102 protein-coding genes, 3 tRNA genes and 1 rRNA gene are annotated in these 114,650 nt (G+C 59.2%); 67 read left to right on the top strand and 39 right to left on the bottom strand.

Annotated elements, in window-relative coordinates:
- The first annotated feature begins 348 nt into the window (after positions 1-348).
- Positions 349-1,092: a DUF599 domain-containing protein gene (locus E1573_RS24820; RefSeq protein ID WP_133217175.1), complete on the top strand. Its 744-nt coding sequence runs from the start codon at positions 349-351 to the stop codon at positions 1,090-1,092.
- Between the two features lie 73 nt (positions 1,093-1,165).
- Here the strand turns inward: E1573_RS24820 and E1573_RS24815 are convergent, their stop codons facing one another.
- Complete coding sequence (locus E1573_RS24815; RefSeq protein ID WP_133217182.1) at positions 1,166-1,456, bottom strand: hypothetical protein; 291 nt, start codon at positions 1,454-1,456, stop codon at positions 1,166-1,168.
- Between the two features lie 153 nt (positions 1,457-1,609).
- Between E1573_RS24815 and E1573_RS24810 the strand changes: the two genes are divergently transcribed.
- From E1573_RS24810 to E1573_RS24795, 4 genes are all read left to right on the top strand, one after another.
- Positions 1,610-2,086 carry a PaaI family thioesterase gene (locus E1573_RS24810; RefSeq protein ID WP_133217173.1) on the top strand — a complete coding sequence of 159 codons (477 nt, stop codon included), beginning with the start codon at positions 1,610-1,612 and terminating at the stop codon, positions 2,084-2,086.
- Positions 2,083-2,544 carry a PaaI family thioesterase gene (locus E1573_RS24805; protein ID WP_133217171.1) on the top strand — a complete coding sequence of 154 codons (462 nt, stop codon included), beginning with the start codon at positions 2,083-2,085 and terminating at the stop codon, positions 2,542-2,544. Before E1573_RS24810 ends, E1573_RS24805 begins: the two co-directional genes overlap by 4 nt.
- 105 nt (positions 2,545-2,649) lie before the next feature.
- Positions 2,650-4,554: a molecular chaperone HtpG gene (htpG, locus tag E1573_RS24800; RefSeq protein WP_133217170.1), complete on the top strand. Its 1,905-nt coding sequence runs from the start codon at positions 2,650-2,652 to the stop codon at positions 4,552-4,554.
- 56 nt (positions 4,555-4,610) lie between these two features.
- The gene (locus E1573_RS24795; RefSeq protein WP_133217169.1) at positions 4,611-5,336 is read left to right on the top strand and encodes a dienelactone hydrolase family protein; all 726 of its coding nucleotides are present in this window, start codon (positions 4,611-4,613) and stop codon (positions 5,334-5,336) included.
- A 72-nt stretch (positions 5,337-5,408) separates the two neighbouring features.
- Here the strand turns inward: E1573_RS24795 and E1573_RS24790 are convergent, their stop codons facing one another.
- A complete protein-coding gene (locus E1573_RS24790; RefSeq protein ID WP_133217168.1) occupies positions 5,409-6,269 on the bottom strand; it encodes a pirin family protein in 861 nt (286 codons plus the stop codon).
- A gap of 115 nt (positions 6,270-6,384) precedes the next feature.
- Between E1573_RS24790 and E1573_RS24785 the strand changes: the two genes are divergently transcribed.
- From E1573_RS24785 to E1573_RS24775, 3 genes are all read left to right on the top strand, one after another.
- Positions 6,385-7,392, top strand: a complete 1,008-nt coding sequence (locus E1573_RS24785; protein WP_133217167.1) for an amidohydrolase family protein — start codon at positions 6,385-6,387, stop codon at positions 7,390-7,392.
- Positions 7,393-7,474: 82 nt separating this feature from the next.
- Entirely contained in the window at positions 7,475-7,939 is a 465-nt protein-coding gene (locus E1573_RS24780; RefSeq protein WP_133217165.1) for a DUF3859 domain-containing protein, read from the top strand.
- 119 nt (positions 7,940-8,058) lie between these two features.
- Positions 8,059-9,684 (top strand): methyl-accepting chemotaxis protein, encoded by a 1,626-nt coding sequence (locus tag E1573_RS24775; RefSeq protein ID WP_133217164.1) that lies wholly within the window; start codon positions 8,059-8,061, stop codon positions 9,682-9,684.
- A 134-nt stretch (positions 9,685-9,818) separates the two neighbouring features.
- Here the strand turns inward: E1573_RS24775 and fabB are convergent, their stop codons facing one another.
- From fabB to E1573_RS24750, 5 genes are all read right to left on the bottom strand, one after another.
- Positions 9,819-11,039 (bottom strand): beta-ketoacyl-ACP synthase I, encoded by a 1,221-nt coding sequence (gene fabB / locus E1573_RS24770; RefSeq protein WP_133217163.1) that lies wholly within the window; start codon positions 11,037-11,039, stop codon positions 9,819-9,821.
- 11 nt (positions 11,040-11,050) lie between these two features.
- Positions 11,051-11,566 (bottom strand): 3-hydroxyacyl-[acyl-carrier-protein] dehydratase FabA, encoded by a 516-nt coding sequence (gene fabA, locus E1573_RS24765; protein WP_133217162.1) that lies wholly within the window; start codon positions 11,564-11,566, stop codon positions 11,051-11,053.
- Between the two features lie 213 nt (positions 11,567-11,779).
- Complete coding sequence (locus E1573_RS24760) at positions 11,780-13,705, bottom strand: ATP-binding protein (RefSeq protein WP_133217161.1); 1,926 nt, start codon at positions 13,703-13,705, stop codon at positions 11,780-11,782.
- Positions 13,702-14,595 carry an ABC transporter substrate-binding protein gene (locus tag E1573_RS24755; protein WP_371925229.1) on the bottom strand — a complete coding sequence of 298 codons (894 nt, stop codon included), beginning with the start codon at positions 14,593-14,595 and terminating at the stop codon, positions 13,702-13,704. The genes E1573_RS24760 and E1573_RS24755 overlap by 4 nt, the downstream gene beginning before the upstream one ends.
- Positions 14,595-16,706, bottom strand: a complete 2,112-nt coding sequence (locus tag E1573_RS24750; RefSeq protein WP_256659614.1) for a TonB-dependent siderophore receptor — start codon at positions 16,704-16,706, stop codon at positions 14,595-14,597. The genes E1573_RS24755 and E1573_RS24750 overlap by 1 nt, the downstream gene beginning before the upstream one ends.
- Before the next feature lie 171 nt (positions 16,707-16,877).
- On the opposite strand from E1573_RS24750, the gene E1573_RS24745 reads away from it, so the two are divergent.
- The 8 genes from E1573_RS24745 to E1573_RS24710 all read left to right on the top strand — a co-directional run bounded on the left by E1573_RS24745 (position 16,878) and on the right by E1573_RS24710 (position 22,898).
- Entirely contained in the window at positions 16,878-17,903 is a 1,026-nt protein-coding gene (locus tag E1573_RS24745) for an NAD(P)H-dependent glycerol-3-phosphate dehydrogenase (RefSeq protein WP_133217158.1), read from the top strand.
- Positions 17,904-17,918: 15 nt separating this feature from the next.
- Positions 17,919-18,266 (top strand): DUF4389 domain-containing protein, encoded by a 348-nt coding sequence (locus tag E1573_RS24740; RefSeq protein ID WP_133217157.1) that lies wholly within the window; start codon positions 17,919-17,921, stop codon positions 18,264-18,266.
- Positions 18,263-18,715: a phosphohistidine phosphatase SixA gene (gene sixA / locus E1573_RS24735; RefSeq protein WP_133217156.1), complete on the top strand. Its 453-nt coding sequence runs from the start codon at positions 18,263-18,265 to the stop codon at positions 18,713-18,715. The genes E1573_RS24740 and sixA overlap by 4 nt, the downstream gene beginning before the upstream one ends.
- Positions 18,716-18,836: 121 nt before the next feature.
- On the top strand, positions 18,837-19,184 hold the full coding sequence (locus E1573_RS24730; protein WP_133217155.1) for a hypothetical protein: 348 nt from the start codon (positions 18,837-18,839) through the stop codon (positions 19,182-19,184).
- A 91-nt stretch (positions 19,185-19,275) separates the two neighbouring features.
- On the top strand, positions 19,276-20,070 hold the full coding sequence (locus E1573_RS24725) for an alpha/beta fold hydrolase (RefSeq protein WP_133217154.1): 795 nt from the start codon (positions 19,276-19,278) through the stop codon (positions 20,068-20,070).
- 8 nt (positions 20,071-20,078) lie between these two features.
- Positions 20,079-20,921 (top strand): alpha/beta fold hydrolase, encoded by an 843-nt coding sequence (locus E1573_RS24720; RefSeq protein WP_371925228.1) that lies wholly within the window; start codon positions 20,079-20,081, stop codon positions 20,919-20,921.
- Between the two features lie 145 nt (positions 20,922-21,066).
- A complete protein-coding gene (locus E1573_RS24715; protein ID WP_371925230.1) occupies positions 21,067-21,834 on the top strand; it encodes a DUF4892 domain-containing protein in 768 nt (255 codons plus the stop codon).
- An 11-nt stretch (positions 21,835-21,845) separates the two neighbouring features.
- Complete coding sequence (locus tag E1573_RS24710; protein ID WP_133217151.1) at positions 21,846-22,898, top strand: AI-2E family transporter; 1,053 nt, start codon at positions 21,846-21,848, stop codon at positions 22,896-22,898.
- 13 nt (positions 22,899-22,911) lie between these two features.
- Here the strand turns inward: E1573_RS24710 and E1573_RS24705 are convergent, their stop codons facing one another.
- From E1573_RS24705 to E1573_RS24695, 3 genes are all read right to left on the bottom strand, one after another.
- Entirely contained in the window at positions 22,912-23,406 is a 495-nt protein-coding gene (locus E1573_RS24705; RefSeq protein WP_133217150.1) for an Lrp/AsnC family transcriptional regulator, read from the bottom strand.
- Between the two features lie 154 nt (positions 23,407-23,560).
- Complete coding sequence (locus E1573_RS24700; RefSeq protein ID WP_133217149.1) at positions 23,561-24,619, bottom strand: ornithine cyclodeaminase; 1,059 nt, start codon at positions 24,617-24,619, stop codon at positions 23,561-23,563.
- A 150-nt stretch (positions 24,620-24,769) separates the two neighbouring features.
- On the bottom strand, positions 24,770-26,584 hold the full coding sequence (locus E1573_RS24695) for a sigma-54-dependent Fis family transcriptional regulator (RefSeq protein ID WP_133217148.1): 1,815 nt from the start codon (positions 26,582-26,584) through the stop codon (positions 24,770-24,772).
- Positions 26,585-26,838: 254 nt separating this feature from the next.
- Between E1573_RS24695 and E1573_RS24690 the strand changes: the two genes are divergently transcribed.
- The 6 genes from E1573_RS24690 to E1573_RS24665 are packed head-to-tail and all read left to right on the top strand — an operon-like array spanning position 26,839 to position 32,774.
- Positions 26,839-27,933 carry an ABC transporter ATP-binding protein gene (locus tag E1573_RS24690; RefSeq protein ID WP_133217147.1) on the top strand — a complete coding sequence of 365 codons (1,095 nt, stop codon included), beginning with the start codon at positions 26,839-26,841 and terminating at the stop codon, positions 27,931-27,933.
- The gene (locus E1573_RS24685) at positions 27,933-29,030 is read left to right on the top strand and encodes an ABC transporter ATP-binding protein (protein ID WP_133217146.1); all 1,098 of its coding nucleotides are present in this window, start codon (positions 27,933-27,935) and stop codon (positions 29,028-29,030) included. Before E1573_RS24690 ends, E1573_RS24685 begins: the two co-directional genes overlap by 1 nt.
- Positions 29,027-29,890: a carbohydrate ABC transporter permease gene (locus tag E1573_RS24680; RefSeq protein WP_133217145.1), complete on the top strand. Its 864-nt coding sequence runs from the start codon at positions 29,027-29,029 to the stop codon at positions 29,888-29,890. Before E1573_RS24685 ends, E1573_RS24680 begins: the two co-directional genes overlap by 4 nt.
- Positions 29,891-29,899: 9 nt before the next feature.
- A complete protein-coding gene (locus tag E1573_RS24675) occupies positions 29,900-30,700 on the top strand; it encodes a carbohydrate ABC transporter permease (protein ID WP_133217144.1) in 801 nt (266 codons plus the stop codon).
- 11 nt (positions 30,701-30,711) lie between these two features.
- Positions 30,712-30,984: a DUF2160 domain-containing protein gene (locus E1573_RS24670; protein WP_133217143.1), complete on the top strand. Its 273-nt coding sequence runs from the start codon at positions 30,712-30,714 to the stop codon at positions 30,982-30,984.
- Positions 30,985-31,034: 50 nt separating this feature from the next.
- Entirely contained in the window at positions 31,035-32,774 is a 1,740-nt protein-coding gene (locus tag E1573_RS24665) for an ABC transporter substrate-binding protein (RefSeq protein ID WP_133217142.1), read from the top strand.
- Positions 32,775-33,008: 234 nt separating this feature from the next.
- Here the strand turns inward: E1573_RS24665 and E1573_RS26810 are convergent, their stop codons facing one another.
- Both E1573_RS26810 and folD read right to left on the bottom strand, forming a co-directional pair.
- Positions 33,009-33,164 carry a hypothetical protein gene (locus E1573_RS26810; RefSeq protein WP_165957386.1) on the bottom strand — a complete coding sequence of 52 codons (156 nt, stop codon included), beginning with the start codon at positions 33,162-33,164 and terminating at the stop codon, positions 33,009-33,011.
- Positions 33,165-33,614: 450 nt separating this feature from the next.
- Positions 33,615-34,469 (bottom strand): bifunctional methylenetetrahydrofolate dehydrogenase/methenyltetrahydrofolate cyclohydrolase FolD, encoded by an 855-nt coding sequence (gene folD, locus E1573_RS24660; RefSeq protein ID WP_133217141.1) that lies wholly within the window; start codon positions 34,467-34,469, stop codon positions 33,615-33,617.
- Positions 34,470-34,754: 285 nt separating this feature from the next.
- Here folD and E1573_RS24655 point away from each other — a divergent pair.
- The 13 genes from E1573_RS24655 (at position 34,755) to E1573_RS24590 (ending at position 46,663) form a co-directional block, all read left to right on the top strand.
- A tRNA-Arg gene (locus E1573_RS24655) sits at positions 34,755-34,831 on the top strand.
- Between the two features lie 41 nt (positions 34,832-34,872).
- A tRNA-His gene (locus E1573_RS24650) sits at positions 34,873-34,948 on the top strand.
- 53 nt (positions 34,949-35,001) lie between these two features.
- A tRNA-Leu gene (locus E1573_RS24645) sits at positions 35,002-35,086 on the top strand.
- Positions 35,087-35,781: 695 nt separating this feature from the next.
- On the top strand, positions 35,782-36,228 hold the full coding sequence (locus E1573_RS24635) for an HIT family protein (RefSeq protein ID WP_133217140.1): 447 nt from the start codon (positions 35,782-35,784) through the stop codon (positions 36,226-36,228).
- A 189-nt stretch (positions 36,229-36,417) separates the two neighbouring features.
- Entirely contained in the window at positions 36,418-37,194 is a 777-nt protein-coding gene (locus E1573_RS24630) for a hypothetical protein (RefSeq protein WP_256659612.1), read from the top strand.
- Between the two features lie 60 nt (positions 37,195-37,254).
- A complete protein-coding gene (locus E1573_RS24625; RefSeq protein WP_177494601.1) occupies positions 37,255-37,632 on the top strand; it encodes an ester cyclase in 378 nt (125 codons plus the stop codon).
- Between the two features lie 69 nt (positions 37,633-37,701).
- A complete protein-coding gene (locus E1573_RS24620) occupies positions 37,702-38,364 on the top strand; it encodes an iron-containing redox enzyme family protein (protein WP_133217138.1) in 663 nt (220 codons plus the stop codon).
- Between the two features lie 137 nt (positions 38,365-38,501).
- The gene (locus E1573_RS24615) at positions 38,502-40,334 is read left to right on the top strand and encodes a long-chain-acyl-CoA synthetase (RefSeq protein ID WP_133217137.1); all 1,833 of its coding nucleotides are present in this window, start codon (positions 38,502-38,504) and stop codon (positions 40,332-40,334) included.
- A gap of 282 nt (positions 40,335-40,616) precedes the next feature.
- The gene (locus tag E1573_RS24610) at positions 40,617-43,013 is read left to right on the top strand and encodes a TonB-dependent receptor (RefSeq protein ID WP_133217136.1); all 2,397 of its coding nucleotides are present in this window, start codon (positions 40,617-40,619) and stop codon (positions 43,011-43,013) included.
- 12 nt (positions 43,014-43,025) lie between these two features.
- On the top strand, positions 43,026-43,964 hold the full coding sequence (locus E1573_RS24605; RefSeq protein WP_133217135.1) for a ChaN family lipoprotein: 939 nt from the start codon (positions 43,026-43,028) through the stop codon (positions 43,962-43,964).
- Between the two features lie 21 nt (positions 43,965-43,985).
- Positions 43,986-44,891 (top strand): hemin ABC transporter substrate-binding protein, encoded by a 906-nt coding sequence (locus tag E1573_RS24600; protein WP_165957385.1) that lies wholly within the window; start codon positions 43,986-43,988, stop codon positions 44,889-44,891.
- Complete coding sequence (locus E1573_RS24595) at positions 44,888-45,898, top strand: iron ABC transporter permease (protein ID WP_133217133.1); 1,011 nt, start codon at positions 44,888-44,890, stop codon at positions 45,896-45,898. The genes E1573_RS24600 and E1573_RS24595 overlap by 4 nt, the downstream gene beginning before the upstream one ends.
- A complete protein-coding gene (locus E1573_RS24590; protein WP_133217132.1) occupies positions 45,899-46,663 on the top strand; it encodes an ATP-binding cassette domain-containing protein in 765 nt (254 codons plus the stop codon).
- Positions 46,664-46,668: 5 nt separating this feature from the next.
- On the opposite strand, the gene E1573_RS24585 is transcribed toward E1573_RS24590, so the two are convergent.
- Both E1573_RS24585 and E1573_RS24580 read right to left on the bottom strand, forming a co-directional pair.
- Entirely contained in the window at positions 46,669-47,631 is a 963-nt protein-coding gene (locus tag E1573_RS24585) for a FecR domain-containing protein (protein ID WP_133217131.1), read from the bottom strand.
- Positions 47,628-48,143: a sigma-70 family RNA polymerase sigma factor gene (locus E1573_RS24580; protein ID WP_133217130.1), complete on the bottom strand. Its 516-nt coding sequence runs from the start codon at positions 48,141-48,143 to the stop codon at positions 47,628-47,630. Before E1573_RS24580 ends, E1573_RS24585 begins: the two co-directional genes overlap by 4 nt.
- A 185-nt stretch (positions 48,144-48,328) precedes the next feature.
- Here E1573_RS24580 and E1573_RS24575 point away from each other — a divergent pair, with 185 nt between their 5' ends.
- The 7 genes from E1573_RS24575 (at position 48,329) to E1573_RS24545 (ending at position 57,374) form a co-directional block, all read left to right on the top strand.
- Positions 48,329-48,631, top strand: a complete 303-nt coding sequence (locus E1573_RS24575; protein ID WP_133217129.1) for a DUF6388 family protein — start codon at positions 48,329-48,331, stop codon at positions 48,629-48,631.
- A 274-nt stretch (positions 48,632-48,905) separates the two neighbouring features.
- A complete protein-coding gene (tig, locus tag E1573_RS24570; RefSeq protein WP_133217128.1) occupies positions 48,906-50,216 on the top strand; it encodes a trigger factor in 1,311 nt (436 codons plus the stop codon).
- 91 nt (positions 50,217-50,307) lie between these two features.
- Entirely contained in the window at positions 50,308-50,949 is a 642-nt protein-coding gene (clpP, locus tag E1573_RS24565; protein WP_028945303.1) for an ATP-dependent Clp endopeptidase proteolytic subunit ClpP, read from the top strand.
- 106 nt (positions 50,950-51,055) lie between these two features.
- Positions 51,056-52,339, top strand: coding sequence for an ATP-dependent Clp protease ATP-binding subunit ClpX (gene clpX / locus E1573_RS24560; RefSeq protein WP_128324524.1), 1,284 nt, complete (start codon positions 51,056-51,058; stop codon positions 52,337-52,339).
- A 150-nt stretch (positions 52,340-52,489) separates the two neighbouring features.
- Positions 52,490-54,886 (top strand): endopeptidase La, encoded by a 2,397-nt coding sequence (gene lon / locus E1573_RS24555; RefSeq protein WP_133217127.1) that lies wholly within the window; start codon positions 52,490-52,492, stop codon positions 54,884-54,886.
- 148 nt (positions 54,887-55,034) lie between these two features.
- The gene (locus tag E1573_RS24550) at positions 55,035-55,307 is read left to right on the top strand and encodes an HU family DNA-binding protein (protein ID WP_038613039.1); all 273 of its coding nucleotides are present in this window, start codon (positions 55,035-55,037) and stop codon (positions 55,305-55,307) included.
- 195 nt (positions 55,308-55,502) lie between these two features.
- Complete coding sequence (locus E1573_RS24545) at positions 55,503-57,374, top strand: SurA N-terminal domain-containing protein (protein WP_133217126.1); 1,872 nt, start codon at positions 55,503-55,505, stop codon at positions 57,372-57,374.
- A gap of 169 nt (positions 57,375-57,543) precedes the next feature.
- Here E1573_RS24545 and E1573_RS24540 read toward each other — a convergent pair whose 3' ends face one another.
- The 7 genes from E1573_RS24540 to gloB form a co-directional block, all read right to left on the bottom strand.
- Positions 57,544-59,151, bottom strand: coding sequence for an ABC transporter ATP-binding protein (locus tag E1573_RS24540; RefSeq protein WP_133217125.1), 1,608 nt, complete (start codon positions 59,149-59,151; stop codon positions 57,544-57,546).
- Between the two features lies 1 nt (position 59,152).
- Positions 59,153-60,172, bottom strand: coding sequence for an ABC transporter permease (locus E1573_RS24535; protein WP_133217124.1), 1,020 nt, complete (start codon positions 60,170-60,172; stop codon positions 59,153-59,155).
- Between the two features lies 1 nt (position 60,173).
- Positions 60,174-61,247, bottom strand: coding sequence for a microcin C ABC transporter permease YejB (locus E1573_RS24530; protein WP_133217123.1), 1,074 nt, complete (start codon positions 61,245-61,247; stop codon positions 60,174-60,176).
- 1 nt (position 61,248) lies between these two features.
- Entirely contained in the window at positions 61,249-63,102 is a 1,854-nt protein-coding gene (locus tag E1573_RS24525) for an extracellular solute-binding protein (protein WP_133217122.1), read from the bottom strand.
- Entirely contained in the window at positions 63,099-64,931 is a 1,833-nt protein-coding gene (locus E1573_RS24520) for an extracellular solute-binding protein (RefSeq protein WP_218568394.1), read from the bottom strand. Before E1573_RS24520 ends, E1573_RS24525 begins: the two co-directional genes overlap by 4 nt.
- Positions 64,932-65,249: 318 nt before the next feature.
- Positions 65,250-66,671 carry a transglycosylase SLT domain-containing protein gene (locus E1573_RS24515; RefSeq protein ID WP_133217121.1) on the bottom strand — a complete coding sequence of 474 codons (1,422 nt, stop codon included), beginning with the start codon at positions 66,669-66,671 and terminating at the stop codon, positions 65,250-65,252.
- 99 nt (positions 66,672-66,770) lie between these two features.
- Positions 66,771-67,550 (bottom strand): hydroxyacylglutathione hydrolase, encoded by a 780-nt coding sequence (gene gloB / locus E1573_RS24510; protein WP_133217120.1) that lies wholly within the window; start codon positions 67,548-67,550, stop codon positions 66,771-66,773.
- A gap of 79 nt (positions 67,551-67,629) precedes the next feature.
- Here gloB and E1573_RS24505 point away from each other — a divergent pair, with 79 nt between their 5' ends.
- The 4 genes from E1573_RS24505 to E1573_RS24490 all read left to right on the top strand — a co-directional run bounded on the left by E1573_RS24505 (position 67,630) and on the right by E1573_RS24490 (position 72,059).
- On the top strand, positions 67,630-68,388 hold the full coding sequence (locus E1573_RS24505) for a class I SAM-dependent methyltransferase (RefSeq protein WP_133217119.1): 759 nt from the start codon (positions 67,630-67,632) through the stop codon (positions 68,386-68,388).
- A 50-nt stretch (positions 68,389-68,438) separates the two neighbouring features.
- Positions 68,439-68,885, top strand: a complete 447-nt coding sequence (gene rnhA, locus E1573_RS24500) for a ribonuclease HI (RefSeq protein ID WP_133217118.1) — start codon at positions 68,439-68,441, stop codon at positions 68,883-68,885.
- 90 nt (positions 68,886-68,975) lie between these two features.
- Complete coding sequence (dnaQ, locus tag E1573_RS24495; RefSeq protein WP_256659616.1) at positions 68,976-69,719, top strand: DNA polymerase III subunit epsilon; 744 nt, start codon at positions 68,976-68,978, stop codon at positions 69,717-69,719.
- 78 nt (positions 69,720-69,797) lie between these two features.
- A complete protein-coding gene (locus E1573_RS24490; RefSeq protein ID WP_133217116.1) occupies positions 69,798-72,059 on the top strand; it encodes an arginine/lysine/ornithine decarboxylase in 2,262 nt (753 codons plus the stop codon).
- Here E1573_RS24490 and E1573_RS24485 read toward each other — a convergent pair.
- The gene (locus E1573_RS24485; RefSeq protein ID WP_133217115.1) at positions 72,043-72,261 is read right to left on the bottom strand and encodes a hypothetical protein; all 219 of its coding nucleotides are present in this window, start codon (positions 72,259-72,261) and stop codon (positions 72,043-72,045) included. The two genes, E1573_RS24490 and E1573_RS24485, sit on opposite strands and share 17 nt — an antisense overlap.
- Positions 72,262-72,405: 144 nt before the next feature.
- On the opposite strand from E1573_RS24485, the gene E1573_RS24480 reads away from it, so the two are divergent.
- Positions 72,406-72,960 (top strand): NADPH-dependent FMN reductase, encoded by a 555-nt coding sequence (locus E1573_RS24480; protein WP_133217178.1) that lies wholly within the window; start codon positions 72,406-72,408, stop codon positions 72,958-72,960.
- 73 nt (positions 72,961-73,033) lie between these two features.
- On the opposite strand, the gene phnX is transcribed toward E1573_RS24480, so the two are convergent.
- On the bottom strand, positions 73,034-73,861 hold the full coding sequence (gene phnX / locus E1573_RS24475) for a phosphonoacetaldehyde hydrolase (protein WP_133217114.1): 828 nt from the start codon (positions 73,859-73,861) through the stop codon (positions 73,034-73,036).
- A 31-nt stretch (positions 73,862-73,892) separates the two neighbouring features.
- Positions 73,893-74,999 (bottom strand): 2-aminoethylphosphonate--pyruvate transaminase, encoded by a 1,107-nt coding sequence (locus tag E1573_RS24470; protein WP_133217113.1) that lies wholly within the window; start codon positions 74,997-74,999, stop codon positions 73,893-73,895.
- A 112-nt stretch (positions 75,000-75,111) separates the two neighbouring features.
- Here E1573_RS24470 and E1573_RS24465 point away from each other — a divergent pair, with 112 nt between their 5' ends.
- The 8 genes from E1573_RS24465 to E1573_RS24430 all read left to right on the top strand — a co-directional run bounded on the left by E1573_RS24465 (position 75,112) and on the right by E1573_RS24430 (position 87,354).
- Positions 75,112-75,975, top strand: a complete 864-nt coding sequence (locus E1573_RS24465; RefSeq protein ID WP_133217112.1) for a LysR substrate-binding domain-containing protein — start codon at positions 75,112-75,114, stop codon at positions 75,973-75,975.
- A 73-nt stretch (positions 75,976-76,048) separates the two neighbouring features.
- Positions 76,049-77,071 (top strand): AraC family transcriptional regulator, encoded by a 1,023-nt coding sequence (locus E1573_RS24460; RefSeq protein ID WP_133217111.1) that lies wholly within the window; start codon positions 76,049-76,051, stop codon positions 77,069-77,071.
- Positions 77,072-77,147: 76 nt separating this feature from the next.
- Positions 77,148-81,656, top strand: coding sequence for an NEL-type E3 ubiquitin ligase domain-containing protein (locus E1573_RS24455; protein ID WP_133217110.1), 4,509 nt, complete (start codon positions 77,148-77,150; stop codon positions 81,654-81,656).
- Between the two features lie 130 nt (positions 81,657-81,786).
- A complete protein-coding gene (locus E1573_RS24450) occupies positions 81,787-83,439 on the top strand; it encodes an acyl-CoA synthetase (protein WP_133217109.1) in 1,653 nt (550 codons plus the stop codon).
- 12 nt (positions 83,440-83,451) lie between these two features.
- A complete protein-coding gene (locus E1573_RS24445) occupies positions 83,452-84,219 on the top strand; it encodes an SDR family NAD(P)-dependent oxidoreductase (RefSeq protein ID WP_133217108.1) in 768 nt (255 codons plus the stop codon).
- A gap of 17 nt (positions 84,220-84,236) precedes the next feature.
- Positions 84,237-85,430 carry an acetyl-CoA C-acyltransferase gene (locus E1573_RS24440; RefSeq protein ID WP_133217107.1) on the top strand — a complete coding sequence of 398 codons (1,194 nt, stop codon included), beginning with the start codon at positions 84,237-84,239 and terminating at the stop codon, positions 85,428-85,430.
- A gap of 8 nt (positions 85,431-85,438) precedes the next feature.
- Positions 85,439-86,566: an acyl-CoA dehydrogenase gene (locus tag E1573_RS24435; protein ID WP_133217106.1), complete on the top strand. Its 1,128-nt coding sequence runs from the start codon at positions 85,439-85,441 to the stop codon at positions 86,564-86,566.
- 14 nt (positions 86,567-86,580) lie between these two features.
- Positions 86,581-87,354: an enoyl-CoA hydratase gene (locus E1573_RS24430; RefSeq protein ID WP_133217105.1), complete on the top strand. Its 774-nt coding sequence runs from the start codon at positions 86,581-86,583 to the stop codon at positions 87,352-87,354.
- 350 nt (positions 87,355-87,704) lie between these two features.
- Here E1573_RS24430 and E1573_RS24425 read toward each other — a convergent pair whose 3' ends face one another.
- Positions 87,705-92,255 carry a DUF6543 domain-containing protein gene (locus E1573_RS24425; protein WP_133217104.1) on the bottom strand — a complete coding sequence of 1,517 codons (4,551 nt, stop codon included), beginning with the start codon at positions 92,253-92,255 and terminating at the stop codon, positions 87,705-87,707.
- A 196-nt stretch (positions 92,256-92,451) separates the two neighbouring features.
- Here E1573_RS24425 and pqqA point away from each other — a divergent pair, with 196 nt between their 5' ends.
- The 5 genes from pqqA to E1573_RS24400 all read left to right on the top strand — a co-directional run bounded on the left by pqqA (position 92,452) and on the right by E1573_RS24400 (position 96,464).
- A complete protein-coding gene (gene pqqA / locus E1573_RS24420) occupies positions 92,452-92,523 on the top strand; it encodes a pyrroloquinoline quinone precursor peptide PqqA (RefSeq protein WP_009394664.1) in 72 nt (23 codons plus the stop codon).
- 150 nt (positions 92,524-92,673) lie between these two features.
- On the top strand, positions 92,674-93,837 hold the full coding sequence (ercA, locus tag E1573_RS24415; RefSeq protein WP_133217103.1) for an alcohol dehydrogenase-like regulatory protein ErcA: 1,164 nt from the start codon (positions 92,674-92,676) through the stop codon (positions 93,835-93,837).
- A complete protein-coding gene (locus E1573_RS24410) occupies positions 93,821-95,488 on the top strand; it encodes a NahK/ErcS family hybrid sensor histidine kinase/response regulator (protein ID WP_133217102.1) in 1,668 nt (555 codons plus the stop codon). The genes ercA and E1573_RS24410 overlap by 17 nt, the downstream gene beginning before the upstream one ends.
- Positions 95,489-95,671: 183 nt before the next feature.
- Positions 95,672-96,076, top strand: coding sequence for a TraR/DksA C4-type zinc finger protein (locus tag E1573_RS24405; RefSeq protein WP_133217101.1), 405 nt, complete (start codon positions 95,672-95,674; stop codon positions 96,074-96,076).
- Positions 96,077-96,248: 172 nt separating this feature from the next.
- Positions 96,249-96,464 (top strand): hypothetical protein, encoded by a 216-nt coding sequence (locus tag E1573_RS24400; protein WP_133217100.1) that lies wholly within the window; start codon positions 96,249-96,251, stop codon positions 96,462-96,464.
- Positions 96,465-96,472: 8 nt separating this feature from the next.
- On the opposite strand, the gene E1573_RS24395 is transcribed toward E1573_RS24400, so the two are convergent.
- Entirely contained in the window at positions 96,473-96,685 is a 213-nt protein-coding gene (locus tag E1573_RS24395) for a hypothetical protein (RefSeq protein WP_133217099.1), read from the bottom strand.
- Positions 96,686-97,000: 315 nt separating this feature from the next.
- Here E1573_RS24395 and E1573_RS24390 point away from each other — a divergent pair, with 315 nt between their 5' ends.
- Both E1573_RS24390 and E1573_RS24385 read left to right on the top strand, forming a co-directional pair.
- Complete coding sequence (locus E1573_RS24390; protein WP_133217098.1) at positions 97,001-97,471, top strand: hypothetical protein; 471 nt, start codon at positions 97,001-97,003, stop codon at positions 97,469-97,471.
- On the top strand, positions 97,468-97,680 hold the full coding sequence (locus E1573_RS24385; RefSeq protein ID WP_133217097.1) for a hypothetical protein: 213 nt from the start codon (positions 97,468-97,470) through the stop codon (positions 97,678-97,680). Before E1573_RS24390 ends, E1573_RS24385 begins: the two co-directional genes overlap by 4 nt.
- Here the strand turns inward: E1573_RS24385 and E1573_RS24380 are convergent, their stop codons facing one another.
- The 7 genes from E1573_RS24380 to E1573_RS24350 all read right to left on the bottom strand — a co-directional run bounded on the left by E1573_RS24380 (position 97,681) and on the right by E1573_RS24350 (position 104,838).
- Positions 97,681-98,046: a Na+/H+ antiporter subunit G gene (locus E1573_RS24380; RefSeq protein ID WP_133217096.1), complete on the bottom strand. Its 366-nt coding sequence runs from the start codon at positions 98,044-98,046 to the stop codon at positions 97,681-97,683.
- The gene (locus tag E1573_RS24375) at positions 98,043-98,321 is read right to left on the bottom strand and encodes a K+/H+ antiporter subunit F (protein ID WP_133217095.1); all 279 of its coding nucleotides are present in this window, start codon (positions 98,319-98,321) and stop codon (positions 98,043-98,045) included. The genes E1573_RS24380 and E1573_RS24375 overlap by 4 nt, the downstream gene beginning before the upstream one ends.
- Positions 98,318-98,806, bottom strand: a complete 489-nt coding sequence (locus E1573_RS24370; protein ID WP_133217094.1) for a Na+/H+ antiporter subunit E — start codon at positions 98,804-98,806, stop codon at positions 98,318-98,320. The genes E1573_RS24375 and E1573_RS24370 overlap by 4 nt, the downstream gene beginning before the upstream one ends.
- Positions 98,803-100,485, bottom strand: coding sequence for a monovalent cation/H+ antiporter subunit D (locus tag E1573_RS24365; protein ID WP_133217093.1), 1,683 nt, complete (start codon positions 100,483-100,485; stop codon positions 98,803-98,805). Before E1573_RS24365 ends, E1573_RS24370 begins: the two co-directional genes overlap by 4 nt.
- Complete coding sequence (locus E1573_RS24360; RefSeq protein ID WP_133217092.1) at positions 100,482-100,826, bottom strand: Na+/H+ antiporter subunit C; 345 nt, start codon at positions 100,824-100,826, stop codon at positions 100,482-100,484. Before E1573_RS24360 ends, E1573_RS24365 begins: the two co-directional genes overlap by 4 nt.
- Positions 100,826-103,741, bottom strand: coding sequence for a monovalent cation/H+ antiporter subunit A (locus E1573_RS24355; RefSeq protein ID WP_133217091.1), 2,916 nt, complete (start codon positions 103,739-103,741; stop codon positions 100,826-100,828). Before E1573_RS24355 ends, E1573_RS24360 begins: the two co-directional genes overlap by 1 nt.
- Positions 103,742-103,890: 149 nt before the next feature.
- A complete protein-coding gene (locus E1573_RS24350) occupies positions 103,891-104,838 on the bottom strand; it encodes a DMT family transporter (RefSeq protein WP_133217090.1) in 948 nt (315 codons plus the stop codon).
- Between the two features lie 83 nt (positions 104,839-104,921).
- Here E1573_RS24350 and E1573_RS24345 point away from each other — a divergent pair, with 83 nt between their 5' ends.
- Positions 104,922-105,485 carry a helix-turn-helix domain-containing protein gene (locus tag E1573_RS24345; protein ID WP_133217089.1) on the top strand — a complete coding sequence of 188 codons (564 nt, stop codon included), beginning with the start codon at positions 104,922-104,924 and terminating at the stop codon, positions 105,483-105,485.
- Between the two features lie 49 nt (positions 105,486-105,534).
- Here E1573_RS24345 and E1573_RS24340 read toward each other — a convergent pair whose 3' ends face one another.
- Positions 105,535-106,092: a cysteine hydrolase family protein gene (locus E1573_RS24340; protein WP_133217088.1), complete on the bottom strand. Its 558-nt coding sequence runs from the start codon at positions 106,090-106,092 to the stop codon at positions 105,535-105,537.
- 109 nt (positions 106,093-106,201) lie between these two features.
- On the opposite strand from E1573_RS24340, the gene E1573_RS24335 reads away from it, so the two are divergent.
- The gene (locus E1573_RS24335; protein WP_133217087.1) at positions 106,202-107,179 is read left to right on the top strand and encodes a GlxA family transcriptional regulator; all 978 of its coding nucleotides are present in this window, start codon (positions 106,202-106,204) and stop codon (positions 107,177-107,179) included.
- A gap of 26 nt (positions 107,180-107,205) precedes the next feature.
- Here E1573_RS24335 and soxR read toward each other — a convergent pair whose 3' ends face one another.
- Positions 107,206-107,676 carry a redox-sensitive transcriptional activator SoxR gene (gene soxR / locus E1573_RS24330; RefSeq protein WP_133217086.1) on the bottom strand — a complete coding sequence of 157 codons (471 nt, stop codon included), beginning with the start codon at positions 107,674-107,676 and terminating at the stop codon, positions 107,206-107,208.
- Positions 107,677-107,764: 88 nt separating this feature from the next.
- Here soxR and E1573_RS24325 point away from each other — a divergent pair, with 88 nt between their 5' ends.
- Entirely contained in the window at positions 107,765-108,148 is a 384-nt protein-coding gene (locus tag E1573_RS24325; RefSeq protein WP_133217085.1) for an antibiotic biosynthesis monooxygenase, read from the top strand.
- Here E1573_RS24325 and E1573_RS24320 read toward each other — a convergent pair.
- Entirely contained in the window at positions 108,124-108,894 is a 771-nt protein-coding gene (locus E1573_RS24320) for a S9 family peptidase (protein ID WP_133217084.1), read from the bottom strand. The genes E1573_RS24325 and E1573_RS24320 overlap by 25 nt on opposite strands.
- A complete protein-coding gene (locus E1573_RS24315; RefSeq protein ID WP_133217083.1) occupies positions 108,881-109,996 on the bottom strand; it encodes a DUF3182 family protein in 1,116 nt (371 codons plus the stop codon). The genes E1573_RS24320 and E1573_RS24315 overlap by 14 nt, the downstream gene beginning before the upstream one ends.
- 454 nt (positions 109,997-110,450) lie before the next feature.
- On the opposite strand from E1573_RS24315, the gene E1573_RS24310 reads away from it, so the two are divergent.
- The gene (locus E1573_RS24310) at positions 110,451-112,259 is read left to right on the top strand and encodes an aminopeptidase P family protein (protein ID WP_133217082.1); all 1,809 of its coding nucleotides are present in this window, start codon (positions 110,451-110,453) and stop codon (positions 112,257-112,259) included.
- A 62-nt stretch (positions 112,260-112,321) separates the two neighbouring features.
- Here E1573_RS24310 and E1573_RS24305 read toward each other — a convergent pair whose 3' ends face one another.
- Both E1573_RS24305 and rhtA read right to left on the bottom strand, forming a co-directional pair.
- On the bottom strand, positions 112,322-112,603 hold the full coding sequence (locus tag E1573_RS24305; RefSeq protein WP_133217081.1) for a hypothetical protein: 282 nt from the start codon (positions 112,601-112,603) through the stop codon (positions 112,322-112,324).
- A 183-nt stretch (positions 112,604-112,786) separates the two neighbouring features.
- Positions 112,787-113,674 carry a threonine/homoserine exporter RhtA gene (rhtA, locus tag E1573_RS24300; RefSeq protein ID WP_133217176.1) on the bottom strand — a complete coding sequence of 296 codons (888 nt, stop codon included), beginning with the start codon at positions 113,672-113,674 and terminating at the stop codon, positions 112,787-112,789.
- A 619-nt stretch (positions 113,675-114,293) separates the two neighbouring features.
- Here rhtA and E1573_RS24290 point away from each other — a divergent pair.
- Positions 114,294-114,650, top strand: a 16S ribosomal RNA gene (locus tag E1573_RS24290); the annotation flags it as partial.

Below are 114,650 nucleotides of genomic sequence, written 5' to 3'. Positions count from 1 at the left end.
GATGTTTATCCGTTCCGCCCTATCAGTGGGAGCGGGCTTGCCCCGCGATTGGGTTTTGCATGCTAAATCGCTTCGCGGGGCAAGCCCGCTCCTACCGAGATAAGCCCTCCAGGCGAATATGCCAAAAGCTTAAAGCAGTCGGACAAATAACCAGCTTCTTGGCGCCCGTATTGATGGGGCAGGTCCAACTCACCGCTCTCAAAAACAAAGCCAAAGCCAACTCTTCCCCGCTAATCCGTGGTGAACCTTTTTTGTTTCTTGACGCCAGACGTGTCTTTTTCTTTGGATAAGCGTCGAAAACCGGTCAATGCGCTTTAATGTGCATGCAATTCTTTACCAGGACTTCAGATGAGTTTCATTCAAAACAACCTGATTCACCTGCTGGCGGCCATCTGGTTTGTGGTCTGCTGGGGCGGCTATACCCGCTACGCCACCTGGAAGGGTCGAGACACGGCATGCCTGGCCAGTGTGCTGCACTTGTACCGTGAAGACTGGATGCGTCGCATGCTGATGCGTGATAACCGCATCGCGGATGCCAGTGTGATCGGCAACCTTGAGCGCAACGCCTCATTCTTTGCCTCCAGCACCCTGATTATTCTGGCCGGTATCCTGACTGTGCTCGGCGCATCTGATCGCGCCGTGTCACTACTGGCGGATCTGCCATTGGTTCAGCAGGCCACCCAGGGTATGTCGGAAATCAAGCTGCTGTGCCTGGCCACCGTGTTTGTCTATGCCTTTTTCACCTTCAGCTGGTGTATGCGCCAATACAACTTTGCTGCGGTGCTGGTGGGTTCGGCACCGATGGTGGGGGAGCGTCATGTCAGTGAGCTGGAGCGCAAGGCGTTTGCCCAGCGGGCTGCGCGCGTGATCTCGATGGCTGCCAACCAGTTCAACTTCGGCTTGCGCTCGTATTACTTCGGCATGGCCATGCTCAGTTGGTTTATCAGCCCCTGGTTGTTCATGCTGATGAGTGCAGGCGTTGTCCTGGTACTGTATCGCCGAGAGTTTCATTCCGATGTACTGGATGTAATGGTGTTTACCCCGACGGAGGCACCAATAGCGGAAACCAGCAAAGAGACCGCTATTAACTGAACCGGTAACGTCAAAGAATGCACGCATAAAAAAACCCGACAGTTGTCGGGTTTTTTCATTCCACTGTGCGTGCTTATTTAGCAGGCTCAGCAGGAGTGGCTTCTGCCGGGGCGGCAGGAGCAGCAGGAGCGGCTTCTTTGGCAGCTTCTTCAGCGGCTTTCTGTTGCGCTTCAGCACTGTCTTTGGCAGCTTCAGCGTTTTCTTTTGCAGCTTCGTTCACTTTATCCTGAGCTTCGTCCATCTTTTGCTGGGCGTTTTCGGTGTGTTGCGCAGCATCCTGAGCCTTGTCTTCGCTGGCTTTATCGCAAGCAGCGAGACCCAGGGCGGCGGCCAGCATTACGGCAAAAGCAAAAGGTTTACGCATGGGTGTTTCTCCTTGGGGATAAGTTACTTGTTCCTTTGAGCTCAAGTAACGGATAGAAGTTCCATGTACTTTACAGATATATAAGTACTGGATCTATATAGACTTTTTTCTAGGCTTGTGCATTGACATAATAACCACAGGGGCCTTAGTGATATGAACAAGACGCCATTGAAGGCCATGGCAGAGCGATTCCTGTCCGCGCTGCCTCATTGCCAAGTACTAAAGATGCGTGTGGAACATACCGATGCCCAGGGCATGACCCTGGTACTGCCTTATTCGCCAATGATCGTCGGCAATCCGTATACAGGCGCAATTCACGGTGGGGCATTGACCACGCTGATGGATACCACCTGCGGCATGGCCACGCTTTCGGCGTTGGCCGAGTTCGAGGTTTGCCCGACCCTGGACTTGCGTATTGACTACATGCACCCGGCCAAAGCCGGGCAAGACATCTATGGTCGTGCAGAGTGTTATCGGGTCACCCGGGATGTGATCTTCACCCGCGGCATGGCGTATCAGGACGACCCTGAGCAGCCGATCGCGCACGTGGTCGGTACCTTCATGCGCCTGGGCAAGGGAGTCAAGGGTGGGCTGAATTTTGGCAAGGCGTTGAAGGAGCGTGACCAATGATTTCGCCAGAAGTGCACCAGCAGCTACTTCGGGCTCATGCAGAAGGCAACTACCAGCCACTGTTGGCGTTGATCCCTTACGCCGGATTGATCGGCATCCAGTGCAGTCGTGACGGGGATGACCTGCTGTTCTGTTTACCCGCCAATCGCGACAACATCGGTAATCCATTGCTGCCGGCGATCCATGGCGGCGTGATCGCCGGGTTCATGGAGTTGTCGGCAGCCTTGTACCTGATGATATTCAGTGAAAGTGCAACGGTTCCTAAAATCATTGATTTCTCCATCGACTACCTGCGTGCTGGGCAATTTCGCGACACCTATGCCCGCTGCCAGTTGTGGCGTCAGGGCCGACGGGTGACCAACGTGGCCATCACCGCCTGGCAGGGCAATGAGGGAGAGGCCATCGCCACGGCGCGCGCACATTTCAAAATCGAAGAAATGAGTGTGCCCTTGAAATAGCCTCTCGCGCCCCCATTTGCATTGCATCCCGCCGTGAAAGCAGGCCAGGGCCGATGTGTCCGCCTGCCGAGCGACAACTGTCACCAGATTGGAGTGTTGAAGACCATGAGTGTGGAAACTCAAAAAGAAACCCTGGGCTTCCAGACCGAGGTAAAGCAGCTGCTGCACCTCATGATCCATTCCCTGTATTCGAACAAGGAAATTTTCCTGCGGGAGCTGATTTCCAATGCCTCCGACGCGGTCGACAAGCTGCGCTTCGAAGCACTGGCCAAGCCTGAGCTGCTCGAAGGCGGCGCTGAGTTGAAAATTCGCGTCAGCTTCGACAAGGACGCCAACACCGTCACCCTCGAAGACAACGGTATCGGCATGAACCGCGAGGACGTGATCACCCATCTGGGTACAATCGCCAAGTCTGGCACTGCCGATTTCATGAAAAACCTGACAGGCGACCAGAAAAAAGATTCGCACCTGATCGGTCAGTTCGGTGTGGGCTTCTACTCGGCATTCATCGTTGCCGACAAGGTTGACGTGTTCAGTCGTCGTGCCGGTGCGCCGATCAGCGAAGGCGTGCACTGGTCGTCCAAAGGCGAAGGTGACTTCGAAGTGGCCACCCTGGACAAGGCTGAGCGCGGTACCCGCATCGTTCTGCACCTGAAGAAGGGTGAAGAAGAGTTCGCCGATGGCTGGCGCCTGCGCAACATCATCAAGAAATACTCCGATCACATCGCCCTGCCAATCGAGCTGCCAAAACAGGTCGAAGCTGCTGAAGGCGAAGAAAAGCCTGTTGAAGAGTGGGAAACCGTCAACCGCGCCAGCGCTCTGTGGACCCGTCCGCGTACCGAGATCAAGGACGAGGAGTACCAGGAGTTCTACAAGCACATCGCCCACGATTTTGAGAACCCGCTGGCCTGGAGCCACAACAAGGTTGAAGGCAAGCTCGAATACAACTCGCTGCTCTACGTGCCGGCCCGTGCCCCGTTCGACCTGTACCAGCGTGAAGCGCCTCGTGGCCTGAAACTCTATGTGCAGCGTGTGTTCGTCATGGACCAGGCTGAGTCGTTCCTGCCGTTGTACCTGCGCTTCATCAAAGGTGTGGTCGACTCCAACGACCTGTCGCTGAACGTCTCGCGGGAAATTCTGCAGAAAGACCCGATCATCGATTCGATGAAGTCGGCACTGACCAAGCGCGTACTCGACATGCTTGAAAAGCTGGCGAAAAACGAGCCTGAGCAGTACAAGGGCTTCTGGAAGAACTTCGGTCAGGTGATGAAAGAAGGCCCGGCTGAAGATTTCGCCAACAAAGAGAAAATTGCCGGCTTGCTGCGTTTCGCCTCCACCAGCGATGACAGCGGTGAGCAGAGCGTGTCGCTGGCTGACTACCTGGCACGTGCCAAGGAAGGTCAGGACAAGATCTACTTCCTCACCGGCGAATCCTACGCGCAGGTCAAGAACAGCCCGCACCTGGAAGTCTTCCGCAAGAAAGGCATCGAAGTGCTGCTGCTGACCGACCGTATCGACGAGTGGCTGATGAGCTACCTGAGCGAATTCGACGGCAAGCAGTTCGTTGACGTCGCCCGCGGTGACCTTGACCTGGGCAAACTGGACTCCGAAGAGGACAAAAAAGCTCAGGAAGAAGTCGCCAAGGAAAAAGAAGGCCTGGTAGAGCGCTTGAAAGCCGCGCTGGGTGAAAGCGTCAGCGAAGTGCGTGTGTCGCATCGCCTGACCGACTCGCCTGCCATCCTGGCCATCGGTGAACAGGACCTGGGCCTGCAAATGCGCCAGATCCTCGAAGCCAGCGGGCAAAAGGTGCCGGACTCCAAGCCGATCTTCGAATTCAACCCGGCCCACCCATTGATCGAGAAACTGGATAACGAGCAGAGCGAAGACCGTTTCGCCGACTTCTCGCACATCCTGTTCGATCAGGCCGCGCTGGCGGCAGGTGACAGCCTGAAAGACCCGGCGGCTTACGTTCGTCGCCTGAACAAGCTGCTGGTCGAATTGTCGGCTTAAGTAGTTGCAGGAAAGCCCGCTTCGGCGGGCTTTTTTCATGGTGCAAGGAGAAGTGCATGAGCAAGGTAACCGTCGAATCGCTGGTCTATCATGTTGCCGGCAAAGCCTATGAGAGTCGTTTGTTCTATACCCAGGGTGCCAGGGAGCAGCCGGGTCTGTTGATGGCCCCGAACTGGATGGGGGTGGGTGAGGGCGCCGAGCGGATTGCCCGCGATGTTGCTGCTCAAGGTTATGTGGTGTTGCTGGCTGACATTTATGGGCAGACCCTGCGGCCCTCGAACATGGACGAAGCAGGCGCTGCGATGACCCCGCTCAAAGATGACCGGGTTGAGCTGCGCAAGCGCTTGAAGGCTGCCCTGGATCAGCTGCTGGGGCAGTCCCGTGCTGTGCTGGAGCCTGGAAAGCTGGCGACCTTCGGCTTCTGCTTTGGCGGTTGCTGTGCGTTGGAGCTGGCCCGTGAGGACAGTCGCCTACAGGCTGCCGTGTCGTTCCACGGTACCCTCGACACGCCATTGCCAGCGCAGGAAGGCAAGGTCAAGGCCTCGATGCTGGTGTTGCATGGTGCGGCTGATCCTTTTGTGCCTGCAGAGCAATTGCCTGCGTTCGCAGCCGAAATGGATGCAGCCAAGGTTGACTGGCAAGTGGTCAGCTATGGCGGTGCCGTGCACTCGTTTACCGATACTGCAGCGAATATCCCCGGCAAGATGAAGTACGACGCACGCACTTCCAAGCGGGCGTTCCGGGCGATGTTCAATTTGCTCGATGAAGTGTTCAAAGCTTAAAAGCATCGCGGGGCAAGCCCGCTCCCACAGTCTGTAAATCCAGGTGGGAGCGGGCTTGCCCCGCGATCATATTCAAGGCAACTCGATCCGTTCACTTTCTCCCGGAACGCTTGGCCAGTCGCCCGCCGCCCAGCGCGCCCGCGCCTGATCGATCAGCGTCGGATCACTGGCCACGAAGTTCCAGTTCATTCGCCGTGGTCCGTCCAGCGGCGCACCACCGAACAGCACCAATTGGCTCTCACTGTCTGCGTACAGGCTCATCTCCTCACCCGGAGGCAGCACTACCAGGCTGTGGGGTGCTACGGCTTCGTCATTCAGGCTGACTTCACCGCTCAGTACATACAACGCCCGCTCCTGATGCTCATCAGGAATGTTCAGGGTGGTGGCAGCCTGCATCTGCACCAGGGCATAGAGCGTCGGTGACAGCACCGGCACCGGCGACTGCAGGCAAAAGCCTTCGCCGGCAATCATGCGAATGTGTACGCCCAGATTGTCGCTGACTGGCAACGTTGCAGCAGGGTGGTGGCTGTAATGGCCGGGCCCCTGTTCTTTGTCTTTGGGTGAGGCCAGCCAGATCTGTAAACCATGCAGGCGTGAACCATTGGCCAGCAAGTCGGCCGGGGTGCGCTCGACATGGGCAATTGCGCTACCGGCGGTCATCCAACTGACATCGCCGGCCTTGACCCGTTGATCCGAGCCCAGGCTGTCTTTGTGCAGAAGCTCGCCCTCAAACAGATAGGTGAGGGTGGACAGGCCGATATGCGGGTGCTGGCGAATGTTCACGCCTTTGCCGGGGGCGTAATCGGTTTCCAGCATGTGATCGAAGAACACGAAGGGACCGACACTGCGGCACTGCGCAGACGGCAGGGGACGTAAAATCGGTTGGCCTTCAACAGATTCGGCACGGGGACGGATGACCAAAGGGGTGCTCACGGCGGGCTCCAGGCCAGGAAAGATGGCTTTGAGCATAACCTGTTACGGCCGACACCTGAACTGTGCGGCGGCCTGGCCGGTCTACTCTGTCTGAGTCATCAACAAGGAGCGTGTAATGTTTGCCAGGCAACTGGGCTGGATCGTACTGCTGGGGCTGACCCTGCAAACTGTGCAGGCACGCGACTACCGCTACAGTGATGCGCACCTGCACTACGTGGACTTCTTTCAGGAAACTGAAGGCATGCAGGCGCTGCTCAAGGCGATGGATAAGGCGCGCATCGATCAATCGATGATCTCCGGGGTGGCAGTGGCGAAAAAGTGGCATGAAGATGAGCCCAAGCGCCCGCGCTACTACGCCGGTGATGACGCCGATGCCTATTGGTACAGCGCCACCGATATCTACGTCGCCGCTGCATTGGCGAAACTCCCGCCTGAGCAGCGTGAACGTTTTCATCCGTTTCTGACCGGTTTCAATCCGGTAGACAAGAACGCCGTGGCGCATATCGAGCGCATGCTCGAACTGTATCCGGGGCTTTGGCAGGGTATTGGCGAAGTGTTTACCCGTCATGATGACCTGACGGCGCTCACCAGTGGCGACACACCGCGGGCCAACAACGAAGCCATGACCCGTATCTACCATTTGGCGGCGGAGAAGGATCTACCCGTCCTGATCCACTCCAACCTCACTTCCAAGCGCGAGCGCAATCCGCTGTACCTGGCCGAAATCGAGGAACCGCTGCGCAATCACCCGCACACGCGATTTATCTGGGCGCATGCTGGCACCAGCATGGAAATCCACCGGCACCAGACGCACATGGACTTCCTCTTGCCAACGCTGACGCGCCTGCTTGAAAGCTACCCCAATCTGTATGTAGACCTGTCGTGGAGCGTGCTTCAGCCGTACTTGCTGGATGAGCAGAGCAAGCCTAGAGACGAGTGGGTTGCATTGGTCAAACGCTTCCCGGAGCGCTTTATGCTGGGGTCTGATGTGGTAGGCCGGTTTGACAGCCTGGGCGAGCAGTTGCACGGTTTCGATCCTTTCCTTGATGCTTTGCCCGCTGATGTGGCGCAGAAAGTTGCGCAGGACAACTTCCTGGCGGTGTTGCCGAAAAAACACCCGTGAAGCATGAGTCAGCACTCCAGTTGTCATCAGCTTGTCATGCCAACGTCATAGCCTGCCGCCATCAATCCTGATGGAGCGCGTCATGTTTTTCAGTCGTTGCAGTGCGGTGTGCGGTCTGTTACTGGTCAGTGGCCTGGCCAGTGCCGAGGTGCGGGTAGAAGGGCCGGTTGAGTACGGCTTGTTCGAAACCCGCCACCAGAACTTTCAACCCGGCGAGCGGGTGCTGACCCAGAGCAACCAGACGATCCAGCACACCGACCAGATCCCGGCGCGTCTGGGCAGCAAGTTTGGCATGCGCTATCGCCTGGAAGGCAAGGTGGCGGACGACACACCGTTGACCTTGTTGTACCTCACGCCAGGGGTGCGCACGCCGGACGGAAAACGTCATGACAAGTTTGAAGTTGTACAGAAACTAGTCCCTGGCGCCGCCCAAGACGTCATGGCCTACGAGTTCACCGAAAACCACGAAGTGGTGCCGGGGCAGTGGCATTTCATGGTCTTCCAGGGCGATCGCCTGCTCGCCGAGCAGCGCTTTACCGTGCGTTGAGCGTGAACACGCCTGCGCTCGCGATGAGCAGGCATTTTGATATCATCTTTTCGTCTAAGGCAAATTTTCCAGAGGCCGATATCGTCTAGAGCAACGACGCTTTTGGAAGGAGCCGGAAGATGAGCTTAAGACGTATGAATATCGCCCCTCGGGCGGCGTTAGGGTTTGGTTTGGTGGCGTTGTTGGTGTTTGCACTGGGCGGTTTTGCGCTGATGCAGATGAACAGCATGCGCCAGCAGGCCGAGCAGGTAGACAGCAACTGGTTGCCCAGCGTCATCGCTGTCGGGCAAATGACCCAGGATACCTTGCGCATTCGTGCGCTTACCCTGCGCCTGCTGATCAATCGTGATCCGCAGGCGCTGCAACAGAACAAGGCACGCATTGCCGACCTCAGGGCTGGCCTGGGTAAGGCACAGCAGCAGTACCAGGCGCTGATCGTGCTGCCCGAAGAGCAGACCTTGTTCGACCGCTTCTTGCAGCTTGAGCGGCAGTACCTGGCCTTGCAGGCTCAGGTGATGGAGCGGTCTGAACAAGGGCAGGTCGACGCCGCAGTTACGTTGGTCAATGGCGAGATGAACCAGTTGGCCGACCAACTGACCTCCACGCTCAATGAGTTGATTGCGCTCAACAACCAGCACGCCAATATCGCTACTGACCAGGCTGCGGCGGTGTACAGCAACGCTCGGGTTTGGGTGATCGCGCTGTTGCTCGGCGCGCTGGTGGTCACCGTGATCCTGGCGCTGACGCTGACCCGCAGCATCGTCCAGCCGCTGGCGCAGTCGTTACAGGTAGCCGAGGTGGTGGCTACCGGTGATCTCACGCCTCAGATTGCCGTTCATGGTTCGGATGAGCCGGCGCGGCTGTTGGCGGCGCTCAAGCAGATGCAGCAGAGCCTGCGCGACACCATCGGGCGAATTTCCGACTCGTCCAGTCAGTTGGCTTCGGCATCCGAAGAGCTCAGCGCGGTAACAGAAGACGCGACGCGCGGCCTGATGCAGCAGAGTCAGGAAATCGAGCAGGCGGCCACGGCGGTCAACCAGATGACCACAGCCGTGGAAGAGGTGGCGAGTAATGCGGTGGCCACTTCTGAAGCTTCCCGCGAGTCGGACCGGATTGCTCGTCAGGGGCGTGAGCAGGTGCGCTTGACCGTCGCCTCGATCGAATCCCTGGCGGCCGGGGTGACCTCCAACGCTGAGGAGGTCGGACAGTTGGCGCAGCAGGTACACGGCATTACCAAAGTGCTGGACGTGATCGGCGCCATCGCCGAGCAAACCAATCTCTTGGCCCTTAACGCCGCTATCGAAGCTGCGCGTGCAGGCGATGCCGGGCGTGGCTTTGCTGTTGTGGCTGATGAGGTGCGGGCCCTGGCGCATCGCACGCAGCAGTCGACCCGAGAAATCGAGCAGATGATCAGTGGCATCCAACAGGGCACTGATCGGGCTGTGGAAGGAATGCAGCAGAGTAACGAGCGTGCGCGTGTCACCCTGGACGGGGCGCATGCCGCGGGTGCGGCGCTGGAAGAAATCGCTGCAGCGATCAGCTTGATCAATGAGCGTAACCTGGTGATTGCAAGCGCTTCCGAGCAACAGGCGCAAGTGGCGCGGGAGGTGGATCGAAACCTGACCAACATCCGCGACCTGGCGCTGCAAACCTCAGCGGGTGCCAACCAGACCAACGCCGCCAGCCATACCTTGTCGCAGTTGGCCATCGAGCTGAATGGCCTGGTAGGGCGGTTTTCGGTGTAACCCTGTAGGAGCGGGCTTGCCCCGCGATTGCGATGCAGCTGACACACCGCAATCGCGGGGCAAGCCCGCTCCCACAAGGCAGAAACAAAAACGCCCCGACGAGTCGGGGCGTTTGAGCATCAGGGGGTTAGCCCTTATTTGCCTTCCCAGCGCTTGAGCACCAGGGTAGCGTTGGTGCCACCGAAGCCGAAGCTGTTGCTCATCACGGTGTCGATCTTGGCGTTTTCCTGGGTTTTGGTCAGGATTGGCAGATCGGCTACTTCAGGGTCCAGCTCGTCGATGTTGGCGGAACCGGCAATGAAGTTGCCTTCCATCATCAGCAGGCAGTAGATCGCTTCGTGAACGCCGGCAGCGCCCAGGGAGTGACCGGACAGGCTCTTGGTCGAGCTGATGGCCGGAGCCTTGCCGCCAAACACCGCGCGAACGCCCTTGATTTCGGCGACGTCACCGACCGGGGTCGAAGTGCCGTGGGTGTTCAGGTAGTCGATAGGTGCGTCGACAGTGGACATGGCCATCTGCATGCAGCGGATGGCGCCTTCACCGCTCGGCGCAACCATGTCGTAGCCGTCGGAGGTAGCGCCGTAGCCAACGATTTCGGCGTAGATTTTTGCGCCACGGGCCAGCGCGTGCTCCAGCTCTTCAACCACGACCATACCGCCACCGCCAGCAATGACGAAGCCGTCACGGTCAGCATCGTAGGCGCGGGAGGCTTTTTCCGGGGTGTCGTTACGCTTGCTGGACAGTGCGCCCATTGCGTCGAACAGGAACGACTGGCTCCAGTGCTCTTCTTCACCGCCACCGGCGAAAACGATGTCTTGTTTGCCCATCTGGATCTGTTCCATCGCGGTACCGATGCAGTGAGCACTGGTGGCACACGCCGAGGCGATGGAGTAGTTCAGACCCTTGATCTTGAACGGAGTGGCCAGGCACGCCGACACGGTGCTGCTCATGGTGCGGGTGACACGATACGGGCCAACACGCTTGACGCCTTTTTCACGCAGGATGTCCAGCGCTTCCATCTGGTTCAGGGTCGACGCGCCGCCGCTGCCGGCGATCAGGCCGGTACGCGGGTTGGACACCTGTTCTTCGGTCAGGCCCGAATCCTTGATCGCGTCGGCCATGGCCAGGTAGGCGTAGGCAGCGGCGTGACCCACAAAACGGAAAACCTTACGGTCGATCAGTTCTTCAAGGTTGAGGTCAATGGAGCCGGAAACCTGGCTACGCAGACCCATTTCGGCATATTCCGGATTGAAACGGATGCCAGGGCGGCTTGCACGCAGGTTGGCGGAGACGGTCTCTTTGTCATTGCCCAGGCACGAAACAATGCCCAGACCAGTGATAACGACGCGGCGCATGCGGATAACCCTTAGAAGTTGTCAGTGGAGGTGAATACGCCGACCCGAAGGCCTTCGGCGGTGTAGATCTCGCGACCGTCGACACTGACCGAGCCATCGGCGATGGCCATGTTCAGCTTGCCCTTCAGGACGCGCTTGATGTGAATGTTGTACGTGACTTTCTTGGCCTCTGGCAGAACCTGGCCAAAGAATTTGACCTCGCCGGAGCCCAGGGCGCGACCGCGACCTGGCAAGCCCTGCCAGCCGAGGAAGAAGCCAACCAGCTGCCACATGGCGTCAAGGCCCAGGCAGCCCGGCATGACCGGATCACCTTCGAAGTGGCAGGCGAAGAACCACAGGTCCGGAGTGATATCCAGCTCGGCGACCAATTCACCTTTGCCGTACTTGCCACCCTCTTCGCTGATATGGGTGATGCGATCCACCATCAGCATGTTCGGGGCGGGCAGTTGCGCGTTACCTGGGCCGAACAGCTCACCGCGACTGCAGCGCAGCAGGTCTTCCCGAGTAAAGGCGTTTTGTTTGGTCATGCGAGCTCCTCAATAATCCCCGTGTGGCAGGGGGGGCAAATCTTCCCGACCGACCCAAAACGCTTGTGCTTGGGGCGGCAGCCTACACATAGACTATTGCGTTGTAGTGAAAGTCACAGCGCACGGGTCAAAGAAGTACACTTGTGCACTGAAATTTTATTTTCAGGCCTTTTGATGAGCCTGTCCAGTTCATAAGACTGCCGTAATTTCACATTAATCGCCAGTCGCAGCTGACTGACCGGGCAGCCAACGCTGCAGAATTTGCTGCAGGTCAGTGCGTTTGAACGGCTTGGCCAGGTAATCGTTCATCCCCGCATTCAGGCAGCGCTCACGGTCGCCCTGCAGGGCATTGGCAGTCAAGGCGATGATCGGCATGGCCGCGGCCTGCGGCAGCTGGCGAATGCGTCGGGTTGCTTCGTAGCCGTCAATAATGGGTAAGCGGCAGTCCATCAAAGTGGCGGCAAAACGCTGGCGCGACACGTGCGATACCGCCTGGGCACCGTCGGCGGCAATGTGCACCTCAAAACCTAAGCTGCGCAACATGGCAGCAATCACTGTCTGATTGACCGGATTGTCCTCCACCAACAGGATGCGCCGACCCTGACCGTCGTCCTCGCGTGCGTGGTGCTGGTTGGTCAGGCCTGGCGTCTGGCGGGCCGACAGCGCCAGCGGCATTTCCAAGGTAAAAGTTGAACCCTGGCCTTCACGGCTTTCACCGCGCAAGGTACCGCCCATACGTTCTGCCAGTGTGCGGGCAATCGACAGGCCCAGGCCGGTGCCACCATACCGCCGGGAAATCGAACTGTCGGCCTGCTGGAAGGCGACGAACATGGTCTCCAGGCGCTCGTTGTCGATGCCGATGCCGGTGTCATGCACGGCGCAGGCAAACCAGATCAGCTGGCGGTCGAGCACTTGCCAGCGTGGCTCGATGCGCACGCTGCCCTGTTCGGTGAATTTCAACGCATTACCCACCAGGTTGAGCAGGATCTGGCGGATGCGGGTCGGGTCGCCAATCACCTGAAGCTGGCCGATGCCCGGCGGTAAGTGCAGGGTCAGGCTCAAGCCGCGCTGCGCGGCCAGGTGCTGGAAGGACTGTACGCTGCTACCGATCAGCTCGCCCAGGTTGAAGTCGATGTGCTCAAGCTCAAGGTTGGTACGCTCGATGCGCGAGAAGTCGAGAATATCGTTGATGACCTTGAGCAAATGCCCTGTCGATTCGCTGGCCACCGCCGTGTATTCGGCCTGCTCATCGCTCAGTGCTGTGGTTTCCAGCAACTGCAGCATGCCCAGCACACCGTTCATGGGCGTGCGCAGCTCATGGCTCATCATCGCCAGGAAGTCGGACTTGGCCCTGTTTGCCTGTTCGGCCTCTTCACGGGCCTGGATCAACTGCGACATGGCCTGCTGCTGTTCGCGGCTGGCTTGCGCCAAGGCACAGGCCAGGTTGTTGATGTGGCGGGCCAGATGGCCAAGCTCGCTGTCATCGACTACCGGCAACGGGGCGTTGAAGTCACCTTGCTGGATGGCCTTGACCGCATGGCCCATGTCACTGATCGGCTTGGCCAGGCTGCGAGCCAGGCGACGGGCCAGCAAAAAGGTGAACAGCAGGGCGAACAAGGCAAGAATGGCGGCCTTGATGAGGATCTCCTGCTGGCGTTCGCTGAACGCGTCATTGGACATGCCAACGATGACCCTGCCCAGGTAGTCGTCGCCGACGTTCTTCAGCGGTTGCCGGCCGTTGTGCAGGAAGTCGTTGTCCAGGCGGATCTGTTGCAGGCGAATGGGCGCCTGGAACACTTCAACTTGTTGGGTGCGGTTGTCGTGCTCATCCGGTTGCTCGACATACACCAGAATATGGTTGCTGCTGTCCTGCACTTCGAGAAAGCGTACGTGGGGGATGCTCAAGGTCGCGCGCATCAGGCTTTCGAGCACTTCGTCGTTGCCGGCAATGACGCCGTACTCCGACGCCGGTGCCAACTGATTGGCAATCAATTGGCCGGTGTGGTTGAGCTCCTGACGCAGATCCTGGATGCGCACGAAGGTAAAGAAGCTGATCAGCAGCAGCGTCAGCAACAGGGCAGGCCCCAGGCTGATGATTTGCGTACGGGTATGGATGTCCCAGCTCAGGCGACGCCTCATGGTCTGCGTTCTCCTTCGGCCAACGCCAGGGCGGCGCCTTCGGGGTCGATGGTCTCGATGCCCAGGGCACGGGCAACCTGCTGGTTGCCGATGACACTGAAACGGTCGGGGTACAGCGTGCGCGGCCAGCGGGCAGGCGCTTGATCAAGCAGGCGGTCGAGGATCGCCAGCCAGTCGTCCTGGTTGCTCAAGGTGCTGGCCAGCGCGCCTGCGCGGACGAATCCGGCGTTGGGGCCGATCAGCGCCATTTGCCGGCCGTAGCTGCTTAGCAGCAGGTTTTTCGCGGTCTTGGAGTTGTATAGCTGTGGGTCATCGATGCCCAGCAACACATCGCTTTGTTGCAACAGGTCATGTAGCGGGCGGCTGTCGCGCAGGTCAGGCCAGGCCTGGGCGATGATTTCAAGGCCCATGGGTTTCGCCGCGCGGCGCAGTTCGTCGATCAAAAACAGGCTGTGCTCGGCATAGAGCACGCCGACGCGCCGGGCCTCAGGCAACAGGTAGCGGGTCAAACGCAACTGGCGATCCAGGGGCGGGTCGCTCCATAGCAGGCTCAGGTAGGCTGGGCGCAATCGCCCCAGACGCTGTTCGGCTTGTACCCGGCTGACGCGCAACGCCAGTGCTGGAGGGCCGGGCGCTTCGCTCAAGCGCCATTCAAGGCCGGCACCATCGAGCAAAATCAGGCGAGTGGCCGGGTTCAGCCGGGAGGGGCGAGCCAGCTCATTGACCGGCACGAAGTGCACAGTGTCGGCGGGGCGACGCTCACGCAGGGCCTGGACAAAATGCTCCACGCCGGGGCTGTCCTGGCTGCCGGTGAGCAGGATTTCACTGGCCGACAGCAGGCCTGACGACCACAGGCAGGCCAGTAACAGCCAGCACCGTAGAATGCGCATCAGAACGCCAGCTCCGCACTGAAATACATGACATGACGGCTGTCGTAGCGGTTGTTGGCGTAGGTGGTGGGTTCATCATCCAGGCGCTGTTGCACTACGCCCGCCAGCTCAAGCTGCGTACGGTCCCATTGCAAGCGTTTGGCCACGCGTAAATCGAGGCGCTCGAAGCGGTATTGATTCAGTTCATCGTCACCGTAGTAGAAGAGGGCGCTGGACCAGCCTTGCCCCCAATCGCGCAACCAGCCTGCTGATCCGCTGTTGTGCGCGCTCAGGCGGCGGTCAGCGGGGTTACTGGCCCAGGCATCGACATGGGCGTAGGTCAGGCGAAAGCGATCGGCAGGGCTCAGGTGCCAATCCATTTGCCCCTCAGTGCCACTGAAACGAGCCTTGTTGCTGTTACTGGCAATGTATTGGTTGTTGCGCAGTGGCTCGCTGATCATGCCGGTAATTTCGTCGTAGAACAGTTTTATATCAACACTGAGGTCGGCATCCGCGAAGTAACCGTTGTAGCCCAGTTCCCGCGAACGCATCCGCTCCTGCTCCAGGTCGCCCGGCCCGCGGGTTTTAACGAAATACTGGGCACTGTTCTGGCCGAATGCGCCAGGGGTCAGGTTGTTGACCCGATAGCTCCAGTTGACGTTGTTCTCGAACATGTCCGGTGAACGCACGGCTTCAGAATACACCGCACGCAAACCGTGACGCGGGGTGATCAGGTAGTTCACGGCCAGGCGTGGGGTGAGCGAGCTGCCAGATAGCCGTGCATCTTCGTACATGGCCCCGCCCTGGAGTACCCAGTGCTGGTCGGCGCGCCACTCCAGGTGGCCGAACAGGCGCCAGGTGCTGTCGTCCAGGCTGCCATTGAAATAGGTCTGGGAGTCAGCCCGGTCGTAGCGATAGTTGGCACCACTGACCAGGCGCAGGTTGTCGGACAGGCTCAGGGTATCCTGCAACTCCAGGTCGTAGCGGGTTTCGCGGGTACTCTGGTCGATGTCACCGCAGACCTGTGTGGAGCCGCCATTGCGCCACTGTTGCTGCACCAGGCTGCCAAGGGCCCGCTCTTGAGCACTGCCTGCGGGCAACGGTGCGCGAATATTACGCGCCACGCGCTCGGCGTAGTTCGGGTTGAGCTGCCACAGGCGTGTGAGTTCCGGGCTGAACGAAATCGCGGCATCACAGGCACGCCAGACTTGCTGACGATCCCAGTGCTGGGCGGAACCCTGCAGGTACAAGCTGTGCTCTGGGTTGAAATCAATGTTCCAGCGCACGGAACCTGCATAGTCCTTGGCGTTGACATCGGAGTTGTCACCACTGGCGGTGACGCCGTAGAACACCGGCTGATAGGTGTAGGGGCGCTGGTTGCTGCCCTCTTTGGCGGCAAATTGCCAATCCAGACTCTGGTTGCTGGCCAGCACGTGGCTTATCGCCAGGTTCAGGCGGTTGAGGCGGCGACTGTCGCGGTAGTCCTGGCCATTGAGGGTTTCATCGAAGCCGTCGTCCTGCATGCCTGACAACGACAGGCGCAGATCGCCACCGTCCCAGCCGCTGCCCTGGCTGGCGTACCAGTCATTGATGCCGCGTTGGCCACGGGTGACTTTCAGGCGCGTACCCAGGCTGTCAGCCGGTTTGCGGGTGAGGATGTTGACCACCGCCATCAAGGCATTGGCGCCATAGCTGACGGTATTGGGCCCGCGGAACACTTCGATACGCTCGATATCCTCCATTGCCAGGGGGATGTCGCTCCAGTCCACGGTGGCCAGGCCTGCACGGTAGACCGAGCGCCCATCGATCAGCACCTGCATGCGCCGGGCATCGTTAACGTTGCTGCCGTGGTAGTTGACCGTGGGCTGATTGTTGGCGCCGTAGCCGATCATCATCCCCGGTACCAGGCGCAGTAACTCGGGAATGTCCCGGGCACCGCTGGCTTGGATCAGCGCGCTGTCGAGCACGGTCATGCTGCCAGGTACAGCGGCAGGTGACTGTTTGAGCCGGGTGGCGGTGAGCACCTGGGGCAGGGACTGGCTGTCGACAAACAGATCGTCGGCCATTGAAGGCCCGCCCAACAAGGCGGTCAATAACAGAACGGGGCGCGTAGCAGGAGGGCCAAATGACACGGTGCGGCCTTGGTATCGGGTTCAAACCGGCCATGTTAACCGAGTAGCCAGCTTTTTTCAGTGCCGGGCAAATCACTGGCAACGCCATTTCACACATCTGGCGCTGGCTCTGGCACGGGCGCTCCGTATAATGCGGAGGTCGCCACTTTAATTGGTTTTAACGGATCGAATATGACTGAACAGCAGCCTGTTGCAGTTCTGGGAGGCGGGAGTTTCGGCACCGCCGTGGCGAACCTGCTGGCGGAAAACGGCATCGGCGTTCGCCAATGGATGCGCGATCCCGAGCAGGCCGAGGCCATGCGCAACAACCGGGAAAACCCACGTTACCTCAAAGGGGTGAAGATTCACCCAGGCGTTGATCCGGTCAATGACCTGCTGGCGACCTTGAATGACTGTGAACTGATCTTCGTCGCCTTGCCTTCAAGCGCGTTGCGCAGTGTGTTGGCCCCGCATGCACAACTGCTGCGCGGCAAGATGCTGGTCAGCCTGACCAAAGGCATCGAGGCACAAAGCTTCAAGTTGATGAGCCAGATCCTTGAAGAAATCGCACCCCAAGCACGCATCGGTGTGCTGTCTGGGCCGAACCTGGCGCGGGAAGTGGCTGAGCATGCATTAACTGCTACCGTGGTTGCCAGCGAAGACGAAGCGCTGTGCCAGCGCGTGCAGGCTGTGCTGCACGGGCGCACGTTCCGTGTTTATGCCAGCAGCGACCGGTTTGGCGTTGAGCTGGGCGGGGCGCTGAAGAACGTCTACGCGATCATTGCCGGTATGGCGGTGGCCCTGGGCATGGGCGAAAACACCAAGAGCATGCTGATTACCCGGGCCCTGGCCGAGATGACCCGTTTTGCCGTCAGCCAGGGCGCCAACCCGATGACCTTCCTGGGCCTGGCCGGCGTCGGCGATTTGATCGTTACCTGCTCTTCGCCCAAGAGCCGCAACTATCAGGTTGGGCACGCCTTGGGGCAAGGTTTGAGCCTGGAAGAGGCGGTCAATCGCCTGGGTGAGGTGGCCGAGGGCGTCAACACGCTCAAGGTGCTGAAGGTCAAAGCCCAGGAAGTTCAGGTATACATGCCGCTGGTAGCAGGCTTGCACGCCATTTTGTTCGAAGGGCGCACCTTGAACCAGGTGATTGAACTGCTGATGCGCGCCGAACCGAAAACCGATGTCGACTTTATCTCTACCAGCGGTTTCAACTGAGTACAGGAGCAAGACATGAACGAATCCCCGAATCAGGCCCAGCGCGAGTCGATCATTCTGCGCGTGTTATGGATGCTGGTGTTCCTTGTGGTCTGGCAACTGGCCGAGCTGTTGCTCGGTGGTCTGGTGCTGGTGCAACTGATCTACCGCCTGATCTACGGTGCACCCAGCGGTAGCCTGATGAACTTCGGTGACAGCCTCAGCCAGTACCTGGCACAGATCGGCCGCTTCGGCAGTTTTCACAGCGACAACAAGCCTTGGCCGTTTGCCGACTGGCCGACACCTCGCGCCCCGGAAGGCGAGCAGGCTCACAGCGTACCGCCAGCAGCGCATCCGGTACGTGATGAGGAGCCCAAGCTGTGAAGCTCTGGGTGTTGCGCCATGGCGAGGCCGAACCACGGGCCAACACCGACGCGGAGCGCCGGTTGACCGCCCATGGTCGTGAGCAGGTCCTGCGCAGTGCTGCGGTGTTGCTTGGCGAGCCGCTGCAGGCGATCCTCGCCAGCCCCTATGTACGTGCCCAGCAAACCGCAGGGTTGGTTCATCAAGCGCTGGGTTTTGCCGAGCCCGTGCAGACTATGCCCTGGCTGACCCCAGACAGCGACCCGCAGGCCGTTATCGACGAGCTGGACAAACTGGGCCTGGAACAAGTGCTGTTAGTCAGCCATCAGCCGCTGGTAAGCACGTTGGTGGGGATGCTGGAGAGCGGTCATCGGCAAGGGCCGGGGATGTCCACGGCGAGCCTGGCCGAGCTGGAAGGCGACTGGCCGTTGGCCGGTTTGATGACCTTGCGCAGTCTTTCTCATCCATGAACAGGCGGCCCCGTCAGGCCGGGGCCGCTGATCGAACTGATAAAAATAGCAGTTGTCGAGCCATAGACGGCTTGTTAGCGTTCGCCAAAATTGTGGGCAAGGTGGCCCAAGGGAACGCGCAATGAGCAGGAAGTACCCGCAATTGGTGGTATCGGCAGACCTGAAGCCGACACTGGATAAAGTGCAAAAGGATCAGGTGCTCGATTTCGCGGAATATCATTTGCTGCGTGACAGTACCGACGCCAAGTTCAACTACCTGTTGCGCAAGTTCGAAGGCCAATACGAATTAGGCCAGTTGCGCCAGGCCAGCATCCGCATGGCGCATCTGCTACAGAGCAGTTGCCTGGCCTTGCGTGATCTGGATCTGGACCCTGAAGACAAGCGCCGCGCCCGTGAGGCGCTGGAGCAGCAGTTGGCCTACATCCAGGCGTGTCTGCGCCGTTCCATTGCCAGTTTCGGCGAGTATTGACCTGATTGCCCTTGGTGATGGCTTTTCCGAACATTGCCGGTTGTGACTTGCTTGCCGACAATGAGCCATCAAGTTCCTTCGGGTAAGCACCATGTCGCAGCAAATCTTTTTCGCCCATGCCAACGGTTTTCCTTCGGGAACCTACGGCAAGCTGTTTGCCGCGCTTGAACCGGACTACCAGGTATTTCACCTGCCGCAACATGCCCATGACCCGCGCTTCCCGGTGGATGCCAACTGGCAGCTACTGGTGGATGAGCTGATTCATCATTTGCAACAACAACCGGGCCCGGTGTGGGGTGTGGGGCATTCGCTGGGTGGCGTCTTGCACCTGCACGCGGCATTGCGCTGCCCTGAATATTATCGGGGTGTGGTCATGCTCGACTCACCCGTGCTTACCCGGGTGGACCAATGGCTGCTGCAGGCTGCCAAGCGGCTGGGCTTCATCGATCGTATTACTCCGGCCGGGCGCACCCTGGGGCGTCGCGAGGCGTTTACTGACCGCGACAGTGCCCGTACCTATTTTTCCAGCAAGTCGCTGTTCCGCCATTTTGACCCGGAGTGCCTGGAGGCGTATTTGGAGCATGGCTTACAGGCCAGTGAAGAGGGCCTGCGCCTACGCTTTGACCCCGCGACTGAAATCAGCATCTACCGCAATATTCCGCACACTCGTCCTGCTCCGCCCAAGCGCCTGGACCTGCCGCTGGCGATGGTGAGGGGCAGTTCCAGCCGGATTGTCAGACGCCACCACGCCATGGCCGTGCGCAGCATGCCTCAGGGTGAATATCACAGCCTGCCAGGCGGTCACATGTTCCCCCTGGAGCGGCCCACCGACACGGCGAGCCTGATCAAGGGCTTGTTTGACCGTTGGCAGCAGGTGGCGAAGTGAGTACAGACATGCAAGAAGTTCGTCTGAACCTGGGGCATATTGAGTTGGCCGCGCTGCTGAGCGGCCCGGACGATGGCATGCCGGTGATTGCCTTACACGGCTGGCTGGACAATGCCAACAGCTTTGCCCAGTTGACGCCCAAATTGTCCGGATTGCGTATCCTGGCCCTGGACCTGGCCGGTCATGGTCATTCAGATCACCGTCCCGCTGGCGTCGGCTATACCTTGCCGGATTACGTCCATGATGTGCTGCGAGTGGCCGAGCACATGGGCTGGAAGCGTTTTGCCCTGCTGGGTCACTCGTTGGGGGCGATCATCTCTGTCATGCTGGCCGGCGCGTTGCCGGAACGCATAACCCGCTTGGCGCTGATTGATGGCGTGATTCCCCACACGGGTGAGCCACAAGATACCGCCGAGCGCATGGGCATGGCATTGCAGGCTCAACTGGAGCTGGAGAAAAAACGCAAGGCTGTTCATCCTGCACTGGAGCAAGCAGTCAAGGCGCGCATGCGGGGCGTTGTCGCGGTCAGCAGCGAGGCCGCCGAATTGCTGGCCCAGCGTGGCTTGATGCCGGTGGCAGGTGGTTACACCTGGCGCAGCGACAGCCGCTTGACGTTGCCGTCGCCCACTCGCCTGAGCCAGGTGCAGGCGATGAGTTTCGTTCGACGTATTGCCTGCCCGGCTAAACTGGTGGTCGCTGCCGACGGCATGTTGGCCCGCCACAGCGAACTGCTGGAGCAACTACCCTTCAGTCACGAGCTGTTGCCGGGTGGTCACCACTTGCATGTGAATGATGAGCATGGCGCAACCCTTGTTGCAGACTGTTTCAATCGCTTCTTTAGCACTTCTTGACTTGCGGCGGTCAACTGTCGAGGCTTGGCGGGTTGAACAGGGAGACAACCATGAACAAGCAAGACATCGCTACATCCACACAACCCTCTGGCCGCCTGTACAGCGTGGCGGGCCTATGAAGCTTTCGTATTGCCTGCGGGCTGCAATGGCTGGGTTGGGTATGCTCGTCAGCCTGCCATCGCTTGGCGACGGGCTGCCGGTGCCGGTTGACGCCAAAGTCGTCGATGAGCGCCCGTCGCAGCTTCAGGAGCGCATTTACCCGTTGGGTGGCTTACGCAAAATCAGTAACCAGCTCCGGGTGGAAGGCAAAATCGAAAGCCGTGGCCAGGTCAGTTCGGTGACCTACGAACTGCCGCCCGAACGCTCGGCCAATGAAGCCTTCACCACAGCACGTGAAGCCCTGCAGCACGACGGTGGTTACCCATTGTTCTGGTGCCAGGCGCGTGATTGCGGGGAAAACAGCCTGTGGGCCAATGAAGTATTCAAGAACCGCTTGTTGTCGGGTTCGGATGACCAGCAAGCGTTCATTCTGGTGCGCCGCTCTGCCGAGCAGAGCAACACCCTGGTTGCGTTGTACGGCATTACCCGTGGCAACAAGCGTGCTTACCTGCATGTTGAGGAGTTTGTCGCTGACGCCCCGCTGGGCGAGCTGTTGCCCACCCCGGCCACGGTGTTGCGTGAGCTGCGTGACACCGGCAAGCTCGACTACCCTGATCTGGTAGGCGAACCGTTACCCGCCTGGGTCACCTTGCTGGGACGCAGCCTGAACCTTGACAGCACCTTGCGTGTGAGCCTGAGTGGTGCTCAGGCTGAAGCCTGGCGCGAACAGTTGGGCAAGGCTGGGGTGCGCATGGCACGCCTTGAAGTCGGCACAGCCGAAACCGACGGTTTCCACGTCGAACTGATTCGTTGAGCGAGCGCTGCATGCCTAATAATGACCGCCTGCTGGTACAGATAATCCTGCTGGCCCTGCTCGGTGCCGGCCTTTGGGTGATGGCGCCGTTCATGTCGGCGCTACTCTGGGGGGCGATCCTGGCGTATGCCAGTTGGCCGTTGATGCGTTTGTTGACTCGCCTGTTCGGGGGGCGTGAAACCCTGGCGGCCGGCCTGTTGACTACGTTATGGATACTGCTGGTGGCCTTACCGCTGGTGTGGTTGGGGTTCAACCTCGCCGATCACATTCGTGATGCCACTGCGTTTGTACGCGACGTCCAGGTCGATGGCCTGCCGGATGCGCCAGACTGGCTGCAGGGCGTGCCGCTGGTGGGTGAGCGTCTGGTGCGCATGTGGAACACCCTCGATCAACAAGGCGCAGCCCTGCTGACCACCATCAAGCCCTACTTGGGGCAGGTCGGTAACTGGCTGTTGGCGCGCAGCGCACAGATCGGCAGTGGCATGCTTGAGCTGACCCTGAGCCTGGTGTTCGTGTTCTTTTTCTACCGCGACGGCCCGCGCTTGTCGGCGTTTGTCCTGCGCTTGCTGGACCGGCTGATCGGTGATCGCGCCGAATACTACCTGGGGTTGGTGGCAGGCACTGTGCAACGGGTGGTCAATGGTGTGATCGGCACGGCTGCCGCCCAGGCCATCCTGGCGCTGATCGGCTTTTTGATTGCAGGCGTGCCGGGGGCGTTGGTGCTGAGCCTTGTCACCTTCATGCTCAGCCTGATTCCCATGGGCCCGCCGCTGGCTTGGGTGCCTGCCACGGCCTGGTTGGCCTGGCAGGGCGAGTACGGCATGGCGGTGTTTCTCGGGCTCTGGGGTACGTTCATCATCAGTGGCGTCGACAACGTGCTCAAGCCTTACCTGATCAGCCGCGGTGGCAACTTGCCGCTGGTCATCGTGCTGCTGGGGGTATTTGGTGGCCTGCTGGCCTTTGGCTTTATTGGCCTGTTCATCGGCCCAACGCTGTTGGCGGTGGCTTACGCCCTGTTGCTGGACTGGTCGCGCAGCGAGCCAATAGTGCCGTCGCGCCCCTGACGCACAAGGTTGCTCAGCGCTGTGGGGCGGTGTTTTTCACCACCGCCAGCTCTGGGTGCGCCACCAGCTTGTCGATGTGCAGCTCGTCGTTGTTCATCCAGGTTTCGGTCAGCACCCGGTAGTGCTCCATGTCGCGGCAGCGCATGCGTAGGCTGTAGTCGAAATGGCCGCTGATCAATTGGCAGTCGAATACCTGTGGGCAGGCCTGCATGCAGGCTTCGAAGGCTTTTTGCGCGGCGCGCCCACTTTGGTTGGATAAAGCCACCAGCACCAGCAGCGACAATCCAGGTGAGACTTTCTGTTCATCGATGATTGCGCTGTAACCGCGAATCACCCCACGCCGTTCCAGTTTGCGCACGCGCTCCAGGCAGGGGCGCGGGGTGAGGTGCACCAGCGACGAGAGTTTCTCATAGGTGATGCGCCCGTCATGGCGCAACACGTCGATGATCGCTTCGTCGATCCGGTCCAGTGGCGCAGCGCCATGCGGGTTGTTGACCTTGGTATCCATACAGGCTCGGCTTCACTTCAATCAATGGGTGACCCGCAACATGGTACGACCTTCCATGGTCAGCGTCTGTAGGGGCGGGCTTGACCCGCGAGGCGATGTGGCTGAAGGGCCGCTATCGCGGGGCAAGCCCGTTCCTACCTGCGGCCTCACCGTTCTAGAAGCCAGCGCTAACCCTTTCCCGGGGCACTTCGATCAGCGGTTGCTTCAGCAGGGCGAACAGGTCTTTGGGGTTGGCCAGTTCTGGCACCAGGGCGATGTCATGGCCAATGTTCAGGGCCTTGGCGGTGTCGAGCACGTAGCGCAGGGCCGCGTAGTCTTCCAGGGCAAAGCCGACTGAGTCGAACAACGTCACTTGTTCGTCGCTCTCACGGCCCGGAGCCTGGCCGCTGACCACTTGCCAGAATTCAGTGGTCGGTGAGTCGGCAGGCATCTGCTGTATTTCACCTTCAACACGGCTTTGCGGTTCGTACTCAACAATGACCCGCGCGCGCTCGACGATGTCACGGTGCAGCTCGGTTTTGCCTGGGCAGTCGCCGCCCACGGCATTGAGGTGCATGCCAGGTTCGATCATTTCCGGGGTGAGGATGGTGGCAAAGGCTTTGTCGGCGGTAACGGTGGTAACAATGTCGGCACCGCGCACTGCTTCGGCCACAGAACCGGCGATGCTCACCTTCAATTGTGGAAAGGTGCGCAGGTTAGCCACCAGCTTGGCGCTGGCCTTGGGGTCGAGGTCGTACAGGCTGATTTCTTCGATGCCCAGCAGGGCATGAAAGGCAATGGCCTGGAATTCACTTTGCGAGCCGTTACCGATCAGTGCCATGCGGCGGCTGTTCGGGCGAGCCAGGTAACGTGCTGCCAATGCCGAAGTGGCGGCGGTACGAATGGCCGTGGTCAGGGTCATTTCGCTGAGCAGCACCGGCGCGCCGGTGTCAACGTCGCCCAGGGCGCCGAATGCCATCACGGTCAGCATCCCGCGCTGGGTGTTTTTCGGGTGGCCGTTCACGTACTTGAAGGCATATAGCTGGGTGTCGGACACCGGCATCAGTTCGATCACGCCGTCGGGTGAGTGATTGGCCAGGCGTGGGCATTTTTCAAAGTCGTGCCAGCGCAGGTAGTCCTCGCGGATGTACTCGGCCATTTCGCTGATGCAGGTGCTCAGGCCCTTGCGGGCAACCAAGCGGCTCAGGTCAGTCACATCGATATAGCGGGTCATGATGAACTCCTTTGTTATAGGCACCACAGCACGGATTCAGGGGCAGTGTGCCTATTGTCGATGCTTCCGGGCGCCGATCTCGGCTGAAGCGGGGCGAAGGCTCAGCCGGTTCAGCTGAAATAGGCGGTTGTACAGCGGAATCGGCTGTAATCAGCTGCGCTCAGGCGTGATACTGGCGTCGGCCAGATTCTGTGCCTGCAAGCGTTTGTAGAGGGTGGTGCGGCTGATGCCCAAGTCACGGGCGAGGGCAGAGACGTTGCCTTTGAGCGCTTGCAGGCGCAGGCTCAGGTTGTACTCATCAGGCGCTGTCACGGGCGCTGTCTCGACCTGGTCGGTTGTCGGCAGCTCGTTGAAGAAACTGTCGGGCAGGTGTTCCAGGGCAACAGGTTGCTGGCCAGCCAAGGCCAGGGCCACTTGCAGGGTGCTGGTCAGCTGGCGCATGTTTCCTGGCCAGGGATGCTGCAGTAAGTGTTGCAACACCGTGCTGCTCAAGGTTGCTGGCGCCTGTGCGTCGCGATACTGCGCATGGACCTGCTCGATCAAAGCGAGGCGATCGCTGCGCTCGCGCAACGGCGGTAAGGTCAGGCTAAGCCCGGCCAGGCGATAGTACAAGTCCTGACGAAAGCGCCCCTGGCGCACACATTCGAGCAGGTTCTGGTGGGTGGCAGAAACGACACGGATATCGACCGCCACCGGCTCACCACTGCCCAGCGGCTGGATACTGCGCGTCTGCAAGAATCGCAGCAGGCGGGCTTGCGTCGGCAGCGGCATGTCACCGATTTCATCGAGGAACACGATGCCATGTTCAGCCTTGCGGATCAGACCCGGATTGCCCTTGTGGTGGGCGCCGGTAAACGCGCCTTTCTCGTAACCGAACAGTTCCGACTCGACCAACTCTGCCGGAATCGCTGCGCAGTTCAACGCAATCAGTGGCTGGTCACGCCGACTGCTGGCGGCGTGCAGGGCATTGACGAACACCTCTTTGCCCACCCCGGTTTCACCCTGGATCAACAGTGGAATGTCTTTTTCCAGCAGCAGTCCGGCCTGGTGCAGGGCTTTGCGGATACGCGGGTCGGTATCGGTGGCAGGGCGGTTGCTCGTCGTTGGCGGCGGGCAGTGCAGTGGCTCATGCATCTGGCAGTGAAAGCGATTGCGTCCGGCGACTTGAACGGCAAAGGGTTGACCGGCCGCATGCCCCATCAGCACTGCAAGTGGCGTTTGGAACAGTTGTTCAAGGTTGTGCTGCAACGCAGGTTGCCCCAGCAGGCTGTCGGCCCGGCGATTGGCGGCAACAATCTGGCCGCGGTCATCAAACAGCAGCAGGCCAGCCCACTGGCTGTCGAGGTTGTTCGAGCCGGTGTTGAAGCTCAGTTGCCGGTACTGCCCGGCATAGCGTGCGATGATCAGGCGGTTCTCCAGGCTCTGGCTCATCATGCGCACCATGCCCAGGGTTTGCGAGGCGGGCAGGTAGCTGTCGCTGGACACATCGAGCACGCCAATCAACTGCCGTTGGGCATCGAACAACGGCGCGGCGGCGCTGGCCATGAAGCGGTTGTGCTTGAGGAAGTGTTCATCCTGGCTGACATGCACTGCCTCGGCACAAGCCAGCGCGGTACCAATGGCGTTGGTGCCAACCCCTTGTTCAAGCCAGCGTGCCCCGGCGACGAATCCGTGTTGTTGGCGTGGGTCGATGAAACGTCGCGTACCCCAGGTTTCCAGGACATGGCCCTGGGCATCGCTGAGCATGATCAGGTAGCTGGAGTTGCCCAGAAGGTGATTGAACTGCGGAATGACCTCGTCGCGCGTGGTGCGCAGTAGTGTCTGCTGGCGTTCCAGCAGTTCTGCGAGGTTGGCGCCGGACAACCCGGCAAAGTCGGGCAGCGACAGATGCTCCAGGCCGTAGTCGCGACAGCGCGTCCATGAAGCCTGGATCAGTTGGGCATGGGACGCACTGGAGACGGCCATAGGCCTTTCCTCTGCCGGTGGCAGTGTTGTTGTTTTTGTGTGATCCAGTGTTGTTCAGTCCTGTTCATTGTCAATGTCAGGGCTGTTCAGGTGTTCAGCGCTGACTGTTCATTTCTGTTCAGTGGCGAACTGTTGCACGCAGTGAAAAAGGAAAAAAACAAGCCGGATCAATCGCTTGTCGATGGCGCGCAGCGCTGGCACGAATCTGGCCTTACAGCCAGTGCCTGCCTGACAACACCGATAAAGGCCGCCGCATGTCGCTAACCTTGGAGCACGTCAGCCGTACCGTCGACAACCAGCGCTGGATTGTCGATGCCAGCCTCAGCTTCGAGCCGGGTTCGTTCAACGTCTTGCTCGGCCGCACCTTGTCGGGCAAAACCAGCCTGATGCGCTTGATGGCCGGGCTGGACCGTCCCGATCAGGGGCGGGTGCTGATGAATGGAGAAGATGTCACCGGCAAGCCCGTGCGCCAGCGCAACGTCTCGATGGTGTACCAGCAGTTCATCAATTACCCGACCTTGAGTGTGTTCGAAAACATCGCCTCGCCGTTGCGTCAGGCGCGTATGGGTGAGGAAGAAATCCGCCATAAGGTGCATCAGACCGCGCAGATGCTGCGCATCGAACCTTTCTTGCAGCGCCTTCCCCTGGAGCTCTCCGGTGGCCAGCAACAACGAACGGCAATGGCCCGGGCACTGGTCAAGGATGCCGAGTTGATCCTGTTCGACGAACCGTTGGTCAACCTCGACTACAAACTGCGCGAAGAACTGCGCCAGGAAATGCGTGAACTGTTCGCCGCCCGCCATTGCATTGCCGTGTATGCCACCACCGAACCCAATGAGGCCTTGGCCTTGGGCGGCACCACTACCATTGTGCATGAGGGCCGCATTGTGCAAAGCGGTGTGACCGCGCAGGTCTATCATCAGCCCGGGAGCGTACTGGCGGCCGAGCTGTTCTCCGAGCCGCCGATCAACCTGATCGCCGGGCGCATCAGTGGCAATGAAGTGAGTTTTGCCGGGGCCGTGCACTTTGCCATGAACGCCGACCTGCGCCGTATCGGTGACGGCGACTACCGCTTCGGTGTGCGGCCCAGTCATATCAGCCTGGTGCCGTCCAACGACGATGACCTGGAGCTGGCCGTGCTGGTCGAGTTGGCGGAAATCAGCGGCTCAGAAACCTTCCTGCATGTGCGCAACGAGCATTTTCGTCTGATCTTGCACCTGTTCGGTGTGCACGAGTACCACGTCGATGCGCCGATTCGAGTGTTCATTCCGACCCACAAGCTGTTTGTCTTCGACAGTACCGGGCAGTTGGTACAAGCGCCGGGTGTACGCGAAGTGAGGGAGGCGTGATGGCTGAGATTCGCCTGCAGCAACTGGCCCACAGCTACAGCCGCAACCCGGCCAGCGTGAACGATTACGCCTTGCGTGAGTTGGAACACGTTTGGGCGCAGGGTGGTGCCTACGCCTTGCTCGGCCCTTCGGGTTGCGGCAAATCGACCTTGCTCAACATCATTTCCGGTTTGCTCAGCCCCTCCCACGGCCAGGTGTTGTTCGATGGCAAAGTGGTGAATGAACTGTCGCCACAGGCGCGCAACATTGCTCAGGTGTTCCAGTTCCCGGTGGTGTACGACACCATGACGGTGTTCGATAACCTCGCCTTTCCCTTGCGCAACCAGGGCATGGACGAGGCGCGGGTGCGCAGCAAAGTGGAAGAAATCGCCGAGGTTCTCGATCTTGGTACGGCGTTGCGTCGAAAGGCCCGTAACCTCAGTGCCGATGAGAAGCAAAAAGTCTCGATGGGCCGCGGGCTGGTACGTGATGACGTGTCGGCGATTCTGTTCGACGAGCCGCTGACGGTGATTGACCCGCACCTGAAGTGGAAGCTGCGGCGCAAGCTCAAGCAGATTCACGAGCAGTTCAACATCACCATGATCTACGTGACCCACGACCAGCTGGAGGCCTCGACCTTCGCTGACAAGATCGCGGTGATGTACGGCGGGCAGATCGTCCAGTTCGGTACGCCGCGAGAGTTGTTCGAGCGGCCGCGGCACACCTTTGTCGGTTATTTCATCGGCAGCCCCGGCATGAACCTGATCGATGTTCAGTTGCAGCCGGGCGGTGTCGGGTTCGCCGGTGTGCACCTGTCGCTACCCGAAGCACTGCAGGCGCAGTTGGCCCGCACACCGACAGCGCGCCTGCAGGTGGGAATTCGCCCGGAGTTCGTGCAGGTGCGTGAAGCGCCCTTCGATGACGCCTTCAGCGCCCAGGTGGTGGATATCGAAGACTTGGGTACCTACCGGATTCTGACCGTAGCGTTGCAGGGAGTGGCGCTCAAAGTGCGACTGGGGGAAGACCGTACGCTCCCCGCAGAGCAGGCCTGGATCAGCTTTCCTGCGCAGTGGCTGATGGTCTATGCCGACGACGAGTTGGTGGAGGTCGGGCCATGAACAAGGTGCCCAATAACAAGGCGTGGTGGTTGGTGCTGCCGGTGTTTCTATTGGTGGCCTTCAGCGCCGTGATACCGATGATGACCGTGGTCAATTACTCGGTGCAGGACATTTTCGACCAGTCCAGCCGCTATTTCGTCGGTGCCGACTGGTATCGCCAGGTGCTGCAGGACCCACGCCTGCACGACTCGTTATTGCGTCAGTTCATCTATTCCGCTTGCGTACTGCTGATCGAAATTCCGTTAGGCATCGCCATCGCCCTGACCATGCCGACCAAGGGGCGCTGGTCGTCGCTGTGCCTGATCGTCATGGCGATTCCGCTGCTGATTCCCTGGAACGTGGTTGGCACTATCTGGCAGATTTTCGGGCGTGCCGACATCGGTTTGCTCGGCGCCTCTCTCAATCAACTGGGCCTTAACTATAACTACGCCGCCAACACCATGGATGCCTGGGTCACGGTGCTGGTGATGGATGTCTGGCACTGGACTTCGCTGGTGGCACTGCTGTGTTACTCGGGCTTGCGGGCCATTCCGGATGTCTACTATCAGGCCGCGCGTATCGATCGCGCCTCTGCCTGGGCGGTGTTTCGCCACATCCAACTGCCGAAAATGAAGAACGTGCTGCTGATCGCGGTAATGCTGCGCTTCATGGACAGCTTCATGATCTACACCGAGCCGTTTGTACTGACTGGCGGCGGGCCGGGCAATGCCACCACCTTCCTTAGCCAGACCTTGACGCAGATGGCGGTGGGGCAGTTCGACCTCGGCCCGGCGGCGGCATTTTCGCTGGTGTACTTCCTGATCATCCTGCTGGTGTCGTGGCTGTTCTACACCGCCATGACCCATGCCGACAAAGACTAGGAGGCGGCCATGAACCCCCGCAAAACGCTGCCCTTGCTGCTGTACATTCTGTTTTTGCTGGTGCCGATCTACTGGCTGCTGAACATGTCGTTCAAGAGCAACACCGAGATACTCGGCGGCCTGACCCTGTGGCCGCAGCATTTCACCTTCGACAACTACCGGGTCATTTTCACCGACCCTAGCTGGTACACCGGCTACATCAACTCGCTGTACTACGTGTGCCTGAATACGGTGATTTCCCTGAGTGTGGCCTTGCCCGCTGCCTATGCGTTCTCGCGTTACCGCTTTCTCGGAGACAAGCACCTGTTCTTCTGGCTGCTGACCAACCGCATGGCACCGCCTGCAGTGTTTTTGCTGCCGTTCTTTCAGCTGTATTCCTCCATCGGCCTGTTCGACACCCACATCGCCGTGGCCCTGGCGCACTGCCTGTTCAACGTGCCATTGGCGGTGTGGATTCTCGAAGGGTTCATGTCCGGGGTGCCCAAGGAAATCGATGAAACCGCCTACATCGACGGCTACAGCTTCCCGCGTTTTTTCATCAAGATTTTCGTGCCGCTGATTGGCTCGGGCATCGGCGTCACGGCGTTTTTCTGCTTCATGTTCTCTTGGGTCGAACTGCTGCTGGCGCGCACCCTGACCTCGGTGAGTGCCAAACCGATTGCGGCGGTGATGACCCGCACGGTGTCGGCCTCGGGTATCGACTGGGGGGTGTTGGCCGCAGCCGGCGTACTGACGATTCTGCCAGGCATGTTGGTGATCTGGTTTGTCCGTAATCATGTGGCGAAGGGCTTTGCCCTGGGCCGGGTGTAAGGAGGCAGCATATGGAATGGATGGCCTGGACTCTGCCGACAGCGCTGTTTTTCGCCGTCATCGGTGTATTGCTGGTGGGCATGACCCTGTTTGAAGTGCGCCGACCGTGTGTTGAACGACGCGGCTTTCTGCCGATTGCCACCACCCGTGGCGATCGTTTGTTCATCGGGCTTCTGGTCAGTGCGTACCTGCATCTGCTGGTGATCGGCGCCAGCGACTGGAGTCTCTGGGTGGCCTCGCTGCTGTCGGTGGTGTGGCTGTTGGTGGTGATGCGCTGGGGTTAGCCGAACGGGTTCGGTCAGGCTCCATGGGAATACTCAATCGGGAGATCACGATGTTCGACAACAACAAAAACCGGCGACATTTGACCCTGGCCGCTTTGCTGGTGCTGGGCAGTTTCCACGCCAACGCCTGGGCAGACGCCTATGAAGACGCGGCGAAGAAGTGGATCGATAGCGAGTTCAAACCCTCGACCCTGACCCCGGAGCAGCAACTGGAGGAATTGAAGTGGTTCATCAAAGCCTCTGAGCCGTTTCGCGGCATGAAGATCAACGTGGTGTCGGAAACCATTGCCACCCACGAATATGAATCGAAAGTCCTGGCCAAGGCGTTCAGTGAAATCACCGGGATCAAACTGACCCACGACCTGCTGCAGGAGGGCGATGTGGTTGAAAAACTGCAAACGCAAATGCAGTCAGACAAAAATATCTACGACGGCTGGGTCAACGACTCGGACCTGATCGGTACGCACTTTCGCTATGGCAAGACGGAATCGATCACCGACTTGATGGCCAATGAAGGCAAGGACTACACCTCACCAACCCTGGACCTGAAAGACTTTATCGGTATTTCCTTCACCACCGCACCCGACGGCAAGGTCTACCAATTGCCGGATCAGCAGTTCGCCAACCTCTACTGGTTTCGCGCCGACTGGTTCGACAGGCCCGACCTGAAAGCCAAGTTCAAGGAAAAGTACGGCTACGAGCTGGGGGTACCGGTCAACTGGTCGGCGTATGAAGACATCGCCAAATTCTTCAGCGAAGACGTCAAGGAAATCGATGGCAAGCGCGTCTATGGGCACATGGACTACGGCAAGAAAGATCCGTCGCTGGGCTGGCGCTTTACCGATGCCTGGTTCTCCATGGCTGGTGGCGGCGACAAGGGCTTGCCCAACGGCTTGCCCGTGGATGAGTGGGGTATTCGTGTTGAAGATTGCCACCCTGTGGGCTCCAGCGTTACCCGTGGTGGCGACACCAACGGCCCGGCGGCGGTGTATGCGACGCAGAAGTACGTCGATTGGATGCGCGCCTACGCACCACCGGAAGCTCAGGGCATGACTTTCTCCGAGTCGGGGCCGGTGCCGTCGCAGGGCAACATTGCTCAGCAGATCTTCTGGTATACCGCCTTTACCGCCGACATGACCAAGCCGGGGTTGCCAGTGATGAACGCTGATGGCACGCCGAAATGGCGCATGGCGCCGTCGCCTAAAGGGCCGTACTGGGAAGAGGGCATGAAGCTCGGCTACCAGGATGCCGGCTCGTGGACGTTCCTCAAATCGACCCCGGAGAAACAGCGCCTGGCGGCCTGGCTGTACGCCCAGTTCGTAACCTCCAAGACCGTCTCGCTGAAAAAGACCATCGTTGGCCTGACGCCGATTCGCGAGTCGGACATCAACTCCCAAGCCATGACGGACCTTGCGCCCAAACTGGGTGGGTTGGTGGAGTTCTACCGCAGCCCGGCGCGCGTGCAATGGACCCCGACCGGCACCAACGTACCGGACTACCCGCGGCTGGCGCAGTTGTGGTGGAGCCATATTGCCGAAGCGGCCAGCGGCGAGAAAACCCCGCAAGAAGCGCTGGATGGACTGGCCCGCGATCAGGACAAAATCCTCGAACGGCTGGAGCGCTCCAAGGCTCAAGCTACCTGTGCACCGAAGCTCAATCCGGAGCGAGATGCCCAGTACTGGTTTGACCAGCCGGGTGCACCGAAGCCGAAACTGGCAAACGAAAAGCCCAAAGGCGAAACCGTGAGCTACAGCGAACTGCTCAAATCGTGGGAGTCAGCGCGCAAATAGCACACACCACACACCCTCTCTTTGTGGGAGCGGGCTTGCCCCGCGATTGCGATGAGCCTGACACACCGCAATCGCGGGGCAAGCCCGCTCCCACCGTTGCTGCGAAAAGCGTCAAGTCACAGAAAAATCCGCTGTACCCCACCCCCATCCAGCACCGCATCGATCAGCGCTCGCGCTGTTTCGATGTGCTGGCCGGCACCCGAAACCAAGGAGCGGTCATTGAGGGTGAGGTGATCAAGCGCATCGCAACAGCTGACAGGCATGTAGCAGCGCCTCTTCGGCGGGAATGCCGGCGCGGATGTTGAACATGTGGTTGGTGCCGAAGGGGGTGTTGGCCGTGGAGGCGTTGGAGAGATCGAGACCAGGTGGATCGGGGACGATTTTTTTCATGATTGCCCTCAAGTTATGAAGCAACCACGCGTTGCTGCTAAACAAAGGGTGGCAGCTGTACGCGGGTTAGCAGACCGGTAACTCGAGGAACCCGGCGCACCCGAAGGCGCCCCACGTACAACCGCCATAGAGCGTTGTGCCGTCGACATCGAGTTATGAGCCGGACTGCTAAATCCGATCACTGGATTTTCCAGTGACGGCAGCAGCCTAGGCCCATGCAGACTACGGCACAAAAGCGCAACGGCGCCGGCAGTATGATTCAGAGCCGTCTGACAGAAAACGCCTACCGGGTTGAGATTTGTCGCAGATTTTTATCGCGGGGCAAGCCCGCTCCCACAAGCACAACCTCACCCCCCAGTGGGAGCGGGCTTGCCCCGCGATCTATCTAAAACCAGGCACAAAAAAACGGCACCTTCACAGATGCCGTTTTTTTGCTCCAGCGTTCACACCTTACTTATGCAACTCTTCCGCCGCATACAACGTGTTTTCCAGCAGGCAAGCACGGGTCATCGGGCCAACGCCACCCGGAACCGGGGTGATCCAGCCAGCGCGGGGCAGGGCGGTCTCATAGACCACATCGCCAACCAGCTTGCCATCTTCCTGACGGTTGATACCGACGTCGATGACAATCGCGCCTTCCTTGATCCACTCGCCTTTGACCAGGCCAGGCTTGCCAGCAGCCACCACAACCAGGTCAGCGCGGCCAACGTGGCCGGCCAGGTCTTTGGTGAAGCGGTGGGTCACGGTCACGGTGCAACCGGCCAGCAACAGCTCCATTGCCATCGGACGGCCAACAATGTTCGAAGCACCGACTACCACAGCATTCATGCCGTACAGGTCCTGACCGGTGCTTTCCAGCAGGGTCATGATGCCTTTAGGTGTGCACGGGCGCAGCAGCGGGATACGTTGAGCCAGACGCCCGACGTTATAAGGATGGAAACCATCGACATCTTTGTCCGGGCGAATACGCTCGAGCAGCAGCGATGCATCCAGATGAGCCGGCAGTGGCAACTGCAACAGGATGCCGTCGACGTTCGCATCGTCATTGAGGCGATCGATCAGGTCGGTCAGGGCCTGCTGAGTCGTCTCGCTCGGCAGGTCGAACGCCTGGGAGATAAAGCCGACTTCTTCACAATCCTTGCGCTTGTGCGAAACATAGACTTGAGAAGCGGGGTCGGTGCCAACCAGGATCACCGCCAGGCCTGGAGTACGCAGGCCTTGCTGGCGACGCTCCTCAACACGTTGGGCGATCTGCTTGCGCAGGTTGGCGGCGATCGCCTTACCGTCAATAAGGTGTGCAGTCATGTCGCGTGATTAACCATCGAGAGGGAATAAAAAGAGCGCGTATTCTCGCATGAAGGGGGCCGAGGGCAAAGGCGCTTGGTCCGGCCATTTCCCTAACCCCTTAAATAAAATGAATTTTTTTCAAAAAAGAGTTGACGACCTAACCACTCGTCTATAACATTCGTCGCACTTGTCGGGCAGAGCCTAGCACTGGTTAGCAAGGTCAGGCAGAATGAGCGGATTTGGTAGCTTGTTCGGTACGGCTAAAAGTTAATTTGTAATCGTAACAGAAAGCAGATTAAATATGCGCCCGTAGCTCAGCTGGATAGAGCATCCGCCTTCTAAGCGGATGGTCGCAGGTTCGAGTCCTGCCGGGTGCGCCAATAGGCAGCTTAGGCACAAGTAAAGCGGTAAATGCAATATGGTGGGCGTAGCTCAGTTGGTAGAGCACAGGATTGTGACTCCTGTTGTCGTGGGTTCGATCCCCATCGTCCACCCCATATTCCAAAAGGCGCCCGATGAAAATCCGGCGCCTTTGCTTTAAAAGCTTCACGCGGACGTGGTGAAATTGGTAGACACACTGGATTTAGGTTCCAGCGGCGCAAGCTGTAAGAGTTCGAGTCTCTTCGTCCGCACCATCCAAGCTTTCACGGCCCTTCGCTGAAGTGCATGAAAGCCTCGAAAAAGCCGCCTAGTGCGGCTTTTTTCGTTTCTGGGGTTTCGCCCCGTTTCTCCCTCTTTACGAAATTTCTAGTGCATTACCCAGTACGCGCCGAATTCGATTTTTGCGGTACTAAATGCCGCTTACTGACACGGTCGTCAGGCAGTCTACGCAAAGGCCAATTGAGTCAGCCTAGCGATACTGACCTCAGTGGCTTCATCCGCGTTCGTGCAACCAATTTCGAAGAAGCCAAGGAAATGCTTGCCGGCAACCCAGTCTATGCGGCTGGTGGGGCGGTAGAAATTCGAGCGCTTCTCCGCACGTCGATGCCAGGGCTTGAATCGTAACGCTCGCTTGGCCGGTTATTGTCTCTCGCGAAGAGCAGGGGTCGACCCGAAGTGGCCCTCCGACGGGCCAACAACACGGCCCACACGGCCGCACAAAGGGCAGATACAAAAAATAACCTTAGGAAAACTAATTTAAATCAACCTATTAGGTGTTTTCTCGAGTTCAGATACAAAAAATTTCAAAACTCCCGTTTACAGGGGTGAAATGCCAAGGGTAGTTTCATCCTCAAGCTGTGCGGTCTACTGCAATGGAATGCAGCCTGTAGCAACCCGGAGTTTCATGCCTCCGCCGGGTTTGCACCTACTACAATAGAGGGAGCTAATCGTGAACTGCATATTCTGTGCAATCGCCAAGAATGAAGCACCGGCTGCCGTTGTCTACGAAGACGAGCAGTGCCTAGCCTTTCTCTCCATCCAGCCGATTACTCCTGGCCATGTCCTGGTCATTCCCAAGGCCCACGCAAGCGGCCTGGGTGATATCCCTCCTCAAACCTGTGGCCACATGATGCGTGTGGGTCAACGGGTGGCGGCCGCCCTGCGTGAAAGCGGCTTGAGCCTCAATGAACACTCCTGCGAAGGTATCAACCTGCTGCTATGCGATGGCGCTGTGGCCGGGCAGACCGTGGGCCACGCCCACCTGCATGTACTGGCCCGCTTTGTCGGTGACGGTTTCAACCTGGGTCATGCGGACCTTCCACTCGCTACGCGGCAAATGCTGGGCGAGCGCGCAGAGCAGATCCGTCGAGCCTTGGCCTCGCTGCCACCGGTTTAACTGCAAGTCGCTTTAGTTTAAAGGCACGCCCGCGATAAGAGGGGTGCGTGCTTTGCTGTGCGCAATAAGCAAACCATAAACGTGTAGGCATCTACGCAAGGAGGCGAAGCTATGTCTTGTGCTGTGGAAACTTAGGTCGTGCGCTGGGCTGAGTTGACTACTACAGATCACAATAAGAAGGGAACTCTCATGCCGTCACTCGCAAGTAATAAGGCTGCCGTGCCTTCGGCAAATATGCAGTTGGTAAAGGATGATTCGTTCGGTTCGGCAATCTACAGTTTCTATGATTCAGTACTTCAAGACTTATGCCAATCTGACAAGGTAAACGTCAGACAAGTGGTTACGCCAGCGCAGTTTCTCGAACTGTCTCGTGCCCGCAGCCGGTTGTATGGGCAGCGAAAGGTTTACTACAAGACGTTGTTTGGTAACGCGATCGACGACACTGTATGCCTGGATGACTACGACTCACGTTCCTACGTGTTTGCGTTTTATTATGATGGTGAAATTATCGGCACCCAGCGTATTACACCTTTCCCTCATGAGTCGGGCGAGTTTATCAGCCATGAACAACTGGTGCGGTTCTCCGGGCCTAACTACGAGACTGAGTGCGTCGAACTCTCTCGACTCATTGTCGACAAGCATTCCCCGGTAAAGAACGTGGTCAACGGATTGGCGATGACCGGCGCCTCGCTGGTCGCCCTGGAAGGCGGCTACAAAACCTTCATCACCTACGTAAAGCCACGGCTTGCGCCGAAGTTCGACAGCTTCGTCTTTGATCAGGACGGTATCTTCTTTCAGATCAAAGCCCGCGGTGATCACTACTACGCCCTGTACAAAGGCGATCTGATGCCGTCGGTCACGCCCTTCTTCGGTCTGCAAAGCTGCCCTGCAGATCTGAAGAACATTGATGACTTGATTCGCTACACCTTGGCCGCCCGTACCGCGAGGCAGTCACTGGCGGGATGAACATCCAAAAAACAACGACAACATTGAGGTTGATCCAAGATGGAAGCCAGGAACAAAGAAGTGGTCATCGAGTTTTACGAACGCATGTTTTGCCAGCGGGAACTGGCGGTCGCCGATACGTTGATTGCCACAGATTATGTACAACACAATAACGTATTTATTCCACCGCGCCGCGAAGGCTTCAAAACCTACTTTACGCAGTTCTTCAAAACATTCCCCGAGTCGGGTGCCAGCATTGAACGGGTATGCGCTGAAGGTGATTATGTCTTCTTGTATGCCAAACACTGGGCCAAGCACAGGTTCTTCACGGTGAATTACAAGGTAATTGATATCTATCGTGTGGAAAACGGTGTGCTGATGGAACACTGGGACACTATCGAAGGCCTTGGGTTCTTCTCCAAGTTCATCTACATCATAAAGTCCGTACTGCGCCTGTAAGTCCGTGTTCGCTTGATATTATAAAAAGTGTCATAAAAGATTTATCAACCCGTCAAGGAAGAGAGTGAAATGACTGAAGTGACCGCGTTTCGCAAAGAGTTGAAAGCCGTCTGTGATGCCGAATGGGAAAAGATCAAGGCCGGCCGCTTTTTCCAGATGATGAAGCGCCCCGAGTTGCAGCGTGACCTCTACATCAAGTCGATTGTTCAGGTGTATCACTACACCAAGAACAACGCGATCAACCAGGCGGTGGCGTGCTGGAACCAGGACCATAAAAAGGTCGGCCTGCTGCGTTTTGCGATGAAGCATGCGCTGGAAGAACTGGGTCATGAAAACATGGCGTACAACGACCTGATCGCCATTGGTGTCGACAAGTCCGAGTTCGATAAGCCGATGTTGCCGGCCACAGAGGCGTTCTATGGCTACCTGGATTTTGTCTCTGTGTGCCGCGGCATCATTCCACGGCTGGGCTACAGCTTCTGGGCCGAGGACTGCTACGAGCACCTTGAGCCGTTGATGGATGTCTGCAAGAACCATCTCAAGCTGACCGACCAACAACTCACCTTCTTTGTCGCCCACGCGATCATCGACGAGAAACACTCCGAGCAAGTCAACGCAGCCATCGACCGCTGGGTCGTGACCGACGAAGAAAAAGAGTCGGTCAAGCAAGTCGCACGCACCACGGTTTACTTGATGGGCAAGATCCTCGAGTCGGTCGCCGACGAGTTCTGAGGCCTGGCAACAGGCGTCCTCGCGCACCCCGCTGCGCGAGGACTTTTTACATGGCGTGCAAAACAGTAAACACATTCGGCTGGTCGTGGCGCTTGTCCAATCGCCTGGCTGCCACGGTCAATTCACCAGGAGGCGACATGAGTAGCAATAGCGACATGATTACCTGGGGCATGATGCTGCGCAAAATCCCCGTGATCGCCCAGGCCATTCCTCGGCTCGTCAGGGGAATCAAAGTTTCCAAGCTCAAGGTCGATCAGCCCTGCGGCCTGGGGTGGGCCTTCGAACACGCGGTTACGCGTAACCCTCAAGGGCCGGCGTTGCTCTACAGGGACAATCGTTTCAGTTATGAACAGGTCAACCAGTGGGCCAACCGTTTCGCCCATTACCTGCTTGATCGTGGGCTGAAAAAAGGCGATGTGATCGGCATATTTATTGAAAATCGCCCGGAATTGCTGGTCAGTGTGCTGGCGGTCAGCAAGATCGGCGGTATCTGCGCCATGCTCAACACCTCGCAGACCAACAACGTCCTGATCCACAGTTTGAGCCTGGTCAATCCCTCGGCGATTATCGTCGGCGAAGAGTTGGTGCCATCCTATGACGCGGTGCGTAACGAGGTTGCCATTGATGAGCTGAGCACGTTCTTCCTGGCTGACACCGACACCACTCGCGATGCGGGCGTCGCGCCCGAGGGTTACATCAACCTGACCCGTGCCAGCGAAGCGCACTCCGCTGTCAATCCGGTGACCACCCAGCAGGTCTACCTGGACGACGCCTGCTTCTATATCTACACCTCCGGCACCACCGGTTTGCCCAAGGCCGGGGTGTTCAAGCATGGGCGCTGGATGAAAGTCTACGGTAGCTTTGGCATGATCGCCCTGGATATGCGCCCCGATGACATCGTCTATTGCACCTTGCCGCTCTATCACGGCACCGGGCTGTGCGTGAGCTGGGGCTCGGCATTGGCCGGCGCCTCGGGTTTCGCCATCCGCCGCAAATTCAGCGCCAGCCAGTTCTGGAATGACACACGCAAGTTCAAGGCCACCACCATTTGCTACGTCGGTGAATTGTGTCGCTACCTGATCGACCAGCCTCCGGCCGGCAACGATGGCGACAACCCGGTGGTGAAAATGATTGGCAACGGCCTGCGCCCGGGCGCGTGGATCGACTTCAAGAGACGCTTCAACATCGAGCGGGTCTGCGAGTTTTATGCCGCCAGTGATGGCAACATCGGCTTTAGCAACATCCTCAACTTCGAAAACACCATCGGCTTTGCCATCAACGCCTGGTCGCTGGTGGAGTACGAGCACGACACTGGCGAGCCGCGGCGCAGCGCGAACGGTTTCATGCAGAAAGTCGGCAAGGGTGGCCAAGGCTTGTTGCTGGCCAAGATCGACGACGACGCCCCATTCGACGGTTACACCGATCCGGAGAAGAGCAAAAAGGTGGTGCTGTACGACGTTTTCGAAAAGGGTGATCGCTACTTCAACAGCGGCGACCTGATTCGCGATATCGGCTTTGGCCACGCCCAATTCGTCGACCGCTTAGGGGACACCTTCCGCTGGAAAGGCGAAAACGTCTCCACTACCGAAGTCGAAAACATCATGGTGCAACACCCCCACATCGCCGAAGCCGTGGCCTACGGTGTAGAAATCAAGAACACCAACGGTCGCGCCGGGATGGCTGCCATCACCCCATCGGTCCCGCTGGAGCAACTGGATTTTTGCGACCTGCTGCGCTTCGTCAAAAACCATATGCCACATTACGCGGTGCCGATGTTCCTGCGCATCAAGACCTGCATGGAAACCACCGGCACGTTCAAATACCAGAAAACCAAGCTAAGGACCGAAGCCTTCGACCCCAGCCAAGCTGGCGAAGACCCGGTCTACGCTTGGCTACCGGGCACCGAAACCTACGTGCGCGTGACTGAACAGGTGCTGCAGGACATTCATGGCGGCAAGTTCCGCTACTGAAGGGCACCTGCGCGAGCGTCAATCCACCAGGCCGAGCAAATGCGTAATGCTGCTCGCTCAAGCGGAGCAGCCTTACGTGCCCTGGTATCCCCGTCGTAGCACTTCGCTCGTCCTCTGGCGAACTGTATTTTTCCAACATTGATGCAGACCCTGCCGTTCAGTCGTCAGGCAAATCATTGCTTTGCGATAGATATGTAAAAGATTCTGATTTAGATTTCCCTTTTTCATCTGCTCACGTGACCTCTCTAGTAACACCGACATTCACCGTCTAGGGAGCTTCAAGTGAACCGCACGCAGTTGGCCACCGTTCGGGGTGCGCATCACAATAAAAACGGATTGGCCCGCAGCGCGTTGACTGCGGCACTGTTGGCGGCTGGCTGTGTGGGTTGGTCGATGGCCCAAGCGGTCGAAACCAGTGTTCATCAGGCGCCTGCGCGTCAGGCCTACAACATTGCAGCCGGGCCGCTGGGGCCGGCGCTGAATGAGCTGGCCACGCGTACCGGCATCATCCTGACCTATGCGCCAGAACTCACCTTGAACCGCACGACCCAAGGCCTTGAGGGTGAGTATTCGGTCAGAGAGGCATTCGACTTGCTGCTCAACGGCACCGGCTTGTGGATCGAGCGCATGAAGGATCGCAGCTATGTCTTGCGGGTCAATGCCCGTAGTGATGCAGCGATGGAAGTCGGGGCGACGATGGTCAATGCTCAGGCGGACCGGCCGGGAGCCATTCAAAGCAGTCGCGATGCGCATGTCGAGCGTCAGGACTTGAATAGCCTGGTACGGTCGATGCCGGGCACCTACACCTTGCATTCGCGCAGCCAGCCAGGCATTTCGGTGAACATTCGCGGGTTGGCTGGCTATGGTCGGGTCAACACCATGATCGACGGGGTCACCCAGACTTTCCGTAACAACGCCGGTCACGGTTCGGGCGGGCCGATGGCCTTTGTTGACCCTAACCTGGTAGCCGGGGTCGATATTCAGCGCGGTTCGGTGGACGGGGCTGAAGGCGCCAACACATTGGGTGGTAGCGCCAACTTCCGCACCTTCGAAATTGATGACATCGTCAAGCCGGATCACCGCGTTGGTCTGCGCACTACCTACCGCACCGGCAACAATGGCTATGGCAACACGCGGATGCTGGCAGCGGGTGCGCGCACGCTGCCGGAAGACAGCGAAGGGGTATATGGCGTGGTCGCGGCGGCGAGCAGCACCCAGACCGGCGAATACAAAACCAGTAACGGCCAAAGCAACAGTTATGACACCACCAAGCAGAACCCTCGCTCGGGTTTGTTGAAGGTGCGTCTGCAGCCCAACGACATGCACCGTCTGGACTTGACCGGCGTGCACTATCGCAACGAGTTCTACCACAACTACCCCTGGGAGATGCGTAACGAAACCTACCGCGCCAAGTACGCCTATACCCCGTACAGCGAGTGGCTGAACCTGACGGTTAACGCCTATCAGAACAAGGCCAGGTTGGAATATCCGCCCGTAGAGGATTCCACCTACATTGGCCGTAAAACCCGCGACGATACCCACGGCTTCGATCTGACCAACGTCAGCCGCTTCAATCTGGGTCCGGTGGAAGCCACCTGGAGCAATGGCGGTCGCTATTACACCGATGACTTCGTTGCCCAGACCCCAGAAAAACGTGGCGCCAACCCTGAGGGCAAGCAAGAAGCTCATAGCCTGTTTACCACCCTGGACTTCAGCTACGACATCTATGCGCTGACATTGGCCGCGCACTATGACGGCTATAAAGTCAGCGGCCATGTGCCCAAGTGTTCGATCGTTGGTCAGTGCCTGGACATCGGCGGCGGCAACATCGATGTGACCAGTCGCGACCACAGTTTCAATCCGCGTGTGGGGTTTGCGGTCAAGCCCTATGAGTGGATGCAGCTCTACACCAGTTGGTCGCGCACCTCACGGGCGCCACGGGTACAGGAGATGTTCTTCGAAAAGGTGCCACTTGAAGCCGATGGCAGTGACGCCGATGGCGTCGGCGCCAACCCGTTCCTGCGCCAGGAGCGTTCGACCAACTATGAGTTCGGCTTCAATCTGACCCGCAGCGGCTTGTTGGCTGCCGACGACTACGGGCAGATCAAGGTCAACCGCTTTATCAGCAAGATCGACGGCTACATCACGCCGCAGTCTTTCAACATTCTCGATGACAACGGTGAAGAAGCCACCAAGCTGAACTGGGTCAACTGGCCGGAACAGGTGCGCATGAGCGGCTACGAAATCGAAGGCCGTTACGATGCGGGCTTCTTCTACAGCAACCTGTCCTGGACCCGTGCCACCACCCAGTCACCGACTACCTCAGGGATCGAGCTGGAAGACATCAACGCCCAGCCAGATCGTTATTGGACGCTGGATCTGGGGACTCGTTGGTTCGATGAGCGCTTGGTAATTGGCGCGCGCGGCGAGTATGCCGGCCCCTCCGAGATCAGTTGGGATTACTACGAAACCAAAAAGAGTAAATCGACCGGGGTGATCTGGAACCTGTACGGCAACTACCGGGTGCAGGACAACCTCAGCCTGTTCTTTAACGTCGAAAACGTCGGCAACAAGGTGTACGACAACAGCGCGTCGGTGGATTACCTGATGTCTGCGGTCATGGATCAAGGCAACGGCCGTGGTCGTACGACCTCCTTTGGCTTCACTCTCGAGTACTGACAGGCGCCCTTTATGTTCAAGTCTTCCTTTATATGGCTAGGCCTGGCGCTGTGCGCAGGTTGTGCCAGTTTCAACGCACCAGTGGCCGACAGCAGTTATCGCCAGGTTGAAGCGAGCATTCCGCAGTGGGGTGCGATTGTTGACCTGGCCAGCGGCGAGCAGATCCCGGCCACCCGGCTGCTGAATGAACTGGCAGCTGCCCAGACCGTGATGGTCGGCGAGGTGCATGAAAACCCGGTTCATCATCTGATCGAGCAATGGTTGGCTGCCCGCTTGAACGAGCACAGGCCGCAGGGCGCGGTGGTGCTGGAAATGCTCAGTAGTGACCAGCAACGTTCGGTTGACGAAGTTAAGGCCTGGTTGGCTGAGGGTAATCAGGTCCGCAGCAAGCGCCTCAAACACATCATGCGCTGGGATCAGCGCTGGAGCTGGGCACAGTACGGAGCGTTGGTCGAAGCGTTGATGCATGCACCTGCGCCGTTGTTGGCGGGCAATATTTCGGCGTCGCAGCGCAGCGATTTAATGAATTCGCCTCCTGCCGACGCGGCGGTGTTGTTTGCCAATCCCGCCGTAGCGGCGCAGCAGCGTAAGCAGATCGTTGATATGCATTGCGGACAGATCGATTCGGCACGCCTGGATGCCATGTTGGCTATTCAGGTTGCCCGCGACCAGCGTATGGCCCGCGTGCTGGATAGCGCCCCTGCGCCCCGGCTTTTGTTTGCCGGCACTTTGCACACCTTGAAAAGCCAGGGCGCGCCGCTGTACCTCAAGCAAGGTCCGACGCATGCCGCACTCAAAGTGCTGGTGATGGGCGAGCAGGGGCAGCCGGTAACGCATCAAGATGCTGATTACCTCTGGCTACTACCTGCCCATGACGCCACCGGCACTCCGTTGTCGGGCAGCGCGCCAAGCTGTGGCGAGCTTTCGAATACCGCTGGCAACGGAAGCTGATCAATGACAAGGAAATTACTTATGTCAGCAATGACCGGCGCTGAAGTCGCCGTGCGTGTAGGCGTGGTTCGGCGCCCAGCAGGGCTGTTGAAGAACGCAGTTTTATTCAGTGTGCTATTGCTGGCGGGCAGCTGGTTTTCAATGGCGCAGGCCGAGCCAGCAGACACTTTGGTGATCGGCGCAGACCTGGCAGAAATCGTCGATCAATTGCAGGCTACACCACGCTTGGTGGGGCGAGACGACTCCAGCCATTTTCCCGCGGCCATTGCCCGCTTGCCGTCGGTGGGCTACCTGCGGCAGCTGTCCACCGAGGGCATTCTCAGCCTCAAGCCGCAGCGCGTGTTGATCAGCGATGCGGCGCGACCGGCTATTGTCGTGCGCCAGCTTGAAGCGGTTGGCCTGCAAGTGAACACGGTGGCGCGTGGCAAGTCGATCAACGACATTCCACGCAAGATCGAGCAAGTGGCAGCGGTCATGGGGCGTCAGGCCCAGGCGGCAGCGCTGATAGCCGAACAGCAGGTGCTGGCCACCCGGCTCGCGGCATTACCGCCACTCAACGGACCCAAGGCGCTGTTCATCTTCAATCGCACCGGTATGACGCCCTTGGTCATGGGGCGCGACACAGAGGCCAATAGCGCACTGGAGCAGGCCGGAATCAGCAACAGTGCCCGCTTCAAGGCGTACAAGCAGGTGGCCGGTGAGTCGATGGTGGCCCTGGCGCCTGATTTTGTGATCATCAGCAAGGCCGGCCTTGAAGCGCTCGGTGGTGAAGACAACCTGTGGAAACTCGGTGGCCTGGCGCTGACCCCGGCGGGCCGGGCAAAACGGCTGGTGCAGGTCGATGATCAGGCGTTGCTCAACCTAGGGCCGCGTACGGCTGCAGCCATGCTGCAACTGCGCCAGGATGCCGGAGCTTTGTTCCCATGAGTACGCTGCGTACAACGACGTTACCGACTTTGCTGGTGATGCTGGCAGGGCTGTGTGCCTTGCTGACGCTGTGCTCACTAGTGGGCAGCATTGGCTTGTCGCCGACGATTTTTCTGGGGGTGTTGCCTGCACCGCTGGAGTGGCAGGTGTGGAGTGAAGTACGCCTGCCACGTTTGCTGTTGGCGGTGCTGGTCGGCTCGACGCTGGCGGCCGGCGGTACGGCCATGCAAGGCCTGTTTCGCAATCCGTTGGCCGACCCGACCTTGCTCGGGCAGGCCAGCGGTGCGGGGCTGGCGGTGTCGATCTGGATTGTGCTTTTCAATGGTCGTTTCGCCGGGTTTGAGCTGTACGGGCAGTTCTTCGCCGGCTTTATCGGCGCCTTATTGGTAACCCTGGTGATTTTTCACATCGGACACGGCTATCAGGGCCGTGAATCGACCATCACCCTGTTATTGGCCGGGCTGGTGATCAACACCCTGACCGGCGCCCTGGGCGGCATCCTCACGTACCTGGCCAGTGAAGAGCAGCTTCGTCAGCTAAGCCTGTGGGGCATGGGCAGCCTGAGCAGTGCCGAGTGGTCGACCCTGGGTGTAGCGTGCTTGGTACTGCCGCTGGCGTTGTGGGTGCTGGCCCGTTGCGCAGCTGACCTGGACTTGTTCCAGCTGGGTGAGGTCAGTGCACACGCGGCGGGGCTCGACAGTGAGCGCCTGAAGAATCGCGTGGTGCTGGCCTCATCGCTCGGTGTTGGCTTGTGTGTGGCGCTTACCGGGATTATCGGCTTTATCGGGCTGCTGATACCGCATTGTTTACGCCTGTATTTCGGCCCGGGTCATCGTTTGCTGATACCTGCCTCCATGTTGTGTGGCGCAATTTTGCTGCTGCTTGCCGATACCCTGGCGCGCAGTTTGACCAGCCCGGCGGAGATTCCCGTTGGCTTGGTCACCAGTGTGATCGGTGGTCCGTATTTTCTCTGGCTGTTGTTGGGGCGCAAGGCGCGGGAGTTCTGAATGCTTGAGTTGATCGATATCAGCCTCGACCGGCCATTCGCGCTGGCACCACTGCACGAGCAGATAGAAGCAGGGCAGTTGCTCGGCCTGATTGGCCCTAATGGCGCGGGCAAGAGCACCTTGTTGTCGCTTATCTCGGGGTATTTGCAGCCTGCGCAAGGTGAAGTTCGCCTGCTTGGCCAGCCGTTGCAAGCCTATCGCCCGCAGCAGTTGGCGCGCGCCCGAGCGCTGGTGACGCAGCAGGTTGAAAGCGCTTTCGACTGGCCTGTGCGTGAATTCATTCGCCTGGGGCAGGCACATGCCGGTGAGCCACTTGCCGGCATCATTGAAACCCTGGATATCGGCCATCTGCTTGAGCGGGGTGTGCTGTCGTTGTCCGGGGGGGAGATGCAACGGGTGACGATTGCCCGGGCGATCAACCAGTTGGCGATTGATCCGCTGCGCCTGGAGGATGATCGTCCAGCGTGCCTGCTGTTACTTGATGAGCCTACCAGTGCCCTGGATATTGGCCAGCAGCAGAACCTCATGCGGTTGTTGCGGCGCCTGGCGCGTTCGCCGCGGATTGCGGTGGTCTGTGTGCTGCATGATCTGAACCTGGCGGCGCAATACTGTGACCGGCTGTGGTTACTGGAGCGCGGTCGACTGCGTGCCAGTGGCGCTCCAGCCGAGGTCTTGAGTGCCGACACTATCGCGCAGGTGTTTGCAGCGCAGGTCAGTGTCGTCCATAACCCTGCTCAAGGGGTGCGTATTGAGCTTGCCTTGTAGCCCACTCAGCGCGCAGCGACGGTGACCCAATAGTTGCTGCGGCGCAGGATCTGAACCGGTAGTGCGTGGGGCAGGGCATCGAGCACCGCATCGCTATCGGCCAGCGGGTACACGCCGGAAATGTGCAGGCTGGCCACCTCTTCGCTGCAGCGCAACAAGCCAGGGCGGTAACGGCTCAACTGGCTGAGGAAAGCGTCCAGGCGCATGGCGTCGGCTATCAGCACGCCCTGGCTCCAGGCCGGCTCCAGTGCAGCATGGCCCTGGCTTTCAATGCGCGTGGCGGAGAAGCGTGCGTGCTGGCCGGGGTTGAGGCGCAACGGTGTAGCACCCGCTTGCCGGGGTTGCAGCTCGACAGCACCGTCGAACAGCGCAACTTGAGTGGTGCCAGGCTGCAGATCGACGACAAAGCGGGTGCCGAGTGCGCGTACGCTGCCCTGAGGTGTTTGCACGCGCAATGGGCGCTGTGCGCTGCCTGGGCCGTGGCCGCTGGTCAACAGCATGCGCCCGTTGCGTAGGTAGATGAGGCGCTGATGGTCACCGAACGCCACATCAATCTCGCTATCGGCGTCCAGCATCAGCGTGCTGCCATCGCTTAAGTTGATAGCGCGCGGCGCCTGGGCGCCATTGCTGAATGCAAGGGTTGTGGCTGATAGCGATCGGCTGCGGTAAGTCAGGTGTCCAGCACCCCCTGCCAGCGCTAACAGCAACAACGCCTTGAGCACGCGCCGGCGTTCCGGGGCAGGGCGTTGGGACAGGCTGTGGTAACCGGCCTGTGGTTCCAGTGCAGCGAAGCGTTGGCGCATCGATTCGATATGCAGCCAGGCGCGTTCGTTATCGGCAGTGGCGGCGCGCCAGCGTTGCAGGGCATGTTCCTGGCTCGGGCTGAGGTCGCCCTCCATGGTCAGTGTCAGCCATTGGGCGGCTTCACGGGCAGTGCGCGGGTTGAAAGGCGGTTTGGCTGCGATCATGACAGTTCGGCGAAGAAGCAATGTTGATTGGCCTTGACCAGATACAGCTTCACCGAGCGCGTGCTGACACTCAGGCGTTCGGCGATTTCGGCGATTTTCAGCCCTTGCAGGTGCGACAGCAAAAACGCCTCGCGCACCTTGCCGGGCAGGCTGTCCAGCATACGATCAAGTTGGGTCAAAGCTTCGAGTGCCAGCAGGCGCACCTCAGGGGAGGGCTCAACTGCTTCAGGCAGCATGGCCAGCGCTTCAAGGTATGCCTGCTCCACCAGACGGCGACGATAGACATTAGCCATCAGCCGACGTGCGACGGTAGACAGGAACGAGCGTGGTTCACGAATGTTGAACAGGTCTTTGCCGCTGAGAATGCTCAAGAACGTGTCTTGAGCGATGTCAGCCGCATGCTCGGGGCAGCCGATGCGCTGGCGTAGCCAGCGGTGCAACCAATGATGGTGATCCTGGTAAAGCGCCTGCAGACGAGTGTTGGCTGAAACAGGGGAGGGGCTGGGTTCCATCGGATGCAATGCCGGCGTAGAGCAAAAAGTTCGCACAGTATAACGATACTCATTATCAAGTGATAATTGTTTGTGTTAACTCGTCGCGAGTGCAGCATTGCCGACACTGGTGACAAAGGGCCAAAAGCTGATAGATTTCAGCCGGTTGAGGCCGTTGCCAACGGCAAGGTAGTGAGGACAGCGCCATGATTTCAAAAGAACGCCAGGCCAGCGCGTTACAGCGTTTCGCCGCGGCCAATCCGCAGCTACTCGAAGAAATTGCCGGGCTCAGCGCCCATGAGCAGCAACAGCAGATTGAGTGGGCCTTTGAAGACGCAGCGCAGGAGCAGGGGCTTGAGCCTTGGGAATTGACCCTGCAACTGATTGCCAGTTCTGACGAGGAGCTCCAGGCCATGCGCCTTGAAGTGCATCGGCAAGTGGCCGAAGCGCTGGGCATGGAGTGGGAAGAATATTGCGTCATCAACGAGATCGACAATCCGGCGCGCTAAGTGCCGAATCGTGGTCTTGTAGTGTTTTGACAAGTATTTATGGCTGTTCGGTGCCGGGTTTGCCGCCTTCAGGTGAGGAGGCACCCAGGCCTTGAACAGTGGGTCTTGAGCGCCCTTGACCAAGGTTTTGGCCAGGGGCTGTAAATGAAATGGACCGGCGTGCTTTCCCGTCGTCTTGAACGGGGTGACTTCTGGCCTTTGAGCCACTAGAATGCTTGCCCTTGATTCTGGAGTCGGGTATCGCCGGCTAACGTCTGTGCAACGAGGAATATCCATGCAAGTTTCTGTTGAAAATACTTCTGCTCTCGAGCGTCGCATGACCATCGCCGTTCCGGCAGAGCGCGTCGAGACCGAAGTCAACAAGCGTCTGCAACAGACTGCCCGTCGCGCCAAGGTTCCAGGCTTCCGCCCTGGCAAAGTGCCTATGAGCGTGATCCGTCAGCGTTATGAAGATGCTGCCCGCCAGGAAGCCTTCGGTGATCTGGTTCAGGCTTCCTTCTACGAAGCTGTGGTCGAGCAGAAGCTGAACCCGGCTGGCGCGCCTGCCGTTGAGCCAAAGTCGTTCGAAAAAGGCAAAGACCTGGAATACATCGCAACCTTCGAAGTGTTCCCTGAGTTCACCGTTGCCGGTTTCGACTCGATCGCCGTTGAGCGCCTGAGCGCTGAAGTGGCTGACGCCGACCTGGACAACATGCTGGAAGTGCTGCGCAAGCAGAACGTTCGTTTCGAAGCCGCTGACCGCGCTGCCCAGAACGAAGACCAACTGAACATCGACTTCGTCGGCAAGGTCGACGGTGAAGTGTTCGCTGGTGGTTCGGCCAAAGGCACTCAGCTGGTACTGGGTTCGGGCCGCATGATCCCTGGTTTCGAAGAAGGCCTGGTTGGCGCCAAGGCCGGTGAAGAGCGCGTTCTGAACGTGTCCTTCCCTGAGGACTACCAGAACCTGGACCTGGCTGGCAAAGCTGCCGAGTTCACCGTTACCGTCAACAGCGTTTCCGAGCCTAAGCTGCCAGAGCTGAACGAAGAGTTCTTCGCCCAGTTCGGCATCAAGGAAACCGGCATCGACGGTTTCCGCGCCGAAGTTCGCAAGAACATGGAGCGTGAGCTGCGTCAGGCCATCAAGACCAAGGTCAAGAACCAGGTAATGGACGGCCTGCTGGCTGCCAACCCGATCGAAGTGCCAAAAGCCCTGCTGGAAAACGAAGTGAACCGCCTGCGCGTTCAAGCCGTTCAGCAGTTCGGTGGCAACATCAAGCCAGAGCAACTGCCAGCCGAGCTGTTCGAAGAACAAGCCAAGCGCCGCGTTGTACTGGGCCTGATCGTTGCTGAAGTGGTCAAGCAGAACGAGCTGAAGCCAGACGAAGCCCGCGTTCGTGAAATGATCGAGGAAATGGCTTCGGCTTACCAAGAGCCTGAGCAAGTCGTTGCCTGGTACTACAAGAACGACCAGCAACTGAACGAAGTTCGTTCGGTTGTGCTGGAAGAACAAGTTGTGGATACTGTTCTGCAGAAAGCTACTGTGACCGACAAATCGGTCTCTTACGAAGAAGCCATCAAGCCAGCACAAGCACCAGCCGCTGACTGATTTTCTTCTCTCGTAGGAAAACACCACAAGCCAGCCTTCGAGCTGGCTTGTGCGTATTCAAGACATGACTATTTGGGAGTGAGTGCAGGACATGTCCCGCAATTCTTATTATCAGCAGAGCTCTGACATCCAGGCCGCAGGCGGTCTGGTCCCGATGGTTATCGAGCAATCCGCTCGTGGCGAACGTGCCTATGACATCTACTCGCGCCTCCTGAAGGAGCGGGTGATCTTCCTGGTCGGCCCGGTAGAGGACTACATGGCCAACCTGATCGCGGCGCAGTTGCTGTTCCTTGAAGCGGAAAACCCGGACAAGGATATCCATCTCTACATCAACTCACCGGGCGGTTCGGTGACTGCGGGTATGTCGATCTACGACACCATGCAGTTCATCAAGCCGGACGTCTCTACCACCTGCATCGGCCAGGCATGCTCCATGGGTGCCTTCCTGCTCGCAGCCGGTGCCAAGGGCAAGCGTCACTGCCTGCCGAACTCGCGGGTGATGATTCACCAGCCACTGGGTGGTTTCCAGGGGCAGGCGACGGACATCGAAATCCACGCCAAGGAAATCCTCTCCATCAAGTCGCGGTTGAACGAGTTGCTGGCCTATCACACCGGCCAGGATCTGGAGACCATCAAGCGTGACACCGAGCGTGACAATTTCATGAGCGCGCAACGTGCTGCTGAGTACGGCCTGATCGACTCGGTACACGACAAGCGGCAAATGGCTGTCTGATAAGGTACGAAAGCAGGTGGTTGGGCTTTCCCGCCACCTGTGGACTTGAAAAAGCCCGCAATTGCCTTCATCTTGTGTTGCAAGCCTACCGGATTGGATCGATCGAATGACTGACACCCGTAACGGCGAGGACAACGGCAAATTGCTCTATTGCTCCTTCTGCGGCAAAAGCCAGCATGAAGTGCGCAAGTTGATTGCCGGCCCCTCGGTATTTATCTGCGACGAGTGCGTCGACCTGTGCAATGACATCATCCGCGAGGAGGTGCAGGAAGCCCAGGCCGAGAGCAGCGCGCATAAACTGCCTTCGCCGAAAGAAATCAGCACCATCCTGGACCAATATGTCATTGGTCAGGAGCGTGCGAAAAAGGTACTGGCGGTAGCGGTTTATAACCACTACAAGCGCCTGAACCAACGCGACAAGAAGAACGACGACGTCGAACTCGGCAAGAGTAACATCCTGCTGATCGGTCCGACGGGCTCGGGTAAAACCCTGCTCGCCGAAACCCTCGCGCGTCTGTTGAATGTGCCGTTCACCATCGCCGATGCCACCACCCTGACCGAAGCCGGTTATGTGGGTGAAGACGTCGAGAACATCATTCAAAAACTGCTGCAAAAGTGCGACTACGACGTGGAAAAAGCCCAGATGGGCATCGTCTACATCGACGAAATCGACAAGATTTCGCGTAAGTCGGACAACCCGTCCATCACCCGTGACGTTTCGGGCGAGGGCGTGCAGCAGGCATTGCTGAAGCTGATCGAAGGCACGGTTGCCTCGGTTCCACCACAAGGTGGCCGCAAGCACCCGCAGCAGGAATTCCTGCAGGTCGATACGCGTAACATCCTGTTTATCTGTGGCGGTGCGTTCTCTGGCCTGGAAAAGGTCATTCAGAACCGTTCCACCCGCGGCGGCATTGGCTTTGGTGCCGAAGTGCGCAGCAAGCAGGAAGGTAAAAAGGTCGGTGAATCGCTGCGTGAGGTCGAGCCTGACGATCTGGTCAAGTTTGGTCTGATTCCGGAATTCGTCGGCCGTCTGCCGGTGCTGGCAACCCTCGACGAGCTCGACGAAGCTGCCTTGATGCAGATTCTCACCGAGCCGAAGAACGCCCTCACCAAGCAGTACGCCAAGCTGTTCGAGATGGAAGGTGTAGACCTCGAGTTCCGCAGTGATGCGCTCAAGTCCGTGGCTCGTAAGGCCCTGGAGCGTAAAACGGGCGCCCGTGGCCTGCGTTCAATTCTCGAAGGTATCCTGCTCGACACCATGTACGAGATTCCTTCGCAGAAGGATGTCAGCAAAGTGGTGATCGATGAGAGCGTTATCGATGGTACTTCGCAGCCGCTGCTGATCTACGAGAACAGCGAGCCGCAAGCCAAAGCTGCACCTGACGTCTGAGTCGCCAAACGGCTCGAATCAGCAAGGGGCCTTCGGGCCCCTTTGCTTTTCCTGTCGTAGAGCTTGTTTTTTTGCGGGGCTGCCCCCACATTAAACCCACGCTCAAATTCCACCGGTTTCCGGCCATAAGGCCGCTGTAGAGGCGAAATCATGAAGACCACCCTCGACTTGCCTCTTTTGCCATTGCGCGATGTCGTCGTCTATCCGCACATGGTGATCCCACTGTTCGTGGGTCGCGAGAAGTCCATCGAAGCCCTCGAGGCCGCCATGACGGGCGAAAAGCAGATTCTGCTGCTGGCCCAGAAGAACCCCGCAGACGACGATCCGGGTGAAGACGCCCTGTACCGCGTCGGTACCATTGCCACTGTCCTGCAACTGCTGAAACTGCCCGATGGCACCGTGAAGGTGCTGGTTGAGGGCGAGCAGCGCGGTGCAGTCGAGCGTTTCAACGAAGTCGATGGCCATATCCGCGCCGAAGTCTCGCTGATTGAAGAGTCGCAGACCGCCGAGCGCGAGTCTGAAGTCTTCGTTCGTAGCTTGCTGTCACAATTTGAACAATACGTTCAGCTGGGCAAGAAAGTCCCGGCTGAAGTCCTGTCGTCGCTCAACAGCATCGACGAGCCTGGGCGCCTGGTTGACACCATGGCCGCGCACATGGCGCTGAAAATCGAGCAGAAGCAGGAAATTCTCGAAATTCTTGACCTGGCTGCCCGTGTCGAGCACGTCATGGCCCTGCTGGACGCTGAAATCGACCTGCTGCAGGTAGAGAAGCGCATCCGTGGCCGGGTCAAAAAGCAAATGGAGCGCAGTCAGCGCGAGTACTACCTGAATGAGCAGATGAAGGCCATTCAGAAAGAGCTCGGCGACAGCGAAGAAGGCCACAACGAAGTCGAAGAGCTGAAAAAGCGCCTCGACGCCGCTGGCCTGCCGAAAGATGCCTACGCCAAGGCCCAGGCCGAGCTGAACAAGCTCAAACAAATGTCGCCGATGTCGGCTGAAGCCACCGTGGTGCGTTCCTACCTGGACTGGCTGGTGCAAGTGCCGTGGAAGGCGCAGAGCAAGGTACGCCTTGACCTGGCCAAGGCCGAAGAGATCCTCGACGCCGACCACTACGGCCTGGAAGAGGTCAAGGAGCGTATCCTTGAGTACCTCGCCGTGCAGAAGCGCGTGAAGAAGATCCGCGGCCCTGTGCTGTGCCTGGTGGGGCCTCCAGGGGTTGGTAAAACCTCCCTGGCCGAGTCGATTGCCAGTGCGACCAACCGCAAGTTCGTGCGCATGGCCCTGGGTGGCGTGCGTGACGAAGCCGAGATCCGCGGCCACCGCCGTACCTACATCGGTTCGATGCCAGGCCGTTTGATTCAGAAAATGACCAAGGTGGGCGTGCGCAACCCGCTGTTCCTGCTCGACGAAATCGACAAGATGGGCAGCGACATGCGTGGCGATCCGGCCTCGGCGTTGCTGGAAGTGCTCGACCCTGAGCAGAACCACAACTTCAACGATCACTATCTGGAAGTCGATTACGACCTTTCCGATGTGATGTTCCTGTGCACCTCCAACTCGATGAACATTCCGCCAGCGCTGCTGGACCGGATGGAAGTCATCCGTCTGCCGGGTTACACCGAAGACGAGAAGATCAACATCGCTGTGAAGTACCTGACGCCCAAGCAGATCAAAGCCAACGGCCTGAAAAAGGGCGAGCTGGACATCGACGTCTCGGCGATTCGCGACATCATCCGTTACTACACCCGCGAAGCCGGTGTGCGGGGCCTGGAGCGTCAAATCGCCAAGGTCTGCCGCAAGGTGGTCAAGGAGCATGCCGGTCTCAAGCAAGTGGCTGTCAAGGTCACGGGCGAGCAGTTGGAGCAGTTCCTGGGCGTGCGCAAGTTCCGTTACGGTCTGGCTGAGCAGCAGGATCAGATTGGTCAGGTCACGGGGTTGGCCTGGACTCAGGTCGGTGGCGAGTTGCTGACCATTGAAGCGGCGGTGATTCCGGGCAAAGGCCAGTTGATCAAGACCGGTTCTTTGGGCGATGTCATGGTCGAGTCGATCACTGCAGCGCAGACGGTCGTCCGTAGCCGGGCAAAAAGCCTGGGCATTCCGGCCGATTTCCACGAGAAGCGTGACACCCACATCCATATGCCGGAAGGTGCGACGCCCAAGGATGGTCCAAGTGCCGGTATCGGCATGTGCACCGCCCTGGTTTCGGCTTTGACCCAGATCCCGGTACGTGCCGATGTGGCCATGACGGGTGAAATCACCCTGCGTGGGCAGGTGCTGGCGATTGGCGGTTTGAAAGAGAAACTGCTGGCTGCACACCGTGGCGGAATCAAGACGGTGATCATTCCTGAAGAGAATGTACGGGATTTGAAAGAAATTCCTGAGAATATTAAGCAGGATCTTCAGATTAAACCGGTCAAATGGATTGACGAAGTCCTCCAAATTGCGCTGCAATACGCCCCGGAGCCCTTACCAGATGTGGCTCCCGAGATAGTCGCCAAGGATGAAAAGCGCGACAGCGATTCCAAGGAAAGAATTAGCACGCATTAGTACGAATTCGGCTGGGGGGCTTTCTTGACAGTTTTTTCAGGCCCTTGTTATAAAGCGGCGCCTAAGCGTCATTAGGCCACCCAGCGCTTGTTTAGCTTTTCATTACATACTTAGAAACAAACTCAATAGAGATATAAGGGGACTTAGAGTGAACAAGTCGGAACTGATTGACGCTATCGCCGCATCTGCTGACATCCCGAAAGCTGTTGCTGGCCGCGCGCTGGACGCAGTAATCGAATCCGTCACTGGCGCCCTGAAGGCAGGTGACTCCGTGGTACTGGTAGGCTTCGGTACTTTCTCCGTCACCGATCGCCCAGCTCGTACCGGTCGCAACCCGCAAACCGGCAAGACTCTGGAAATCCCTGCTGCCAAGAAGCCAGGCTTCAAGGCTGGCAAGGCACTGAAAGAAGCCGTCAACTAAGACCTTCCTTCAGGCTCACGCCTAAGCGGGCCAGGCTGATGCCTGGCTTGGCTGCTGAACATCGGGAAGCATTGAACCGCTTCTGTTGTTCAGCCAGTTACGAGAAGGCGCATCCTCGGATGCGCCTTTCTTCTATCAGGAATCTACCCACGCTCCACGGTTGCTTCATTCAGTACAACCGTTTCTGGGGGACGCATGCTGCAGAATATCAGGGACAATTCACAAGGTTGGATTGCCAAGACCATCATCGGTGTCATCGTAGCCTTGATGGCACTGACCGGCTTCGATGCCATCTTCCAGGCCACCACCCACAGCCAGGACGCTGCCAAGGTCAATGGTGAAACCATTAGCCAGAACGAGCTGAGCCAAGCCGTCGACATGCAACGTCGGCAGCTGATGCAACAGCTGGGCAAGGATTTCGATCCATCTCTGCTCAATGAGAACATGCTGCGTGAAGCAGCGCTCAAGGGTCTGATCGACCGCAAGCTGCTGCTTCAGGGTGCTGAAGACGCCAAGTTCGCGTTCTCCGAGGCCGCACTCGACCAACTGATCCTGCAGACGCCTGAGTTTCAGGTTGATGGCAAGTTCAGTGCCGAGCGTTTCGACCAGGTGATTCGCCAGATGGGCTACAGCCGTATGCAATTCCGCCAGATGCTGGCTCAGGAAATGCTCATCGGCCAACTGCGCGCAGGTCTGGCTGGCAGCGGCTTTGTCACCGACGAACAGGTCAATGCTTTCGCCCGTCTGGAAAAGCAGACCCGTGATTTCGCTTCGCTGACCTTCAAGGCTGACCCGGCTGCAATCGCCGTCACCGACGAACAGGTCAAGGCGCACTACGATGAACACGCCAAAGAATTCATGAGCCCGGATCAGGTCGTTATCGACTACATCGAGCTGAAGAAGTCGGCGTTCTTTGACCAAGTGACGGTTAACGAAGACCAGCTCAAGGCGCTGTACGAGAAGGAAATCGCCAACCTGGCCGAGCAGCGTCATGCGGCGCACATCCTCATCGAAGTCAACGACAAGGTGAACGAAGCCCAGGCCAAGGCCAAGATCGAAGAGATCCAACAGCGTCTGGCCAAGGGTGAAGACTTTGCCGCACTGGCCAAGGAGTTCTCCCAGGACCCAGGCTCGGCCAACAACGGCGGTGACCTCGGTTATGCCGGTCAGGGCGTTTATGACCCAGCCTTTGAAGAGGCTCTGTATGCCTTGAAAAAAGACCAGGTGTCGGCACCGGTGCGTACCGAGTACGGTTTCCACCTGATCAAGCTGTTGGACGTACAGGCACCTGAAGTGCCGACTTTCGCCAGCCTGAAAGACAAGCTGACTCGCGAGCTCAAGGCTCAGCAGGTTGAACAGCGCTTTGTCGAAGTGACCAAGCAGCTGGAAGATGCTGCGTTTGAAGCATCCGACCTGGCTCAGCCCGCTCAAGAGCTGAACCTGAAGGTTCAGACCTCGGCAGCCTTCGGTCGTGAAGGCGGTGACGGCATCACTGCCAACCGCGCTGTGATCCAGGCCGCCTACAGCACTGAAGTGCTGGAAGAGGGCTCTAACAGCACCGCCATCGAGTTGGACCCGGAAACCGTGGTGGTTCTGCGCGTCAAGGAACACCTCAAGCCTGAGCAACTGGGCCTGGACGTCGTTTCCGACAGCATCCGCAAGCACTTGGCCAAGGAGCAGGCGACTGCTGCACTGAAAGCCAAGGCTGACGCCCTGATCGCTGGTCTGCGTAATGGCACCATCGCTCAGGATGCAGCCCAGGACGGTCAGAGCTGGAAAGTGCAGGAAGCGGTTTCGCGCAGCCAGGAAGGTATCGACCCGGTTGAGCTGCAGGCCGTATTCCGCATGGCCAAGCCAGAAGCCAAAGACAAGCCGGTCTACAGCAGCGTAGCGCTGAACGACGGCAGCCTGGTGGTACTGCGCTTGAATGGCGTCAACGAAGGTGCTGCTGCGACCGACGAAGAGAAATCGGCTTACCGTCGCTTCCTCGCTTCGCGCGCTGGCCAGCAGGACTTCGCGGCGTACCGCAAGCAGCTGGAAACCAAAGCGGACATCACCCGTTACTGAGTGACCCACGCTTGAAACAGAAAAGGCCGCTTATGCGGCCTTTTCTGTTTCTGGTAGGAGCGGGCTTGCCCCGCGATATGATGTGACTGATACACCGCTATCGCGGGGCAAGTCGAGTCGCCGCACCGCCGCTCCCACAGCAAGCCCGCTCCCACAGCAAGTCCAGCCTTCAGTGAGTAACAGGTGCCAGGAAGGCTGCCTCCAGCAACTGGCGGGTATAGGTGTGTTGCGGCGCAGCGAAGATGTCCGCTGCCGTACCCTGTTCCACCACCTTGCCCTGTTTGACCACCATCAGTTGGTGGCTCAGCGCCTTGACCACCGCCAGGTCGTGGCTGATGAACAGGTAGGTCAGGTTGTATTTGCTTTGCAGTGAACGCAGCAGTTCCACCACTTGACGTTGCACAGTACGGTCCAGCGCCGAAGTGGGCTCATCCAGCAGGATCAGCGCCGGTTTGAGCACCAGTGCACGCGCAATGGCGATACGCTGTCGCTGGCCACCGGAAAACTCATGGGGGTAGCGGTGTCGGGCTTGTGGATCCAGGCCGACCTCCTGCAGGGCTGCGATGATTGCCTGTTCTTGTTCTGCTGCCGTGCCAATGCGATGAATGCGCAAGCCTTCACCAACGATATCGCTGACGCACATGCGTGGGCTGAGGCTGCCGAACGGGTCTTGGAACACCACCTGCATCTGTCGACGCAACGGGCGTACCTGTTGCTGGTTCAGATCCTCCAGTGCAGTACCCTGAAAGCGAATGCCGCCCTGGCTGCCCAGCAGGCGCAGGATTGCCAGGCCCAGGGTGGATTTGCCTGAGCCGCTTTCGCCGACGATACCCAGGGTCTGGCCCTGGGGCAGGCTGAAATTGATGCCGTCCACCGCCTTGACGTGATCGACAGTGCGGCGCAACAGGCCTTTCTTGATCGGGAACCATACGCGCAGGTCTTGAACTTCCAGCATCGGCTTGCCGGCCGGGTTGTCGGCCGGGCCACCGCTGGGCTCGGCGCCCAGCAGCATTTGGGTGTAGGGGTGTTGCGGATGCTGGAACAAGGTCGTGCAGTCGGCCTGCTCGACGATGCAGCCGCGCTGCATTACGCATACCCGGTGGGCAATGCGTTTGACCAGGTTAAGGTCATGGCTGATCAGCAGCAGTGCCATGCCCAGGCGTGCCTGAAGCGACTTGAGCAGCTCGAGGATTTTCAATTGCACGGTGACATCGAGGGCGGTGGTCGGCTCGTCGGCAATCAGCAATTCTGGCTCGTTGGCCAGGGCCATGGCGATCATCACACGCTGCCGCTGGCCGCCTGAGAGCTCGTGTGGCAGGGCTTTGAGGCGCTTTTGTGGCTCAGGTATGCCAACCAGCTCCAGCAGTTCCAGCGTGCGTGCAGTGGCTTCCTTGCCGCGCAGGCCCTTATGCAACAGGAGGATCTCGTTGATCTGCTTTTCGATGCTGTGCAGCGGGTTGAGCGAGGTCATTGGCTCCTGGAAGATCATCGCGATGCGGTTACCGCGGATGCGGCGCATCTGTTTTTCATCCAGAGTCAGCAGGTCGCGCCCTTCGTACTGAATGGTGCCGGAAGGGTGGCGCGCCAGCGGGTAGGGCAGCAAGCGCAAAATCGAATGGGCAGTCACCGACTTGCCCGAGCCACTTTCGCCCACCAGCGCCAAGGTCTCGCCGCGGCGAATATCGAAGCTGATGCCTTCGACTACGCGTTGGGTCTGCTCGCCGGTAATGAATTCGACAGACAGGTCACGCACTTCGATCAAGGTTGGATTGCTCATGTTATTTCCTCGGGTCGAAGGCATCGCGGGCCGATTCGCCAATGAATACCAACAGGCTGAGCATCAACGCCAGTACGGCGAAGGCACTGATGCCAAGCCAAGGTGCCTGCAGGTTGGACTTACCCTGCGCCACCAGCTCACCCAGTGAAGGCGCGCCAGGTGGCAGGCCGAAGCCGAGGAAGTCCAGGGCGGTCAAGGTGCCAATGGCGCCGGTCAGGATGAACGGCATGAAAGTCATGGTCGAGATCATGGCATTGGGCAGGATATGGCGGAACATGATCGGGCCGTTTTGCATGCCCAGGGCGCGCGCAGCGCGGACATACTCCAAGTTGCGACCGCGCAGAAACTCGGCGCGCACCACATCCACCAGGCTCATCCAGGAAAACAGCAGCATGATCCCCAGCAGCCACCAGAAATTCGGTTGCACAAAGCTGGCGAGAATGATCAGCAGGTAGAGCACCGGCAGGCCCGACCAGATTTCCAGGAAGCGTTGCCCGGCCAAGTCGACCCAGCCGCCATAGAAGCCCTGCAAGGCACCTGCAACCACGCCAATGATCGAACTGAGAATGGTCAGGGTCAGGGCGAACAGCACTGAGATGCGAAATCCGTAGATCACTCGCGCGAGCACGTCACGGCCTTGGTCGTCGGTACCTAACCAGTTCTGTGCCGAAGGTGGCGCGGGGGCAGGTACCTTGAGGTCGTAGTTGATGCTCTGGTAGCTGAACGGGATCGGTGCCCATAACACCCAGCTGTCCTTGGCGGCCAGCAGCTCGCGGATGTAGGGGCTCTTGTAGTTGGCCTCCAGTGGGAATTCGCCGCCGAAAGTGGTTTCCGGGTAGCGCTTGAAGGCCGGGAAATACCATTCGCTGTCGTAGCGCACGGCCAGAGGTTTGTCGTTGGCGATCAGTTCGGCGCCCAGGCTCAGGCCGAACAGGATCAGGAACAGCCACAGCGACCACCAGCCTCGGCGGTTGGCTTTGAAACGCTCGAAGCGTCGACGGTTGAGAGGGGACAGGTTCATCTCAATGCTCCCGGCTGTCGAAGTCGATACGCGGGTCGACCAGGGTGTAGGTCAGGTCACCGATCAGTTTCACCACCAGGCCCAGCAGGGTGAAGATGAACAGGGTGCCGAAGACTACCGGGTAGTCACGGTTTATTGCCGCTTCAAAGCTCATCAGGCCCAACCCGTCGAGGGAGAAAATCACCTCGATCAACAGCGAGCCGGTGAAGAAAATGCCAATGAAGGCGGAGGGAAATCCAGCGATTACCAGCAGCATGGCATTGCGGAATACATGGCCATAAAGCACCCGGTTAGGGCTCAAGCCTTTGGCTTTGGCGGTGACCACGTACTGTTTGTTGATCTCGTCGAGGAAGCTGTTCTTGGTCAGCAAGGTCATGGTGGCAAAGTTGCCGATCACCAGGGCGGTCACCGGCAGTACCAGGTGCCAGAAGTAATCGAGGATCTTGCCCGTCGTGCTCAGTTCGTCGAAGTTGTTCGAGGTCAAGCCGCGCAGCGGGAACCAGTCGAGGTAGCTACCGCCAGCGAACACCACGATCAGCAAAATGGCGAACAGAAACGCCGGGATCGCGTAGCCGACAATGATTGCCGAGCTGGTCCAGACATCGAAATGGCTGCCGTGGCGCGTGGCCTTGGCGATCCCCAGGGGGATCGACACCAAGTACATGATCAGCGTGCTCCATAGCCCCAGCGAGATCGACACCGGCATCTTTTCGATGATCAGGTCGATGACCTTGGCATCGCGGAAGAAGCTGTCGCCAAAATCGAGCTGGGCGTAGTTCTTGATCATGATCCACAGGCGTTCCGGTGCCGATTTGTCGAAACCGTACATTTTTTCGATTTCTTGGATCAGGGCTGGGTCCAGCCCCTGGGCGCCACGGTAATTGGAACCGGCGACCGAAACCTCGGCGCCGCCACCGGCAATGCGGCTGGTAGCGCCCTCGAAGCCCTCGAGCTTGGCGATCATCTGCTCGACCGGGCCACCCGGCGCGGCCTGGATGATGACGAAGTTGATGATCAGGATGCCCAGCAAGGTCGGGATGATCAGCAGCAAACGCCGAAAGATGTAGGCCAGCATACTAGTGCGTCCCTTCCGTCGGTGGCGCTTCTGGCGCAGGGTTCATCGGTGTGGACGGTTCGACATCCGGCTTGATCCACCAGGTGTTGATGCCGATGTCGTACTTGGGTGAAACCTTCGGATGACCGATATGGTTCCAGTACGCCACCCGCCAGGTCTTGATGTGCCAGTTGGGAATGACGTAGTAGCCCCACTGCAGCACACGGTCCAGGGCGCGGCTGTGCTCGATCAGGCTCTGCCGGGAGTCGGCATTGATCAGGCCTTCGACCAGGGTGTCGATGGCCGGGTCTTTGAGGCCGATAAAGTTGCGGCTGCCGGGATTGTCGGCCGCAGCGCTCTGCCAGAACTCGCGCTGCTCGTTACCGGGTGAGTTGGATTGTGGATAGCCGCCGACGATCATGTCGAAATCACGCGAGCGCAGGCGGTTGATGTACTGGGAGACATCCACCCGGCGAATCACCAGGTCGATGCCAAGGTCTGCCAGATTGCGTTTGAACGGTAGCAGGATGCGTTCGAATTCGGTCTGCGCCAGCAGGAACTCGATGGACACCGGTTTGCCCTGGGTGTCGACCATCTTGTCGTCAACAATACGCCAGCCAGCGTCCTGCAGCAGTTTGTAGGCTTTGCGTTGCTGCTCGCGGATCATGCCGCTGCCATCGGTCACTGGATTGCTGAAGGCCTGGGTGAAGACCTGGTCGGGGATCTTGCCGCGCAGCGGCTCGAGAATCTTCAGCTCGGCAGCATCGGGCAAACCGCGGGCGGCCATCTCGGAGTTTTCGAAGTAACTGCCAGTGCGGGTGTAGGCGCCGTTGAACAGTTGTTTGTTGGTCCATTCGAAGTCGAGCAGCAGGCTCAGCGCTTCGCGCACCCGCACGTCCTGGAACACCGGGCGGCGGATGTTGAACACAAAGCCTTGCATGCCAGTCGGGTTGCCGTTGGGTAGCTCTTCCATGATCAGGCGCTTCTGGCGTACAGCGGGTACGTCGTAGGCTGTGGCCCAGCTCTTGGCGGCGGTTTCCAGGCGGTAGTCGAACTGGCCGGCCTTCAACGCTTCAAGGGCAACCGAGCTGTCACGGTAATAGTCGGTGGTCATCACATCGAAGTTATAGAAACCACGGTTGACCGCGAGGTCTTTGCCCCAGTAGTCCTTGACCCGCTCGTAGCGGATCGATCGGCCCGCCTTCACATCGGCAACCTTGTACGGGCCACTGCCCAGCGGGATCTCCAGGTTGCCTTTGGTGAACTCACGGCTTTCCCACCAATGCTTGGGTAGCACCGGCAGTTGCCCGAGGATCAGCGGCAGCTCACGGTTGTTGCTGTGCTTGAACTTGAACAGCACGCGCTGCGGGTCTTCGGCGATGACCTCGGCGACATCGGCGTAGTAATTACGAAACAGCGGCGCGCCACTTTTGATCAGGGTGTTGAAGGTGAACACCACGTCTTCGGCGTGTATCGGATGGCCGTCATGAAAGCGCGCTTCGGGGCGCAGGTAGAAGCGCACCCAGCTGTTGTCCGGTGCCTTTTCGATCTTGCCGGCCACCAGCCCGTACTCGGTGAACGGCTCGTCGAGGCTTTGGGTCATCAGCGTGTCGTAGATCAGGCCGATGTCATCGGCCGGCACGCCCTTGTTGATGAACGGGTTGAGGCTGTCGAAGCTGCCGAAGCCGGCCTGGCGGAAGGTACCGCCTTTGGGCGCGTCCGGATTGACATACTCAAAGTGCTTGAAATCGGCCGGGTATTTCGGTGCTTCGTCATACAGGGTGAGTGCGTGTTGCGGGGCGGCCAGTGCCTGGAAACTGAAGCAGGCCAGCAGCAGGGCGCAGGCCTTCAAGCGCAGGCCGGGCAGTGACATCATTGGGCATTCTCCGAAGGCTTTATCCACCAGCTGTTGAGCCCCAGGGTATAGGGCGGCGTGGTGACGAAGGCGAACCGGTTGCGGTAAGCCAGGCGATGGTTGTCCAGGTACCAGTTGGGAATCATGTAGTAGTGCCACAGCAATACCCGGTCCAGAGCCCGCGCCGCTGCCACTTGTTCATCGCGGCTGTTGGCGGCCAGCAGGGTGTCGAGCAGGTGATCGACAATCGGGTCTTTGACGCCAGCATAGTTCTTGCTGCCTTTGGTCGAGGCTTGGCTTGAGTGAAAGTACAACCACTGTTCAAGGCCGGGGCTGAGGGTCTGGTTCAGGGTCATCAGAATCATGTCGAAATCGAACTGGTCCAGGCGTTGTTTGTACTGGGCCCGGTCCACGGTGCGCAAGCGCGCATCGATGCCGATACTGGCAAGGTTCTCGACGTAAGGTTGCAGGATCCGCTCAAGGTTGGGGTTCACCAGCAGCAGCTCCAGTTTCATTGGATTGCCCTGGCTGTCGACTAGACGCTGGCCATTGAGCTTCCAACCGGCCTGGGCCAGCAGGCCGAGGGCTTTGCGCAGGGTCTGGCGGTTGATGCCGCGCCCATCGGTGTGGCTGACCTTGTACGGCTCGGTGAACAGGGCGGGCGGCAATTGGTCCCGATACGGCGCCAGCAGCAGCCATTCTTTGCCGACAGGCTGGCCTTTGGCAGCGAACTCACTGTTGGGGTAGAAGCTGGTTGCACGGCGATAGGCGCTGCTGAACAGGGCGCGGTTGGTCCATTCAAAATCCAGCATCAAGCCCAGCGCCTGGCGCACCCGTGCATCGCTGAAGGTGGCCCGGCGGGTGTTCATGAACAGCCCTTGGGTTTGGGTGGGGATCTTGTGCGGGATTTGCGCCTTGATCACTTGGCCACGTCGCACGGCCGGGAAGTTGTAACCGTTGGCCCAGTTCTTGGCCTGATGTTCGATATAGATGTCGAACTCGCCGGCCTTGAACGCTTCGAAGGCCACGGCGCTGTCGCGGTAGAACTCGTACTCGACCCGGGCGAAGTTATATTTGCCGCGGTTGACGGCCAGGTCTTTGCCCCAGTAATCCTTGACCCGTTCAAACACCAGGCGCCGTCCCGGCTGGACTTGGGTGATGCGGTAAGGGCCGCTGCCCAGCGGGGGTTCGAAGGTGGTGGCTTTGAAGTCTCGACCTTTCCAGTAATGGGCTGGCAGCACCGGCATTTCACCCAGACGCAGGATCAGCAGTGGATTGCCGGCGCGCTTGAACACGAAGCGGATGCTCCGCGGGTTAAGGATGTCGACCCGCTTCACTTCCTGCAGGTTGGTTCGATAGATCGGGTGCCCTTCCTTGAGCAGGGTGCGGTAGGAAAACGCCACATCGTTGGCGGTGATCGGCTGACCGTCATGAAAACGGGCTTCTTCGCGCAGATTGAACACCACCCAGCTGCGGTCTTCGCTGTACTCCACTGAGCGGGCAATCAGGCCATAGCTGGAAGTGGGCTCGTCGCCTGACGGGTCGTACTGACCGGTGCCGACCATCAGCGGTTCATTGAGCTCGGTGACCCCGTACTGCAGGAAGTTTGGGGTAGTGACCGGGCTTGAGCCTTTGAATGTGTAGGGGTTAAGGGTGTCGAACGTGCCGAATGCCATGGCGCGCAAGGTACCGCCCTTGGGCGCTTGCGGATTGACCCAGTCGAAGTGGGTGAATGTAGCTGGGTACTTGAGCGTGCCGAACTGGGCGTAACCGTGGCTTTCGCTGATTGTGGCGCCCGCAGGAAAGCTCAAGGCCAGGCTGAATGTCAGCAACAGGAGGGGACGTATCAAGTCGGCGATCCGATCCAGGCGGCTTGGGCTTTGTTGCGGCTACAGTAACAGCTTGTATGGACTGGAAAAAGACCGGATGCAGGGATGACTCGGGTAGGAGCGGGCTTGCCCCGCGATCAGCTGCGCAGCGGCCGTAAAAACAGCTGCTTGCAAGGCAGCTGACATACCGAGGCGACTGAATTGCTGCCGCTTCGCGCCAGATCGCAGGGCAAGCCAGCTCCCACCGGGAGCTGGCTTCATGGTCAATGGTCACTTCGAGTTAAGCACTGCAAGACAGTTGCTTGTGTCTCGACTGTGGCTTCCGATGAAGCCTGATGCTTAATGCGGCAGGTAGACGGTCAGGGTCTGGCCGGGTTTGAGAGCGTGGCCGCTGCGCGGATTCCAGCGCTTGAGGTGTTGCATCTCGACATTGAAACGCTTGGCAACCAGGTACAGCGAGTCGCCTTTACGAACTTTGTACTGAGTGGATTTCTTCTGGTTCTTGCCCTGCACTGGCTGAGTGCTTTGCATCACCAGTGTCTGGCCAGCCTTGAGGTTATGGCCGGAAAGCTTGTTCCAGCGTTGCAGGTCTTTGACGCTGACCTTGTTAGCCTTGGCAATGCTGCCCAGGCTATCGCCACGCTTGACCCGGTAACGGCTGTTGCGGGTGGCCGTCGTGCGCGGTGTGGCCTCGGCCAGGGCGGCTTCGAAGACGGCCTTTTTCGGCTGCAACGACAGCAGCTCTTCAGGCTTCATGTTCGACAGGCTGGCGGTCAGCATTTGCGCCTTGGCAGTGGGCACCAGCAGCTGTTTCGGGCCGTCGACCGTCATGCGCTTTTTGAACGCGGGGTTGAGTTGGAACAGTTCGTCTTCGTCGATTTCGGCCAGTTCGGCAACGCGCGACAGGTCGAGGCGGTCTTTGATGGCGACAGCTTCGAAGTAGGGTTCGTTGGCGATCGGGTTGAGGTTCACCCCATAGGCTTGCGGGGTCATGACCACCTGCGACAGCGCCAGCAGCTTGGGCACGTAGTCGCGGGTTTCCTGCGGCAGTGGCAGGTTCCAGTAGTCGGTTGGCAGGCCGAGGCGTTCGTTGCGCTCGATGGCCCGGCTGACCGTGCCTTCACCGGCGTTGTAGGCCGCCAGGGCGAGCAACCAGTCGCCGTTGAACATGTCGTGCAGGCGGCTGAGGTAGTTCAGCGCAGCGTTGGTCGAGGCGGTGATGTCACGGCGACCATCGTAGAAGCGGGTTTGACGCAGGTTGAAGTGGCGACCGGTAGACGGAATGAACTGCCACAGGCCTACCGCATGGGCCCGGGAATAGGCCATGGGGTTGTAGGCGCTTTCGATGGCCGGCAACAAGGCCAGTTCCAGCGGCATGTTGCGCTCTTCGAGACGCTCGACGATGTAGTGGATGTACAGGCTGCCACGGTCGCCGGCGGTTTCCAGGAACGAGGGGTTGCTGGCGAACCACAGGCGTTGCTGTTCGATGCGCGGGTTGACTGCCATGTCGTCTTGCAAGGCGAAGCCCTGACGCATGCGTTCCCAGACATCCTGGGGCTCTTGCTCGGCTTGCTTGACCGGGACGAAGACCGGTTTTTGCTTCATCCGCGCCTGGTAGTTATGCGCGCGAACGCTCTCGGATTCGTCGAGCTGACGGGTGCTCTGGCAGCCCACCAAGGTGGCGGCCAGGGCCAGCGCACTGGCTTGGGCCAGGCGCGTCAGGGCGACGGAATTGAAGGTTCTGCGGCTATTCGACGACATTGGCGGGGACAAAGTTCCGGGCAAAAATGTCGGGCGATTCTAGAAAGCAGCCCCCCTGTGGTCAACCTTTGAGAACTTTTGGGCCCTAGCAGCGGCTGTTTAGAAGTTGTCCTTCCAAGCGCGTAGTCCAGCAAAAACAGCACTTTGCGTAGGGTTTATCAGGGGGTTCCGTTCGTCTAATTTTTCTTTAACGGATGTTTCGGCGGTGCGCAGAAAGGGGTTGGTGAGTTTTTCCAGTGCCAGAGATGATGGCAACGTGATGCGATCTTGCGCGCGCAGGCGGGTAACGTCGTCAAAGCGTTGGGCAATGTGCTGGTTTTCGGGTTCCACTGCCTTGGCAAAACGCAGGTTGCTCAGGGTGTATTCATGGGTGCAGTACACCAAAGTCTGCGCCGGCAGGGCGGCCAGACGCTGTAGCGAATGATGCATTTGCTCGGCGGTACCCTCGAACAAGCGCCCACAACCTGCTGCAAACAAGGTGTCGCCACAGAACAGCAGCGGAGTGGCAGTTTGCCCGCAATAATAAGCAATGTGACCCAGTGTATGGCCGGGCACAGCAAGCACCTGGAAATCCAGGCCCAGGACGTTGACGCGGGCGTTGTCGTCCAGCGCCAGGTCGCGGCCGGGGATGCGTTCGTTGGCCGGGCCGCAGACTCGCGCACCGGTGGCTTTTTTCAAGGCTTCGACACCGCCCACATGGTCGTGATGGTGGTGGGTGATCAGAATGTCGCTCAGTTGCCAGCCTGGGTGAGCGGCCAGCCATGTCAGCACCGGTGCTGCATCGCCCGGGTCGACCACCGCACAACGCTGGTTGGCAGTGTCTTGTAACAACCAGATGTAGTTGTCGGTGAAAGCGCGCAGGGCATCGATCTGTATCATGGTGCAATTCGCCAAACGTTGGACATGGGTGCATCTTAGTAGCTATGCACGCTGTCGAGAACCTTCAAGGGAGACTGCAATGACCGATCAAGCCTTTGCCCAGGCCGATCCGCAGTGGCTGGAGCTGATCAGCCTGGCCCGTGACTGGTTCGCCGGCCCTCTCGGGCAATTGATGCTTCATGAAGAGCAGCGCCTGCTTGAAGACGAACTGGGGCGCTACTTTGGCGGTTACCTGGTGCATTACGGACCTTGTGCCGAGGCGCCGCCCAAAGCACCGCAAGTGCAGCGCAATGTGCGTTTGGGCGCGCCGCTTCCCGGGGTCGAGATCGTCTGTGAAGAGCAGGCCTGGCCGCTGAGCGAGCATGCCGCTGATGTGGTGGTGTTGCAGCATGGCCTGGATTTCAGCCTGTCGCCCCACGGCCTGCTGCGTGAGGCGGCCAGCAGCGTGCGGCCGGGCGGGCATCTGGTGATCATCGGCATCAATCCCTGGAGCAGTTGGGGCGTGCGCCGGGTGTTCGCTCATGATGCGTTGCGCAAGGCGCGCTGCATTTCCCCGTCAAGGGTGGGTGACTGGCTTAATCTGCTGGGCTTCGCGCTGGAGAAACGCCGGTTCGGGTGCTATCGTCCGCCGCTCGCATCCCCGGCCTGGCAACAGCGCCTGGCGGGTTGGGAGCGCATTGCCAGTGGCTGGCAAGGTGCCGGCGGCGGTGTTTACTTGCTGGTAGCGCGCAAGATGGTGGTCGGTTTGCGGCCACTGCGCCTGGAGCGCCGCGAGCCGATGGGCAAGCTGCTGCCGTTGCCGATGGCCAAGGTCAACCGGCGTCATTCCGAACCCTGAGTGCCGGCCCTGCAGCGTGCAGGCCACAATCATTGATCAATAGGCTGTAAATGAGCGATAGCGTCGAAATCTTTACCGATGGTGCCTGCAAGGGCAACCCGGGCCCGGGTGGCTGGGGTGTGCTGCTGGTCTGCAAGGGCGTCGAGAAGGAACTGTGGGGCGGCGAGCCGGAAACCACCAACAACCGCATGGAACTGATGGCGGCGATCAAAGGCCTGGAAGCCCTCAAGCGCGAGTGTGAAGTGCTGCTGGTGACCGACTCGCAGTACGTGATGAAAGGCATCAACGAGTGGATGGCCAACTGGAAAAAGCGTGGTTGGAAAACCGCTGCCAAGGAGCCGGTGAAGAACGCCGACCTCTGGAAACTCCTTGATGAACAAGTTGGGCGCCATAAGGTGACCTGGCAATGGGTGCGCGGCCACATCGGCCACCCAGGCAACGAGCGTGCCGACCAGTTGGCCAATCGCGGCGTCGATGAGGTGCGCGGCCTGTGCTGAGCACAGCAGCCGCCACTTGGCCGCCAGCTGAGGTAGAATACCCGGCTTTCATCAGCAAGCTGTAGGCGACAGGAGGCCACCGGCGTGGAGATTCAGAGCAACAGGTCGGTCGTCCTGGACACCGAAACCACCGGTATGCCGGTTACCGACGGTCACCGGGTCATCGAAATCGGCTGTGTCGAACTGATGGGCCGACGCCTGACCGGGCGGCACTTCCACGTTTATCTGCAGCCAGACCGCGAGAGTGACGAAGGCGCCATTGGCGTCCACGGTATTACTGACGCTTTCCTGCTCGACAAACCGCGTTTTGCTGAGGTGGCCGATGAGTTCTTCGAATTCATCCAGGGCGCTCAGCTGATCATTCACAACGCGGCGTTCGACGTCGGCTTCATTAACAACGAGTTCGCCCTGCTCGGTCAGCACGACCGCGCTGATATCTCGCAGCACTGCACCATCCTCGATACCCTGATGATGGCGCGCTCCCGGCACCCAGGGCAGCGCAACAGCCTCGATGCCTTGTGCAAGCGCTACGGCATCGACAACTCGGGCCGTGAGCTGCACGGCGCGTTGCTCGACTCGGAGCTGTTGGCCGACGTCTACCTGGCCATGACCGGCGGCCAGACCAGCCTGTCGCTTGCCGGGCAGGGCGCGGATGGCGAGGATAATAGTGAAGGCAGCCGCGGCAGTGAAATCCGGCGTTTGAGCGGTCGGCAACCCGGCCGGATCATTCGTGCTACCGAGCAGGAGCTTGAAGCGCACATCGCTCGCCTGGAAGCGATTTCCAAGTCGGCAGGTGGCCCTGCGTTGTGGCAGCAACTGGCCGAGGCCAACTGAGGCAGATTACCGCGCAAGGGGGCTGGCGAGCTTCTACCCTGAAATGACAAGCGTGTCATTCGGAGTAGACACCCCCTTATGTACAAGGACCTCAAGTTCCCTGTTCTGATCGTCCACCGCGATATCAAGGCGGATTCAGTGGCGGGCGAGCGCGTACGTGGTATCGCGCAGGAACTGGCCCAAGACGGCTTCACCATTCTTTGCGCTGTCGATTACAGCGAAGGCCGGCTGGTCGCCTCGACCCATCACGGCCTGGCCTGCATGCTGATTGCCGCTGAAGGCGCAGGCGAGAACCGTCACCTGTTGCAGAACATGGTTGAGTTGATTCGCCTGGCCCGGCTACGTGCACCGCATTTGCCGATCTTTGCCCTGGGTGAGCAGGTCACCCTGGAAAACGCCCCGGCGGATGTCATGAGCGAGTTGAATCAACTGCGCGGCATTCTCTACCTGTTCGAAGACACCGTACCGTTTCTGGCCCGGCAAGTGGCGCGGGCGGCGCATAACTACCTGGATGGCCTGCTGCCGCCTTTTTTCAAAGCGTTGGTGCAACACACCGAGCAGTCCAATTACTCCTGGCACACGCCAGGGCATGGCGGTGGTGTGGCTTATCGCAAAAGCCCGGTCGGGTTGGCGTTTCATCAGTTCTTTGGTGAGAACACTCTGCGTTCAGACCTCTCGGTGTCGGTGCCTGAGCTGGGCTCGTTGCTGGATCACACCGGCCCTCTGGCGGCAGCAGAAAGCCGGGCGGCGAGGAATTTCGGGGCGGATCACACGTTTTTTGTGATCAACGGCACATCCACGGCCAACAAAATCGTCTGGCACTCGATGGTCGGGCGCGACGACCTGGTGCTGGTGGACCGCAACTGCCACAAATCGGTGGTACACGCCATCATCATGACCGGCGCGATCCCTTTGTATCTGTGCCCTGAGCGCAATGAATTGGGGATTATCGGGCCGATCCCGCTGAGCGAATTCAGCCCTGAGTCGATCCGCGCCAAGATCCAGGCCAACCCCCTGACGCAGGGGCGTGAAGCTAAGGTAAAACTGGCGGTGGTCACTAACTCCACCTATGACGGTCTGTGCTACAACGCCGAGTTGATCAAGCAGGAGTTGGGCAGCAGTGTCGAGGTGCTGCATTTCGATGAGGCCTGGTATGCCTATGCGGCCTTCCATCCGTTCTTTGCCGGGCGCTATGCCATGGGCACGTCGCGCAGCGCCGACAGCCCGCTGGTATTCAGCACGCACTCGACGCACAAACTGTTGGCGGCCTTCAGTCAGGCGTCAATGATCCATGTGCAAGACGGTGGCAGCCGCCAACTGGACCGTGATCGTTTCAATGAAGCGTTCATGATGCACATCTCCACGTCGCCGCAATACAGCATCCTGGCATCGCTGGATGTGGCCTCGACGATGATGGAGGGGCCTGCAGGGCGGTCGTTGATGCAGGAAATGTTCGATGAGGCCTTGAGCTTTCGCCGGGCCATGGCCAATTTGCGCCAGCACATTGCCGTCGACGACTGGTGGTTCAGCATCTGGCAGCCGCCGCAGCTCGAGGGTGTGCAGCAGCTCAGCAGCGACGATTGGTTGTTGGCGCCGCAGGCCGATTGGCACGGGTTTGCCGAAGTCAGTGATGATTACGTGTTGCTCGATCCGATCAAGGTCACGTTGGTCATGCCAGGTCTCAATGCCGGTGGTGCATTGAGCGCACATGGCATTCCAGCGGCGGTGGTCAGCAAGTTTCTCTGGGAGCGTGGCCTGGTGGTGGAGAAGACCGGGCTCTACACCTTCCTGGTGCTGTTTTCCATGGGCATCACCAAGGGCAAGTGGAGCACCTTGTTGACGGAGCTGCTGGAGTTCAAACGCAACTACGACGCCAACACCGATTTGCTGGAAAGCCTGCCGTGTGTCGCCCGGCTCGACCCGCTGCGCTATCAAGGGCTGGGTTTACGGGATCTGTGTGACCAGTTGCATGCCTGTTATCGCAGCAATGCCACGGCCAAGCAGCTCAAACGGCTGTTTACGCGTTTGCCTGAGGTGGTGATGAAACCCGCTGACGCCTATGACCGTATGGTGCGTGGAGACGTAGAAGCGGTGCCGATCGATCAACTGATCGGGCGTGTTTCTGCGGTCATGCTGGTGCCGTACCCGCCGGGCATACCGTTGGTGATGCCCGGTGAACGCTTCACCGAAGCGACGCGCTCGATTATCGATTACCTGGCTTTTGCCGCAGCCTTCGACAGCGGCTTCCCCGGTTTTGTCGCCGATGTGCACGGCCTGCAGCATGAAGTAGGGCTGCAGGGGCGGGTCTACACCGTCGATTGCATCAAGGGATGCGGATGATCTCGACGCCGGTGCGGGCCAGTTCGAAGCGGTCATCGCCCAGGTGGTTGACCTTGTCGCCAATGGCCAGCGTGTAGGTGGTAATGGGCAAGGAAGAGGCACTACCGTCGGCGTTCGGGATGGCTTCCTGAAACTCATGAACGGGGTAGATGCGGCCTTCTGCGTCCCGTGCATGAAACCGTCCGACCAGTACTGCTGTCATTTACCGTGCAACCTCTAGGAATTTTCTGTCAGGCATAGACCACCGATTGCCCCTGTAGTTTTGCTTGCCGGGAAAAAAACTTTCGCCGTCGGGCAGATCATCTATACCTACAAGTTCCTTTGTCCTCTATGTCAGGAAATCGCCATGAGTCAGGTGTATTCGGTAGCCGTCGTCGTCGGCAGCTTGCGCAAGGAATCCTACAACCGCAAAGTCGCCCTGGCACTTGCGGAGCTTGCGCCCGCTAACCTCAAATTGAAGATTGTCGAAATCGGCGATTTGCCGCTCTACAACGAAGACATTGATGTTGATCCGCCGGCGGCCTACAAAACCTTCCGCGAGCAGTTGCGCAACAGTGATGCGGTGCTGTTCGTCACGCCGGAGTACAACCGCTCGGTGCCGGGTGTGCTGAAGAACGCGATTGATGTCGGGTCAAGGCCGTATGGGCTAAGTAGCTGGAGTGGCAAGCCGGGTGCGGTGATCAGTGTCTCGCCGGGGGCAGTGGGCGGCTTTGGTGCCAACCATCACTTGCGTCAGTCTTTGGTGTTTCTCGATGTGCCTTGCATGCAGCAGCCGGAGGCCTACATTGGCGGGGCGGCGAGCCTGTTTGATGAGAATGGCAAGCTGACGGAGAAGACGCGTCCGTTCCTGCAGACTTTCATTGATAAGTATGCGGCGTGGGTTGAGCGGCATCAGGGGTGAAGCATCGCGGGGCAAGCCCGCTCCCACCGACCTCTGTGGGAGCGGGCTTGCCCCGCGATCGATTATTCCTCCATTACACCGCTTGCGGCATTTCCCCACGCGCCAGGCGCTTGTTGATGTCGGCGATCACTTCCGGCAGTTCGTTGATGGTGTCGATCAGGTAGTGCGGCCGTGAACCTTCGAACAGGGCGTGGATGCGCTTGCGCTCGCTGTCCAGCGTGTCTGCGCCGAGGGCGCGGTAGCCTTCGTAAGTCAGGCCCAGGGCGTTACCCGAGCACACCAGTGCCACCGTCCACATACCGGCGCGGCGACCTTCCAGAATCCCCGGCACGGTGTCGTCGACTTTGACGCACGCCGCTACATCATCAATGCCCAGGGCAATTACGTTGGCCAGCGCTTGAGCTGGCCAGGGGCGACCGTTCGGCGTTTCATCGGTGGCCACTACATGGTCGGCCACGTAGCCATTCTTGGCGGCCAGCTCGACCACCTTGTCCATGACCACTTTCGGGTAACCGGAGCAGGAGCCGATTTTCAGGCCTTCTTTGCGCAGGCCGGTCAAGGTGTCCAGGGCGCCAGGGATCAGCGCCGAGTGCACAGCGATTTTCTCGATCTGCAAGGGCATGAAACGCTCATAAATCGCCGTCACATCGTCGTCGGTCGGGGTGCGACCGAACACTTTGCGATACCGCTCGGCAATCTCAGGTTGGTCGCACAGGGTGCGGATGTGGTCCCATTTCCCCATACCCATCGGGCCGCGGGCTTCTTCGATGGATACCTCAACGTCGAATTCGGCGAAGGCTTCGACAAAAATCTGGGTGGGTGCGAAGGAGCCGAAGTCGACTACGGTACCGGCCCAGTCGAGGATGGCCGCTTGCAGTTGGGTTGGATTGCTGTAGTTCATGTGTGAGTTCCTAGAAAAGAGGGTCGGCGCTTCAGATGTCCAGTACTTCCATTTCCCGCAGCACTTCGGCCACAGCGTTTACAGCAGCTTGCATGCCCTCCGGACCCACCACACCGATGCAGCCGACGCGGAAGGTTTCGACCTGGGTCAGCTTGCCTGGGTAGAGGATGAAGCCCTTGGCCTTGACCCGCTCGTAGAACTCTTTGAACTGGTAGCGCGGATCGCTAGGGGCATGGAAGGTGACGATGATCGGGGCCTGAATCTCGGCAGGCAGGAAGCTGCGCAGGCCGATGGCGGCCATGCCGTCGAGCAGGGTTTTGCAGTTGCTGGCATAGCGTTGGTGCCGTGCTGGCAGCCCGCCTTCTTCGTTGTACTGCAACAAGGCTTCATGTAGCGCTGCTACCACGTGAGTGGGCGGGGTGAAGCGCCATTGGCCGGTTTTGGCCATGTAGGCGTGCTGGTCCTGCAAGTCCATCGCCAGGGACGGTGAGTTGCCTTCAGCGGCGGCTAGCGATTGCTTATTGGCGAAGACAAAACCCATGCCCGGCACACCTTCCAGGCATTTCCCGGAAGCGGCAATCAGTGCATCGAACGGCACCTCGCGGGCATCAATCGGCAGTGCGCCGAACGAGCTCATGGCGTCGATGATCAGGCGCTTGCCGTGATGCGCAACGACCTGGGCGATCTCGGGCAGCGGGTTAAGAATGCCGGTACTGGTTTCGCAATGAATCAGAGCCACGTGGGTGATGCTGGTGTCAGCGGCCAGCAAACGGTCAACGTCGGCAGCGGTGGTCGGTTCGTCTTCAGCGGTTTCAAAGGTGCTGTAGGCACGGCCCAGCACTTTGCAGATCTTGGCCAGGCGTTGGCCATAGGCGCCGTTGATCAGCACCAGAACTTTGCCGTCACGCGGTACCAGGGTGCCGATCGCGGCTTCTACGGCGAAGGTACCGCTGCCTTGCAGGGGTACACAGTGGTGGCTGTCGGCACCGTTGACGATGGCCAGCAGTTGCTCACACAGGCTGGCGGTCAGCTGGTTGAAGTCGCGGTCCCAGGAGCCCCAGTCCACCAACATCGCTTGGCGGGTGCGGGACGAGGTGGTCAAAGGACCAGGGGTCAGCAGGATTGGGGCGTTGCTCATTCCGAAGTTCCTCACAAGCGGTGGGCTGAAACTACGGGGCCTAAGTTGCAATTCTGCGCGCCATCAATCAAATTGTTTGTTGTTATGCCAGCCATAAGTCAGGCCGATAGATATGAACCTGTTTCAGCTCCGTGCGTTCGATGCGGTGGCCCGAGAGGGCAGCTTTACCCGTGCTGCGGCGCGGTTGTTCATCAGCCAGCCGGCGGTCACCGGGCATATCAAGGCCCTGGAAGAGCACTACCAGATCACTTTGTTGCGGCGTACCGCGCGTCGGGTCGAACTGACGGAAGAAGGCACGCGCCTGGCGGCGATCACGCGGGCCATGTTTGGCCTGGCCGAGGAAGCTCAGGCCATGCTTGAGGCCAATCGCCAATTGTTGACCGGGCGTCTGGAGGTGGCTGCCGACGGGCCGCACCGGGTTATGCCGATGCTCGCCCAACTGCGTGCGCGGTACCCCGGCATTACCGTTAACCTACGTCTGGGCAATGCCCAGGAAACCCTGGCGGCACTGCTCAGTGAACACGCCGACGTAGCCGTGCTGACCGAGGTCGAACCACGCAAAGGGCTGTACCTGCAAGCCTTGGGCGAGTCGCAGATTTGTGCCTTGCTGCCCGCCGGTCACCCCATGGCGGCCAACACACAGGCGTTGCCGCTCAGCGCATTGGACCGGCAGATCATGGTGCTGCGCGAACCCAGTTCGATCACCCGGCGTACCTTTGACCAGGCCTGTATCGAGGCCAAGGTGCAGCCACGGGTGCTGCTGGAACTGGACAGCCGCGAAGCGGTGACCGAGGCGGTTGCCGCCGAGCTGGGCATTGGCATCGTATCGTCGGTGGAGATGAGCCATGATCCTCGAGTGGTGGCGCGCTCGATCGTAGGTTCCGGGCTAGTCAACCAGCACATGATCGGCTGCCTGGAGCGTCGTCGTGAACTGCGTCTGATCCAGGCCTTCCTGAGCCTGGCGCCAAGCCCATGACGCGGTGCTGGCATTTTCTGCTGTGGCCCCTAAGATGGCGGTCAATTCAGTCGGGTAAGGCGAAGTACTGTTGATGGCGGGCAAAGACACCATCTCCATGCAATTGGTGCGCGAGGCGCTGTTGCAAAGCTTCACGCAGGGAGCGCTGAGCGAGTCCATGCTCAAGCGTATTGGTATTGACCCGGCCCTGCTTCAGCAGGCAGATGCCCGGGTGCCGGCCAGCGCTTTCGCACAGCTTTGGCGTTTGCTGGCGCGACGCAGCCACGATGAGTTTTTCGGTATGGACCCACGTGGCCTGCGCAGCGGCAGCCTGGCGTTCCTGTGCCGGACAGCGATGGCCCAACCCACCCTGGGTGCGGGGCTGGAGACGGCCCTGGCTTTTCTGTCGTTGATGCTCGAAGACTTGCAGCCTAGCCTGGTTCGTCAGCAGAGCCTGGCTGAAATCGTCATTGGCGAGCCGCGTGAACAGCCACGCCGCGCCTTTACCTACTTCACCTTCTGGATGATCGTCCACGGTGTGGCGTGCTGGCTGGCAGGGCGGCGCATTCCGATACTGGCCATCGAGCTGCGCTGTGCCGAGCCGCCGTTCTGCGACGATTACCGGGTCATGTTCTCGGAAAACCTGCAATTCGATCGTCCGCGCTCGCGAATGATCATTGCCGCCGATTGCCTCGATCTGCCGCTCAAGCGCAGTGATGAAGAACTGCAGCGCTTTCTCAGCGAGTTGCCGGGAAACATCCTGGTTAAATATCGCGACCCGGCCAGCCTGGCACGGCGTATCCGTCAGGATCTGTTGCAGATGGATCCCGGTCATTGGCCGGACGCCGATAGTCTGGCGCGCCAGCTGTGCCTTTCTACTTCGACGCTGCGCCGGCGCCTGGCTGAAGAGGGCCAGACCTATCAGGGGCTCAAAGATAGCGTGCGACGGGAGTTGGCGATTACCTGGCTGGCCGAAGTCGAGCTGGGTTTTGCCGATATCGCCGATCGTCTTGGTTTTGCCGACACCAGTTCGTTCTACAAAGCCTTTCGCAAGTGGTTCGGCTGCAATCCCGGGCACTATCGAACGGTGATCCTGCAGGGGCAGGCGCAGGCCTGACAGCGAGGATTTTCCTTCTGCATTGATCGGCCTGAACAGCAGAGGCTGACGGTTCATTCCCTCATGGACGACCGTCATGGCGAACACTCCACCCGACGCTGGCCGAGCCGCTGTCGCAGCAAAGATCACCCATGCTACTGATGACTTTATCCAGGCTCGCCTGCCCGCCTGGTTGAAGCAGGCTTCACCTGAGCAGATCAACACACTGCGTGCCTGCTTTAGCGCGCATAACCGCTCCCAGGACCAGCTCCACCAGGTCATCGCCGGCATCATCTCCCCAGACGCCTACGCCGTTAAGCAACTGGAAACTTTTTTAACAGGGCCACTGGCGCTGGAGGACGACATTCGCTCGCTCTACTGGCGAGAAGTCAGGCGATCCTTTCGCGTCCCGCAGGGGGGGCAACTGCCAGAGGACACGATCTGGTTTGTCCATGAACCGGCCTTGCAGCGGTTGATGCAGAACTTTGAACCCGATGCGAGTTTTTACCTCGGTTCGGGCCTGGCCACGTCGAATAAAGACCCGGTTCCGGTAACCAGTCAGACCGATCTGGTCAGCGCGGAGACCGAGGCAATTGCATTGTTTTGCCGTGAAAATGATGCTGGTGCGGATTATCAGGCCCTCCTTGACCAGGCCTTCGACGAGTACGCCCTCACGACCTTGACGCATGACAAGCGAAGAGGGCTGGCACTGGCGGCAGAGATCGCCTCGATGAAGGGGCACATTGCGCCGGCCGAACTGGATATGTTGCGCTACCTGGTGGCGGACTCTGCACAGCCCCCCGCGCCAGGCGCAGGTTGGCGCGCCCTGACGTTCACCTTGCTCGATTGTGCGGTTGATGGTGCCTTGGCAGTTGAACAGCACGATGCCAGTGGTCAGGTGCTGCGCGTGGTGCTGTATTTGCCGGGTGCACCGGATCGGGAGTTGTATGGCTTTGCGTCCTGGCAGTTGTTGAACGATAGCTTGGCGGCAGTGCTGGGCAATCCACAGCATGATGAGTACCTGCGTCGCCGGGTCAGCCTCGGGCAATTGCCAGGGATGCTTGCCACTTTGCGCAAACGGCTTGCAGATGCCACGCCTGACCTGCAAGTGGCAGGCGTGGCAGCAGTTGGCGATATTTTCAACGGCCTGGCCATGCAGCAAGTTCAGCGCATTAAAGATGACGCCCGCAAGCTGTTGGTGCCGACAGACGATGCCGACCACGCCGCGACGGCAAAGCGACTGGAGGCGATGCGTAACGTTGGCCTGGTCATGTTGAACGTGGCGGGCTTGTTCGTGCCCGTAGTCGGGACCTTGCTACTGGCGCAGACAGCAGTAGAGCTGATCTCGGAAACCTTCGAAGGCGTGCGTGACTGGTCACGTGGTCATCAACATGAAGCGTTGGAGCACCTGTTGGGCGTGGCTGAAACCCTGGCAGTCGGGGCCGCAGTCGCTGCCGGTACCACGCTCATTGCCAAGGGCTTTGCGCGGAGCAAACTGGTGGATGGCCTGGTGCCGGTCACGAACGAGGCAGGTGACAACCGTTTATGGTCTGAAAACCTTCAGCCGTATGTAGCACAGAATGTACCCGAGCACACCGAGGTACTGGACAGTGGTTTGCACTCCGATGGTCAGCGCACATGGTGGCGGCACAACAACGCTTACTACCAGGTCCGCGAGCGTGAGGGGCGCTGGCAACTGCAGCATCCACAACGAGCGGACGCCTATGCCCCAACGTTGCAGTTTAACGGGGAGCGGAGTTGGGTCCTGAGTGTTGAGCGACCGTTTGAGTGGCAAGGCAATGCATTGCTGTTGAGTCGGTTGTGGCCTGAAGCAGCCAGCCTTGACGCGCAGCGTATTCAACAGATTTTGCAGGTTGCCGGTGTTGATCAGGATGAGCTGCGTGGCCTGTTGGTAGAGAACCGAGTATTGCCGGTCGGTCTGCGCGACACCCTGGAGCGCTTTAGCGTAGATGCGCAGGTCGATGCGTTTTTCACCGAGCTAGGGCAAACCTCGACAGGCGAAACGAATCAAGCGTTCTATTCCTGGTGTCTGGCACAGATCGACACGGCAGGTTTGAGCGATGCCGAGCAACGTGCCGAAGTGCTGGCAAACGCCTCGTCGTTGCGTGAAGGGCTGTTTGAGCACTTCGCCCGCCAATATGTACCTGCGCAGGACGGGTTGGCTTTGATCAAGCGAGACTTTCCTGGGTTACCGGATGCCTATGCGGCCTGTTTGCTCAAACAGGCCAGTGATGCAGATCGGCTGCGCATGAGCGAGCAACAACGCATTCCGCTGGCACTGGCCGAGCAAGCACGTTCACTGTTGCGTCATGCGCAACTGACGCGGACGCGCGAAGGTTTGTTCCTGCACAACAGCCTCCCAGCCGACACGGTCGACCTGGTGTTCAACCTGTTGCGCAAGCATGCCAACTGGCCAAGCAGTATCAACCTGGAATTACGACAAGGTTCTTCCAGTGGTCGGCGCCTGGCAGTGTTGAACACGCAGAGTCGAAGCGAGCATGTGATGGTGTGGCGCGAAGGTCGTTTTGAACTCAGCGATGGCCAGGGGCATGCCTTGGACCTTGAGATCGATGAGCCGGCAGGTTTGGCGCAAGTGCTGCTGGCCATTCTGCCAGAAGCCCAGCGGTCACGCTTGGGCTGGGCTGGCAGTAACGCTGTCGATCAGGTCCGCCAGGACTTGCAGGGTTGGCTACCCGCGCAGCCTGAGCAGCTGGAACGCATGCTGGGCTGGCCAAAGATCAAGCCTTGGTTCAATCCAGGGCAGCGCCTTGCTGATGGTCGGGTGGGGTATCTGCTCAGTGGCCGCGGGGAGGGGCGTAGTCACGCCGAGGAGACGTTGCTCAATCGTATCCGCGCCCTCTACTTCGGTTTCAATGATCAGCAAGCGGAAGCTTTTCTGAACCTGTTACTGCAGGCGGAAGGTTCGGCATTTGATAATTTGCTCAGTCAGGAGCAAGAGTACCAGCAACTGGATGAGACGCTGGCGGTTTGGGAGGCTGATGCGACACAACCGTCCGGCCCGGCTGCACGCCGGGAGGTTGCCGAGGAGCTACGGCGCTGCTGGCGACTGCAAAGTGATCGGGTCATGGACCATCACGGACAGTCGCAGGGTATGCGCTTGAGCCTGACCGGCACTGCTGTTCAGGCGTTGCCGGAACTACCGGCTCGAGTCGATTTCGGCCATGTCGCCGAGTTGGTGCTGGTGAATCTGCAGTTGCGCGAGTTGCCAACCATGTTTTTGCAGCGCTTCAGAAGGCTACGCAGGCTGAACCTGAGCGGTAACCGGCTTACCGCGTTGCCTGCAAACCTTGAGCAGCTCGATCAGCTCAGGACGCTGCAATTGAACAACAATCAGATCCGCATGACGCGGTCTGCGGCAACCATACTGGGCAATATGCGGCATTTACAGGCGTTGATGTTAAGCCATAACCCGCTGGGGGCCATCAGCCTGGGGGTTCGGGACCTGACACACCTGCATGAATTGCACTTGCGCAACTGCAGGTTGCAGACTGTGCCGTCGGATCTGATCTGGTGCACGTTGATCGAGCACGCCGACCTGCGCAATAACCATATCTCCAGCATTCCGGAAATCATTCTGCAAGCACCACGCTCTTTCCGAAGGGCATTGTTAACGCAGGGTAATCCTCTAAGCCTTGCAGTTCAGCAGCGCTTGCTTGCGCCTGACCCGGTAGTAGCATCGGCCGTGTTGGAGGGGCAGGCGGCCCGGGAGCTATGGACGCAGAATGCAGACGCTCAACTACAGCAAGCGCATGCCGCACTATGGGACAGCTTGCGGGGCGAGCCAGGCAGCGACGATTTTTTCCAGTTGGTCAGTGAACTGAGCGGCACCAGCGACTTTCGTCAGGTCCGCGACGATCTGGAGCGACGGGTCTGGGACATGTTCGAGGCTGCACAGCAAAACACCGAATTACGTCAGGAACTGTTCAACCTGGCCAGTAATCCCCGCACCTGTGTCGACAGTGTCGCTTCGTGCTTCAGCACCCTCGAAGTACGGGTTTTTGCCGCACGTGCCTTGCAGAGCAGCACGTCCGGCGGGGCTGGGCTAGCCCGCCTGGACCTGGCCAGACGGCTGTTTCGCCTGGATCAGGTCGAGCGGATTGCACGTGAGGACATCAACGCGCGCAGGACGCAAGGGCGCGGTGTCGATGAAATCGAAGTCAGCCTGGCCTATCGCAGTGGTCTGGCCGATGAGCTTGGCTTGCCGGGGCAGCCCAGCACCATGCAGTTTCAGGCCATTGCCGGGGTCAGCGACGCCATGCTCGCAGATGCTGCGCAAACCGTTCGTTCCGCAGAAAGCGGAGCGCAATTGGCGCAGTACATTAGCCAGCGGGATTTTTGGCTGGAGCACTTGCGCCGTGAACACGCCGAGCGCTTCACAACGGTCGAGCAACCGTTCTGGACACGGCTCGATGCGCTGACCGATGAAGAAGGCATCAGTGAGGGGACGTACCTGGAACAGGCCAACCAGCTGGCCAGTGAGCGTGAAGCGGCACTCAAGGCGTTGGCGCTGACGTTGACCGAAGAAGCCCTGGCAGCGGACTTGGCGGGCGAAGGAGCCGGTTAAACCGCCGCCCCGGGACAGGCCAAACCAGTCATCCAGTTTGACAGCTTTGGCCATTGTCCCGGGCGCCGTCCAGCGCGACTATCGTCAGATTCATGGTGTTACTCCAACAATAACAATCAGGAGTCTGACGATGCGTGATTACGCCGTAGCCGCGAGCGGCTTTGACTATCTCCAGGTGGCTGATGCAGCCTTGCACGGCAGCCTTGAAGGGCTCAACGCCTGTGTCGAATGCTGTGATCGGCATGTTGGCAGTGACAAGATTGCCCTGAACTGGGAAGGCCGAGACGGCCAGAGTGCCCAGTACAGCTTCGAGCAGTTGCAACAGCAGGCGGCACGCTTTGCCAACGTCCTGCGCGCTCAGGGAGTAGGGCCAGGTGATCGGGTTGCCGGTTTGCTGCCGCGGATTCCCGAGCTGCTGGTCACCGTGCTGGCCACTTGGCGATTGGGGGCTGTGTATCAACCGCTGTTCACTGCGTTTGGCCCTAAAGCCGTCGAGCATCGTGTGCATCAGTCCGGTGCGCGCGTGGTGATCACTGACCGCACCAATCGCGTCAAACTCGACGATGTGGTCGATTGCCCGTCGATCATTTGCATCGGCGCTGAAAGCGGCTCCACTGACCTGGATTTCCATCACGCCCTGCAGGCCGCCAGCGACCAATGCGAGCCGGTACTGCTCAACGGTGATGCGCCGTTCCTGATGATGTTCACCTCCGGCACGACTGGGCCGGCCAAACCCCTGCTGGTGCCACTGCGCGCGATTGTTGCCTTCCAGGGCTACATGCGCGACGCCATCGACCTGCGTGATGAAGACAACTTCTGGAACCTGGCCGACCCGGGCTGGGCCTATGGTTTGTATTACGCGGTGACTGGCCCGTTGGCGTTGGGGCATGCCACGACCTTTTTCGATGGGCCGTTCAGCGTCGAGAGCACCTGCAAGGTGATCGACAAGTACGCGATCACCAACCTGGCCGGGTCACCGACCGCCTATCGCCTGCTGATTGCTGCCGGTAACACCTTCTCCAGCCCGATCAAAGGCCGCCTGCGGGTGGTCAGTAGCGCCGGTGAGCCGCTTAACCCGGAAGTGATCCGCTGGTTTGGCGAGGAACTCGGCGTGACGATCCATGACCATTACGGGCAGACCGAACTGGGCATGGTGTTGTGCAACCACCACGGCCTGCAGCACCCGGTGCATCTGGGTTCGGCCGGCTATGCCATCCCTGGGCACCGCATTGTCGTACTCGACGAGCAGCACCAGGAATTGCCCGCCGGGCAGCCAGGCATTCTCGCCGTAGACCGTGAGCAGTCACCGTTGTGCTGGTTCGGCGGCTATCACGGTGTGCCAACCAAATCGATCGTCGGCAAGTATTACCTCAGCGGCGATACCGTTGAGCTTAACGCCGACGGCAGCATCAGTTTTGTGGGTCGCAGCGACGACGTCATCACCACTTCGGGCTACCGGGTAGGACCTTTTGATGTTGAGAGCGCGCTGATCGAGCACCCGGCGGTGATCGAGGCGGCAGTGGTCGGCAAACCGGACCCTGAGCGCACCGAACTGATCAAGGCGTTCGTGGTGCTGGCCAGCGGTCACCAAGCTGGTGAGGAATTGGCCGAAGCCCTGAAACAACACGTGCGTCAGCGTCTTTATGCCCACGCCTACCCACGGGAAATCGAATTCGTCAGCGAGCTGCCCAAAACCCCTAGCGGCAAGCTGCAGCGTTTCATCCTGCGCAACCAGGAAATTGCCAAACAACAAGCCGCGTTGGCCCAGACCGCCAGCGCTTGAGGACAGAGCATTATGCAGATTACCAACAAGAATTTCATTGTCAGCGGTGCGGCCTCGGGCCTGGGCGCTGCCACCGCAGAAATGCTCATCGCCGCTGGCGCCCAGGTGATGCTGGTCGACCTGAACGCTGAAGCCGTTCAGGCCAAAGCCGAGGCACTGGGCAGCAAGGCGCGCTTTGCCGTGGCCGACATCAGCCAGGAAGCGGCAGCCAAGGCGGCGGTCGATGCGGCCGTTACGGCCTTTGGCAGCTTGCACGGGCTGATTAACTGCGCCGGTGTTGTAGGTGCCGAAAAGGTGCTGGGCAAGAACGGCCCACACGGCCTGGACAGCTTCAGCCGGGTGATCAATATCAACCTGGTTGGCAGCTTCAACCTGCTGCGCCTGGCCGCTGCGGCCATGGCGGAAGGTCAAGCGAGCGCCGACGGTGAACGTGGCGTGATCATCAACACCGCGTCAATTGCTGCCTACGACGGTCAGATCGGGCAGGCGGCTTATGCCGCCTCCAAAGGCGCCATCGCCAGCCTGACCTTGCCTGCAGCCCGTGAGCTGGCGCGTTTCGGCATCCGTGTGATGACCATCGCCCCCGGCATTTTCGAAACGCCGATGATGGCCGGCATGACTCAAGAAGTGCGCGACTCGCTGGCCGCTGGGGTGCCGTTCCCGCCGCGCCTGGGTCGTCCGCAAGAATACGCAGCACTCGCTAAGCACATCATTGAAAACAGCATGCTCAATGGCGAGGTGATCCGTCTCGACGGCGCCTTGCGCATGGCTGCCAAGTAATTGCAGGAGAATCTGACATGACCCTCGCCAACGACCCGATTGTAATTGTCAGCGCTGTGCGCACCCCGATGGGGGGGCTGCAAGGCGACCTGAAAAGCCTGACTGCACCACAACTGGGGGCCGTCGCCATCCGCGCCGCCGTCGAGCGTGCCGGAGTGGCTGCCGACAGCGTCGAGCAAGTGCTGTTCGGCTGTGTACTGCCCGCCGGTCTCGGCCAGGCGCCTGCACGGCAGGCTGCACTGGGGGCCGGGCTGAACAAGTCGACTACCTGTACCACGCTGAACAAAATGTGCGGCTCGGGCATGCAGGCCGCGATCATGGCGCATGATCTGCTGCTGGCAGGCACTGCCGATGTGGTGGTGGCTGGGGGTATGGAAAGCATGTCCAATGCGCCGTACCTGCTGGACAAAGCGCGCAGCGGCTATCGCATGGGGCACGGCAAGATCATCGACCACATGTTCTTCGATGGCCTTGAAGATGCCTACGACAAAGGGCGCCTGATGGGCACCTTTGCCGAAGACTGTGCAGAAACCAATGACTTCACGCGTCAGCAACAAGACGACTTTGCCATTGCCTCGTTGACCCGCGCACAGCAGGCAATCAAGGACGGCAGCTTTGCCAGTGAAATCGTCCCGGTGCAAATTACCGAAGGCAAAACCCAGCGTCTGATCAGCGACGACGAGCAACCACCGAAAGCCCGTCTGGACAAGATCCCGCAGCTCAAACCAGCCTTCCGTGACGGCGGAACAGTTACCGCAGCGAACTCCAGCTCGATTTCCGACGGTGCCGCAGCACTGGTGCTGATGCGCCGCTCGCAGGCGGAAAAACAAGGGCTCAAACCGCTGGCGGTGATTCATGGCCATGCCGCGTTTGCTGATACCCCTGCATTGTTTCCGACCGCTCCGATTGGCGCGATCGACAAGTTGATCAAGCGCACCGGCTGGAACCTGGCCGATGTCGATCTGTTCGAGATCAACGAAGCCTTTGCCGTGGTGACCCTGGCAGCAATGAAGCACCTGGACCTGCCCCATGACAAGGTCAACGTCCATGGTGGCGCTTGTGCCCTGGGCCATCCGATCGGTGCCTCGGGCGCGCGGATTCTGGTTACCTTGCTGGCGGCCTTGCGCCAGAAAGGTTTGCGTCGTGGCGTTGCCGCCATCTGCATTGGTGGTGGTGAAGCCACTGCGATGGCCGTCGAGTGTCTGTACTGAGGTGCACCATGCTAGTAACTGAAGAACAACAGCAAATCAGCGATGCCGTCCGTCAATTCGCTCAGGAGCGTCTGCGGCCGTTTGCCGAACAATGGGACCGTGAACATCGCTTTCCTAAGGAGGCCATTGCCGAAATGGCTGAGCTGGGGCTGTTCGGCATGCTGGTGCCTGAGCAGTGGGGTGGCAGCGATACCGGCTATGTGGCCTACGCCATGGCCCTGGAAGAAATCGCTGCGGGCGATGGTGCCTGCTCGACCATCATGAGCGTGCATAACTCGGTGGGCTGCGTGCCGATCCTCAAGTTCGGCAACGAGCAGCAGAAGCAGCAATTCCTCACGCCGCTGGCCAGTGGTGCGATGCTCGGTGCTTTCGCCCTGACCGAGCCGCAAGCAGGCTCCGATGCCAGCAGCCTGAAAACCCGAGCACGCCGTGACGGCGATCACTATGTGCTCAATGGCTGCAAACAGTTCATCACTTCCGGGCAGAACGCCGGGGTGGTGATCGTGTTTGCAGTGACCGACCCTGAGGCCGGCAAACGTGGCATCAGTGCCTTTATCGTGCCTACGGATTCGCCGGGTTACCAAGTGGCCAGGGTTGAAGACAAACTCGGTCAGCACGCCTCGGACACCTGCCAGATCGTCTTTGAAAATGTGCGCGTGCCGGTGGCCAATCGCTTGGGCGAAGAGGGCGAAGGCTACAAAATCGCTCTGGCCAACCTTGAGGGCGGGCGTATCGGCATTGCGTCGCAATCGGTAGGCATGGCCCGCGCCGCCTTTGAGGCGGCTCGTGACTATGCCCGCGAACGTGAAAGTTTCGGCAAAGCGCTGATCGAACACCAAGCGGTGGCCTTCCGTCTGGCCGACATGGCAACCCGCATTGCGGTGGCGCGGCAGATGGTCTTGCATGCCGCGTCGCTGCGTGATGCCGGGCGCCCGGCGCTGGTCGAAGCGTCGATGGCCAAGCTGTTTGCCTCGGAAATGGCCGAAAAGGTCTGCTCGGATGCCTTGCAGACTTTGGGTGGTTATGGCTATCTGAGCGACTTTCCGCTGGAGCGGATTTACCGCGATGTGCGGGTCTGCCAGATTTACGAAGGTACCAGCGATATTCAGCGCATGGTCATTGCGCGCAATCTTTGACGGGAGCAGCTTGCATGTCATTTGAAACCATTTTGTTGGACATCCACGGCAAGGTCGGCCTGATTACCCTCAACCGGCCGCAAGCGCTCAATGCGCTGAACGCGCAGATCGTCGGTGAGATCAATCAGGCACTGGATCAGCTGGAAAAAGACCCGAACATCGGCTGCGTGGTGCTCACCGGGTCGGCCAAAGCCTTTGCCGCCGGGGCCGACATCAAGGAAATGGCCGACCTGCGTTACCCGCAGATCTATGTCGATGACCTGTTCAGCGATGCTGACCGCGTCGCCAACCGCCGCAAGCCGATCATTGCCGCAGTGTCGGGCTTCGCCCTGGGCGGAGGCTGTGAACTGGCGATGATGTGCGACTTCATTCTGGCCGCTGACAACGCCAAGTTCGGCCAGCCGGAAATCAACCTCGGCGTGCTGCCGGGTATGGGCGGCACCCAGCGCCTGACCCGCGCTGTGGGCAAGGCCAAAGCCATGGAGCTGTGCCTCAGTGGTCGCCTGATGGGCGCTGAAGAGGCCGAGCGTGCGGGCTTGGTGGCGCGTGTGGTACCACAGGAACAACTGCTCGAAGAAGCCTTGAAGGTCGCGGCCAGCATCGCCAGCAAGTCAATCCCAGTGAGCATGATGATCAAGGAAAGCGTCAACCGCGCCTTTGAGGTCACCCTGAGCGAAGGCGTGCGTTTTGAGCGTCGTGTGTTCCACGCGGCCTTCGCCACTGAAGACCAGAAGGAAGGCATGGCGGCGTTTGTCGCCAAGCGTGAAGCGCAGTTCAAAGACCGCTGATCTGCTTGCCCGAAGTGACCATCGACCATGAAGCCAGCTCCCGGTGGGAGCTGGCTTGCCCTGCGATCTGACGCGAAGCGGCAGCAATTCAGTCGCTTCGGTATGTCCGTTGACTTGCAAGCAGATGTTTTTACGGTCGCTGCGCAGCCAATCGCGGGGCAAGGCCCGCTCCCACCGGGTCTACCCTGCTGCTAGCGAAGCGCATTCACCGCTCTCACTCCAGATTCTATTCCTTCCTCAAGACACAAGCGGGTTTGCTGTGGGAGCGGGCTTGCCCCGCGATGCGATGTGTCTGATAGGCCGCAATCGCGAGGCAAGTCGGGTCACCGCACCGCCGCTACCACTGTGACCTACAGATTAAAAAAGTACTGTTTCGCAGATGCCGTACTGATGGGGCTACGGTACACCTCGGTGGTCTGCCCGGTAGTGGCATCGACATGGACTCGTCCACGCCAGTAGCGCTGCGTAGCGGTCTTCAAGTGCCCGGCGACGAAAGCGGTTTTCGCGGCGTCTTCGCTCAGGTAATGAAAGTGGGCGTAACACAGCGGCTCGCCGTTCTGGCGGATCTCGTACTCGTCAAAGTAATCGTCCAGCCGCCCCTTTACCTTGGGTAGCAACCTGCGGTTGCCAGTCGACTGGATGCTTACCCGGTTGTGTTGCAGCAGGTACTCCAGCTCACCCATCCGAGGCGGTTGCTTGAGGGCGACGCTGATACGCAGCACCTGAGCCTGTTCGGACAGCACCTGAGCCTGTGTGCCCAGCGCGTCGATCATTTGCTGCGCCGAATCCTCCACCGGGGTGCCGGCAGCGGTGTCATCAGCCAGGCGTTGGCGCAGGGCATCACGCTGACTGAGAACACGTTGCTGTTGGTGCAGGAGCATATCCTCGATATCAGCAGGCACGTAGTTCCACGCAGCGCGCGATTCCAGAAACCTCAAATCCTTGTTGGAATTCTGAATCAGCATTTCACCTTTTTTCAGCAATCGCGCCCAGCTTTGCTGGCTTGTAGCCGAGGCCACGGGAGCGGGAGGTTCCGCGACTTTCTCCCAACCGCTTTGCCCCTGGCGATAGGTGGCCAGGCGGTTTTTGTCGTTGGCGTCGTAGATATCGACGAGGCTGTCGTCCCCCTCTCGCGGTGTGCCGAACAGTAACCCTTGATCGCGGGTTTCGATCAAACCGGGTGCCTGCTGTTGGAGCTGCTCGACGGTGGCAGTGGGGGGGTAGTCAGAGAGGGCGTTCTGAATGTCCTGGGTGACAAAAGCCAGGTCTTTGCGCAGCGCCAGAACGATTTTCTGTTGCCTGGCTTCACCCAATTCGGGCGCCAGGTTATCCAGACGGCGGTTGGCGCCTGCGAGGATGCCCGCCATGTCTCTGAGCAACTGAGCTTTCAGGTCTTCGCTGGCATCCTCCAGTGCATACAGGCGTAAACGCTGGGATTTGAACAGGTCCAGGTTGTTCCAGAAGTGATCGAGCAGTACAACGGTTCGCGAGTCCCAGTCGGGGTTTAGAACCAGCTTCTCGTAGTTGATTTCAAGGCGCAGGAGATGGGCGTAGAAAATAGCCTTGTCGGGATTTTGCTGGAGCAGTTGATCGGCGCTCAGATTCATCTCGCGAATCTCGGGCCTGTAGTTGCTGTCCAGTTGGCGCAGTTGTTCACGGGTCAGGGGAAGCTGTTCACTGCTGACCACGATGTCATCCAGTTGCGGTGTCATGTCATCGAGGATCTGCAGGGCCTCACGCCAGTTTTCGGCAGTGGTGCTGCCCGCTGCGTCAGTTAATGCGGCCGTTTCCGCCTCAGCCCTGATCTGGTCCATGTACAGATCAAATTTTTGTTTTCGCAGTGCGATTATGTTGATGAGTGCTTTTTGCTTGGTCCATTGGATGGCGAATTTTTGAAAGAGGCCAAGCGACAACGCAGACTTGTAGTTCACCAGCGGTATCACTTCATTTTTTGCCTTGAGCGTGCTCAGGTAGTCAGTCCAATAAGTATCCAATGTGCGCAGCTTGTCGGCGGCATTGCTCAGAATGGTCAGCTCCTGGAACTTGTCGATCACCAGGGCAAGTTTGTTGAGTTCCTTCTGGCGTTCCGGCACGTGGGTCGTGAGCGCGTCAAAGGCCGCGCGCAGTTCCTGTAGGCGCAGTTCGTTTTCCGCTTTGCGCTGTGCGATACGACTGTTACGTGGCATGCCGCCGCGCAGGCGCAAGCCAAGGTCAAGTTGCCAGCGCCCTTGTTGATCTCTGCACAACCATGGGCCCAGCGACTGTGTATCGGTTGCGTTGACGATACGTGGCTGCTCGCTGTGCGGGTCGAGTTCAACCCGATAAACAGCGTCTTCCAGGCGTACCCATAACTGATCATCGTGCGGGTATAAGCCACGCTGAGCTCCGCTGATGATCGGCATGCCCAGTTCGTTTGTGGTCAATGTCGCTTGCAGTTGCTCAAGTGCCTGACGCTGCGCTTTGCTGAGCCGCTGATCGGGTTGCGACCAGCTGTAGTCCAAGGCAGCAGCCTGTGCCGGGCTTGGTGCTAACGGCTGAGAGGTGGGTGTTTCAATGGGCTCGGTCGTCTGTGGCTTCGCTTCCAGCGGACGGTGGGCATGGGTGAGCAGCAGGACGGCGATGCTCGACAACAGGTTGGCCAAGGTAACACGCCGATTCGCCGGGTCTCGTTTGTTGGCGGCGTCGACAAACTGAATAAAGGCCGTTTCCATCTGCACCAGCCACGCCGCACGCACCAGCGTCGGGCCTGCCAGCGGCAGCAGGGTGTTGAACAACAGCCAGCCCAGTTGCTCCCAACGCGCCCAGCGGGTTGCGCTGGTACTGCGGGCGTTGGCTTCGAAGTGCGCGATGGTTTCTTCGACGCAGGCCGGATAGAGCGTGGCGATCAGGTCGGTGAGCGGTGCCTGTGTCGACAACTGAGGCGGTGCGGGGGTGTGGGTCGGCACCGTGAAGGAATCTTCCACCGAGAACGGCAAATGCGGTTCCTGGAAGCCACCATGGGCATAAATGGTGCGGGCAGTGGCAGGCAGACGATTGAGCAGGTCGTCCTGCAACTGACCGGCCGTACTGATGGCTGTGAACAAGGCGCGGCGATCGGCGAACTCAAGCAATGGCTCGGTTGCCATCGGTCGGTATAGCACACAGCAGCCAACGCCGGCCTGGTCGGGCTCGATCAGCCAAGTGTTCTGCGGTTGATCGGGCGTGGCCCCCGGCTCGCTGATAAAACCCAGGGGGCGCAACACCCACGCGCACGGCAGGCTATCGGTAACGTGGTGGAAGATCTGGCAGATGCCGTCGACAGCGGTGATGCTCAAGTGCTCGCCATGCAGATGGTGCTCCATGGCCAGGGCAGGCATCTGCGTGGCGAGTTGTGCGGCCAGCAGGCGCTGACGTTGCTGGCGTTGATCGTCATCGCTCAGCAATGTGCTGCGCAGCATGTGTGGGTAGGTGGTTGCAATATCCAACTCGCTGATCAGGGTGCGCAGGTAGTCTTCGCTAAACCAGTCGGGTAATTGGGCGCCGGAGTGTGTTTTCAGCTCGACTTGCCCGGGCTTGAGCAGCCCGAGATTACCGATGGCCAGCTGTGCAAGGGAAAAGCGTACCGTTGTGACGGTGCCATCGCTGATCAGGCTGTCCTGGCCGGGAATGGCTGCTGCCTCGACCTGGTGATTGATCACTTCGACGTCCCAGGGCTCCAGGCCGTTGTCGGGGTGGTCGGCGTGAAGGTGTTCGGCAAGTTTTTTGTAGGCAAAGTGTTCGGCGTCATCGACGCCGTCGAGCCAGAATTGTCCGTTGGCCGCTTCGTAACCTCTGGCCACGGCGCTCAACATGGCACTGTAGCGGGAAAGCGCCGAACTGTCGGCGTTGATCAGCCAATCGGGTAATTGGCTGATCAGCTGTTGGCGGTTGGCCGGCTCGTTGCTGTTGCACTCATCGATCATCGAGGTCAGGCGGTCGATATCAAGGCTTAGCTGCACAGCCTCGTATTGCGAGTGACAGCTATCCGCCACGCTGGTGAGGGCACGTAGTTGTTGGTCGAGCAGGCCGCGTGCCTGCTGTTCAAACATGCGTACTGGTGCGCTCTGCAGATGCAGGCGTGGCTGCCATTCAGGCTGATGGGACCAACGCTGGCCGAGCGCTTCAAACACGGCATCGCGTGACGCGAAGGCAGTCAATTGGCCGGTCAGGGTATAAAGCAATAGGCTCGCATGTTCGTTGGCCGGGTGCTTTGGCTCGATCAGCAAGGCACTGGCCAGATCAGCGTCCAGCTTGCCCTGTTCACTGAGGTCGAGCGTTAGCAGCGACACGTCAGGGTGTTCACTGTCGGCGTGCCGCTCGTGCGCATCGGCGGCAGTGTGCAACTTGACCAGGCTTGCCATGTGGGTCGTTTCTGGCGTCAGGGTCCGCGCCTTCACACTGGATTCGATTGCGCTGTGATACTGGTCGGCCAGGTACTGTGTGTACCACTGCCAGGGCGTCTGTTCTGAATCGTCGGCGGTATTCCAATAGTCGATCAGGGCCTGTTGATAGATCTCGATAACCAGTGGTCCGCAGTCGTTGATCAGCAATTCAACCGCATGCAAGTCAATATCAAGCCCCCATTGGCTATCAGGGGCGGCAATGATCAGGTCCTGTTTTTCATCGAGGTTCAGGGTCTGGCGTCGGCAAAAGCGTTCCACCAGTACGTGTTGCAGCGGGCGAACGAAACGTTGCTGTGGTGTTGACGTTTTGCTGGAGAGGAACAGCGTCAGGGGGGCATGGTTGCTTATTTCGCGAGCCTGCCACAGCTCGGTCAGGAGCTGGCCGGCAACGCCAAAAAGCGTTGGGCGCTCACTGAAGGTGCGGGTCAATCGGCAATCGAAAAGGTTGGCTATCGCGGTGTTGGCTGAGAGGTGAGTCATGGTCGCTATTGTGCTCAGTGCAAAGGGAGCGACTATCAAGCCTTCCCGCTGCAGCGAGGGTGCGGTAGCTAAGTAGCACCTGGCGTGTTCTCCGGGAGCGTGACCGAATCGGTTCCAAAGTAGCATTTGAGCCACATCGGCATCGGTGTATTACTGAATACGCCGCAATTGAGTGGTGCCAAAGGAGGCTGAATCGATGTGGAAGAAACCTGCGTTCACGGATCTGCGTATTGGTTTTGAAGTCACGATGTACTTCGCCAACCGTTGATTCATTAGCGTGTCGATACAGTCACCGGCATCGGCCATTGTTCGCAACGGTCGGTGCCGGTGATAGGTGCCCGGAAGGGCGCATTGCAATGCCGGCTGGATGCTTTAGGCTGAGGCTCACTACTCCTAGAACAACAAGAATAGGCGTTTCATGAGCCCCAATCTGAGCCAGTTGCGCAAGTTCGTTTCCCCGGAAATCATCTTTGGTGCCGGTTGTCGGCATCACGTCGCCAACTACGCGCGTACCTTCGGCGCCCGCAAGGTGTTGCTGGTCACTGACCCAGGAGTGATTGCCGCCGGTTGGGTGGCGGATATCGAGGCCAGCTTGCAAGGGCAAGGTATCGACTACTGCCTGTACGCCGAAGTATCGCCCAATCCGCGGGTCGAAGAAGTCATGAGTGGCGCCGAGCGTTATCGCAGTGAACAATGCGATGTGATTGTGGCGGTTGGCGGTGGCAGTCCGATGGATTGCGCCAAAGGCATCGGCATTGTCGTCGCCCATGGTCGGCACATCCTTGAATTTGAGGGTGTCGATACCATTCGTGTGCCCAGCCCGCCGCTGATTCTGGTGCCGACCACTGCAGGGACGTCAGCAGATGTTTCGCAGTTCGTGATCATTTCCAACCAACAGCAACGCATGAAGTTCTCGATTGTCAGCAAGGCGGTGGTGCCGGATGTGTCGTTGATTGACCCTGAAACGACCTTGAGCATGGATCCGTTTCTGTCCGCCTGTACCGGTATCGACGCCCTGGTGCATGCCATCGAGGCGTTCGTCTCCACCGGCCATGGGCCATTGACCGACCCCCATGCCCTCGAAGCCATCCGCTTGATCAACGGCCATCTGGTGGAGATGATCGCCAACCCACAGGATATCGCCCTGCGCGAAAAAATCATGCTGGGCAGCATGCAGGCCGGGTTGGCGTTCTCCAATGCCATCCTCGGTGCCGTGCACGCCATGTCGCATAGCCTCGGTGGTTTTCTCGATCTGCCCCACGGCTTGTGCAATGCGGTGCTGGTTGAGCATGTGGTGGCCTTTAATTACAGCGCCGCACCGGAGCGCTTCAAAGTGATTGCTCAGACCTTGGGCATTGACTGCCGTGGGCTTAATCATGAACAAGTACGGCGCCGCCTGGTTGAGCATTTGATCGCCCTTAAACATGCCGTGGGCTTTCACGAAACCCTGGGGCTGCATGGTGTAGGCAGCAGTGACATTCCGTTTTTGTCCCGCCATGCCATGGGTGATCCATGCATATTGACCAACCCACGAAGCTCCAGCCAGCGTGATGTCGAGGTTGTGTATGGCGAAGCCCTCTGATCCAGGCAATGATGCACTGGCAGGCTTGCTGGGCCTGAGCAATCACACGGTACGCAAAAGCCACTATCCAGAATTGGCGGCACGTTTGGACGAGTTGGAGGCTGAGCGCAACCGTTATAAATGGCTGTTCGAACACGCTGTACACGGGATCTTTCAGGCCAGCCTGGAGCAGGGCATGCGTGCCGCCAATCCGGCGTTGGCACGCATGCTCGGTTATCCGGATCCCCAGGCGGTGATGTTCTCGCGTCTGGACCTGGCCAGTGAATTGTTTGTGGGCGGCGCTGGTGAACTGCTCGCGATTGTCCAGGTGTTGCAGCGCGAACATGCGCTGCTGGGCTATGAGACGCGCTTGCGCCGGCGTGACGGCAGCAGCATCGATGTGTTGATGAACCTGTTGTTGCGGCCCGATGAAGAGGGGGTCGTTGAAGGTTTCGTCGCTGACATTACCGAACGCAAGCAAGCCCAGGCGCGCTTGCAACAACTTAATGATGAATTGGAGCAGCGTGTTGCCGAGCGCACCAACGAGTTGATCGAAGCCCGTGATGCTGCCCAGGCGGCCAATCTGAGTAAAGACAAATACCTCGCGGCGGCCAGCCATGATCTGCTGCAGCCGCTCAATGCTGCCCGTTTGCTGATCTCGACGCTGCGTGAGCGCGTACTGGCGCAGCCCGAGCAGGTATTGGTGGAGCGGGCGCATCAGGCGCTTGAAGGTGCTGAAGACTTATTGACTGACCTGCTCGACATTTCGCGACTGGACCAGGCTGCGATCAAGCCCGATCTGGACCTGTATCGGCTGGATGAAGTGCTGTGTCCGCTCGCTTCGGAGTTTCAACCGGTAGCCGAGGCCGCTGGGTTGTGTTTGCAGGTGCGCAGTGGCGAGCGGGTGGTGCGTACCGACCTACGCTTGTTGACGCGTATATTGCGTAACTTCCTCAGCAATGCCTGTCGATACACCATGCACGGTCGTGTGCTGTTGGGCTGGCGGCAGCGAGGTAGCAATTTGCGCATCGAAGTGTGGGATACCGGACGCGGCATTGCAGAGGATCGTCTGCAATCGATTTTCCTTGAGTTCAACCAGCTTGATGTCGGGCGTGCAGCGGATCGCAAAGGCGTCGGCTTGGGCTTGGCGATCGTCGAGCGTATTGCCAGTATCCTTGATTACCAGGTGCAGGTGCGCTCCTGGCCTGGGCGTGGTTCGGTGTTCAGCATCGACGTGCCACTGTCTGCCGGGCAACCGCTGCAGAACTTGCCTCTGTTACCTTTGGCAACCGTTGGTGACCCGCTACCGGGACGGCGTTTGTTGGTGCTCGACAATGAGCTGAGCATTCGTCAGAGCATGGCTTCGTTGCTGGTTCAGTGGGGCTGTCAGGTCGTAACAGCCAGCGATCTGGAGGATGCCCTAAGTGCCTTGGGTGATGTTGCACCTGAGCTGGTACTGGCAGATTTCCACCTTGATCAGGGGCTGACGGGGTGTGATGTGGTGCGTGACCTGCGAACACATTTCGCCTGTGCAATCCCGGCGGTGATGATTACCGCTGACCGCAGTGAGCAAAGTCGTCGGGCAATGCAGACGTTGCAGGCGCCCTTGCTCAACAAACCGGTGAAACCTGGAAAGTTGCGGGCGGTATTGAGCCAGTTATTGGCCGATTAGCGGGTTCCAGGCCGTTTCGACCTATTGCGCTGTCATTTTTGTTGCCCAGTACGGCTTGGAGCCTTAGACTGCCGCCCCTCGTAAATAGAGTGCCGCAGGGTGCTTGAAGAATTCCGCCGTCGGCGAACTGTCGGTGATGGCAATCCAATCGCTTAAATGCACGTTATTTTCATAGAGAAATCGATGACCAAGGAAAAGTTGCTGGCCATGCCGGCCGATGACTACATGAACGCCGAGCAACTGGCGTTCTTCACCGAGTTGCTGAAGTCGATGAAAGTCGAGACCCAGGAGCGCATCGAACAGAGCCGCATCACTATCGAGAGCCTGGACAGCCCGGCCGATCCGGCGGATGCCGCGTCCGTCGAGGAAGAGCGCCACTGGTTGGTCAACGCCATCGAGCGCGACCAGCGCCTGTTGCCGCAACTGGAAATGGCCCTGAGCCGAATCGCCGACGACAGCTTCGGCTGGTGCGACGACAGCGGCGAGCCAATTGGCCTCAAGCGCTTGCTGATCAGTCCGACCACCAAGTACTGCATCGAAGCCCAAGAGCGGCACGAGCAGATCGACAAGCACCAGCGTCAGATCTGACCCGCAGTTCGGCCAAGGCCCCGTGGAGCGATCTGCGGGGCCTTGACGTTTCTCGCCCAGGCTTTGTTGCGATTGATGCAACACAGCTATGCCGGCAATAGCTTTTTCCGCTGTCAGTGCGGGCGTATGATGACAACATCGTTAGGTTGCTAATTAAATTCCGGAGGGGATTATGAATAGCCAAGTCGATGTTGCCGTCATGATTGGCAGTGGCGTGCCAGTGTCTCTGCAAGCCCAGGGCAAGCGCGTGTGCTGGGTGGTTTTGGTTAATGGTGAGCGGCGAGGCACGGCGTTTGGCAGCCGCGATGAAGCTGTCGAGTGTCAGAATGCATGGCTGAAGCAGTTGCAGGGTAAGCAACGGCCCGGAGACGTACGCCAGGCCGTTTGAAGGAGCGCTCAGCGCTCCAGTGTTCGAGCCAGTTCGCAGGCATCGATATGTCGGCAGCGGAAACCCTTGACCTGTCCGGTCGCATGTTCGGTGACATGAAAAAAGTTAATGCCGGCCGGAACCACAACGTGGCGTTTATTGCTTACGGATTTGTCCCGGTTTCTATTGTCGGTGTAAGAAATGCGGCTTGCCTCTCGACGGATTTCGGTGTTTTCGTGCATATTCCTTCCCTGCGATGTGTAGATTAGATCCAGGCACCCGTTCTGCCGAGGGGCCAGGACGTATCTATCGCACTTTCCTGACAGATTTGATGTCAGAAAGAACGTTTCCATTGACGGAAATCTGCCGAATGCCTGTCGTGAGGCCAGAGCTGGCTCGCAGGGGTGATAAATCCTGCATGCTGCACGGCTCGTCCGCACAGACATTTCGTGCATCTACCCATTAGTCTTTCAGACTTCGACATTGAAGTGACGTGCCTTCATGGAGCCGTGGTGCTCTTGCGGGGGCGTCGTGTAATCGGTTTGAGGAATTCTTCATTGGCAGTCAGTAATCTGGATACACATGCCCTGTTTGTGCTGGGCGATCTTAGGGCCAAATTGGTCAAACAGTTTCAATCGCGTTTTGTGTATGTCACCGAACAAAACGCTGAAGGCCTATACATGGCCGAAGTCGACACTGAAACAGCCATGGTTGTCGATGACAAACAACGACTGGAACTGAAAGTCGGCGATCATTTTCGCGCCGCAGTGTTGCCCAGCCGTGAGGGTGGCAAACTCGAAGTTCGTTTCCGCGACATCAAACTGACGGTTTATGGCCTGGGTGACTATGCGTTCGTTTCAGTGCCTGAAGGCGAAGGCATTGTTTTGCGTGAAGGCCAGGGGGTGGTGATGATTTTTGCTGCTCACCAACAGCTGCAGGAAGGCTTGAGCAAAATTCTCAAGGCAGCCACTGGCAAGGCAGCCAAATGGCGCAAAGGCGAGCTGACCACGTTCAAGGCCAGCGAATGAGTGATTCGGCACATGCGCCACAGGGGCGTGCCGACTTCCATGCCCGGCACCAGGCCAAGGCGCGCGAGCAAGCCGAGCGGTGGCTAGCCGAGCGCGAGCGCTTGCAGGGCGCATGGTTCGACTGGGTGGCTACCCAGTTGTATCAATTGAGCCCGCCTGAGTATGCAGCCATGGTTCGTCGCGAGCTGCAGGCGTTGACGCAGCAGTGATCAGTGGCCTCGGTCCCGACCGCTGCTGATTTCTTCGGGCACCTTGTCTCCCGCCATGCGCTTGCGAAACAGCGCCGCGCGCGCCAGCAGCAGTGTGGTGACGGGTACAGTGATTGCCATCAGAATCGGGATCAGCCAGGCGTGCAGCACAGGTTCATGCTTGAGCATCGAGAAGTACAGGATCGATGCCAGGGCCACGCACCAGGTACCCAGTGTGGAGGCCAGGGCGGGCGGGTGCATGCGCTGAAAGAACTCTTTGAGGCGAATCAGGCCCAGGGCACCACTCAGGGCAAACAGGCTGCTGAGCAGCAATAGCGCCGCAACCAGCACCTCAACCCACAGTGGAAGTTCGTTGACGTTATTCATTCGATCACCTCGCCACGTAGCAGGAACTTGGCCAGGGCAAACGAGCCGACAAAGCCGAACAAGGCAATCAACAACGCGCCCTCGAAGTAGGTGTCACTGGCATAGCGAATGCCCAGCACCAACATCATCAGCATTGCCAGGATGTACAGGTAGTCCAGCGCCAGGACGCGGTCCTGGGCTGAAGGGCCGCGAAACAGCCGGTACAGGGTCAGGGCCATCGCCAGAGCAAAGATGAACAGGCTAATGAGAATGGCGTTGGCAAGCAGGCCTGTCATTCGAAAATCTCCATCAGCGGACGTTCGTAAGTCTGTTTGAAGTGGTCAATGAACTGCGCCTCGTCGTCCAGATCGAATACATGCAACAGCAGGATACTGCGATCCAGCGCCAGCTCTGACCAAATGGTGCCCGGGATCACTGTGGTGATCATCGACAAGGCTGCCAGGCCGTGGGCATCTCGCAGGTCCAGAGGAATTTGCACGAAGCGCGAGCGAGGTGCGCGGCGTTTGGCTGTCCAGACGCCACGTGCGACTTGCAGGTTCGATACCAGTACATCAGCACCTACGCGCAAGATCAGGCGCAGGACTGTCCAGGGGTGACGGATGCGTGCCGACACCGGGCGCAGGGGCGCCATCAGCAGGGGCGCAAACACGCCCAGGAGCACACCCAGCAACAGATTGCCCGGACTGATCGAAAGGTTTAGCACCAACCACAACAGGCACAGCGACACCGACAACAGTGGAGCGGGAAACATGCGTTTCATGGTTGCACCTGTGCGCTGACGGCCTGGCTGGTAGGGCCGGGGACTGGCCGGGTGCTGAGCACGGCACTGACATACTGCTCGGGGTCTTGCAGGCTGGCTGCGGTGTCCTGCGTATAGCGCAGCAGGGGTTCGGCACGCACGCTCAGGGCAATGCACAAGCCGAGCAGGACGACAATCGGGATGCACTCGTAATACCGCAACGCTGGCGATGGGCGCTCCTGCGGTGTCCAGAAGCGTTGGATGCCGACGCGGGTCAGGGCAATCATCGACGCCAGGCCGGAGAGAATCAGCAGTGCCACCAAGGCCCAGCCTTGCACGGAAAGCGGTTGCTCGGGCGTGCTACCCAGGCCCAGCGGGTTGAACAGGGCAGAAATCAAGCTGACCTTGCCGATGAAACCCGAGAGTGGCGGCATGCCGATGATCAATAAGGCGCAGGCGATAAAACTTAACCCGAGGAAGGCCATCGTCCAGGGAATGATCTGGCCGACAACAGCATTCTGATCATCGTCGAGGTTGATACCTTTGGGTGGATGCAGTGATTCCAGCGGCGAGGGGTGGCAATCGTCATCATCCATGGGCAGTTCATTGGCCGAGCGCGAGCGCTCAATCAACTCGGCCAGCAGGAACAGGGCGCAGAGCGCCAGGGTCGAGCTGACCAGGTAGAACAGCGCGCCGGCCGTCAACGCCACCTGGCCGAACCCGATGGCAGCCATGAGGGTGCCAGCCGAAGCCAGGATGCTCAGGCCGGCCATGCGCTCCAGGCGTTGAGCGGCCAGAATCAGCACCGCAGCACAGCCCAGGGTGGCGAGGCCGCCATAGACCAGCCAGTCGCCACCAAAGAACGAAGAGGCACCGGCCTGGCCGGAAAACAACAAGGTCCACAGGCGCAACACGGTGTAGGTACCAACCTTGGTCATAATCGCAAACAAGGCGGCTACGGGTGCGCTGGCGGCGGAATACGCTGGCACCAGCCAGAAGTTCAGCGGCCAGATCCCGGCTTTGGCCAGAAAAGCAATGGCCAGGATCGCCGCGCCGGCATGCAGCAAACCGCGGTCGGCTTCAGGCACCAGCGGGATTTTCAGCGCCAGATCAGCCATGTTCAATGTGCCGGTGACACCGTAGAGCATTGCGGCACCGACCAGGAACAGCGAGGAAGCGAACAGGTTGATAGCGATGTAATGCAAGCCTGCCTTGACCCGCGCCCGCCCGGAGCCATGCAGGAGCAAACCGTAAGAGGCAGCCAGCAATACTTCGAAGAACACGAACAGGTTGAACAGGTCGGCAGTCAGGAAGGCACCGTAAAGGCCCATCAGTTGAATCTGGAACAGTGCGTGGAAGCTCGCCCCGGCGCCATCCCAGCGGGCCATGGCGAAGAGCAGGGCGCTGACGCCGACAATGCCGGTCAGCACCAGCATCAGTGCCGAAAGCCGATCGACCACCAGGACGATGCCGAATGGCGCTGGCCAGTTGCCCGGCAGGTAGACACCGATCGAACTGGCCTGACCCTGTGCCTGGACCCATACCAGCAGGGCAATCGAGATAGCCAGCCCGAGGAGGCTGGAGAACAGATTGAGGCGGGCCTTCAGTGGCCTGCGCTTTTCGCCCAGCAACAGCATCAGTGCTGCGGTGAGCAGCGGCAGCAGGATCGGCGCAATGATCAGTTGATTCATGAAACTCATTCGTTGGGCTCCCGGCCATCCACGTGGTCGGTACCGGTCAAGCCGCGCGATGCCAGCAGCACCACCAGAAACAGTGCTGTCATGGCAAAGCTGATGACGATGGCGGTGAGCACCAGCGCCTGAGGAAGCGGATCGGTGTAGTTGAGCAGGTCGTGAGGGACGCCCTCCTTGATGACCGGCTCCTTACCAATGAACAGGCTGCCCATGCTGAAAATGAACAGGTTTACCCCATAGGACAGCAGGCACAAACCCATCACAACCTGAAAGGTTCGCGGGCGCAGGATCAGCCAGACACCGGAGGCCGCGAGTACGCCGATGGCAATTGCAATGACTTCTTCCATCAGGCGGCTCCTGTCTGAGTGGCTTTGGGTTGGTTGGCCGGACGGTGTCCGCGTACCGATTGGTGCGCCAAGGCAGTGAGAATCAGCAAGGTCGAGCCGACTACGACGGTGAAAATACCGACATCGAAAAACAGTGCGCTGGCCACATGAATATCACCGAGCACCGGTAAGTGCAGGTGGGCGGTATGCGTGGTCAGGAACGGATAGCCAAGCAGCATTGCTCCGGCGCCGGTCAACGTCGCGCAGAGCAGGCCTGTGCCCATCCAGCGTAGCGGGCGCAGGCTCATCTGCGCTTCTACCCACTGGGTGCCGGCCACCATGTACTGCAAGATAAAGGCAACCGACATCACCAGGCCTGCGACGAAGCCGCCACCTGGTTGGTTGTGCCCGCGCATGAATAGGTACATCGACACCACCAGGGCAATTGGCAACAGCAGGCGCACCAACACCGCAGGCACCATCATGAACCCCAGTGCCGTGTCTGCCGCCTGGCGCGGGTTGATCAGGTCGGTCACCACATCAGGGGCCAACAGGCGCTGCTGGGCAGGCAACTGCATGCTTTCGCGGGGTGGGCGGAAGCGTCGCAGCAAAGCGAACACCGCCAGCGCCACGGCCACCAGCACCGTTACTTCACCCAAGGTATCGAAACCACGGAAGTCGACGAGCATCACGTTGACCACGTTGCTGCCGCCACCTTCGGGCAAGGCCCGGCTCAGGTAGAACGAAGAAATATCGTTGGGCGTCGGGCGGGTCAGCATCGCGTAGGAAAGCAGCGCCATGCCGCCGCCAACCAGTACAGCAAGAACCAGGTCGCGCAGGCGTCTGAGGCGTGCCTGCTCCTGGGTGCCGGAGACAGGCGAAACGCCCTCGATACGGCGTGGCAGCCAACGCAGGCCGAGCAGGATCAGTACCGTGGTCACCACTTCAACCGCCAGCTGGGTCAGGGCCAGGTCGGGTGCCGAGAACCAGACAAAGGTGATGCAGGTCATCAAGCCGCAGACACTGACCATGGTCAGCGCTGCCAGACGGTGGTATTTGGCTTGCCAGGCAGCGCCTACAGCGCAGGCAATGGCGATCAGCCAGAGGGTGACGAATACCCCCGAACCCGGGATTTTCGGACGGTCACCCCAGCTCAGGCCGCTTTGCAGCATCGGCAGCAGGCCTGCCAGAAATGCCGCCAGCACCAGCATGAACAGTTGCTTCTGCAGGCGTCGGGTGGTCATCACCCGTTCGAAGCGCCGCGCCGCGCGCATCAGCAGTACCTGGCAGTGTTCGAAAAGGCGCTTGCCATTGAAGCGCTCGATCAATGGCGGTTGAGGGAAGCGCCCCAGCTTGAGCTGGTTGCGCAGCAGCAGGTAAAGCACGATGCCGCCGCTCATGGCGATCAAGCTCATGATCAGCGGGGCGTTCCAGCCGTGCCAGATGGCCAGGCTGTATTCGGGCAGGGTGCCGCCGACCACTGGCAGGGCCGCAGCAGCCAGCAGCGGGCCGACCGACTGAGCGGGGAACATGCCCACTACCAGGCAGGTGAGCACCAGCAATTCGACCGGGGCGCGCATCCAGCGCGGTGGTTCGTGGGGAGTATGGGGCAGGTCGGTGGCCGGTGGGCCGAAGAACACGTCAACGGTGAAGCGCAGGGCGTACGCCACGCTGAAGGTGGCCGCCACCGTGGCGATCACCGGCAAGGAAGCTTCGATCCAGGCGCTGGAGCTGATGAACACGGTTTCGGCAAAGAACATTTCCTTGGACAGGAAACCGTTCATCAACGGCACGCCTGCCATCGAGGCACTGGCTACCATGGCCAGGGTCGCGGTGAAGGGTAGCAGGCGGTACAAGCCGCTGAGGCGACGGATATCACGGGTGCCGCTTTCGTGGTCGATGATTCCGGCCGCCATGAACAGCGAGGCCTTGAAGGTCGCGTGGTTGAGAATGTGGAATACAGCCGCTACGGCTGCCAAGGGGCTGTTCAGGCCCAACAGCAACGTGATCAGGCCGAGATGGCTGATGGTCGAGTACGCCAGCAGCCCTTTGAGATCGTTCTGGAACATGGCCGCGAAGGCACCCAGCAGCAGGGTGCAGGCACCGGCGCCGCCGACGATCCAGAACCATTCTTCGCTGCCGGAGAGTACGGGCCACAGGCGTGCCAACAAGAACACCCCGGCCTTGACCATGGTCGCCGAGTGCAGGTAAGCCGAAACCGGTGTGGGGGCTGCCATGGCATGGGGCAGCCAGAAATGGAAAGGGAACTGTGCGCTTTTGCTGAGTGCGCCGAGGAGAATCAGGGGGAGCAGGACGGGGTACAGGGAGTGATTGCGAATCAGCTCGCCGGCAGCAAGGACCTTGTCCAGGTCGTAGCTGCCGACCACATGGCCGAGCAGCAGCACCCCTGCCAATAGGCACAAACCGCCCGCACCGGTGACCATCAGGGCCATGTAGGCGCCGCGTCGGGCGTCGGCGCGGTGGTGCCAGTAGCCGATCAACAAGAACGAGAAGACGCTGGTCAGCTCCCAGAAGAAGACGATCTGGATCAGGTTGCCGGAAATCACCAGGCCAAGCATGGCGCCCATGAAGGCCAGGAAAAAGGCGAAGAACCGGGGCACCGGATCTTGTGGCGACATGTAGTAGCGGGCGTACAGTGACACCAATGTACCGATGCCCAGCACCAGCAGGGAGAACAGCCAGGCGAAGCCGTCCATGCGCAGGACCAGGTTCAGGCCCAGGCTCGGCAGCCACAGGAACTCTTCGCGAATCACACCACCATGGGCGATCTGCGGGTACAGCATAGCGACCTGGACGGTGCCCACCAAGGCGACCAGCCCGGCAAGCAACGACTCGCTGTTGCGGGCATTGTGCGGCAAGACAGCCGCCAGGCAGCTGCCGATAAACGGCAGAAGCAGTAGCACTATCAAGGACATAGATTTCTAATCTGCAGAAGTTTGTAAGGGATCATACGTGGCGTACCGTCGATCACCAACACACAAGCTGTGGCAGAATTCTACAAACCCGGTGTATCAAACGAATTTTTTATAACAGTTTTTTTCAAAGGATAGACTGGATTTGGCCGTTAGCCTTCGGCTTCGCGCCCTTGAACGGCTGCTTGCACTGCGTCGTCGGTTTGACCCCGGCGTTTGATTTTCAGTTCGCTGACGATCACCGCGATCACAATCAGCAACCCGCCGAACAAGGCAATACCGGGCAGCCGCTCACCTGCAACCCGGCCGACGATTCCGGCCCAGACCGGCTCACCTGCATAGATCAGGGTGGCCCGCGTCGGCGAAACCGACTTTTGCGCCCAGTTCATGGCCACCTGAATGACAGCACTCATTGCCCCCAGACCCAGGGCGCTGAGCAGCAGCAGCCAGGAAAAATCGGGCAGTGGCTCCTGGGTCGGCACCACCATCATGAACGACAGTATCGACGCGGTTGCCAACTGCACCACCGTCACCCGGCGCACATCGACCTTGCCGGCATAGCGGCTGATCAGGATGATTTCAGCAGCGATCGCTACGGCACTGATCAACGTAACGATCTCGCCGGTACTGAACTGCAGCGATCCGCCTTCAGGGCCGGCCAGCAGCATCAGGCCGACAAAAGCCAGACCTATGCCGAGGCTGGGCATAAGCCCGGGGCGACGCCCCAGTACCAGCCATTGCAGTAAAGGTACAAAAGGCACGTACAAGGCTGTGATAAACGCCGACTGACTGCTGCTGATGGTCTGCAGCCCGTAGGTTTGCAAGCCGTAGCCCAGCATGATCGACACACCGATCAGCACCCCGGCCTTGAACTCGGTTGCAGTCAGCCCCGACAGAGCACGGGCAGAGACCAGGCCGACAAACAAGGTGGCGGCGGCAAAACGCAGACCGACGAAGAACATCGGCCCACTGACGGTCATGACGTTGTGCACAAGCAGAAAAGTGCCGCCCCAGAGCATGGTGATAAACACCAGAACCAATTCGGCTTTACTGAGCCGGAAGGAGACGGAGGGGCGTTCTGCACTGTTGATCGAGTTCATGGCCTTGCACACGGAAGAGGGGCGACGCACAATTGCGGCGAAGTGGGCAGTATACTGCGCAAACCCAATCTGTGAGCAATATAGTGCACAAAAACACCAGCCAACGTGCCTCCGTCCTACAGCATGTCAGTCAGAATATTCGTCGCCTGCGCCTTGCCGCTGAACTCAGCCAGAGTGCCCTGGCGGAAAAGTCCGGTGTCAGTCGGCGAATGCTGGTTGCCATTGAGGCCGGGGAAAACAATGTCAGCCTGACGACTCTGGACCGCCTTGCCGAGGCGCTGGACGTAGCATTCAGCGACTTGATCCAGGCGCCTGACCATCGTGACCCAAGCCGTATCAACGAGCTGGCCTGGGCCGGTGTTCATCCCGGCAGCAGGGCCGTGTTGCTGGCCAGCTCCGTTGCCAGTCGTGAAGTGGAGTTGTGGGAATGGCGCCTGGAACCGGGCGAGGTGTACCAGTGTGAGGCAGACGCCGATGGCTGGAGCGAACAGCTTTATGTGGCCGAAGGGTGTCTGACCTTGGTCCTTGGTGATCAGTGCCATCACTTGCAGGCGGGCGATTTTTTCAGCTATGCCAGTAACTGCATTCACGCCTATCGCAATGAAGGTGCAGTGGCCACGCGTTTTGTGCGTAACGTCGTGATCTGATCGCCGCAGTGCGGGGCAGGCCGGAGAGTGGGCGTACCCCGCCACGGGTTTAGCGCGAGTGAGCTGCCAGGTAGTCCTCGGTGCTGACCACTTGGGCATAGGCAAATGCCAGAGCGGCCATGTAGGCAGCATGCACTTGAGCCGCCGGAACGCTCACCCCATTGAACTCCAGGTCGCGGGTGGCGCAGGCATCATGAATGACGGTAACGCTATAGCCGAAGTCGGCAGCGGCACGAGTGAAACCGTCGATGCACATATGGCTCATGCTGCCGACCACCGTTACCGCCTCGATACCGTGCTCGTCCAGTAACGCCTTGAGTTCAGTGTTCAGGAATGAGTTGACCTTGTGCTTGAGTACGACGGGTTCATGTGCCAGCGCCGCGACTTTGGGGTGAATGCGCGCGCCTTCCGATCCAGGGGTGAAGAAGGGCGCATCAGGTGATTCGAATTCATGACGCACATGCACCACCAGGTCGCCTTTGGCCCGTGTCGCAGCGAGGATGCGAGCGGCATGGTCGGCGGCGCGATCCGCACCCTCAAGCGTCCATTTGCCACCTGGGAAGTAGTCGTTCTGAATGTCGATTACGATCAGTGCGTGCTTGCTCATGGTAAAAGCCTCTTTGCTGGGAGAGTGGTTGTGAGGTGGTGATAGTTATAGGCTTGAGCAGTACATTTGCAGATTGGCGCGAACGACAAATTGGCGGGAAAAACTGACAATGGACAAAGGCGGCAACACCCTGGAGATCGGTTTGCTGGTCTATCCCGGTGCTCAGGCGGCTGCGGTGCATGGGTTAACCGACCTGTTTGCCATCGCCAATCGCTTGCGCCTTGAACTGGGAGCGCTGGAGCGGCCGGCGTTGCGTGTCAGCCATTGGGGTGAAAACGCACAGCGGCAGTTGGCGGTCGTGTTCGATAGCCAACCGGGCAGCTATCACCAACCTCGGGTCATGATCATCCCGCCCAGCCTGACTCAGGCGCCTGCGCCTGAACTCCTCGAACGCTATCGCCAGGACCTGTGTCGTTGGCATCGCGAAGGTGCGTTGCTGGTTTCAGTCTGTGTCGGAGTGTTCTTCATCGCTGCCAGTGGCCTGCTTGACGGTCGACCAGCTACGACGCACTGGAACTTCGCACAGTCGTTGGCCGAGCGCTTTCCGGCGGTGAACGTCGAGGCCAACCTGCCGGTGCTCGATGACGGTGACATCATTACTTCCGCCGGGCTGATGGCCTGGACTGACCTGGGCTTGAAACTGGTTGAGCGGTTTCAAGGCGAAACCCTGGCCGCTGAAACCGCGCGTTTTCTGGCGGTAGAGCGGGTCAGCGGCGGAGCGCCAGGCAGTGTCTTCAGTCCACGCCTGGATCACGGCGATGAAGCGGTACTCAAAGTGCAGCATTGGTTGCAAAGCAGCGGTGCGCGGGATGTGAACCTGAAGGACATGGCCGATTGTGCCGGCCTGGAATCACGTACCTTCCTGCGCCGATTTCGCAGTGCCACTGGCCTCAAGCCGACCGAGTATTGCCAGCAAGTACGGGTTGGGCGAGCCTGCCGGATGCTGGAGTTCACCAACCGCAGTATTGATCAGATTGCCTGGGGTGTGGGGTATCAGGACCCTGGGGCCTTCCGCAAAGTGTTCTACAAAGTGACCGGGCTTGCCCCAAGCGATTATCGGCGTCGCGTGATGGACAGCGTCGGCTGACAAAGCCTCCGGTTGCCGACGTCAGTTCATTCGGCCAGTTCCGGGCCGGGTTGTAGCAGCTGAGGCCCCGGTCCATGCTCGCTCAATTGGTCATTGCAATTGCGCAGTGGGCAACTTTGCAGCGAAAGGCATCCGCAGCCGATGCAGCCGTCGAGCTGGTCGCGCAGCATCAACAATTTGTCGATGCGTTGATTCAGGTCCTGGCGCCACTGCTCAGACAGTCGTTGCCAGTCGGCAACGCTGGGTGCGCGACCGACCGGCAGTGTCTGTAACGCAGCATGAATGGTGGCCAACGGGATGCCCAGGCGCTGGGCCATTTTGATGACAGCCACGCGTCGCAGGGTTTCACGCGGATAACGCCGCTGATTGCCGCTGCTGCGGGTGCTATGGATCAGACCCTTGCTTTCGTAGAAGTGCAGTGCGGTAACTGCTACTCCGCTGCGGGCCGCCAGTTGCCCAACGGTCATGACCTTCTCGGCGGTGCAAGGTTGCGTCATGGTGATAATTCTCTTGACCTTGAGTTAACTCGAGGTTTTACCCTGCCTGCCGTTGTACCGCAAGTTCAATGACAGGGAGTACATGCCCATGATGGTTTCTGAGCGCAGTTTGTGCTTTAACCAGATGATCGAATTCGAAGTGATACCGGCCCATCAGCGCGCCCTGGCGCAGGCGCTGACTGAGCGCAGTGAAATGCTGGCCTCACAGCATCAAGGCTTGTTGGGCGCAAGTATCCAGGCCAGTGTCGATGGCAGTCGTGTAATGCAATACCTGCAATGGCAGTCGCGTAGCGCCTGGGAAGCGGCGGCCAGCAGTTTTGAGCAGGAGCCCTTCCTGCAACTGATCCGCCAGCATCAAGCGAAAGGCGTGAACTTCGCCGCGTTCCAGACCCTGAGCAGCCTTGTGCGCACCAGCACAGAAGGCCTGCATTGTCAGTTACCCGTTGCTCAGGAGTACCAAGGGGAATGGTGAGGGTAGCGATTGAGGCGCGCACCGATGACCATCTCGCTGATCCAGGCATTGAGAATCGAGCTATAGGCTTTTTGGCTGCGATCGTTGGACAGTGCATGATCGGCACCGTCGACGATTCGGTGGGTGAGTGAGTGTGCGCTGACGAAGGCCGAGCGGTAGCTCATCAAGGTGCTGTGTGGCACATAATCGTCCTGTTCTGACTCCACCAGCAGCACGTCGCCGGCGAACTCGGCGCAGGCGCCCAGTGCGCGGTTGTCGGCCGGTCCCAGGGCAAGTCGGCGATAGTCGCTCAGGCGTTGGCGATCAAGGCCCTGTTTGGGCTGTGACCATTCATCATCCCAATACAGTGCGGGCACCCGCAGGGCTAGCCACTTAACTGGTCGCAAGGCCGTCAGCAGCGTGGCCAGGTAGCCACCATAGCTGCTGCCGATCACGGCAATGGCCTGTGCGTCGACGGCGGGGTGACTGACCAGCCGATCATAGGCCGCCAGCAGGTCGGCCAGATTGTGTTCACGGGTGACGCTCAGGCGCTGGCTTGCGGTTTTCTCGTGACCGCGAAGGTCAAAGGTCATGCACACGCAACCCAAGCCGGTAATGTGCTTGGCCCGTGCCAGGTCGCGCTGCTGGCTGCCTCCCCAGCCGTGAACGAACAGTATGCCCGGCACTGTGTCGCCGGGGCTGAGGAGGGTGGCGGCGATGCACTCATCATCGACCTTGATCTCGATGGCTTCACTATGGATGGTCATAGTCGCGCAGTCGTGCATATTTGCAGAGTCGTCCGAGTTCACGGTCATCCCCCTCATAGAAAATAGTTGCATCGGCGGGTACCTCGGGTACGCCGAAAACTTCATGGGTGGAGGCGCGGACGCGCATCAGCGCCGGATCAGCGGCAAATGCCTGCAACGCGAGTATTTCAGCGCTGCTGGCACCGCCGATGCGCCACGACTGTTCGAGCACGCCACTGCGTGCTTTATCCTGACTGTTCAGGCCGCGGGCAACGTCATAGTTGCGACGAGAGGCAACAAAGCCAGGAAAGTTTTGCATCGCCGCCTGTTCATAGAGCCTGGCCTGGGTGATGGCCAGTCGCAGAGGGTCTTCCAGCTCGAGTTGCAGCAAGCCGTCATAGTCGCCCCGCACCAGAACCAGGTCCGAGCCACCATAGATTTCTTCGCCACTGTGGTCGCGAGTCAACTGTTGGGTGCCGTAGTAACTGCACAACAAGCCTGCGACCTGGACCTGGCCGACGCTGAAGGTCTGCACCTGGGTCAAGTTCTCTTCTAGTGTGAGCCCCCAGAGCGCCAGCTCTTTTTCGTTCAGCTCACTGAGTGCCTGTTCGACTTCCGCCATCGAAGTGACCACCGATTGCCCGCGTCCTGCTGTGGCCCGTACCGGTTTGATCCGTAACGGGCCGTCCTGCAGCAGCAGTACCGCAGCGCTGCGGGCATCTTCCAGGCTGAACACCGTGTAGCCACGCAGTAACGCATCACTGGCCTGGCGGGCAAAGTCATCGGTCCAGCCGAGGGGGTAGCGGGCACTGGCGGGCAACGGATGGGAAATCGCCTTGGTGGCCATGTAGGGCCTGGCCACCATACCGCCGAACAGGTCCCGATCCGAGACGATGCCCATCTCCTGGTAGCGCGCCGGGTCTATCAGGGTCTCGGTGGGCAGGTAATAGAAGTTGTCGTGCGCCGCAGGCGGCGTCGTGGGCTCAACCACTTGGGTGTTGAGCAACTGCGCCAGCCGTTCAGCCAGCTTCAGGTGCACGGCACGCTCATGGTCGGGGGTGTGTTGGCGAGTGTCGAGCAGCACAACGCCCTGTTTGTGGTCAGTAGAACGCGGCATGGGCATTACCTCGGCGGCGTCTCGTCCCGGGGGATATGGAGGTTTCCCCACATAAGGACTGTACAGTTGTGAAGGCTGACGAAGCCGGAAGTTCACTGGTAGCGAATGTAACTTTGTTTTGGTTATATAAATATAAATTACAATAATTTATCGTTCTATTTGGTGGTGGGGCACTCTGAGGTCACGTTCAGCCTCCCTTTCATAGCCGGGGTGGCTTGTAAACTCGACATGGACCACCACAGAGCCTGCAGCGATGAACAACTTGCCGTTGTATTTCGACTACGCCGCCACGACACCCATCGACGAGCGCGTCATCCAAGTGATGTTCAAGGCTTGATCAGGCCGCAGCCGCAATTAAAGCTTCGTTACAGGCGCAACCCTTCTGGGCAGTTGCCGGGGGCTGAAGCCTGTTCCATTATCTGCGGCGATAACAACGGATGCCGTGGTAGCAGGAGTCAGCATGAACACTCATTCTTCAATGCAGGGCGTGGTGAGCGCACGCCTGGCAGCAGTACGTCAGGCCATGAACCGAGAAGGGATCGACGCTTTGCTGGTGCCGTCGGCTGATCCGCACCTTTCCGAATACCTCCCGGAGTACTGGCAGGGCAGGCAATGGCTGTCCGGCTTCCTAGGTTCGGTCGGCACGTTGATCGTGACGCCGACATTCGCTGGTCTGTGGGCTGACAGCCGATATTGGGAGCAGGCCGAGAAAGAACTCGCCGGTAGCGGCATTGAGCTGATGAAACTACAACCCGGCAAACCGGGGCCGTTGGAGTGGCTGGGCGAACAGATCAAAGTAAATGGTGTGGTCGCCGTTGATGGTGCAGTCATGGCGTTGGCATCGGCGCGGCAGTTGCGTGAGCGTCTTGCTGCCCGAAACGCACGTTTACTTACCTCCAAAGACTTGCTTGAGCTCGTCTGGGAAGGACGTCCGTCGTTGCCAGGCAACCCGGTGTATGCCCACCTGCCACCGGAGGCGACGGTCAGTCGCGCTGAAAAGCTCGTGCAGTTGCGTCAGGTGATGCGGGAGCGCGGTGCTGACTGGCACTTCATTGCCACCCTTGACGATATCGCCTGGTTGTTCAATTTGCGTGGTAGCGACGTTCCCTATAACCCGGTGTTTGTCTCGTTTGCGCTGATCGGCCAGGACAAGGCAACGCTCTTCGTTGCCCCCGGCAAGCTGGATGAAGCCGCGTATCGAGCGCTTGAAGCGGATCAGGTAGAGGTACGCGACTACGCGGCCATCCATTCGGCATTGGCCGCTATTGCGGCAGGCAGCCGTTTGTTGATCGACCCGGCAAAGGTCACCCAAGGTTTGATCGACAACGTGTCGGCACAGGTGCAATGTGTCGAAGGCCTCAATCCCACCACGCTGGCCAAGTCACAAAAAAGCGCCCAGGACCTCATTCACATCCGTAATGCCATGGAGCAGGATGGTGCGGCGCTATGCGAGTTCTTTGCCTGGTTCGAAGCCGCGCTGGGGCGAGAGCCAGTATCCGAGTTGACCATCGATGAACAGCTCAGTGCGGCTCGTGCCCGTCGCCCGGGCTTCGTGTCGTTGAGTTTTTCGACCATTGCTGCGTTCAACGCCAATGGCGCCATGCCGCACTACCGTGCAACCGAAGCGTCCCATGCGCAGATCGAAGGTGATGGCCTGCTCTTGATTGACTCAGGGGGGCAGTACCTGGGTGGTACCACAGACATCACTCGCATGGTGCCGGTGGGGGCGCCGAGTCTGGTGCAGAAGCAGGATTGCACTCGAGTACTTAAAGGGGTGATTGCCCTGTCCCGTGCTCGCTTTCCACGGGGCATTCTTTCGCCGTTACTCGATGCGATCGCCCGCGCGCCAATCTGGGCGGATCAAGTTGATTACGGCCACGGCACAGGGCACGGAGTTGGCTATTTCATGAATGTGCATGAGGGGCCGCAGGTCATTGCCTATCAGGCTGCCAGCACACCGCAGACAGCCATGCAGGCCGGGATGATCACCTCCATTGAACCGGGCACCTATCGTCCAGGACAGTGGGGCGTACGCATCGAGAACCTGGTGTTCAACCGCGAGGTGGGGCGTAGCGAGTTCGGTGACTTCCTTGAATTTGAAACCTTGACCCTGTGCCCGATCGATACGCGTTGTTTGCTGCGTGAGCTATTGAGTGAAGGCGAGATCAGCTGGCTCAATACTTACCATCAGCAGGTGCGCGAGCGTCTGGCGCCGTTGCTCGATGGGGCTGCGCTGCAATGGTTACTGACCCGCACCGAGGCGATCTGATTCCGGGGGTGCGTACATGCATAAAGGGCAGCCATCTGGCTGCCCTTTATGCTGAGAGATCTTTATTTGCAGAGTACGATCATGCTGCGACTGGTGTATCCGGCGGGATTAAGCCCGAACAAGTAATCGCCGGGCTCGGCGTCATCGTCGCCAGAGCGGGCGATGACTTTGTAATTCTTGTCGCCGCAGGCTGTGGTCGCTTTTTTGTAGCATTGATCCCAGGATGACGAGAGGCCAGAGCAATTGATGTGCAGGCCTTTCTTACCGCGCTTGACTTCAGTTTTTGCAGTCGCCGCGCATCCGGCAATGGCCAACATGGCCAGGATGAGCAAAATTCGTTTCATTCCCGTCCTTAATACGTGCCGGATCTCTCGCCCGGGTCTGTTTCTGTCGCCCCTTCCTGATGCTCTTGTGCGTCCCTGTCTTGTCAATTAGATAACATAAAGGTTGACGTTCCATGACAGCTTAAAGATCGTGGATGCGCGTTACAATGACCAGCTTTGATTTAAATGAAAATATTTCTCAAATCAGTCGGCGGCGACCAGTGCCGGGCTTTCCTTACGCATTGACAGCGTCGCCCCCACTGAGGCGGTGATAATTGCGCCGATGGCCAGCCATTGTGCAACGCTCAGCACTTCTCCCAGGAACAACAATCCCGAGAGCGCACCAAAGGCAGGCTCGATACTCATCAGCGTACCGAAGGTCTTGGTGGGCATACGTGTGAGTGCCACCATTTCCAGGCTGTAGGGCAGGGCAGTGGACAGCACAGCGACACCCAGGGCGATCGGGAACAGCGTTGGTGTAAGCAAGGCGCTGCCTGCATGGGCAATGCCAATCGGCGCAACGAAGAGCGCTGCGATCATCACGCCGAGTGCGGCGGTCTGAATGCCGTTTTCGGCCCCTGCCTTTTGGCCATACAGGATATACAGCGCCCAGCACACGCCGGCGCCCAGCGCATAGCCGGCACCCACCAGGTCGATGCCGCCCCCGGTCTGGCCGATGGGAATAAGCAGCAGCAGGCCAACCACTGCCAGTGCGACCCAGAAAAAGTCCACTGCTCTACGAGAGGCATACAGGGCCACGGCGAGGGGGCCGGTGAACTCCAGGGCCACGGCGATACCCAGTGGGACCGTGCGCAGCGACATATAGAAAAGCAGGTTCATGCCGCCCAAGGCCACGCCATAGATGATAACGGTGCGCAGGGTGCTGGCAGTGAGCCGTGCACGCCAGGGGCGTAGCAACAGCAACATGATCACACTGGCGAAGATCAGGCGCAGAGTGGTTGTGCCTTGCGCGCCAACGACCGGGAACATGCTTTTGGCCAGGGAGGCTCCGGATTGTATAGATGCCATGGCGATCAGCAGCAGGCCGATGGGAAATAATGTTGCGGCCAGGCTGCGGGGGTGAGCGTTCATTGTGGAGGAGGGGTCCTTATATAGAGGTAGGGCGCACAAGGTCGACGACTGCGGCGTATGATGCGCAAAGCGGGAATATTGAGCAATATAGTGCGCATTATTCTTTTGTTGGGGATTTCCTGAAATTAAGCTTGACGCCCCCTCAGATCTCTCTATAATTCGCCCCACTTCCGGCGCAGTCGGAACGGAAAACTCCTTGAGATTCAATGAGTTAGATGTTCCAGGCGGTACCGAAAGGGCTTCGATCGAAAGATCGGCAGCGGTGAAAAAGGTGGTTGACAGCGAATTGAAACGCTGTAGAATTCGCCTCCCGCTGACGAGAGATCGCAGCGAGTTAAGCGGTTGAAGTTGAAAGAGAAATTCTGAAAAACTTCAAAATAAACGCTTGACACACTCTGAGGAAAGCGTAGAATGCGCGCCTCGGTTGAAGCGAAAGACTTCAGCCAAACGCTCTTTAACAATCGAATCAAGCAATTCGTGTGGGTGCTTGTGACTCGGACTGATAGTCAAAAAGATTATCAGCATCACAAGTGACTACACGGAAATCGAAAGATTTCAAATTTAGTCATTTGAGATTGCTGAGCCAAGTTTAGGGTTTTCTCAAAACCCAAGCAGTATTGAACTGAAGAGTTTGATCATGGCTCAGATTGAACGCTGGCGGCAGGCCTAACACATGCAAGTCGAGCGGATGAGAAGAGCTTGCTCTTTGATTCAGCGGCGGACGGGTGAGTAATGCCTAGGAATCTGCCTGGTAGTGGGGGACAACGTTTCGAAAGGGACGCTAATACCGCATACGTCCTACGGGAGAAAGCAGGGGACCTTCGGGCCTTGCGCTATCAGATGAGCCTAGGTCGGATTAGCTAGTTGGTGAGGTAATGGCTCACCAAGGCGACGATCCGTAACTGGTCTGAGAGGATGATCAGTCACACTGGAACTGAGACACGGTCCAGACTCCTACGGGAGGCAGCAGTGGGGA

Source organism: Pseudomonas sp. H9, assembly GCF_004353925.1.
Taxonomy (GTDB): domain Bacteria; phylum Pseudomonadota; class Gammaproteobacteria; order Pseudomonadales; family Pseudomonadaceae; genus Aquipseudomonas.
This window is presented reverse-complemented; position numbering and strand designations above follow the sequence as displayed.

Coding starts and splice junctions, on each gene's coding strand:
- E1573_RS24820 (WP_133217175.1), top strand. CDS start 349: ATGAGTTTCATTCAAAACAACCTGATTCACCTGCTGGCGGCCATCTGG.
- E1573_RS24815 (WP_133217182.1), bottom strand. CDS start 1,456: ATGCGTAAACCTTTTGCTTTTGCCGTAATGCTGGCCGCCGCCCTGGGT.
- E1573_RS24810 (WP_133217173.1), top strand. CDS start 1,610: ATGAACAAGACGCCATTGAAGGCCATGGCAGAGCGATTCCTGTCCGCG.
- E1573_RS24805 (WP_133217171.1), top strand. CDS start 2,083: ATGATTTCGCCAGAAGTGCACCAGCAGCTACTTCGGGCTCATGCAGAA.
- htpG (WP_133217170.1), top strand. CDS start 2,650: ATGAGTGTGGAAACTCAAAAAGAAACCCTGGGCTTCCAGACCGAGGTA.
- E1573_RS24795 (WP_133217169.1), top strand. CDS start 4,611: ATGAGCAAGGTAACCGTCGAATCGCTGGTCTATCATGTTGCCGGCAAA.
- E1573_RS24785 (WP_133217167.1), top strand. CDS start 6,385: ATGTTTGCCAGGCAACTGGGCTGGATCGTACTGCTGGGGCTGACCCTG.
- E1573_RS24780 (WP_133217165.1), top strand. CDS start 7,475: ATGTTTTTCAGTCGTTGCAGTGCGGTGTGCGGTCTGTTACTGGTCAGT.
- E1573_RS24775 (WP_133217164.1), top strand. CDS start 8,059: ATGAGCTTAAGACGTATGAATATCGCCCCTCGGGCGGCGTTAGGGTTT.
- fabB (WP_133217163.1), bottom strand. CDS start 11,039: ATGCGCCGCGTCGTTATCACTGGTCTGGGCATTGTTTCGTGCCTGGGC.
- fabA (WP_133217162.1), bottom strand. CDS start 11,566: ATGACCAAACAAAACGCCTTTACTCGGGAAGACCTGCTGCGCTGCAGT.
- E1573_RS24760 (WP_133217161.1), bottom strand. CDS start 13,705: ATGAGGCGTCGCCTGAGCTGGGACATCCATACCCGTACGCAAATCATC.
- E1573_RS24755 (WP_371925229.1), bottom strand. CDS start 14,595: ATGCGCATTCTACGGTGCTGGCTGTTACTGGCCTGCCTGTGGTCGTCA.
- E1573_RS24745 (WP_133217158.1), top strand. CDS start 16,878: ATGACTGAACAGCAGCCTGTTGCAGTTCTGGGAGGCGGGAGTTTCGGC.
- E1573_RS24740 (WP_133217157.1), top strand. CDS start 17,919: ATGAACGAATCCCCGAATCAGGCCCAGCGCGAGTCGATCATTCTGCGC.
- E1573_RS24730 (WP_133217155.1), top strand. CDS start 18,837: ATGAGCAGGAAGTACCCGCAATTGGTGGTATCGGCAGACCTGAAGCCG.
- E1573_RS24725 (WP_133217154.1), top strand. CDS start 19,276: ATGTCGCAGCAAATCTTTTTCGCCCATGCCAACGGTTTTCCTTCGGGA.
- E1573_RS24720 (WP_371925228.1), top strand. CDS start 20,079: ATGCAAGAAGTTCGTCTGAACCTGGGGCATATTGAGTTGGCCGCGCTG.
- E1573_RS24715 (WP_371925230.1), top strand. CDS start 21,067: ATGGCTGGGTTGGGTATGCTCGTCAGCCTGCCATCGCTTGGCGACGGG.
- E1573_RS24710 (WP_133217151.1), top strand. CDS start 21,846: ATGCCTAATAATGACCGCCTGCTGGTACAGATAATCCTGCTGGCCCTG.
- E1573_RS24705 (WP_133217150.1), bottom strand. CDS start 23,406: ATGGATACCAAGGTCAACAACCCGCATGGCGCTGCGCCACTGGACCGG.
- E1573_RS24700 (WP_133217149.1), bottom strand. CDS start 24,619: ATGACCCGCTATATCGATGTGACTGACCTGAGCCGCTTGGTTGCCCGC.
- E1573_RS24695 (WP_133217148.1), bottom strand. CDS start 26,584: ATGGCCGTCTCCAGTGCGTCCCATGCCCAACTGATCCAGGCTTCATGG.
- E1573_RS24690 (WP_133217147.1), top strand. CDS start 26,839: ATGTCGCTAACCTTGGAGCACGTCAGCCGTACCGTCGACAACCAGCGC.
- E1573_RS24685 (WP_133217146.1), top strand. CDS start 27,933: ATGGCTGAGATTCGCCTGCAGCAACTGGCCCACAGCTACAGCCGCAAC.
- E1573_RS24680 (WP_133217145.1), top strand. CDS start 29,027: ATGAACAAGGTGCCCAATAACAAGGCGTGGTGGTTGGTGCTGCCGGTG.
- E1573_RS24675 (WP_133217144.1), top strand. CDS start 29,900: ATGAACCCCCGCAAAACGCTGCCCTTGCTGCTGTACATTCTGTTTTTG.
- E1573_RS24670 (WP_133217143.1), top strand. CDS start 30,712: ATGGAATGGATGGCCTGGACTCTGCCGACAGCGCTGTTTTTCGCCGTC.
- E1573_RS24665 (WP_133217142.1), top strand. CDS start 31,035: ATGTTCGACAACAACAAAAACCGGCGACATTTGACCCTGGCCGCTTTG.
- E1573_RS26810 (WP_165957386.1), bottom strand. CDS start 33,164: ATGAAAAAAATCGTCCCCGATCCACCTGGTCTCGATCTCTCCAACGCC.
- folD (WP_133217141.1), bottom strand. CDS start 34,469: ATGACTGCACACCTTATTGACGGTAAGGCGATCGCCGCCAACCTGCGC.
- E1573_RS24630 (WP_256659612.1), top strand. CDS start 36,418: ATGCCGTCACTCGCAAGTAATAAGGCTGCCGTGCCTTCGGCAAATATG.
- E1573_RS24620 (WP_133217138.1), top strand. CDS start 37,702: ATGACTGAAGTGACCGCGTTTCGCAAAGAGTTGAAAGCCGTCTGTGAT.
- E1573_RS24615 (WP_133217137.1), top strand. CDS start 38,502: ATGAGTAGCAATAGCGACATGATTACCTGGGGCATGATGCTGCGCAAA.
- E1573_RS24605 (WP_133217135.1), top strand. CDS start 43,026: ATGTTCAAGTCTTCCTTTATATGGCTAGGCCTGGCGCTGTGCGCAGGT.
- E1573_RS24600 (WP_165957385.1), top strand. CDS start 43,986: ATGTCAGCAATGACCGGCGCTGAAGTCGCCGTGCGTGTAGGCGTGGTT.
- E1573_RS24595 (WP_133217133.1), top strand. CDS start 44,888: ATGAGTACGCTGCGTACAACGACGTTACCGACTTTGCTGGTGATGCTG.
- E1573_RS24590 (WP_133217132.1), top strand. CDS start 45,899: ATGCTTGAGTTGATCGATATCAGCCTCGACCGGCCATTCGCGCTGGCA.
- E1573_RS24585 (WP_133217131.1), bottom strand. CDS start 47,631: ATGATCGCAGCCAAACCGCCTTTCAACCCGCGCACTGCCCGTGAAGCC.
- E1573_RS24580 (WP_133217130.1), bottom strand. CDS start 48,143: ATGGAACCCAGCCCCTCCCCTGTTTCAGCCAACACTCGTCTGCAGGCG.
- E1573_RS24575 (WP_133217129.1), top strand. CDS start 48,329: ATGATTTCAAAAGAACGCCAGGCCAGCGCGTTACAGCGTTTCGCCGCG.
- tig (WP_133217128.1), top strand. CDS start 48,906: ATGCAAGTTTCTGTTGAAAATACTTCTGCTCTCGAGCGTCGCATGACC.
- clpP (WP_028945303.1), top strand. CDS start 50,308: ATGTCCCGCAATTCTTATTATCAGCAGAGCTCTGACATCCAGGCCGCA.
- clpX (WP_128324524.1), top strand. CDS start 51,056: ATGACTGACACCCGTAACGGCGAGGACAACGGCAAATTGCTCTATTGC.
- lon (WP_133217127.1), top strand. CDS start 52,490: ATGAAGACCACCCTCGACTTGCCTCTTTTGCCATTGCGCGATGTCGTC.
- E1573_RS24545 (WP_133217126.1), top strand. CDS start 55,503: ATGCTGCAGAATATCAGGGACAATTCACAAGGTTGGATTGCCAAGACC.
- E1573_RS24540 (WP_133217125.1), bottom strand. CDS start 59,151: ATGAGCAATCCAACCTTGATCGAAGTGCGTGACCTGTCTGTCGAATTC.
- E1573_RS24535 (WP_133217124.1), bottom strand. CDS start 60,172: ATGAACCTGTCCCCTCTCAACCGTCGACGCTTCGAGCGTTTCAAAGCC.
- E1573_RS24530 (WP_133217123.1), bottom strand. CDS start 61,247: ATGCTGGCCTACATCTTTCGGCGTTTGCTGCTGATCATCCCGACCTTG.
- E1573_RS24525 (WP_133217122.1), bottom strand. CDS start 63,102: ATGATGTCACTGCCCGGCCTGCGCTTGAAGGCCTGCGCCCTGCTGCTG.
- E1573_RS24515 (WP_133217121.1), bottom strand. CDS start 66,671: ATGTCGTCGAATAGCCGCAGAACCTTCAATTCCGTCGCCCTGACGCGC.
- gloB (WP_133217120.1), bottom strand. CDS start 67,550: ATGATACAGATCGATGCCCTGCGCGCTTTCACCGACAACTACATCTGG.
- E1573_RS24505 (WP_133217119.1), top strand. CDS start 67,630: ATGACCGATCAAGCCTTTGCCCAGGCCGATCCGCAGTGGCTGGAGCTG.
- rnhA (WP_133217118.1), top strand. CDS start 68,439: ATGAGCGATAGCGTCGAAATCTTTACCGATGGTGCCTGCAAGGGCAAC.
- E1573_RS24490 (WP_133217116.1), top strand. CDS start 69,798: ATGTACAAGGACCTCAAGTTCCCTGTTCTGATCGTCCACCGCGATATC.
- E1573_RS24485 (WP_133217115.1), bottom strand. CDS start 72,261: ATGACAGCAGTACTGGTCGGACGGTTTCATGCACGGGACGCAGAAGGC.
- E1573_RS24480 (WP_133217178.1), top strand. CDS start 72,406: ATGAGTCAGGTGTATTCGGTAGCCGTCGTCGTCGGCAGCTTGCGCAAG.
- phnX (WP_133217114.1), bottom strand. CDS start 73,861: ATGAACTACAGCAATCCAACCCAACTGCAAGCGGCCATCCTCGACTGG.
- E1573_RS24470 (WP_133217113.1), bottom strand. CDS start 74,999: ATGAGCAACGCCCCAATCCTGCTGACCCCTGGTCCTTTGACCACCTCG.
- E1573_RS24465 (WP_133217112.1), top strand. CDS start 75,112: ATGAACCTGTTTCAGCTCCGTGCGTTCGATGCGGTGGCCCGAGAGGGC.
- E1573_RS24460 (WP_133217111.1), top strand. CDS start 76,049: ATGGCGGGCAAAGACACCATCTCCATGCAATTGGTGCGCGAGGCGCTG.
- E1573_RS24455 (WP_133217110.1), top strand. CDS start 77,148: ATGGCGAACACTCCACCCGACGCTGGCCGAGCCGCTGTCGCAGCAAAG.
- E1573_RS24450 (WP_133217109.1), top strand. CDS start 81,787: ATGCGTGATTACGCCGTAGCCGCGAGCGGCTTTGACTATCTCCAGGTG.
- E1573_RS24445 (WP_133217108.1), top strand. CDS start 83,452: ATGCAGATTACCAACAAGAATTTCATTGTCAGCGGTGCGGCCTCGGGC.
- E1573_RS24440 (WP_133217107.1), top strand. CDS start 84,237: ATGACCCTCGCCAACGACCCGATTGTAATTGTCAGCGCTGTGCGCACC.
- E1573_RS24435 (WP_133217106.1), top strand. CDS start 85,439: ATGCTAGTAACTGAAGAACAACAGCAAATCAGCGATGCCGTCCGTCAA.
- E1573_RS24430 (WP_133217105.1), top strand. CDS start 86,581: ATGTCATTTGAAACCATTTTGTTGGACATCCACGGCAAGGTCGGCCTG.
- E1573_RS24425 (WP_133217104.1), bottom strand. CDS start 92,255: ATGACTCACCTCTCAGCCAACACCGCGATAGCCAACCTTTTCGATTGC.
- ercA (WP_133217103.1), top strand. CDS start 92,674: ATGAGCCCCAATCTGAGCCAGTTGCGCAAGTTCGTTTCCCCGGAAATC.
- E1573_RS24410 (WP_133217102.1), top strand. CDS start 93,821: ATGGCGAAGCCCTCTGATCCAGGCAATGATGCACTGGCAGGCTTGCTG.
- E1573_RS24405 (WP_133217101.1), top strand. CDS start 95,672: ATGACCAAGGAAAAGTTGCTGGCCATGCCGGCCGATGACTACATGAAC.
- E1573_RS24400 (WP_133217100.1), top strand. CDS start 96,249: ATGAATAGCCAAGTCGATGTTGCCGTCATGATTGGCAGTGGCGTGCCA.
- E1573_RS24395 (WP_133217099.1), bottom strand. CDS start 96,685: ATGCACGAAAACACCGAAATCCGTCGAGAGGCAAGCCGCATTTCTTAC.
- E1573_RS24385 (WP_133217097.1), top strand. CDS start 97,468: ATGAGTGATTCGGCACATGCGCCACAGGGGCGTGCCGACTTCCATGCC.
- E1573_RS24380 (WP_133217096.1), bottom strand. CDS start 98,046: ATGAATAACGTCAACGAACTTCCACTGTGGGTTGAGGTGCTGGTTGCG.
- E1573_RS24375 (WP_133217095.1), bottom strand. CDS start 98,321: ATGACAGGCCTGCTTGCCAACGCCATTCTCATTAGCCTGTTCATCTTT.
- E1573_RS24370 (WP_133217094.1), bottom strand. CDS start 98,806: ATGAAACGCATGTTTCCCGCTCCACTGTTGTCGGTGTCGCTGTGCCTG.
- E1573_RS24365 (WP_133217093.1), bottom strand. CDS start 100,485: ATGAGTTTCATGAATCAACTGATCATTGCGCCGATCCTGCTGCCGCTG.
- E1573_RS24360 (WP_133217092.1), bottom strand. CDS start 100,826: ATGGAAGAAGTCATTGCAATTGCCATCGGCGTACTCGCGGCCTCCGGT.
- E1573_RS24355 (WP_133217091.1), bottom strand. CDS start 103,741: ATGTCCTTGATAGTGCTACTGCTTCTGCCGTTTATCGGCAGCTGCCTG.
- E1573_RS24350 (WP_133217090.1), bottom strand. CDS start 104,838: ATGAACTCGATCAACAGTGCAGAACGCCCCTCCGTCTCCTTCCGGCTC.
- E1573_RS24340 (WP_133217088.1), bottom strand. CDS start 106,092: ATGAGCAAGCACGCACTGATCGTAATCGACATTCAGAACGACTACTTC.
- E1573_RS24335 (WP_133217087.1), top strand. CDS start 106,202: ATGGACAAAGGCGGCAACACCCTGGAGATCGGTTTGCTGGTCTATCCC.
- soxR (WP_133217086.1), bottom strand. CDS start 107,676: ATGACGCAACCTTGCACCGCCGAGAAGGTCATGACCGTTGGGCAACTG.
- E1573_RS24325 (WP_133217085.1), top strand. CDS start 107,765: ATGATGGTTTCTGAGCGCAGTTTGTGCTTTAACCAGATGATCGAATTC.
- E1573_RS24320 (WP_133217084.1), bottom strand. CDS start 108,894: ATGACCATCCATAGTGAAGCCATCGAGATCAAGGTCGATGATGAGTGC.
- E1573_RS24315 (WP_133217083.1), bottom strand. CDS start 109,996: ATGCCCATGCCGCGTTCTACTGACCACAAACAGGGCGTTGTGCTGCTC.
- E1573_RS24310 (WP_133217082.1), top strand. CDS start 110,451: ATGAACACTCATTCTTCAATGCAGGGCGTGGTGAGCGCACGCCTGGCA.
- E1573_RS24305 (WP_133217081.1), bottom strand. CDS start 112,603: ATGAAACGAATTTTGCTCATCCTGGCCATGTTGGCCATTGCCGGATGC.
- rhtA (WP_133217176.1), bottom strand. CDS start 113,674: ATGAACGCTCACCCCCGCAGCCTGGCCGCAACATTATTTCCCATCGGC.